The organism is Nocardia jejuensis NBRC 103114, from assembly GCF_001613145.1.
GTDB classification, from domain to species: domain Bacteria; phylum Actinomycetota; class Actinomycetes; order Mycobacteriales; family Mycobacteriaceae; genus Nocardia; species Nocardia jejuensis.
The window spans coordinates 173,015-288,357 of sequence record NZ_BDBU01000024.1 but is presented as its reverse complement, the minus strand read 5'-3'; the positions used below and the strand labels follow the sequence as shown (position 1 = coordinate 288,357).

General features: G+C 68.2%; 101 protein-coding genes and 1 tRNA gene (2 of these 102 running past the window's edge). 43 read left to right on the top strand and 59 right to left on the bottom strand.

Going from position 1 to position 115,343, the window contains the following annotated elements; genetic code table 11:
- Positions 1-1,369, bottom strand: the 5' portion of a protein-coding gene (glmS, locus tag NJ1_RS20365) for a glutamine--fructose-6-phosphate transaminase (isomerizing) (RefSeq protein ID WP_067696688.1). The gene continues 470 nt to the left of window position 1, outside the view; the window shows 1,369 of its 1,839 coding nt (coding positions 1-1,369); the start codon lies at positions 1,367-1,369; the stop codon falls past the left edge of the window.
- An 86-nt stretch (positions 1,370-1,455) separates the two neighbouring features.
- Positions 1,456-1,725, bottom strand: a complete 270-nt coding sequence (locus NJ1_RS20360; protein ID WP_067696685.1) for a hypothetical protein — start codon at positions 1,723-1,725, stop codon at positions 1,456-1,458.
- Between the two features lie 183 nt (positions 1,726-1,908).
- Here NJ1_RS20360 and NJ1_RS20355 point away from each other — a divergent pair, with 183 nt between their 5' ends.
- Both NJ1_RS20355 and NJ1_RS20350 read left to right on the top strand, forming a co-directional pair.
- On the top strand, positions 1,909-2,436 hold the full coding sequence (locus NJ1_RS20355; protein WP_067696683.1) for a peptidylprolyl isomerase: 528 nt from the start codon (positions 1,909-1,911) through the stop codon (positions 2,434-2,436).
- Between the two features lie 213 nt (positions 2,437-2,649).
- Positions 2,650-3,357 (top strand): rhomboid family intramembrane serine protease, encoded by a 708-nt coding sequence (locus NJ1_RS20350; protein WP_339381006.1) that lies wholly within the window; start codon positions 2,650-2,652, stop codon positions 3,355-3,357.
- Positions 3,358-3,391: 34 nt separating this feature from the next.
- On the opposite strand, the gene NJ1_RS20345 is transcribed toward NJ1_RS20350, so the two are convergent.
- Both NJ1_RS20345 and crgA read right to left on the bottom strand, forming a co-directional pair.
- Positions 3,392-3,835: a PH domain-containing protein gene (locus tag NJ1_RS20345; RefSeq protein WP_067696843.1), complete on the bottom strand. Its 444-nt coding sequence runs from the start codon at positions 3,833-3,835 to the stop codon at positions 3,392-3,394.
- Positions 3,836-3,908: 73 nt separating this feature from the next.
- Positions 3,909-4,175, bottom strand: coding sequence for a cell division protein CrgA (gene crgA, locus NJ1_RS20340; RefSeq protein ID WP_067696676.1), 267 nt, complete (start codon positions 4,173-4,175; stop codon positions 3,909-3,911).
- Positions 4,176-4,380: 205 nt separating this feature from the next.
- Here crgA and NJ1_RS20335 point away from each other — a divergent pair, with 205 nt between their 5' ends.
- Genes NJ1_RS20335 through NJ1_RS20325 form a run of 3 tightly spaced genes read left to right on the top strand, consistent with a single transcriptional unit; the run spans position 4,381 to position 6,183 of the window.
- A complete protein-coding gene (locus NJ1_RS20335; protein WP_067696673.1) occupies positions 4,381-5,019 on the top strand; it encodes an aminodeoxychorismate/anthranilate synthase component II in 639 nt (212 codons plus the stop codon).
- Positions 5,016-5,729 carry a RibD family protein gene (locus NJ1_RS20330; protein ID WP_067696670.1) on the top strand — a complete coding sequence of 238 codons (714 nt, stop codon included), beginning with the start codon at positions 5,016-5,018 and terminating at the stop codon, positions 5,727-5,729. The genes NJ1_RS20335 and NJ1_RS20330 overlap by 4 nt, the downstream gene beginning before the upstream one ends.
- Positions 5,722-6,183, top strand: a complete 462-nt coding sequence (locus tag NJ1_RS20325) for a dCMP deaminase (RefSeq protein WP_067696667.1) — start codon at positions 5,722-5,724, stop codon at positions 6,181-6,183. Before NJ1_RS20330 ends, NJ1_RS20325 begins: the two co-directional genes overlap by 8 nt.
- 401 nt (positions 6,184-6,584) lie before the next feature.
- Here NJ1_RS20325 and pknB read toward each other — a convergent pair whose 3' ends face one another.
- The 7 genes from pknB to NJ1_RS20290 form a co-directional block, all read right to left on the bottom strand.
- Positions 6,585-8,498, bottom strand: a complete 1,914-nt coding sequence (gene pknB / locus NJ1_RS20320; RefSeq protein WP_067696664.1) for a Stk1 family PASTA domain-containing Ser/Thr kinase — start codon at positions 8,496-8,498, stop codon at positions 6,585-6,587.
- On the bottom strand, positions 8,495-10,057 hold the full coding sequence (locus tag NJ1_RS20315) for a serine/threonine-protein kinase (RefSeq protein ID WP_067696661.1): 1,563 nt from the start codon (positions 10,055-10,057) through the stop codon (positions 8,495-8,497). Before NJ1_RS20315 ends, pknB begins: the two co-directional genes overlap by 4 nt.
- A gap of 33 nt (positions 10,058-10,090) precedes the next feature.
- Entirely contained in the window at positions 10,091-11,578 is a 1,488-nt protein-coding gene (locus NJ1_RS20310; RefSeq protein ID WP_067696658.1) for a peptidoglycan D,D-transpeptidase FtsI family protein, read from the bottom strand.
- A complete protein-coding gene (locus tag NJ1_RS20305) occupies positions 11,575-13,044 on the bottom strand; it encodes an FtsW/RodA/SpoVE family cell cycle protein (protein WP_067696656.1) in 1,470 nt (489 codons plus the stop codon). The genes NJ1_RS20310 and NJ1_RS20305 overlap by 4 nt, the downstream gene beginning before the upstream one ends.
- Entirely contained in the window at positions 13,044-14,504 is a 1,461-nt protein-coding gene (locus tag NJ1_RS20300; RefSeq protein ID WP_067696653.1) for a PP2C family protein-serine/threonine phosphatase, read from the bottom strand. Before NJ1_RS20300 ends, NJ1_RS20305 begins: the two co-directional genes overlap by 1 nt.
- Positions 14,501-14,968 carry an FHA domain-containing protein FhaB/FipA gene (locus NJ1_RS20295; RefSeq protein ID WP_067696651.1) on the bottom strand — a complete coding sequence of 156 codons (468 nt, stop codon included), beginning with the start codon at positions 14,966-14,968 and terminating at the stop codon, positions 14,501-14,503. The genes NJ1_RS20300 and NJ1_RS20295 overlap by 4 nt, the downstream gene beginning before the upstream one ends.
- A 205-nt stretch (positions 14,969-15,173) precedes the next feature.
- Entirely contained in the window at positions 15,174-16,616 is a 1,443-nt protein-coding gene (locus NJ1_RS20290) for an FHA domain-containing protein (protein WP_067696646.1), read from the bottom strand.
- Positions 16,617-16,927: 311 nt separating this feature from the next.
- Here NJ1_RS20290 and NJ1_RS20285 point away from each other — a divergent pair.
- Positions 16,928-17,010 (top strand) — tRNA-Leu (locus tag NJ1_RS20285).
- Between the two features lie 765 nt (positions 17,011-17,775).
- Here the strand turns inward: NJ1_RS20285 and NJ1_RS20280 are convergent.
- Complete coding sequence (locus NJ1_RS20280) at positions 17,776-18,825, bottom strand: stage II sporulation protein M (protein WP_067696643.1); 1,050 nt, start codon at positions 18,823-18,825, stop codon at positions 17,776-17,778.
- A 59-nt stretch (positions 18,826-18,884) separates the two neighbouring features.
- On the opposite strand from NJ1_RS20280, the gene NJ1_RS20275 reads away from it, so the two are divergent.
- Positions 18,885-19,685: an RDD family protein gene (locus NJ1_RS20275; RefSeq protein ID WP_067696641.1), complete on the top strand. Its 801-nt coding sequence runs from the start codon at positions 18,885-18,887 to the stop codon at positions 19,683-19,685.
- Between the two features lie 152 nt (positions 19,686-19,837).
- On the opposite strand, the gene NJ1_RS20270 is transcribed toward NJ1_RS20275, so the two are convergent.
- From NJ1_RS20270 to NJ1_RS20250, 5 genes are read right to left on the bottom strand one after another with little or no spacing between them, the layout of a single operon-like run.
- On the bottom strand, positions 19,838-21,130 hold the full coding sequence (locus NJ1_RS20270; protein WP_067696638.1) for a DUF58 domain-containing protein: 1,293 nt from the start codon (positions 21,128-21,130) through the stop codon (positions 19,838-19,840).
- A 2-nt stretch (positions 21,131-21,132) separates the two neighbouring features.
- Positions 21,133-22,137, bottom strand: coding sequence for an AAA family ATPase (locus NJ1_RS20265; RefSeq protein ID WP_067696635.1), 1,005 nt, complete (start codon positions 22,135-22,137; stop codon positions 21,133-21,135).
- On the bottom strand, positions 22,113-23,183 hold the full coding sequence (locus NJ1_RS20260) for a DUF4129 domain-containing protein (protein ID WP_067696632.1): 1,071 nt from the start codon (positions 23,181-23,183) through the stop codon (positions 22,113-22,115). Before NJ1_RS20260 ends, NJ1_RS20265 begins: the two co-directional genes overlap by 25 nt.
- Complete coding sequence (locus tag NJ1_RS20255; RefSeq protein ID WP_245717483.1) at positions 23,180-24,055, bottom strand: hypothetical protein; 876 nt, start codon at positions 24,053-24,055, stop codon at positions 23,180-23,182. Before NJ1_RS20255 ends, NJ1_RS20260 begins: the two co-directional genes overlap by 4 nt.
- Positions 24,056-24,083: 28 nt before the next feature.
- Entirely contained in the window at positions 24,084-24,644 is a 561-nt protein-coding gene (locus NJ1_RS20250; protein WP_067696629.1) for a TetR/AcrR family transcriptional regulator, read from the bottom strand.
- 100 nt (positions 24,645-24,744) lie between these two features.
- Between NJ1_RS20250 and NJ1_RS20245 the strand changes: the two genes are divergently transcribed.
- Positions 24,745-26,601: an MFS transporter gene (locus NJ1_RS20245; RefSeq protein WP_157574102.1), complete on the top strand. Its 1,857-nt coding sequence runs from the start codon at positions 24,745-24,747 to the stop codon at positions 26,599-26,601.
- A 428-nt stretch (positions 26,602-27,029) separates the two neighbouring features.
- On the opposite strand, the gene NJ1_RS20240 is transcribed toward NJ1_RS20245, so the two are convergent.
- Entirely contained in the window at positions 27,030-29,036 is a 2,007-nt protein-coding gene (locus NJ1_RS20240; protein WP_067696626.1) for a DUF4407 domain-containing protein, read from the bottom strand.
- A 904-nt stretch (positions 29,037-29,940) separates the two neighbouring features.
- Here NJ1_RS20240 and gltB point away from each other — a divergent pair.
- From gltB to NJ1_RS20225, 3 genes are all read left to right on the top strand, one after another.
- Positions 29,941-34,614, top strand: a complete 4,674-nt coding sequence (gltB, locus tag NJ1_RS20235) for a glutamate synthase large subunit (RefSeq protein ID WP_067696623.1) — start codon at positions 29,941-29,943, stop codon at positions 34,612-34,614.
- Positions 34,615-34,730: 116 nt separating this feature from the next.
- A complete protein-coding gene (locus NJ1_RS20230; RefSeq protein ID WP_067696620.1) occupies positions 34,731-36,200 on the top strand; it encodes a glutamate synthase subunit beta in 1,470 nt (489 codons plus the stop codon).
- Positions 36,201-36,827: 627 nt separating this feature from the next.
- Positions 36,828-37,670, top strand: a complete 843-nt coding sequence (locus tag NJ1_RS20225) for a cutinase family protein (RefSeq protein WP_084478540.1) — start codon at positions 36,828-36,830, stop codon at positions 37,668-37,670.
- An 87-nt stretch (positions 37,671-37,757) separates the two neighbouring features.
- Here the strand turns inward: NJ1_RS20225 and NJ1_RS39280 are convergent, their stop codons facing one another.
- The 4 genes from NJ1_RS39280 to lysX form a co-directional block, all read right to left on the bottom strand.
- Positions 37,758-38,072, bottom strand: coding sequence for a hypothetical protein (locus NJ1_RS39280; RefSeq protein ID WP_157574101.1), 315 nt, complete (start codon positions 38,070-38,072; stop codon positions 37,758-37,760).
- Between the two features lie 116 nt (positions 38,073-38,188).
- Positions 38,189-38,815: a histidine phosphatase family protein gene (locus tag NJ1_RS20215; RefSeq protein ID WP_067696833.1), complete on the bottom strand. Its 627-nt coding sequence runs from the start codon at positions 38,813-38,815 to the stop codon at positions 38,189-38,191.
- 75 nt (positions 38,816-38,890) lie between these two features.
- A complete protein-coding gene (locus tag NJ1_RS20210; RefSeq protein WP_067696614.1) occupies positions 38,891-39,109 on the bottom strand; it encodes a hypothetical protein in 219 nt (72 codons plus the stop codon).
- 142 nt (positions 39,110-39,251) lie between these two features.
- The gene (gene lysX / locus NJ1_RS20205; protein WP_067696830.1) at positions 39,252-42,581 is read right to left on the bottom strand and encodes a bifunctional lysylphosphatidylglycerol synthetase/lysine--tRNA ligase LysX; all 3,330 of its coding nucleotides are present in this window, start codon (positions 42,579-42,581) and stop codon (positions 39,252-39,254) included.
- Positions 42,582-42,912: 331 nt separating this feature from the next.
- Between lysX and NJ1_RS20200 the strand changes: the two genes are divergently transcribed.
- A complete protein-coding gene (locus tag NJ1_RS20200; RefSeq protein ID WP_067696827.1) occupies positions 42,913-43,134 on the top strand; it encodes an RNA-binding S4 domain-containing protein in 222 nt (73 codons plus the stop codon).
- Between the two features lie 157 nt (positions 43,135-43,291).
- On the opposite strand, the gene rraA is transcribed toward NJ1_RS20200, so the two are convergent.
- Entirely contained in the window at positions 43,292-43,795 is a 504-nt protein-coding gene (gene rraA / locus NJ1_RS20195; protein WP_067696609.1) for a ribonuclease E activity regulator RraA, read from the bottom strand.
- 4 nt (positions 43,796-43,799) lie between these two features.
- On the bottom strand, positions 43,800-44,306 hold the full coding sequence (locus NJ1_RS20190; RefSeq protein WP_067696606.1) for a nitroreductase/quinone reductase family protein: 507 nt from the start codon (positions 44,304-44,306) through the stop codon (positions 43,800-43,802).
- 254 nt (positions 44,307-44,560) lie between these two features.
- On the opposite strand from NJ1_RS20190, the gene NJ1_RS20185 reads away from it, so the two are divergent.
- Positions 44,561-46,903 carry a serine/threonine-protein kinase gene (locus NJ1_RS20185; protein ID WP_084478556.1) on the top strand — a complete coding sequence of 781 codons (2,343 nt, stop codon included), beginning with the start codon at positions 44,561-44,563 and terminating at the stop codon, positions 46,901-46,903.
- Here NJ1_RS20185 and NJ1_RS20180 read toward each other — a convergent pair.
- From NJ1_RS20180 to NJ1_RS20150, 7 genes are all read right to left on the bottom strand, one after another.
- The gene (locus NJ1_RS20180; protein WP_067696600.1) at positions 46,806-47,186 is read right to left on the bottom strand and encodes a DUF5313 family protein; all 381 of its coding nucleotides are present in this window, start codon (positions 47,184-47,186) and stop codon (positions 46,806-46,808) included. The two genes, NJ1_RS20185 and NJ1_RS20180, sit on opposite strands and share 98 nt — an antisense overlap.
- Before the next feature lie 70 nt (positions 47,187-47,256).
- Positions 47,257-47,718, bottom strand: a complete 462-nt coding sequence (locus tag NJ1_RS20175; RefSeq protein WP_067696597.1) for an SRPBCC family protein — start codon at positions 47,716-47,718, stop codon at positions 47,257-47,259.
- A gap of 82 nt (positions 47,719-47,800) precedes the next feature.
- On the bottom strand, positions 47,801-48,763 hold the full coding sequence (locus NJ1_RS20170) for a CopD family protein (protein ID WP_084478538.1): 963 nt from the start codon (positions 48,761-48,763) through the stop codon (positions 47,801-47,803).
- A complete protein-coding gene (locus tag NJ1_RS20165) occupies positions 48,760-49,374 on the bottom strand; it encodes a copper resistance CopC family protein (RefSeq protein ID WP_084478537.1) in 615 nt (204 codons plus the stop codon). The genes NJ1_RS20170 and NJ1_RS20165 overlap by 4 nt, the downstream gene beginning before the upstream one ends.
- Complete coding sequence (locus NJ1_RS20160; protein ID WP_067696594.1) at positions 49,371-50,021, bottom strand: YcnI family copper-binding membrane protein; 651 nt, start codon at positions 50,019-50,021, stop codon at positions 49,371-49,373. Before NJ1_RS20160 ends, NJ1_RS20165 begins: the two co-directional genes overlap by 4 nt.
- Positions 50,022-50,065: 44 nt before the next feature.
- Positions 50,066-50,608 carry a hypothetical protein gene (locus tag NJ1_RS20155; protein ID WP_067696591.1) on the bottom strand — a complete coding sequence of 181 codons (543 nt, stop codon included), beginning with the start codon at positions 50,606-50,608 and terminating at the stop codon, positions 50,066-50,068.
- 10 nt (positions 50,609-50,618) lie between these two features.
- Positions 50,619-51,257: a DUF6474 family protein gene (locus tag NJ1_RS20150; RefSeq protein WP_067696588.1), complete on the bottom strand. Its 639-nt coding sequence runs from the start codon at positions 51,255-51,257 to the stop codon at positions 50,619-50,621.
- Positions 51,258-51,478: 221 nt separating this feature from the next.
- Here NJ1_RS20150 and NJ1_RS20145 point away from each other — a divergent pair, with 221 nt between their 5' ends.
- From NJ1_RS20145 to NJ1_RS20135, 3 genes are all read left to right on the top strand, one after another.
- A complete protein-coding gene (locus NJ1_RS20145; RefSeq protein WP_245717482.1) occupies positions 51,479-53,116 on the top strand; it encodes a TM0106 family RecB-like putative nuclease in 1,638 nt (545 codons plus the stop codon).
- Between the two features lie 11 nt (positions 53,117-53,127).
- Positions 53,128-55,113 carry a molecular chaperone HtpG gene (gene htpG, locus NJ1_RS20140; protein ID WP_067696585.1) on the top strand — a complete coding sequence of 662 codons (1,986 nt, stop codon included), beginning with the start codon at positions 53,128-53,130 and terminating at the stop codon, positions 55,111-55,113.
- 284 nt (positions 55,114-55,397) lie between these two features.
- Complete coding sequence (locus NJ1_RS20135; protein ID WP_067696581.1) at positions 55,398-55,598, top strand: cold-shock protein; 201 nt, start codon at positions 55,398-55,400, stop codon at positions 55,596-55,598.
- A gap of 81 nt (positions 55,599-55,679) precedes the next feature.
- On the opposite strand, the gene NJ1_RS20130 is transcribed toward NJ1_RS20135, so the two are convergent.
- Positions 55,680-56,447 (bottom strand): SDR family NAD(P)-dependent oxidoreductase, encoded by a 768-nt coding sequence (locus NJ1_RS20130; protein WP_067696579.1) that lies wholly within the window; start codon positions 56,445-56,447, stop codon positions 55,680-55,682.
- Between the two features lie 350 nt (positions 56,448-56,797).
- Between NJ1_RS20130 and NJ1_RS20125 the strand changes: the two genes are divergently transcribed.
- Both NJ1_RS20125 and NJ1_RS20120 read left to right on the top strand, forming a co-directional pair.
- Positions 56,798-57,739: an SDR family NAD(P)-dependent oxidoreductase gene (locus tag NJ1_RS20125; RefSeq protein WP_084478535.1), complete on the top strand. Its 942-nt coding sequence runs from the start codon at positions 56,798-56,800 to the stop codon at positions 57,737-57,739.
- Between the two features lie 28 nt (positions 57,740-57,767).
- The gene (locus NJ1_RS20120; protein ID WP_067696576.1) at positions 57,768-58,415 is read left to right on the top strand and encodes a TetR/AcrR family transcriptional regulator; all 648 of its coding nucleotides are present in this window, start codon (positions 57,768-57,770) and stop codon (positions 58,413-58,415) included.
- On the opposite strand, the gene NJ1_RS20115 is transcribed toward NJ1_RS20120, so the two are convergent.
- From NJ1_RS20115 to NJ1_RS20100, 4 genes are all read right to left on the bottom strand, one after another.
- A complete protein-coding gene (locus NJ1_RS20115; protein ID WP_067696574.1) occupies positions 58,398-59,126 on the bottom strand; it encodes a TMEM165/GDT1 family protein in 729 nt (242 codons plus the stop codon). The two genes, NJ1_RS20120 and NJ1_RS20115, sit on opposite strands and share 18 nt — an antisense overlap.
- Positions 59,127-59,422: 296 nt before the next feature.
- Positions 59,423-59,944: a peptidase gene (locus NJ1_RS20110; protein WP_067696571.1), complete on the bottom strand. Its 522-nt coding sequence runs from the start codon at positions 59,942-59,944 to the stop codon at positions 59,423-59,425.
- A gap of 252 nt (positions 59,945-60,196) precedes the next feature.
- The gene (locus NJ1_RS20105) at positions 60,197-60,820 is read right to left on the bottom strand and encodes a superoxide dismutase (RefSeq protein ID WP_067696568.1); all 624 of its coding nucleotides are present in this window, start codon (positions 60,818-60,820) and stop codon (positions 60,197-60,199) included.
- Between the two features lie 221 nt (positions 60,821-61,041).
- On the bottom strand, positions 61,042-61,653 hold the full coding sequence (locus NJ1_RS20100; protein WP_067696563.1) for a hypothetical protein: 612 nt from the start codon (positions 61,651-61,653) through the stop codon (positions 61,042-61,044).
- Positions 61,654-62,052: 399 nt separating this feature from the next.
- Between NJ1_RS20100 and NJ1_RS20095 the strand changes: the two genes are divergently transcribed.
- The 4 genes from NJ1_RS20095 to NJ1_RS20080 all read left to right on the top strand — a co-directional run bounded on the left by NJ1_RS20095 (position 62,053) and on the right by NJ1_RS20080 (position 65,341).
- The gene (locus NJ1_RS20095; RefSeq protein ID WP_245717481.1) at positions 62,053-62,424 is read left to right on the top strand and encodes a rhodanese-like domain-containing protein; all 372 of its coding nucleotides are present in this window, start codon (positions 62,053-62,055) and stop codon (positions 62,422-62,424) included.
- A gap of 34 nt (positions 62,425-62,458) precedes the next feature.
- On the top strand, positions 62,459-63,589 hold the full coding sequence (locus NJ1_RS20090; RefSeq protein WP_245717480.1) for a DUF4328 domain-containing protein: 1,131 nt from the start codon (positions 62,459-62,461) through the stop codon (positions 63,587-63,589).
- Entirely contained in the window at positions 63,586-64,356 is a 771-nt protein-coding gene (locus tag NJ1_RS20085) for a glycerophosphodiester phosphodiesterase (protein WP_067696558.1), read from the top strand. Before NJ1_RS20090 ends, NJ1_RS20085 begins: the two co-directional genes overlap by 4 nt.
- Before the next feature lie 67 nt (positions 64,357-64,423).
- Positions 64,424-65,341 carry a DUF5926 family protein gene (locus tag NJ1_RS20080; RefSeq protein WP_067696556.1) on the top strand — a complete coding sequence of 306 codons (918 nt, stop codon included), beginning with the start codon at positions 64,424-64,426 and terminating at the stop codon, positions 65,339-65,341.
- A 344-nt stretch (positions 65,342-65,685) separates the two neighbouring features.
- On the opposite strand, the gene NJ1_RS20075 is transcribed toward NJ1_RS20080, so the two are convergent.
- The 4 genes from NJ1_RS20075 to NJ1_RS20060 all read right to left on the bottom strand — a co-directional run bounded on the left by NJ1_RS20075 (position 65,686) and on the right by NJ1_RS20060 (position 69,745).
- On the bottom strand, positions 65,686-66,234 hold the full coding sequence (locus tag NJ1_RS20075) for a ferritin (RefSeq protein WP_067696551.1): 549 nt from the start codon (positions 66,232-66,234) through the stop codon (positions 65,686-65,688).
- Between the two features lie 119 nt (positions 66,235-66,353).
- Positions 66,354-67,634, bottom strand: a complete 1,281-nt coding sequence (locus NJ1_RS38260; protein WP_245717479.1) for an LCP family protein — start codon at positions 67,632-67,634, stop codon at positions 66,354-66,356.
- Between the two features lie 488 nt (positions 67,635-68,122).
- Complete coding sequence (locus tag NJ1_RS20065; RefSeq protein ID WP_067696547.1) at positions 68,123-68,920, bottom strand: CPBP family intramembrane glutamic endopeptidase; 798 nt, start codon at positions 68,918-68,920, stop codon at positions 68,123-68,125.
- A gap of 54 nt (positions 68,921-68,974) precedes the next feature.
- Entirely contained in the window at positions 68,975-69,745 is a 771-nt protein-coding gene (locus NJ1_RS20060) for a DUF2470 domain-containing protein (RefSeq protein ID WP_067696544.1), read from the bottom strand.
- Between the two features lie 86 nt (positions 69,746-69,831).
- Between NJ1_RS20060 and NJ1_RS20055 the strand changes: the two genes are divergently transcribed.
- From NJ1_RS20055 to NJ1_RS20040, 4 genes are all read left to right on the top strand, one after another.
- The gene (locus tag NJ1_RS20055) at positions 69,832-70,257 is read left to right on the top strand and encodes a hypothetical protein (RefSeq protein ID WP_067696806.1); all 426 of its coding nucleotides are present in this window, start codon (positions 69,832-69,834) and stop codon (positions 70,255-70,257) included.
- A gap of 625 nt (positions 70,258-70,882) precedes the next feature.
- Entirely contained in the window at positions 70,883-72,430 is a 1,548-nt protein-coding gene (locus NJ1_RS20050; RefSeq protein WP_245717478.1) for a bifunctional phosphatase PAP2/diacylglycerol kinase family protein, read from the top strand.
- A gap of 149 nt (positions 72,431-72,579) precedes the next feature.
- A complete protein-coding gene (pheA, locus tag NJ1_RS20045) occupies positions 72,580-73,497 on the top strand; it encodes a prephenate dehydratase (RefSeq protein ID WP_067696542.1) in 918 nt (305 codons plus the stop codon).
- Positions 73,494-74,156, top strand: a complete 663-nt coding sequence (locus NJ1_RS20040; protein ID WP_067696539.1) for a histidine phosphatase family protein — start codon at positions 73,494-73,496, stop codon at positions 74,154-74,156. Before pheA ends, NJ1_RS20040 begins: the two co-directional genes overlap by 4 nt.
- A 215-nt stretch (positions 74,157-74,371) precedes the next feature.
- Here NJ1_RS20040 and NJ1_RS20035 read toward each other — a convergent pair whose 3' ends face one another.
- The 6 genes from NJ1_RS20035 to NJ1_RS20010 form a co-directional block, all read right to left on the bottom strand.
- Entirely contained in the window at positions 74,372-75,223 is an 852-nt protein-coding gene (locus NJ1_RS20035; protein ID WP_067696536.1) for an ESX secretion-associated protein EspG, read from the bottom strand.
- Positions 75,220-76,392, bottom strand: a complete 1,173-nt coding sequence (locus NJ1_RS20030) for a PPE domain-containing protein (RefSeq protein ID WP_067696533.1) — start codon at positions 76,390-76,392, stop codon at positions 75,220-75,222. The genes NJ1_RS20035 and NJ1_RS20030 overlap by 4 nt, the downstream gene beginning before the upstream one ends.
- Positions 76,393-76,404: 12 nt before the next feature.
- Positions 76,405-76,716: a PE domain-containing protein gene (locus NJ1_RS20025; protein WP_067696531.1), complete on the bottom strand. Its 312-nt coding sequence runs from the start codon at positions 76,714-76,716 to the stop codon at positions 76,405-76,407.
- Between the two features lie 101 nt (positions 76,717-76,817).
- A complete protein-coding gene (locus NJ1_RS20020) occupies positions 76,818-77,171 on the bottom strand; it encodes a metallopeptidase family protein (protein ID WP_067696528.1) in 354 nt (117 codons plus the stop codon).
- A gap of 49 nt (positions 77,172-77,220) precedes the next feature.
- A complete protein-coding gene (locus tag NJ1_RS20015; protein ID WP_084478532.1) occupies positions 77,221-78,363 on the bottom strand; it encodes a septum formation family protein in 1,143 nt (380 codons plus the stop codon).
- 187 nt (positions 78,364-78,550) lie between these two features.
- A complete protein-coding gene (locus NJ1_RS20010; RefSeq protein WP_067696522.1) occupies positions 78,551-80,146 on the bottom strand; it encodes a GMC family oxidoreductase in 1,596 nt (531 codons plus the stop codon).
- 287 nt (positions 80,147-80,433) lie between these two features.
- Here NJ1_RS20010 and serS point away from each other — a divergent pair, with 287 nt between their 5' ends.
- The 3 genes from serS (at position 80,434) to NJ1_RS19995 (ending at position 85,069) form a co-directional block, all read left to right on the top strand.
- Positions 80,434-81,696 carry a serine--tRNA ligase gene (gene serS / locus NJ1_RS20005; protein WP_067696519.1) on the top strand — a complete coding sequence of 421 codons (1,263 nt, stop codon included), beginning with the start codon at positions 80,434-80,436 and terminating at the stop codon, positions 81,694-81,696.
- Between the two features lie 146 nt (positions 81,697-81,842).
- On the top strand, positions 81,843-83,636 hold the full coding sequence (locus tag NJ1_RS20000) for a putative bifunctional diguanylate cyclase/phosphodiesterase (RefSeq protein WP_245717477.1): 1,794 nt from the start codon (positions 81,843-81,845) through the stop codon (positions 83,634-83,636).
- A 125-nt stretch (positions 83,637-83,761) separates the two neighbouring features.
- Entirely contained in the window at positions 83,762-85,069 is a 1,308-nt protein-coding gene (locus NJ1_RS19995) for an MFS transporter (RefSeq protein ID WP_067696514.1), read from the top strand.
- Here the strand turns inward: NJ1_RS19995 and NJ1_RS19990 are convergent.
- Complete coding sequence (locus NJ1_RS19990; RefSeq protein WP_157574100.1) at positions 85,021-85,728, bottom strand: hypothetical protein; 708 nt, start codon at positions 85,726-85,728, stop codon at positions 85,021-85,023. The two genes, NJ1_RS19995 and NJ1_RS19990, sit on opposite strands and share 49 nt — an antisense overlap.
- 292 nt (positions 85,729-86,020) lie before the next feature.
- Between NJ1_RS19990 and NJ1_RS19985 the strand changes: the two genes are divergently transcribed.
- The 3 genes from NJ1_RS19985 to NJ1_RS19975 all read left to right on the top strand — a co-directional run bounded on the left by NJ1_RS19985 (position 86,021) and on the right by NJ1_RS19975 (position 88,613).
- Positions 86,021-86,983 carry a DMT family transporter gene (locus tag NJ1_RS19985; RefSeq protein ID WP_067696800.1) on the top strand — a complete coding sequence of 321 codons (963 nt, stop codon included), beginning with the start codon at positions 86,021-86,023 and terminating at the stop codon, positions 86,981-86,983.
- 107 nt (positions 86,984-87,090) lie between these two features.
- Positions 87,091-88,122: a MauE/DoxX family redox-associated membrane protein gene (locus NJ1_RS19980; protein WP_169813173.1), complete on the top strand. Its 1,032-nt coding sequence runs from the start codon at positions 87,091-87,093 to the stop codon at positions 88,120-88,122.
- A 152-nt stretch (positions 88,123-88,274) separates the two neighbouring features.
- Positions 88,275-88,613: a BP74-related protein gene (locus tag NJ1_RS19975; RefSeq protein WP_067696505.1), complete on the top strand. Its 339-nt coding sequence runs from the start codon at positions 88,275-88,277 to the stop codon at positions 88,611-88,613.
- Between the two features lie 69 nt (positions 88,614-88,682).
- Here the strand turns inward: NJ1_RS19975 and NJ1_RS19970 are convergent, their stop codons facing one another.
- Positions 88,683-90,221 (bottom strand): Rieske 2Fe-2S domain-containing protein, encoded by a 1,539-nt coding sequence (locus NJ1_RS19970; RefSeq protein WP_067696502.1) that lies wholly within the window; start codon positions 90,219-90,221, stop codon positions 88,683-88,685.
- 184 nt (positions 90,222-90,405) lie between these two features.
- Between NJ1_RS19970 and NJ1_RS19965 the strand changes: the two genes are divergently transcribed.
- Complete coding sequence (locus tag NJ1_RS19965) at positions 90,406-91,149, top strand: lysophospholipid acyltransferase family protein (RefSeq protein WP_067696499.1); 744 nt, start codon at positions 90,406-90,408, stop codon at positions 91,147-91,149.
- A 258-nt stretch (positions 91,150-91,407) separates the two neighbouring features.
- Here NJ1_RS19965 and NJ1_RS19960 read toward each other — a convergent pair whose 3' ends face one another.
- Entirely contained in the window at positions 91,408-92,757 is a 1,350-nt protein-coding gene (locus NJ1_RS19960; protein WP_067696496.1) for an ammonium transporter, read from the bottom strand.
- A 296-nt stretch (positions 92,758-93,053) separates the two neighbouring features.
- Between NJ1_RS19960 and NJ1_RS19955 the strand changes: the two genes are divergently transcribed.
- The 6 genes from NJ1_RS19955 to NJ1_RS19930 all read left to right on the top strand — a co-directional run bounded on the left by NJ1_RS19955 (position 93,054) and on the right by NJ1_RS19930 (position 100,348).
- On the top strand, positions 93,054-94,241 hold the full coding sequence (locus tag NJ1_RS19955) for an NAD(P)/FAD-dependent oxidoreductase (RefSeq protein ID WP_067696493.1): 1,188 nt from the start codon (positions 93,054-93,056) through the stop codon (positions 94,239-94,241).
- A gap of 44 nt (positions 94,242-94,285) precedes the next feature.
- The gene (glnT, locus tag NJ1_RS19950; RefSeq protein ID WP_084478530.1) at positions 94,286-95,710 is read left to right on the top strand and encodes a type III glutamate--ammonia ligase; all 1,425 of its coding nucleotides are present in this window, start codon (positions 94,286-94,288) and stop codon (positions 95,708-95,710) included.
- 369 nt (positions 95,711-96,079) lie between these two features.
- Entirely contained in the window at positions 96,080-96,988 is a 909-nt protein-coding gene (locus tag NJ1_RS19945; protein WP_157574109.1) for a class II glutamine amidotransferase domain-containing protein, read from the top strand.
- Positions 96,973-97,662 carry a GltB/FmdC/FwdC-like GXGXG domain-containing protein gene (locus NJ1_RS19940; RefSeq protein ID WP_067696490.1) on the top strand — a complete coding sequence of 230 codons (690 nt, stop codon included), beginning with the start codon at positions 96,973-96,975 and terminating at the stop codon, positions 97,660-97,662. The genes NJ1_RS19945 and NJ1_RS19940 overlap by 16 nt, the downstream gene beginning before the upstream one ends.
- Before the next feature lie 104 nt (positions 97,663-97,766).
- Complete coding sequence (locus NJ1_RS19935) at positions 97,767-99,086, top strand: FMN-binding glutamate synthase family protein (protein WP_067696795.1); 1,320 nt, start codon at positions 97,767-97,769, stop codon at positions 99,084-99,086.
- Positions 99,083-100,348, top strand: a complete 1,266-nt coding sequence (locus tag NJ1_RS19930; RefSeq protein ID WP_067696487.1) for an allantoate amidohydrolase — start codon at positions 99,083-99,085, stop codon at positions 100,346-100,348. Before NJ1_RS19935 ends, NJ1_RS19930 begins: the two co-directional genes overlap by 4 nt.
- A gap of 12 nt (positions 100,349-100,360) precedes the next feature.
- Here NJ1_RS19930 and NJ1_RS19925 read toward each other — a convergent pair whose 3' ends face one another.
- The 6 genes from NJ1_RS19925 to NJ1_RS19900 all read right to left on the bottom strand — a co-directional run bounded on the left by NJ1_RS19925 (position 100,361) and on the right by NJ1_RS19900 (position 107,482).
- Positions 100,361-101,017 (bottom strand): helix-turn-helix domain-containing protein, encoded by a 657-nt coding sequence (locus NJ1_RS19925; protein WP_067696484.1) that lies wholly within the window; start codon positions 101,015-101,017, stop codon positions 100,361-100,363.
- A 166-nt stretch (positions 101,018-101,183) separates the two neighbouring features.
- A complete protein-coding gene (locus NJ1_RS19920; protein ID WP_067696481.1) occupies positions 101,184-101,858 on the bottom strand; it encodes a hypothetical protein in 675 nt (224 codons plus the stop codon).
- An 8-nt stretch (positions 101,859-101,866) separates the two neighbouring features.
- The gene (locus tag NJ1_RS19915; RefSeq protein WP_067696478.1) at positions 101,867-103,540 is read right to left on the bottom strand and encodes an ABC transporter family substrate-binding protein; all 1,674 of its coding nucleotides are present in this window, start codon (positions 103,538-103,540) and stop codon (positions 101,867-101,869) included.
- A gap of 125 nt (positions 103,541-103,665) precedes the next feature.
- On the bottom strand, positions 103,666-105,549 hold the full coding sequence (locus tag NJ1_RS19910; protein WP_067696474.1) for an ABC transporter ATP-binding protein: 1,884 nt from the start codon (positions 105,547-105,549) through the stop codon (positions 103,666-103,668).
- On the bottom strand, positions 105,546-106,508 hold the full coding sequence (locus NJ1_RS19905) for an ABC transporter permease (RefSeq protein ID WP_067696470.1): 963 nt from the start codon (positions 106,506-106,508) through the stop codon (positions 105,546-105,548). Before NJ1_RS19905 ends, NJ1_RS19910 begins: the two co-directional genes overlap by 4 nt.
- Positions 106,505-107,482: an ABC transporter permease gene (locus NJ1_RS19900; RefSeq protein ID WP_067696467.1), complete on the bottom strand. Its 978-nt coding sequence runs from the start codon at positions 107,480-107,482 to the stop codon at positions 106,505-106,507. Before NJ1_RS19900 ends, NJ1_RS19905 begins: the two co-directional genes overlap by 4 nt.
- 189 nt (positions 107,483-107,671) lie before the next feature.
- On the opposite strand from NJ1_RS19900, the gene NJ1_RS19895 reads away from it, so the two are divergent.
- Positions 107,672-108,472: a Cof-type HAD-IIB family hydrolase gene (locus NJ1_RS19895; RefSeq protein ID WP_067696793.1), complete on the top strand. Its 801-nt coding sequence runs from the start codon at positions 107,672-107,674 to the stop codon at positions 108,470-108,472.
- An 8-nt stretch (positions 108,473-108,480) separates the two neighbouring features.
- Here NJ1_RS19895 and NJ1_RS19890 read toward each other — a convergent pair whose 3' ends face one another.
- Positions 108,481-110,733 carry an N-acetylmuramoyl-L-alanine amidase gene (locus NJ1_RS19890; protein WP_084478529.1) on the bottom strand — a complete coding sequence of 751 codons (2,253 nt, stop codon included), beginning with the start codon at positions 110,731-110,733 and terminating at the stop codon, positions 108,481-108,483.
- 172 nt (positions 110,734-110,905) lie between these two features.
- Between NJ1_RS19890 and NJ1_RS19885 the strand changes: the two genes are divergently transcribed.
- On the top strand, positions 110,906-112,240 hold the full coding sequence (locus tag NJ1_RS19885) for a SpoIID/LytB domain-containing protein (RefSeq protein ID WP_067696461.1): 1,335 nt from the start codon (positions 110,906-110,908) through the stop codon (positions 112,238-112,240).
- A gap of 214 nt (positions 112,241-112,454) precedes the next feature.
- Here the strand turns inward: NJ1_RS19885 and NJ1_RS19880 are convergent, their stop codons facing one another.
- The gene (locus NJ1_RS19880) at positions 112,455-112,709 is read right to left on the bottom strand and encodes a helix-turn-helix domain-containing protein (RefSeq protein ID WP_067696457.1); all 255 of its coding nucleotides are present in this window, start codon (positions 112,707-112,709) and stop codon (positions 112,455-112,457) included.
- 594 nt (positions 112,710-113,303) lie between these two features.
- On the opposite strand from NJ1_RS19880, the gene NJ1_RS39270 reads away from it, so the two are divergent.
- Positions 113,304-113,516, top strand: coding sequence for a hypothetical protein (locus tag NJ1_RS39270; protein WP_157574099.1), 213 nt, complete (start codon positions 113,304-113,306; stop codon positions 113,514-113,516).
- A 9-nt stretch (positions 113,517-113,525) separates the two neighbouring features.
- Here NJ1_RS39270 and NJ1_RS19875 read toward each other — a convergent pair whose 3' ends face one another.
- Positions 113,526-114,275, bottom strand: a complete 750-nt coding sequence (locus NJ1_RS19875) for a helix-turn-helix domain-containing protein (RefSeq protein WP_169813172.1) — start codon at positions 114,273-114,275, stop codon at positions 113,526-113,528.
- 197 nt (positions 114,276-114,472) lie between these two features.
- Between NJ1_RS19875 and NJ1_RS19870 the strand changes: the two genes are divergently transcribed.
- Positions 114,473-114,721: a hypothetical protein gene (locus NJ1_RS19870; protein ID WP_157574098.1), complete on the top strand. Its 249-nt coding sequence runs from the start codon at positions 114,473-114,475 to the stop codon at positions 114,719-114,721.
- A 184-nt stretch (positions 114,722-114,905) separates the two neighbouring features.
- Here the strand turns inward: NJ1_RS19870 and NJ1_RS19865 are convergent, their stop codons facing one another.
- Positions 114,906-115,343 carry the 3' portion of a MarR family winged helix-turn-helix transcriptional regulator gene (locus NJ1_RS19865; protein ID WP_067696447.1) on the bottom strand. The gene runs 63 nt beyond the window's last position, so the window shows 438 of its 501 coding nt (coding positions 64-501); its start codon lies off the right edge, out of view — the gene reads right to left on this strand; its stop codon occupies positions 114,906-114,908.

Here is a 115,343-nt window from a genome sequence, read left to right as displayed (position 1 = left end):
CGGCCTCGAGCACCGAATCGATCGCGTCCGGCAGCGCGCGCAGACCGGTCACCACCCGTTCACCGGCGGCGGCGGACAGGTCGCGGACCCGGCCGAGCAGCAGGGCCAGCATGGCGAAGGACACGGTCATATTGGTGAGCGCCTTGGTGGAGGCCACCGAGACCTCGGGACCGGCGTGCAGGAACACTCCCGCGCCGCACTCGCGGGCGATGGCGCTGCCGACCACGTTCACCGCGCCGATCACCCGGCCGCCCTTGCGCTGCAACTCCTGCACCGCCGCGAGAGTGTCGATGGTCTCGCCGGATTGGCTGATCGCGATGTACAGCGCGTCCGAATCGACCACCGGATTGCGGTAGCGGAACTCCGAGGCGGGTTCGGCGGTGGCCGGAATCCGGGCCAGCTCCTCGACCAGCTGGGCGCCGAGCTGGCCGGCGTAGTAGGCCGAACCGCAGCCGAGGAACACGACCTTGGTGATGCCGCGCAGTTCCCGCGCGTCCATGTTCAGTCCGCCCAGGATGGCGGTGGCGAAGCGCTCGTCGAGGCGGCCGCGCAGGGCGCGCCGCACGGCGTCGGGCTGTTCGGCCATTTCCTTGCGCATGAAGTCCGGATGCCCGCCGAGCGCGTAGTCCTCTGCGGCCATGGCGATGGTGGTGGGCGTCTTCTCGGTGCGCAGCGCCTCGAGTCCCAGTGTGCTGGTACGGAATTCGCCGGAGCGGACGGTGGCCAGCTCGCCGTCGTCCAGGAAGACCACGCGCTGGGTGTGGTGCACCAGGGCGGCGACGTCCGAGGCCACGAACATCTCGCCGTCACCGACGCCGAGCACGATCGGACTGCCGTTGCGCGCCACCACCAGTTCGTCGGGGCGGCGCGAATCGAGGACCAGCAGGCCGTAGGTGCCCTCGACCCGGTGCAGCGCGCCGCGCACGGCGTCCTCGAGCGATTCGGTGTCCGCGAGGTTTGCGGCGATCAGATGCGCGATGGCCTCGGTGTCGGTGTCGGAAACGAATTCGACTCCGGCAGCGGTCAATTCGGCGCGCAGTTCCTCGGCGTTCTCCACGATGCCGTTGTGCACCACGGCGATTCGGCCCGAGCCGTCGGTGTGCGGGTGCGCGTTGGCGTCACTGGGTTCGCCGTGCGTGGCCCAGCGGGTGTGCGCGATGCCCACGGTGCCGCGCAGCTTGCCGCCCTCGGCGTCGACCCGGTTGCGCAGGTCCTGGACGCGGCCCTGGGTCTTGGTGATGCGCAGCTTGCCCCGGTGCGGGACGGCCAGTCCGGCGGAGTCGTAGCCTCGGTACTCCAGCCGATGCAGTCCCTCGAGCAGGACCGGTACCGACTCGCGGTGCCCGATGTATCCGACGATTCCACACATTGCGCGCCGATCTCCTCGATCACTAGACGATGCCGCTTTCCTGGATGCGGTGCTGTTGTAGATGGTGTCGCTGTAGATGGTGCCGCTCATCCGTAGACGATGCGACGCATCTGCCGCTCGGTGAACACGGGCGCCGCGAACCGGCGCTGGGCCAGTTCCTGCGCGATGCGCTGCCAGATCTCGGCATTGCGCACCTGACGCCGCTGCAGTTCCGCGTGTCTGCGGCGCACGAACTGCTCGGCGTTCTCGTCGAAATACCCGACCACATCGGCGACGACCCGCGCCGCGACCGCGGGCGGCAGGCCCGTGGAGGCGGCGACATGGTGCACCAGATCGACCGGGACCCCGTCATTCACTCGTCCGAACCTGCCATGCCGGAGTCGGTAATGCCAACATTTGTGCCCGATTCCGGGCACGAATTCAGAGAATCACACTCCAGCGTTCACCGGAGACGCCCCGAGATCGACCGTGCGCCTCGCGACGCTCGCGGCGCCCGGCCGTCGCGGAGAACCCTTTGCCCGGCCATTAACATTGCGGACGTGACCTCACCGAATCAGACCGCGGTAGCGACGCTGCACACCAACCTCGGCGACATCAAGATCTCGCTGTTCGGCAACCACGCACCGGCAACGGTCCGCAACTTCGTGGGGCTGGCCGACGGCACCGCCCCGTACAAGACCAAGAACGCCTCCGGCGCCACCGAGGGCCCCTTCTACGACGGTGCGATCTTCCACCGCATCATCGAAGGCTTCATGATCCAGGGCGGCGACCCGACCGGCACCGGTCGCGGCGGCCCGGGCTACGAGTTCAAGGACGAGTTCCACCCGGACCTGCGCTTCGATCGCGGCTACCTGCTCGCGATGGCGAACGCCGGGCCCGGGACCAACGGCTCGCAGTTCTTCATCACCCTCGGCCCGACGCCGCACCTCAATCGCAAGCACACCATCTTCGGTGAGGTGCTCGATCCCGATTCCCGCAAGGTGGTCGACGCCCTCGGCGCCGTGTCCACCGACCGCAGCGACCGCCCGAAGGACGATGTCGTGATCTCCTCGATCACGCTCTCCTGATTTCGGCACCCTCCCGAATCCGGCTCCGACCGAAGAGAATTCGCCATGCAGCCACAACCGCCCGCACCGACCTGCTTTCGGCATCCGAACCGGCCCACCGGTCTCGGGTGCACCCGGTGCGGGCGGCCGGCCTGCGCGGAGTGCCTCACTCCGGCGGCTGTCGGCCAGCACTGTGTCGACTGTGTCCAGCAGGGACGCCAGGATGTTCGCCCGGTGCGCAATGCGGCCGGAACCACGGTGTCGCAGGTGTCGCAGCCGTATGTCACGTACGCGCTGATCGCGATCAACGTGATCGTGTTCGCGATCACCGCGTATCAGGCACAGAGCGTGTCCGACAATCGGCGTTCGGCGCTCTTCCGCGACTGGACGCTGGTGCCCGCCCTCGTCGGTGACGGCGATTGGGTGCGGGTGATCGGCTCGGGCTTCCTGCACATCGGGCCGATACACCTGCTGGTGAACATGTTCGCGCTGTACATGCTCGGCCCGTACTGTGAGATCGCGCTGGGCCGGGCCCGGTTCGTGGCCGTCTACGCGGCCTCGCTGCTCGGCGGTTCGGCCGCGGTGACGGTGCTGTCCGATCCGCTGACCGGCACTGCGGGTGCGTCGGGCGCGATCTACGGGCTCTTCGGCGCGGTGGCGGTGATCATGCTGCGGACCCGGCAGAACCTCACGCAGATCATGGTCGTGCTGGCGATCAACCTGATCCTGAGTTTCTCGCTGCGCAGCAGTATCTCGATCTGGGGTCACCTCGGTGGCCTGCTGGCCGGAACCCTCGCCGCCGTCGGCATCCTGTACCTGCCGCGCTGGCTGGGTGCGAAGACGCCGAAGACCGCGATGACGATCGGATGGGTGTCCGTGGCGGTGGTGGCCGTGGCCGCGGTGCTGGTCACGGTGCTGGGCGCACCGACGCTCGGCTACTGAGCCCCCGCGCGGCCGGGATCACCCGGCCCACGGGCTAGCGCCGCAGATGCGACTCGATCACCTCGAGGACGTCCTCGGGGTGGGTGCCGAGATCCCAGCGGCCGAAGATCAACAGCTTCTCGTCGCCGTCGTGGTTCACGTCGAGTTCGAGCATGGGCATCCGGCGGCCGAGCCGCCGGTAGTTCACCACGCGGACCCGCAGCACCTGCTGTGCGCTGTAGCGCTGCGGTCCGGTGAAGCCGTGCACCACGACATGCGCGGGATTGCCCGGTTCAACGGCGAGTCGCGGGCGCTGCCGCAGACCCATGCCGGCCAGGACGAGCAGACCCGCCGCGCCAAGGCCGATCAGCAGTTTGCCGGGGCCGTCATCGGTCAGGATCGCACCGATGACCAGCGCGACTCCGCCGGCCGCGCAGGCGGCCAGGGCGGCGGGGGGTGTGGACCAGGAGAGTGGGGCGGCGGGGTCGAGATCCGTCACGATCCCCAATCCCTCCTCGAGTTGTCCACAAGGTCATCCACAGGTGTGTATGAATAACAACGGTGTAAGGAACTCATCGCCAGCGCATGGTCATGATCAGTCCGACCACCATCAGGCCGAACCCGATCAGGAAGTTCCACGCACCGAGATCGCTCATCCAGCTGATGGACTCCGCGGCCAGGTAGTACACGAGCAGCCACACCAGGCCTGCGAGCATGAAGCCCAGCATGATCGAGACGTACCAGACCGGCGACGGGCCGGCGTGCTTCACCTTGACCGGCGTCCGGCTGGCCGGGTTGACGGTGTAATCGGTCTTCTTCCGGACCTTCGACTTGGGCATGACGTCCTCAATTTCGGCGTGCAGTCTGGCTAAAGGTTATCCCAGGTCACTCGGGGGACCCGCCCCCTAGCCCCCCGGGCGGTATGTCTGCGCGGGCGGCGGCCGGGCTCCGACGAGCCGGGTCGCCACGCGTGCATGACTGTAAACCGGGCGCGGGCCGTGCGCCGAGGTTCCGGGGCGGCGGCAGAGCCATTACTCTCAGGGAATGCGTGTTCTGGTCGTCGACAACTACGACAGCTTCGTGTTCAACCTCGTCCAGTATCTCGGACAGCTGGGGACCGAAGCCGTGGTCTGGCGCAACGACGACCCCCGGCTCGCGGATCTCGAGGCCGTCGCCCGTGATTTCGACGGTGTGCTGATCAGCCCCGGCCCGGGCACCCCCGAGCGCGCGGGGGTGAGCATCGAGCTCGTGCACGCCTGTGCGCGAACCGAAACTCCGCTGCTGGGTGTGTGCCTCGGGCATCAGGCCATCGGCGTCGCGTTCGGCGCGACGGTCACCCGCGCGCCGGAACTGCTGCACGGCAAGACCAGTGACGTCTTCCACGTCGGTGCGGGCGTGCTGGCCGGCCTGCCGGACCCCTTCACCGCCACCCGCTACCACTCGCTGACGGTTCTGGAGGAGACCATGCCGCCGGAGCTGGAGGTGCTGGGCCGCACCGAGTCCGGCATCGTGATGGCCATGCGGCATCGCGACCTGCCCATCCACGGTGTGCAGTTCCACCCGGAGTCGGTGCTCACCCAGGGCGGTCACCGCATGCTCGCCAACTGGCTGGGCGTGTGCGGCGAGCGTCCCGCCGAGGGCCTGGTGCAGACCCTCGAGGCGGAGGTCGCGGCGCTGGTATGAGCGGTCGGGGCCCGGAGGCGCGAGCTTGCGTGCGGCCGCACGTGCTGCTGTCGGTGGCGGTCAGCGTCGACGGCTACATCGACGACGCGTCGCCGAATCGGCTGCTGCTGTCCAATGCCGCCGATTTCGACCGGGTCGACGCGCTGCGCGCCGACTCGGACGCGGTGCTGATCGGCGCCGAGACCCTGCGCCGGGACAACCCGCGGCTGCTGGTTAACAGCCAGGACCGGCGGGTGCGACGGGTCGCGGACGGGAAACCGGAGTATCCGCTGCGCGTCGTCGTCACCGCGAGCGGGAATCTCGATGCGAGCCAGCGCTTCTGGCATCAGGGTGGCGAAAGACTGGTCTACACCACCGATTCCGGAGCGGCGCGCCTCGCGGATCGTTTCGACGGGCCGGCCAAGGTCGTGTCCCTGGGCGCCGTACCGGATTTCGCGGATCTGCTGGACGATCTGGGCAAACGCGGCATCGAGCGCCTCATGGTGGAGGGCGGCGGATCCATCCACACCGCGTTCCTCGCCGCCGGGCTGGCCGACGAGATCCGCATGGCGATAGCGCCCCTGGTGGTCGGCGATCCGGCCGCCCCCCGGTTCCTCCGAAACGCCGAATTCCCCGGCGGTTCCGCGCATCGGATGCAGCTGGCGGACGTGTCCCGGATCGGGGATATCGCACTGCTGCGCTATCTGCCCAAGGAGGACTCGGATGTCTGACGAAACGCGGGGCGATCGCGGCTGGATGCGGCACGCCATCGGCCTGGCGCGCCTGAGTCCGCAGAGCCCGACGGCCTTCTCGGTGGGCGCGGTGATCGTCGGCGCGGACGGCGTGGAGATCTCGCACGGCTGGTCGCGGGAGACCGACGAGAAGGTGCACGCCGAGGAATCCGCGCTGAACAAACTGGATCCCGACGATCCGCGGCTGCCGCACGCCACCGTCTACAGCACCCTGGAGCCCTGCTCGCAGCGCGCCAGCCAGGATCGCGCCCCCTGCACCGATCGCCTGCTGCGCGCGGGCGTCCGCCGCGTCGTCATCGCCTGGCGCGAGCCCGGCACGTTCGTGGTGAACTGCGTGGGTGTGGAGAAACTCCGCGAGCACGGCATCGAGGTGATCGAACTCCAGGACCTGGCCGAGGAAGCCATGTCCATGAACCGCCACCTGCGCCTGTGAGAGAAGGGGCCCGGGACGGATCCCGAACCCCTTCCGCCGGGCTGGTTCTGGTTACCTGCCCCGACTGACAGCTCGAGGTGCTCGAGCTGTCAGTCGACGACCACCGCGTACTGGAACCACCATTCGGTTCCTCCGTCAGCCCTTTTCACCTCGTGGCACGGAGTGTGAGGGTTACGGCCGTTGCTGTTGAGCAGGTCCGCGGCTGTGGTGCATGCACCTTCGGTCGGCCACGGACCCGAAGGACTGTCGTACGGCGTGACGTCTGCCGACGCGGCTCCGGTTCCCCCGATGACCACAGCCGACGTAAGCGCCGCACCAGCTAGAAACTTGATGATCATTTCCCACCCCTGATCTTCTGGATCTTGCACTGGGTCAAGCGTATCCAGAAAAGAGTCATCGGGTCATGGCGGCCCGAGGGACAGGATTCCGGTCGTGATGGTGACGGTCTGGGTCTTGCTGAGGGAGGAGCCCGCGGACGGCTGCTGAGCCAGGATGCGCCCGACATCGCCCGCGTTCAGGGTGCTCTGGGTGTTCTGGCTGATTTGCCCGTTCCAGCCGCGCTGCCGCAGCAGATCCGCTGCCTGCGCCGGCGTGAGTCCGATGACCGAAGGCATGGCGATCTGGTCGCCGCTGGAGACCTTGACGACCACGGTGGAGCCCTTGTCCGCCTGAGTTCGGGCCGCGGGGCTGGTGCTTATCACCGTCCCGGCGGGTTGGCTGCTCGGCACTTCCTCCACCGTGACAGTGAAGCCCGCGCTCACCTCGAGATTGGGTTTCGCGACATCGATCGATTGGCCGACCACATCGGGGACGCTGACCTTCTCCGGCCCGGATCCGAGGGTGATGCTGACCTGTCCGCCGGCGTCGACCTTCTGGGCTTCGCCGGGGATCTGGTTGGTGACCTTGTCCTTGTCCTCGGTGCTGGAGGCTTCGCGTTTGACGTCCGGATTGAGGCGCAGCCCTTGGGAATTGAGCTGCTGTTCGGCCTGCTGCTGGGTGAGCCCTGCCAGTCGCGGCACCGGGACCTGGGACGGACCGGTGGACACCTGCAGGGTGACGGTGCTGCCCTTGTCGACGCGCGACTGCCCGAGCGGCTGGGTGGCGATCACATTGCCGACCGCGACCTTGCCGTCCGGTTTCTCCTGGACCGCGACGCTGAACCCGAGCTTCTCCAGATCCCGTTGCGCCAGTGCGGAGTTCTTGTTCGACAGATCCGGCACGGTGACCTGATCGGGTTTCGAGCCCACGCTGATCAGCGCCCACAGCACGCCGCCCAGCGCCAGCACCACGGCCACCGCCGCGAGGGTGATGAGCACGCCGCGCCGGGAACCGCCACCGCCGCCGGAGTCGACGATCTCCTGTTCGGTGGTGTCGTCGCGGCGCTCGACGGTGCGGTAGCTGCGCGGTGCGGGGCTGTCGTCGTCGAGGAAGCCGTCGCGGTCCTCCTCGGTCATGACGACCGGTGCGGTGGGCTTCTGCCCGCCGAGCACCCGGATCAGGTCGGCGCGCATCTCCGCGGCCGTCTGGTACCGGTTGGCGGGGTTCTTGCTCATCGCCTTGAGCACGACGGAGTCGAGTTCGCGCGGCACGCCCTGATAGACGTGCGAGGGCAGCCGGGGGTCCTCGCGCACGTGCTGATAGGCCACGGCCACGGGCGAGTCGCCGGTGAAAGGCGGTTCCCCGGTGAGGATTTCGAACAGCACACAGCCGACCGAGTACACGTCCGAGCGGGCGTCGACCTGCTCGCCGCGCGCCTGCTCGGGCGAAAGATATTGCGCGGTACCGATAACGGCCGCGGTCTGAGTCATCGGGTTGGAGCTGTCGGCGATCGCGCGCGCGATGCCGAAGTCCATCACCTTCACCGCGCCGGCGCGGTTGATCATGATGTTGGCGGGCTTCATGTCCCGGTGCACGATGCCGTTGCGGTGCGAGAAGTCCAGCGCCGCACACACATCCGCGATGACCTCCATGGCACGCCGGGGCGGCATGGGGCCGTTGCCGCGCACGATGTCGCGCAGGGTGTCGCCGTCGACGTACTCCATCACGATGTACGGCAGTGGGCCGCCGTCGATCTCGGCCTCGCCGGTGTCGTACACCGCGACGATCGCGGGATGGTTCAGCGCCGCCGCGTTCTGCGCCTCGCGCTTGAACCGCAGATAGAACGTGGGGTCGCGGGCGAGGTCCGCGCGCAGCACCTTGATCGCCACATCACGGCCCAGCCGCAGGTCACGAGCCTTGTGCACCTCGGACATGCCGCCGAACCCGATGATCTCACCCAGCTCGTAGCGAGAGCCGAGGTTCTTCGGGGTCGTCATGGCAGTCCTCGGGGGCTGGCTGGGGAGTCGGCGTCGTCGGGCGATACTACGTTTCCACGGGCGCCCGGGATGGCCGGCAATGTCGGTATGTCCCAGGTGGGCTGCGGGAAACGATTGGTGGTCGTCTTCTGCGCCGTGGTCTTCTCGGGCTTGGTGGTCGAGGGTTTCGTCGTCGGCGGCACCGTGGTCGTCGGCGGGACCGTCGTGGTCGGCGGCACCGTCGTCGTGGTCACCGGCGGTTCGGTGGTGGTCGTCGGATCCTCGGTGACGACCGGCGGCGGCACCGGGCGCGCCGTGGTGGTCGGCGGCACGGTGGTGGTCGGCGGGACCACCGGCGGTACGACCACCGCACTGGTGCGGGTGGACGGCGCCGGATCCGAGGAATTGTCGCCCAGCAGCACGAAAGCCGCTGCGGCGCCGAGGATCAGCGCACCCACACCGAGTCCGGCCAGAGCCTTCTGACTGCTGGTGAACCGGCCCTGCTGGGCGGGCGGGACATTGGTCGCGGGGCCGACCGGCACCGGGCCCGCCATGGTGCGCGGACCCTGCAGCAGCGAGGTCGCCGCGGTCGGATCCGGTTGCGGCTGCTGACGCGTCGGCTGCTGCGGGGTCGGATAGCGCATGGTGGCCTGATCGGCGCGGCCGCCGGGAATCACCATGGTCTGCCCGGTCGGCGGCACGATGCGCGCCGACCCGGTCACAGGGATGCCGCCGGGCGGCGTCGGCCGCCGGCCGGCCCGCACCGCGGCCACCGCGTCGGCGAACTCGCCGCCGCTGGTGTAGCGCTGGGTCGGATCCTTGGCCATCGTGATCTCGATCAGCTCACGCACGTTCGGCGGCAGATCGGCGGGCAGCGGCGGCGGGGTCTCCCGCACATGCTTCATCGCCACGGTCAGCGCGCCGTCTCCGGTGAACGGTCGTTCCCCGGCGAGCGCCTCGTAGCCGACCACGCCGAGGGAGTACACGTCCGAGGCGGCGGTGGCGTCCTCGCCGGTGGCCTGCTCCGGCGCGATGTACTGCGCGGTGCCCATCACCATGCCGGTCTTGGTGACCGGGGAGGCGTCCACCACCTTCGCGATGCCGAAGTCGGTGATCTTCACCTGACCGGTCGGCGTCACGAGGATGTTGCCGGGCTTCACATCCCGGTGCACCACACCCGCCGCGTGCGCGACCTGCAGCGCGCGGGCGGTCTGCTCCAGCATGTCCAGACCCTGTGCGACCGACAGCCTGTTGAGCCGGCTGAGCACCGCGTTGAGCGGTTCACCCGACACCAATTCCATTACCAGATAGGCGGTTTCGCCGCCGCTGGGGTCCAGGGTTTCGCCGTAGTCGTAGATTCCGGCGATGCCCGGATGGTTCAGCTGTGCGGTCGTCCTCGCCTCGGTACGGAACCGATGACGGAAGGTCGGGTCGGCGGAGAACTCCGCCTTGAGCACCTTCACCGCGACCCGTCGATCGAGCCGGGTGTCCAGCGCTTCCCAGACCTGTCCCATTCCACCGGTGGCGATCAGCCGCTGCAGCCGGTACCGATCCGCGATCATCGCACCGTTGTTCAGCATTCGAGACCTCGTCTACCTTGCACGTCCATATCGTCAGCTCCCCAGTCCGGCATCCAGGACCGCGCGCGCGACGGGCGCGGCGACCGATCCACCGGTGGCGGCCAGCGCCCGGTCTCCGCCGTTCTCGACGATCACCGCGATCGCGATCTTCGGGTTCTGCGCGGGCGCGAAAGCGATGTACCACGCGTGCGGCGGGGTATTGCGCGGATCTTCACCGTGTTCGGCGGTCCCTGTCTTCGAGGCGATCTGGTAGGCGCGCTGCTGGGTGCCGCCCTGGGTGTTCTTCTCCGATTCGATCATCAGATTGGTCAGCTGCGAGGCCACCGGCGCGGTGATCGCCTGCCCGACCGAGGTCGGTTTGACGGTCTCCAGCGTGGTCAGATCGGGGGCCTGCAATTGATCGACCAGATGAGGTTGCATGCGGACGCCGCCGTTGGCGACCGTCGCCGCGATGACCGCGTTGTCCAGCGGAGTGAGCGCCACATCGCGCTGCCCGATGCTGCTCTGCCCGAGGGCCGCGGCACTGGGAATGGTGCCGACAGTGCTGTCCGCCCACGGAATCGGAATGTTCGGATGCTGGCCGATGCCGAACGCGGCGGCCTCGTCCTTGAGTTTCGCTGCCCCCACCTTGATACCGAGTTCCACGAAAGCCGTGTTACACGAGTACTTGAAGGCGTCGGTCAGCGACGCGGTCGCGCCGTCACCGGGACCGCAGTGGCTGCCGTTGTAGTTCTCCAGCGTGGTGCTGGTGTCCGGCAACGTGATTCGCGACGCCGCGGTGAGCTGATCCTCCGGCTTCGCGATCCCGTTCGAGAGCGCGGCGGCGGTCGTCACCACCTTGAAGGTGGAACCGGGCGGATAGGTCTGCGAGACAGCGCGATTGAGCATCGGCTGCCGCGCGTCGGCCTGCAGTTGGTCCCAGGCCTGGGTGGCGCGCGCGCCGTCGTGACCCGATAGCAGGTTCGGATCGTACGAAGGCGTCGAGACCATGGTCAGGATGCGGCCGGTGCTCGGCTCGATGGCCACCACGGAACCGGTGTACCCCTTGGCGGTCAGCTGTTCGTAGGCGACCTTCTGCATGGCCGGGTTGATGGTGGTGATCACGTTGCCGCCGCGCGGATCCCGGCCCGAGACCATATCGATCAGGCGTCGCCCGAACAGCTGGTTGTCCGACCCGTTGAGCACCGAATCCTCGGCGTGCTCCAGGCCGGTGCTGCCGTACTGCATCGAGTAGAAGCCGGTCGCCGGGGCGTACGCCATCGGATCGGTCGGGTAGGTGCGCAGGTACTTGTAGCGGTCGTCGGTGGAGACCGAGCTCGCGAGAACCGTTCCCTGCGCGGAGATCTGGCCGCGCTGGCGGGCGTACTCGTCCAGCAGCACGCGCACGTTGCGGGGATCGTTGCGCAGGCTGTCGGCCTTGCCGAACGGCCCGATCTGCACCTGCACGTAGGTGGCGTTGGCCAGCAGCGCCAGGATCATCACCATGACCGCCATGGCCACCCGGCGAAGAGGTGTGTTCACGCGACACCCCCCTTGGGTTTGCGCACCAGCTCGGTCGGCGCGTCCGCGAGTGGCTCCGGGGCCCGCTTGCGGACCGGGGCCGGCGCGCGCGCCGCGTCGGACACCTTGATCAATAGCGCCAGCAGCGCGTAGTTGGCCAGCAGCGAGGAGCCGCCGTAGGACATGAAGGGCGTGGTCAGACCGGTCAGCGGAATCAGTTTGGTGACACCGCCGACCACCACGAACAGCTGGATCGCGATGGTGAAGGACAACCCCGCGGCCAGCAGCTTGCCGAAGCTGTCGCGGACCGCCAGCGCGGTGCGCAGACCACGGATCACGAACACGCAGAACAGCATCAGCAGCGCGGTGAGCCCGATCAGGCCGAGCTCCTCGCCGATCGCGGAGATGATGAAGTCGGTCTTGGCGAACGGCACCTGCGAGGGCCGGCCGCTACCCAGCCCGGTGCCCGCCAGACCGCCCGTCGCCAGGCCGAACAGCGACTGCCCGATCTGGTAGCCGGTGTTGCTGTAGTCGTCGAACGGGTGCAGCCAGGTGGACACGCGCACCCGCACATGCCCGAAAGCCTGGTAGGCGAACACGAATCCGATCGACAGCAGGCCCAGGCCGACCACGACCCAGCCCACCCGCTCGGTCGCGATGTAGAGCATCACCAGCACCGTGCAGAAGATCAGCAGCGAGGTGCCCAGATCCTTCTCCAGCACCAGCACGCCGATGCAGACCAGCCACACCACCAGGATCGGGCCCAGGTCCCGGGCCCGCGGCAGCTCCATGCCGAACATGTGCTTGCCCGCGGCGGTGAACAGATCGCGCTTGGCGACCAGGACGCCCGCGAAGAATATGATCAGCAGGATCTTCGCGAACTCACCCGGCTGCATGCTGAAGCCCGGCAGCCGAATCCAGATCTTCGCGCCGTTCACCTGAGAGAACCGGTCCGGCAGCAGCGCCGGGATGGCCAGCGCGATCAGACCCACGAGGCCGAGCGTGTACGCGTACCGCGCCAGGGTGCGGTAGTCGCGCAGCGCGATCAGCAGGGCCATGAAAACCACCATCCCCAGCCCCGTCCACAGCACCTGCTGGTTGGCGTCGGGGGAGGGGATGGGCGAGGAGGCGAACTCGGCGTCCTGCGCCTCGGCGAGATCGAGCCGGTGGATGAGCACCAGCCCGACCCCGTTGAGCAGGGCCACGATCGGTAGTAGGAGCGGATCGGCGAACGGCGCGAAACGCCGCACCGCCAGATGCGCCACCCCGAACAGGGCCAGATAGGCCGTGCCCAGTTTGGCGATCTCCCACGTGATCGACTGTTCCTGACTGGCTTCCACCAGTACCAGCGACACCGTCGTCACCACCGCCGCCAGCCCGAGCAGCAGCAATTCCACATTGCGCCGGGTGGACGGCGGGGGCGCGGGAGCGAATCCGCCCGGGGGGCTGGGAAAGGCCCCAGCGGACGGTGGCGCTGGTGCGGACATCAGTCCGCCGTCCTGCAGTTCTGCCCCGGGATCTGCGGTGCCGTCGTGGTGGTGGAGGGGGTGGAAGGCGGTGTCAGCGTGTGGTTCTCGCCGCTCGGCGCGGTACCGCCGGTGGGCGCCGCGGGTGTGGTGACGGGAGCCGGGCTGTTCGGATCGCCGGCGGGCGGAGTGGTCGGCTGTGGTTGCGGCTGCGGCTTCTCGCACGCGGGCAGCAACTCGCTCTGGGCGAGCTTCTGCATCTGGGTGCGCGCATCCTCGCGCGACCCCGGCGGGAGGCCCTTGTCGACCGAATCACGGCCGCTGGGACGGAGATCCTTCAGCAACAGTTCACGGCAGCCGGCCGGGAACGACTCGTCGATGCCGAGCAGCTTCAGTTCACCGGCCCGGGTGACACAGCCGATCTGATCCACGTCGCGGATCGAATAGCCCAGCACCGAACCGGGCAGGCCGCGCAGGACCACCACCCGATCGTTCTCGGCGCCGACGTAGTAGTTGCTGCGAATCATGTTGTAGCCCACCGTGAGCCCGGCGCCGATCGCCACCAGCAGGGCCAGTGACAGGGCCAGCCAGCGCAGCTTGTGGCTCTTCTTCGGCGGTTCGGGCTCCGGTTGCGCGACCGCGCGCCGGGGCGCGGCGCGCGGTGGCCGCATGGCCGCGGCGCGTCCGGCCGCCGTGTTCGGCGGGGGAGTGTCCTCGTCCTCGCCGGAGGCGGCACCCGCGACGATGGGGTGGGACTGGCCGTAGTCCAGATCGATGACATCCGCCACCACGACCGTCACATTGTCGGGACCGCCACTGCGCAGGGCCAATTCGATGAGACGGTCGGCCGCCTCGTCGGTGCTGCCCTCGCGCATGGTATTCGCGATCGTCTCGTCGCTGACCACATCCGAGAGCCCGTCCGAGCACAGCAGATAGCGGTCCCCGGCCCGAGCCTCGCGCACCACCAGGGTGGGGTCGATCTCGTTGCCGGTCAGCGCGCGCATGATCAGCGAGCGTTGCGGATGGGTGTGCGCCTGCTCGGGTGTGATCCGCCCCTCGTCGACCAGCGACTGCACGAAGGTGTCGTCGCGGGTGATCTGGGTGAGCTCACCGCCCCGGAGCATGTAGGCGCGGGAATCGCCGATATGGGCGAGGCCGAGTTTGCGACCCGCGAACAGGATGGCGGTGAGCGTGGTGCCCATGCCGTCGAGTTCGGGCTCTTCTTCGACCTGATCGGCGATGTGCGCGTTGCCTTCGTGCACGGCCCGATTCAACTTGCCGAGCAGATCGTCGCCCGGTTCGTCGTCGTCGAGGTGCGCGAGCGCCGCGATCATCAGTTGGGAGGCGACTTCACCGGCGGCGTGGCCGCCCATGCCGTCCGCCAGCGCGAGTAGGCGCGCACCGGCGTAGACGGAGTCCTCGTTGTTGGCTCGGACGAGACCGCGGTCGCTGCGCGCTGCGTAGCGGAGAACGAGTGTCACGATCGCAGCTCGATCACGGTCTTGCCGACACGGACCGGTGTACCGAGTGGAACTCGAACCGGGGTGGTGACCTTCGACCTGTCGAGGTAGGTCCCATTGGTGGAACCGAGATCCTCGACGTACCAGTCCTCACCGCGCGGGGAGAGCCGCGCATGTCGTGTGGAGGCGTAGTCGTCGGTGAGGACCAGCGTGGAGTCGTCCGCGCGCCCGATCAGCACCGGCTGCGCGCCGAGTGAGATTCGAGTGCCGGCGAGTGAACCCTGAGTCACCACGAGATATTTGGCGCCCTTCTGGCCCCGGCGAAAAGATGGAAGCACCGCGGAACCGCCTGCGGCCCGCGGAGCGACACGAAGGCCGGATGCCGCGTAGATATCGCTGCGAAGGGTCCGGAGCACCGCCCACACGAACAGCCACAACAGCAGTAGGAACCCCGCGCGGGTCAATTGCAGGATCAGTCCCTGCACGGCGTTCCACCTCCTGTTTCGACCGTGTCGTAGGTACGGGCTGTCGTTCGGAGAAGGCTCCGTGACCCCCAACCGGCTTGCTGGTCAGCGCGACCGGCTACCACCGCGAGTGTTGGCAGCATCATAGGGCCGTAGACCGGTTGCGATCACGATACGACCGAGGAATCTCGTGCCATATCGTGACCTGCATCGCGAGCTTACGGGATCAGACGATCCGGATCAGGATCTCGGAATGTCCGGCGCGGATGACATCCCCATCGGCCAATTGCCAGTCCTGGACGGGCGACCCGTTGACCAGCGTGCCATTGGTCGAACCGAGGTCCGAGAGCATCGCGGTCTGGCCGTCCCAGCGAACTTCGATGTGCCGCCGGGAGACTCCGGTGTCGGGCAGGCGGAAGTGCGCGTCCTGGCCGCGGCCGATGATGTTGGATCCCTCACGCAACTGGTAGGTCCGGCCGGAGCCGTCGTCCAGCTGCAGGGTGGCCGAGTAGCCGGAGCCGCTGCGCGCGGGCGGCGCGGCGTAGCCCTGCTGCTGCCCGTAGCCCGGCTGGCCGTAGCCCTGCTCGTCGGCGTAGCCGGCCTGGTCGGAGTACTGGTCGTAACCGGCGCCCGGCTGGCCGTAGCCCTGGTCCGCGTAGCCCTGCTGGCCGCTCTGCTGCCCGTAGCCCGCGCCCGGCTGCTGGCCGTAGCCCTGGTCCGCGTAGCCCGGCTGCCCGTACCCCGCACCCTGCTGGCCGTAGCCCTGATCGGCATAGCCCTGCTGCTGGCCGTAGCCCTGGTCCGCGTAGCCCTGGTCCGCGTAGCCCTGGTCGGCATAGCCGCCCTGCTGGCCGTAGCCCTGGTCCGCGTAGCCCGGCTGCTGGCCGTACGCCTGATCGGGCGCGCTGTACCCGGGCTGCTGCCCGTAGCCGCCCTGGTCGGCATAGCCCGGCTGCTGGCCGTAGCCCTGCTCGGCGGGCGCCTGGTAGTCGTACCCGTTCTGGTAGTCACCGCCGTAGCCCTGCTCGGCGGGGGCCGCGTAGCCGCCCTGATCGGGGTACTGCTGCGCGCCGCCCTGACCGTACTGGTCGTAGCCCTGCTGGCCCGGGCGTCCTCCGGGCGGGGGCGCATACCCGCGGCCTCGGGGATCGGACTCCGCGGGCTCACGGCTTGGGTCGTAGCCTGAGTTCTGCGTCATGGGGCCAGCTCCTGGTTGCGGGTTGGGTCGTTGTGGGCGTTCAGGCCCCGGTGACGAGCCGGGCGGGCGGGCGGCGCCTCCCGCGTCCGGATCGACTCGGCCGCGTGTCCTGAACTGTCCGGTGTGCAGCGTAGGGGATGCCTCGAACTCCACGTGCACTTCGCCGTAGGTCTGCCATCCTTGTTCGCGGATGTAGTCCTGGAGATGTTTGGCGAACGCACGCACCGTGAGCTCGTGATCTGCTTGTCCCTCGCCTTGAACCAGCTGCCCGAGGTCGGACTCGTTGATGGTGATGACATAGCTGTTGGGAGCCAGCAGATGCCCCCCGCCGACATCCTGGACGTGATCGGTGGCCTCGCGCTGCAGGGCCGCCTCCACCTCCTGTGGCACGACGCTACCGCCGAATACGCGCGCGAACACGTCCCCGACCGCACCCTGGAGACGGCGTTCGAACCGGGAAACGATCCCCATGCCCCCTCCTTTCGGGTACGTCGCTCTCCCTGAAAAAGCGTTCGCGTGTCGTGGTCTGTTAACGCCGTGGCTTGTCCGTTGCAGACATGGACGGCCGTCCTATACAGCGACACGCGAGCATGGCGTGTCGCCGCAGGGACACGGTGATTGCATGATATCCACGATCGTCCACACCTGTAACTCCCGGAAACGGGTCGAGGTTCCCGGGCGCGGATATCGCGCCCCCACGGGCGCGGCGCAAGTGCGTAACGGCCGGTAACCAGGCGATTTCGTTTTGGCGCGCACGCCGTGATAAGTTTTTCGAGTCGCTCGGGCGAGTGGCGGAATGGCAGACGCGCTGGCTTCAGGTGCCAGTGTCCGTAAGGACGTGGGGGTTCAAGTCCCCCTTCGCCCACTCAGAACAGAAGGCCTGCTCCGGAATCCGGAGCGGGCCTTTTTTCGTATCCGGAGTTCCTCCGATGCGGCGGTCGCCCGACTCGCGGCCGGCCGATGTGCGGCTGCGCACGGCGTCGCCGGGGTCATGGCCGCCGTCCGCTCAGTGGGACGGTGGAATCCCCAGGTCACGGGCAGTGTGACGAAGATCGCAGGGATGATGGTGAACTCCTCGGCCGGAGCGTTGCCGGGCGCCTTCGCAGGGGCTTACAGGGGACTGAATTCGTTTGCCGGAAGATGCCGCAACAGGTATGCGACCGATTTTCATTGACCATTGCCTGACGGCCGTTTGGACAAAACCACATCAAACAAACTTGGGGTTTGTTTGATGTGAGGCGATCGCCGGGCAATGAGGGTCAGATGGGACGAAACGCCAGCTTAACGTGGGTTGAACCGGTGGTGTCGGCTTATCGCGGAAGTGTCCGGCAAACCGTTCCGGGGGAGTCGCGGCGTGAGGGAGGCGGCGCGTCGAAACGGGTCTCGGCACCCGGCCGACGGGACCGTTTCGGGCCGCTCGGCAGACCCTCCGCAAAGCGGAAGCTGGAAATTAACGACCTTGTCGGGTTCCCCACGGGGACGGCGTGTTTCACCTGGTGGCGTTATACGCCCGCCCCGCAAGTCGGAGGTTGCGTAGCCATAACGATTGTGTAGAGTCATCGGCAACGCTGGCCGCAGCTGAGCCGGACTCGCTGCGGCCAGTGGATATCAACTTTCGAGTGCAGTGCGACTAGGTCGCCACGCTCGCAACGGGTTCCGAGGGAACCTTCGCCGCCCGGTAGCTCGTCATGTGCTCACCGGGACCGCTCGCCTCGAGTTCCTGCTGTTCCTGCTGCGCCAGCACCACGCGCCGCCCTCGGCCGAATACGTAGACCAGGAAACCGATCTCGGCCAGCGCCCCCACGCCGATCCGCGCGGCGGTCGGCAACGTGCTGGGCGTCACGAAACCCTCCAGGAATCCCGACACCAGCAGCACCCCGACCAGACCCGATGCGATCGCCGCGGTGGTGCGGCCCTGCCGGGCCAGGGCCTGCGCCCGGCCCTCGCGGCCCGGATCGATCAGCGTCCAGCCGAGTTTCAGCCCCGCGCCGCCTGCCACGAAAATGGCGGTCAGCTCCAGCATTCCGTGCGGCAGGATGTAGCCGAAGAAGCTGTCCAGCCGTCCCGCGTCGGCCATCAGCCCGGCGCTCACGCCCAGATTGAGGCCATTCATGAGGATGACCCACACCGCGGGCAGGATGAGCACTCCGGTGAACAGCGCCATGGCCGCCACCCACGCGTTGTTGGTCCACACCTTGGCGGCGAAGGCCTGGTGCGAGTGTTCGAAGTAATAGGTCTCGAATTCGCCACCGGGCCGGGTCAGCCGATCGGTATCGGTGTCCAGGCCCAGATGCCGTCGCGCCGACTCCGATTCGGCCACCCAGGCGGCCAGCGCGGTGGACCCCGCCAGGAACACCGCCGCCACCGACACCCACCACGGCCACGCGCGGTACACCGCCGCCGGGAAGGTGTGGGTGAGGAAACGGCCGATCTCGCGCCAGGTGTCCTGCTGCGCGCCGAGTGCGCGTCCCCGGGCCCTGGTGAGAATCGCCGACAGGCCCGCCACGATCTCCGGATCGCCCTTGCGGGACTGCAACCGAGCCAGCTGCTGCGAGGTCAGCCGGTACAGCCGCACCAGTTCGTCGGACTCCGCGCCGGTCAGCTTCTTGCGGCGCGAGGCCAGGTGGTCGAGCCGGTCCCATGCGGGCCGGTGCACGTAGGTATATGCGTCCAGATCCATCGGTTGCCTTCCTGCGCCTCGACTCGGAAGAATGCTAACCGCCCCCCACCAGGAGAGACATGGCGCTTTTCACCACCGGCGAAGCAGTCGCCGTAGAACTGCCGCTCGCGCGGATCCCCACCAGGGCCGCGGCGTTCGTGCTCGACCTGGTCATCCAGGCGATCGTTGCCCTGGTGCTGCTGTTCGTCATCGAGATGACATTGGCCTCGATGGACGCGGATTCGGCCTGGCGCGATGCCGCGGTGCTGGTGGCGGTGGTGACCGCGCTGATCGGCTATCCGGTGCTCTGGGAGACGTTTTCGCGCGGGCGCTCGGTCGGGAAGCTGGCGTTCGGGCTGCGCGTGGTGCGCGCGGACGGCGGTCCGGTGTACTTCAAGCACGCGGTCACCCGCGGACTCGCCGGGATCGTCGACTTCTGGATCCTGGGCACCGGGCTGATCGCCATCGTGGTCTCGCTGTGCTCGCCGACCGGTCGCCGGGTCGGGGACGCACTGGCGGGCACCGTGGTGGTCCACGACCGCGGCCGCCTGCCCTGGCCCGCGCTGGCCGCCCCGCCGCCGTGGCTGGCGGGCTGGGCACGGCAGCTGGATCTGTCGGGGGTCTCGGACGAACAGGCATCGGCGGTGCGGGGCTATCTGCTGCGCTTCCGTACCCTCACCCCCGCGGTGCAGGATCAGCTGGGCCGCACGCTGGTCATCACCGTGTGCACGCAGCTGAACGTGCCGCCGCCCAACGGATATCCGCCGGTGCACATTCTGGGTGCGGTGCTGGCCGAGCGGCAGCGCCGGGCGTTCCCGTCACAGCGGCGACCGAACGCCGAGGGGCACTCGGACAACGGCTATCGGCGACCGGCTGCCTGATCCGCCGGTGATGCCCGGCATCGGGGTCGGCGGTTCGGTCCGGTCGCCGGGATCGGGTGCCCGGTCGGCAGCCGGCACCGATAGGGACGAGCAGTCGCGCCCGGGGCGATGACGCGTGCCGGAGTGCGGCACCGGGGATTACAGCTGTCCGATCACAGCGCGCCGGTGTGCTTGAGTTCGAGGTATTCGTCGGCCAGGGCTTCGGGGAGATCCTCCGGCGCGGCGGTGATGACGCGGACCCCGGTGCGGCGCAGCGTTTCCCGGGCGACGGCCTGTTCGTTGAGGATGTTCTCGGCGGCGGCCGCGGTGAACAGGTCACCGGTGCGCCGGGCGGCCGCGGCGGTCACCTCCGGGTCGGTGACCGCGACGACCAGCACCCGGTGGCGTTCGGCCAGCACGGGCAGGACCGGCATCAGGCCCTCCTGCACGGTGGCGGCGTCCAGATGGGTGAACCAGACCACCAGGCTGCGGCGGCGGGCGCGCTGCAGGGTGGTGCGCAGCAGGCCCTGATAGTCGGTGTCGACCAGGTTCGGCGTGACCCCGGCGAGTGCGTGCATCAGCTTGAGCTGCAGGCGTTTTCCGCCGAGACCGCGCACCTCGGCGCGCAGCGTGCGATCGAACGCGAGCAGGTCCACCGAATCGCCGCCGGACGCGGCCAGCCCGCCCAGCAGCAGCGCCGCCTCGATGGTGGCGTCGAGCCGAGTGCCGTTGCCGACCCGGCCCGCGCTGACCCGCCCGGTGTCCAGCAGCATCACCACGTGCCGATTGCGCTCGGGCCGCCAGGTGCGGACCAGGACGTCGTTGGCGCGGGCGGTGGCGCGCCAGTCGATGGTGCGCACGTCGTCACCCGCGACATACTCACGGAAGGAATCGAATTCGGTGCCCTGCCCGCGACTCGTGGTGGTGTTGCGACCCTCGAGGTGTTGCAGCTGTTTGACTTTCGAGGCCAGCAGTCGCTCGCTGCGGAACGGCGGCAGCGCGCGCAACCGGGCCGGCACCTCGCGCCGCACCTGGCGTCCGGCCACCCCCAGTGGTCCGAGCAGGCGCACGGTCACCGGACCCGCCACCCGGTCCCCGCGATAGGCCGGGGTGAGTTCGGTGTGCAGCCGAATCCTGGTGTTGGGCGGCAGATCCAGTGCATGGGTGCGGCCGCGCGCGTGCGCGCTGGGCGGCCAGTCGTCCCACAGCTGCCCGTGCACGGTGCGCGCACCGGTATTGAGCACCGAGAGCTCCACCTCGATGGCCCGCCCGCTGCGCACGGTGGTCAGCGGCGCTCGCGAGATGTCCAGGGCCCGTGCGCCTTGACCCAGCGCGACCAGATCCGCGCACACCAGCGCCGCGAGCAGGCCGGTGGCCAGCGCCACGCCGGCCCACGACGGCATGACCAGCGCGACGAAAAGGGCCGCTGCGCCCGCCGCGAGGGCCAGGCGGCCGGTGACGATCACGGCTAGACCGGAACGGGGACGGACATGAGCAGGGACGCCATCACGCCCTCGGCGGTGACGCCCTCCACCTCGTGTTCCGGCCGCAGGTGCAGGCGGTGCCGAAGCACCGCCGTCGCAACGGCTTTCACGTCGTCGGGGGTGACGAAACCGCGGCCGTTGAGCCAGGCGAAGGCGCGTGAGGCCGCCATCAGCGCGGTCGCGCCACGGGTGGAGGCGCCGTGCTGCACGGCGGGGGAGGTGCGGGTGGCGCGGCACAGGTCCACCGTGTAGGCCAGCACCTCGGGACTGATGCTCACCTGCGCGACCGCGGCGCGTGCGGCCGCGATGTGCGCGGGCCCGGCCACCGGGCGCAGACCCGCCGCGGCGAGATCACGCGGATCGAATCCGGCGGCATGGCGCTGCAGAATCCGGAATTCGTCGTCGCGCCCGGGCAATTGGACGTCGACCTTGAACAGGAACCGGTCCAGCTGCGCCTCCGGCAGCGGGTAGGTGCCCTCCTGCTCGATCGGGTTCTGGGTGGCGACCACCACGAACGGATCCGGCAGCGGCTGCGGGACGCCGTCCACCGAAACCTGGCGCTCCTCCATCGATTCCAGTAGCGAGGACTGGGTTTTCGGTGGGGTGCGGTTGATTTCGTCGGCGAGCAGCAGGTTGGTGAACACCGGGCCGCGACGGAAGGTGAACTCCGCTGAATGCGGGTCGTAGATCTGGGATCCGGTGACGTCGCCGGGCATCAGGTCCGGGGTGAACTGGATGCGCGAATGCTCCAGGTCCAGCGCCGTGGCCAGCGCCCGGACCAGCAGCGTCTTGGCCACGCCCGGAACGCCTTCCAGCAGTACGTGCCCGCGGCACAGCAGCGCCAGTACGAGATACATGACGGCCTGGTCGTTGCCGACCACCGCCTTGCCGATCTCGGCCCGCAGCGCGAGCAGGGCCTGCTGCGACTGCTCGGCTGTCGGGGTGTGGTTGGTGTCCACTGTGGTCACAAGACCTCCGCTTCGATCCATTCGAGTTGTGCGGCCACGATTTCCAGGGTGTCCCGGTCCGGGACCGGGTCGTACAGGCCGGCGCGGATCACGGCCGGGTCCGCGCCGGTGCGAGCGGCGATCGCGTGGATCACCGATTCGGGCGGGGTGTCCGCGGTCGCGCCCAAGGCGGGCCGCAGCCGCCGCAGGGTGCTGGTCCGCAGCACGCCCGCCACGTGATCGTGGTCGCGGGACTTGCGATACAGCCCGGCCTGTCCCGTGAGCAGTTCGTCGGCCGGGGCCTCCACCGGACGCGATTCGCCGACCAGCGCGCCGCGCCGGCGGCCACGCCAGCACAGCACGATCGCCCAGGCGATGAGCGCCTGGAGTCCGCCGAACGCCAGCCAGCCGGGCAGGGTTTGGAAGATGGAATCCTGACCCGCGCCGAAGTTCGGCGGCGGCACATCCGGCTTGTCCGGCACATCCGGCGGCGGCACGTCCGGCTTGTGCACCGGCGGCGGCGCGCCGAGATGGGTGAGCAGCCACAACAGCGCGAACAACGCCAGCAGTCCGCCCACCACGGCCCAGAATCGCCAGTCGTACAGCAGCGCGGGCAATTCCGGTCGGGTGCGGTTCTTGTTCCGCGCGGACTTCTTGCGGCGGGCCTTGCGCTTCTGCTCGGCGATCTCGGCCGGTGCGTCCCGGGGCGGTGGCGCGACGGAATAGCGGTCGGCCTGTTCCAGCCGCCGGTACTCCGCCTCGTCCGCGGATCGTCCCCCGTAGACGATTTCGTCGAAACTGTGTGCTGCCCAAGGCAGTTCACCGGCATCCGGAACGACCGTGGTGGCGGCGTCGGCGGTCTCGCGAGCGGTGCGCGAGCGCTGCACCTCGAGGATGCCGCGCTGCTCCAGCCCGCGGGTGACCGCGCGGTATCGCTCCCGTACGGCGGTTCCGAAATCGGCTCGGCGGGCGGCGTCCTCGGCGGCGGCCAGGTGCGCGGCGGCCGGTCCGAGCGCGGGTTCCGGTGGTACGGAGGGGTTTCCGTGCGGATCCGAGGCTCCGGGGTGGATCGGGGTGGGGTCGCTCATCGGCGTACCTCGGCGGGTACCGTGATATCCCAGGCTTCGCGGCGGCAGCGCCGGTCCACGTAGGTGACGACCTGGGTCGCGGACTCCACCATTTCGGCGAAGGCGACCACGAGCAGCGCCGCGGCGATGATCAGGATCGTGACGGTCCAGCGGCGGGTGCCGGTGATGTCGGAGACGAAACTCGGCAGCGCGTACAGCGGCACCAGCAGCACGATCATCAAGATCCGCAGGTACATCCACAGCCCGACGAGCTGCCATTCCGTCCCGCTCGCAAGCAGTTTCGAGCGTGCGGTCGCGAGCCGGTAGGTGGCGGACTCGTCGAAGACGACCGGAACGGTCATGCCGCGCTTGGCCCGCAGCCACCCGAGCCAGACCACGGCGAACGGCAGTCCGAGAAACACCGGTGCGGCGCCGAGCGTCAGGACGCCGATGCCGATCAGGGTGTACATCACCTGATAGCCGAGCAGCGGGCCCGCTTCCGACGCCAGCTGATGCAGCGCGCCCTGCCAGCTGATCGACCGGCGGTGCACCACCGACAGTCCGATCGGCACGGTCACGCCGCGCACGAAGAAGCGCAGGCCCCAGGCGCACAGCAGGGTGATCACCACCGCGCCCCAGAAGGTGCCCTGGCGCGAACCGCCGGTGGCCAGTTCCACCGCGGCGGTGGCGCCGACGGCCACCGCGGACGCGATCAGCACGGCGCTGCCGAGCAGCCCGCCCAGGATCTTGATCCGGGCCTGGATCAGCGCGAACGGCATATCCAACAGCTCGTGGAACTGCAGGGGCCGGATGGGTACAGGCGCCGATTCGGCGGTTGTTCCCCCCACCGAGCCGGTCGGCGGACCGACAGAGTCGGCGTCGGCTGGCAACACGGGGCCGAGTCTAGCCGGGCATGTCCGTTTATCGCTGCTTCAGCAGCCGGTCCACGACACGGCGGTAGAGGTCGGGCTCGATGGGGGGCATGCCGAGCAGAGCGCGCAGGTAGACGCCGTCGCCGACGAGCCGGACGATCTCCGATTGCACCGGGTCCGGAATCTCGTTGTCCAGGGCGGTCTTCCAGGCGTCGAGGATCTCGGTGAGGGCGCGATCGGATTCGTCCCCGGCGTCGGCGGGGGCGTCCACGGTGCGCATGGCGGCCAGCATCGACTGGTAGAGGGCGAGCTCGAGCGCATCGGTCTCGTTGTCCGGGTGTGGGGCCTGCAGGTACCACTCGGCGACGGACTTGCCCTGGGCGACGACGCCGCGCACCTGTTCGTCCGCGCGTTCGCCGAGTCGGCGCAGCAGTCCGGCGAGCAGGGCGTCCTTGCTCTTGAAGTGGTAGAGGAGCCCGCCCTTGGACACGCCCGCGGCGGCGGCCACGTTCTCGAGGGTCACCTGCGACATGCCCTTGTCGAGCAGCAGGGTTTCGAGTGCGTCGAGGATCCGGTCGCGAGTGCCTACGGGATCGCGGGGGGTTGTCACAGCTCGCACTGTACCGCCTGAACCGGAATTACTGTACCGTCCAGACGGTTGAGCTGATACTGTACCGTCTGGACGGTTCAACTCTGGAAGAGAAAGACACATGACCCCCCACACCCCCGCGCGTTCCGGTCTCGGAGACGAGGCGGACCCCACAGTGACCAGCGATTCCCGGGCCACCCCGGCCGGATCCACCGGGCCCGAGGCGAGCCACGGCGGTCCCCGCCCCACTCGGACGGCGCACCGCGAGGCGAGCCGGCCCGGCCCGAGTCCTGCCGCGTCGCTCACGCCCGCGAGGACACGCACGCCCACCTCCGGGAACGCGGCGCGCCCCGAAGTCGGCGCGCTGCCCGCCGGGCACGGCTCGGTGCGCATCGGTAGCCCGGCCGGATCCGGTTCGGGGCGCGCGACCCCGCGGACCTGGGCGGGACTCGGCGTGCTGACGCTGGCGCTGTTGCTCATCGCGGTCGACGCGACGGTGCTGGATCTCGCCGTGCCCTCGATCAGCGCGCATCTCGCGCCGACCACGCCGCAGCTGCTGTGGATCATCGACGTGTACTCGTTCGTGCTCGCCGGTCTGCTGGTGACCATGGGCACGCTCGGCGACCGTATCGGCCGGCGGCGGCTGCTGCTGATCGGCGCGGCCGGATTCGGCCTGGCCTCGGCACTGGCCGCGTGGTCCGTGAATCCCGAGATGCTCATCGCCGCACGCGTGCTGCAGGGCGTCGCCGGTGCGACGCTGATGCCCGCGACCCTCGGCCTGATCCGGTCCATGTTCACCGACTCCCGCCAGCGCACTCTCGCCATCTCGGTGTGGAGTGCGGCGGCGGGTTCCGGTGCGGCCCTGGGTCCCCTGCTGGGTGGCGCGCTGCTCGAGCACTTCTGGTGGGGTTCGGTGTTCCTGGTGAACCTGCCGGTCATGGGTCTGCTGATCCTGCTGGCGCCGTTCCTGGTGCCCGAATCGCGGGACCCGAATCCGGGCCGGTTCGATCTGCGCAGTGCCGCGCTGTCCATGCTGGCGCTGATCCCGATCGTTTACGCGGTCAAGGAATTCGCCGCGCACGGCCCCGACCTGACGCTGCTCGGCATCGCCGCGGTCGGCGTGCTGGCCGGTGTCGCGTTCGTTCGCAGGCAACGGGTGCTCGCCGCGCCGCTGATCGATCTGGAACTGTTCCGGGTGCCGCCCTTCCGGGCCGCCGTGCTCACCAACCTCATGTCGGTGTTCGCGCTGGCCGGGGTGCTGTTCTTCGGGTCGCAGTACCTGCAGCTGGTGCTCGGCAAGTCGCCGCTGGAGGCGGGCCTGCTGTTGATTCCGGGTGCGATCGCCACCATGGCGGGCTCGCTGATGGCGGCCTGGCTGGTCGGGCGATGGCGTCCGGTGCTGGTGCTGTGCGGTTCGCTGGTGGTCTCGGCGGTCGGCGCGCTGGTGTTGCTGCTGCTCTCGGGCGGTCCCTCGGCGTCGGTGGTTCCGTTCATCATCGGTTTCGTGCTGATCGACGTGGGTGTCGGTGTGGCACTGACGGTCTCGTCCGACCTGATCGTCAGCTCCGCGCCCGCCGCCCGCGCCGGCAATGCCGCCGCCATCTCCGAGATGGCGATGGAAACCGGTGTGGCCCTTGGCGTCGCGGTGCTCGGCAGTGCGGTGATGGCGGTCTTCCGTCGTGGCCTGGACGTCTCGACCGTCCCGTCCGAGCACGCCGACGAGGCGCGCGAATCCCTGGGCGGCGCGGTCGAAATCGCCCGCCACCTACCGGAATCCGCCGCCGATGCCCTGATCGAGTCGGCGCACACGGCCTTCGCGTCCGGCATCCACCTGGCCGCGATGGGCACGGCGGCGATCCTGCTCGCCACCGCGTACCTGACCTACCGCGCGGCCTCCGCCCGGCGGTCCCCGCGACCGGACTCGCACTCGGCCGATGCGGCAACCACGGATGAACAGGACACAGTGGCCAGGCACTGATCCGATCCGCGCTCGCGAGCGGTGCGTCTCGATGAATCAGCCTGGTGTATCGGAGAATCCAGGTCAGTCGAAGGCGCACCGCTCGGTCCGACGGGTACCTCCATCGGACACGCGGGGGCCGTGGACCGGACGGTCGGGCGTTCGCCGGACGGCTGTTCTCCTCGGTCCCCGCGGATCACTCCGAACCGGAGCACTCGACCGGTCGGCGAAACGGGTGTACCTCGCCGAAGTCCCAGAGTCGGTCGGCGCAGGCCCAGCGTGGTCAATCAGACGGCTATGCGAGGCGGCCGAATTCGAGCGCCGCGGACTCGGGTCGATTACCCGTGAATCGCGTGCTGTGCCGGTCGGAAATGATTGTGGCCCGACTGTTTCCGTTGTGTTCAACGTGAAACATGTCGGGCCACAGGCGTTTGCGATCGGGCCGAGACCTACTGGTTCTTGCCCGGCGGGAGTTCGCGGGGGCCGCGGTATTCCAGTTCAGGGTTGCGCTGCGCGTCCAGAGCGTGCTGCTGGGGCGGCGCGGGGAGCGGGTAACCGGGATCGATGACCTGACCGGCGGGGAGCGGGTAGCCCGGGCCGGCCTGACCGTGGGGGAGTGCGCCGTAGGCCGGGTACTGGGCGTAGGGCTGATCCACGGTGGCCGCGACGCGCTGGGCGTAGACCTGCTGCGGAGAGCCGGGCGGCAGCTGGTAGCCGTACTGCGGCTGCGGTGCATACATCTGCTGCTGTTGCTGCTGCGCCGAATCCTCGGAGTCGACCGTCACCTTGCGCGTGCGCCGCAGGGTGAAGGTGATCTCCTCGGCCTCCTCGAAGGCCTGGCGCACGGTGCGCAGCGGATGGGTCGCGGTGTCGAGGGCATTGGCCACGAACGACGGGACCAGCGGACGGATCCAGCGGGCCGCGGTGTCGGTGAACGGCACCGTGCCGATGATCGGAAGTTCCAGGCCGCCACCACCCTTGGGGGCGTCGGCGGGCCGCGGAGCCGGTGCCGGCGCGAGCGCTCCGCCGGGCCCGCCCTGCGCGAGCACTCCGGGTGCGAACTGGGCGGGCAGGTTCGGCGTAGGTGTCAAGGTCCCCTCCTGAGGCACGGATCCGCCGGCCGACGGACCGGCGGGTAGTTCCCGCTGTGCGGCACGGTCGAATTCGGCGATGGCCCGCGCCTGAGCGGGCTCGGTGATGCCGATCTCGAAATTGCCGATGGCCGCGATGATCCGGGTGCGCTGGCGCTCCCGGTCGATGGCGGTGTCGGCGTGCAGCTCCAGCTTGGCGGCGGTGAGTTGTTGTTCGGCGCGCAGCCTTTCGGCTTCCACGCGCGTTTCGGCCTGGGTGATGGCGATGGCGGTGTCGGCGGCCTGATCGACGCGACCGGTCACCGTGCGGGTGGCGACCTCGCGGTCGAACGCGGTCTCCCCGCGCCACCGGCGCAGCAGCAGCGGCAGCAGGGCCAGCGCGATCATCAGCAGCGCGATCGCGAGCCGCAGCACGAGTGCGCCGACATGCCCCGTGGTGTGGTCGTTCATGGCGACCCAGCGCGCCCCGAGCCCGCGGTCGCCCTCGGTATAGGCCGCGCCGCGCGCGGTCGCGAGGGACTTGTCGGCGTCGGTGACGCGGGTGTCGAGCCCGTCGACCCTGGCCTGCGCGGCCGCGAGCCGGGCGCGCGCGTCGTCGAGCAGCTGGTTGGCGGTGCGCTCCTCGGGGCCGCGCCCCGGGACGCCGGTGATGCCGAGCTGCGAGCATTCGGCCGCCGCGCTGAATTCACAGCGCGCGATGACCAGCGCCTTGTTCACATCGTTCTGCGCGGTGGTGATCTGCTGATCCAGGGTGGTCCGGGCGGTGTGCGCCTGCTCGGAATCGGTGCGTGCGGAGACCACGGCGGGCGCGGATTCGACTCCGCGCTGGGAGGTTTCGTCCAGCAGCCGGTCGACGGTGCCGCCGAGAAGGACGGTGCTCGCCAGTTCGGCGACGACCACGCCCGCGAGCACGGCGATGCCGACGCGTCCGGCGAATTCGGTTCGCGCCCTGCGCAGTTCGTCGCGGGCCGGGGCAGCGGCGGTGGCGAGGGCCCGGGAGATGGCTCCCACCAGCAGCGTCGCGATGAGTGCCACGGCCACGACGGCGACCACGGACCACCCGGCGGCGGCGGTGGCAAGCGCGGTGACGGCGCCCGCGGTGATCGCGAACAACGCCACGACCGCGCCGGTGACCGTGTATCCGCCACGGTCGTGCCGGTCGGTGAGTTGTGGCGCGGCGCCGCCGAGCCAGATCAACAGTGCGCCGAGCCCGAAATCGGAGTCCCGCGGTCGTTCACCGCGACGCGAATCGCCCACTCCACCGGAACGGCCGGTCGGATGGTCGACGGTGTCGTCGTCGCCGGATTCGGACTCTGCCCCCGGAGCGCCGGACACACTCGTATCCGGGACATGGTGATCGGTCATGGGAGCTCACATCCTCTAAGTCCCAGGCTGATTCGGTACTCGTCGATCCGTCGCGCGAATCGTCGCTCAATCGTTGTGTCGGCCCGCCCTGCGGTCTCAGACTGACAGGCGCACGGCGGTTCCATCGACCGCGGCGGCTGCGATGTGGCCAGCCTCACATCGGCGCGATTCCGGCTCGTGACGTGGCATTGATCACGGGACGTACAAGGCGTGTCACCCGCGCAAATAGTGAGTCATTGCTAGTTCACTATTTGCCCAGCGTGTGCTGAAACCCACATTTCTAAATGATTCCGTACGGTCGGAACGTTGCCTGGGCACGTCGTCAGGACCGCGGACGCGTGGTCGGCCGGTGTCCGGAAAGTTAGCCGCGTTACATCCGGTTTGCCGGAACCCGCCGTGGGGAAACCTGCTCAATTGCAGGTGGGAGGCGGTTCCGGGGCCGCGGCAGGGCACTCTCGCGCGCGCGACATTCAGTGGGCAAGTCAACTGAAAGCCTGGTGCGCATCTGCTTTACACTGGAGAACGCGCAGGTAGTGGAGGATCGATGTAGAAGCCCAGCTAGAGGCTGTTATTAGTGCAACCTAAGTTGGTTGGGCTCCAGTCCTGACTTATCGTTTGCTCTTACGCCGAACACGACAAGTTCGGCATATCGCCCCCATAAGGTCCGAGACCTGATCGGTCTCACCCTAGCGGGCGAGCACGGCGAGGCAAGTAGCGAACACGTAAGGGTTCCGTTACCGCCGAGCACCCGACCAAGACTTCGAAGCGGGTGGACAACTGGAGAGTTGACTGCACGGTTAGGACCATCAGCGCCGCTGGTTCCCGAAACGTCCGGGCGCAGTCTGACGGAGGCGTTCGACGAAGGCCAATTCTTCGAAGGCCTGTTTTTTGTGAAGGCAGAGGCATGACGCAAATTCCCGGCCACAGGTCCCCTACCGGCGGTGCCGGCTATGGACACGGACCCCGCGGGCTCTATGACCCGGCGAATGAACACGACTCCTGTGGTGTCGCATTCGTCGTCGACATGCACGGCCGTCGTAGCCGTGACATCGTCGACAAGGCTATTACGGCATTGCTGAACCTGGAGCACCGTGGTGCCGCCGGCGCCGAGCCCAACTCGGGCGACGGCGCAGGCATCCTGATCCAGCTCCCGGACAAGTTCTTCCGTGCTGTGGTCGACTTCGAGCTGCCTGCCGAGGGCGCGTACGCCACCGGCATCGCCTTCCTGCCGCAGGCTCGCCGCGAGGCGGCCCGCGCCGGATACGGCGTCGAGAAGATCGTTCGCGAGGAGGGCCTCGAGGTCCTGGGCTGGCGCGAGGTTCCGATCGACGGGTCGTCGCTGGGCGCGCTCTCGCGTGACGCCATGCCGACCTTCCGGCAGATCTTCATCGCCTCCCCCAAGGGCGCGGCCGAGCAGCTCGAGGGCATGGACCTGGAGCGACGCGCCTACGTCATCCGCAAGCGGATCGAGCACGAGCTCGGCAAGTCCGGTGCGGGCGAGGGCGCGACCGGCAAGGAATCGGTCTACTTCCCGAGCCTGTCCGGCCAGACCTTCGTCTACAAGGGCATGTTCACCACCCCGCAGCTGCGCGCGTTCTACCTGGATCTGCAGGACGATCGCGTGGAGTCGGCGCTGGGCATCGTGCACTCCCGCTTCTCCACCAACACCTTCCCGTCGTGGCCGCTGGCGCACCCCTTCCGGCGCGTCGCCCACAACGGCGAGATCAACACCGTCTCCGGTAACGAGAACTGGATGCGGGCCCGTGAGGCGCTGCTGAACTCGGACGTGTTCGGCACCGACGCCGAGGGCAACAACCGGCTCGAGAAGATCTTCCCGGTCTGTACGCCGGGGGCTTCGGACACCGCTCGTTTCGACGAGGTCCTGGAGCTCCTGCACCTGGGCGGCCGCAGCCTGCAGCACGCCGTGCTCATGATGATCCCCGAGGCGTGGGAACGGCACGAGTCCATGGACCCGGCCCAGCGCGCCTTCTACCGCTACCACTCGTTCCTGATGGAGCCGTGGGACGGCCCGGCCTCGGTGTGCTTCACCGACGGCACGGTCGTCGGCGCGGTGCTGGACCGCAACGGTCTGCGCCCCGGCCGCATCTGGGTGACCCAGGACGGCCTGGTCGTGATGGCGTCCGAGGTCGGCGTCCTGGACATCGACCCCGCCACGGTCGTGCAGAAGACCCGCCTCAAGCCGGGCCGCATGTTCCTGGTGGACACCAAGGCCGGCCGCATCATCAGCGACGACGAGGTCAAGTCGGAGCTGGCGAGCGAGCACCCGTACCAGGAGTGGCTCGACAACGGCCACACCAAGCTGTCCGATCTGCCGGACCGCCCGCACGTGCACATGTCGCACGATCGCGTGCTGATCCGCCAGCAGATCTTCGGATACTCCACCGAGGAACTGAACATCCTCATGTCGCCGATGGCGCAGACCGGTGGTGAGGCGCTCGGCTCCATGGGCACCGACACCCCGATCGCGGTGCTCTCGGCGCGTCCGCGACTGCTGTTCGACTACTTCTCGCAGCTCTTCGCGCAGGTCACCAACCCGCCGCTGGACGCCATCCGCGAAGAGGTCGTCACCTCGCTGCGCAGCATGGTCGGTCCCGAGGGCGATCTGCTGAACCCGGGTCCGGACTCGGCCGGTCAGATCACGCTGACCCAGCCGATCCTGGACAACGACGAGCTCTCCAAGCTGGTCCACATCAACGACGACGGCTCGCACCCCGAGCTGCGTTCGGTGGTCGTGCACGGCCTGTACCCCGTCAAGGACGGCGGCGCCGGTCTGCGCAAGGCCATCGCGGCCGTGCAGCAGCAGGTCTCGAGCGCCATCGACGGCGGCGCGCGGATCATCATCCTGTCCGACCGCGAGTCCAACGAGAAGCTGGCGCCGATTCCGTCGCTGCTGCTCACCGCGGCCGTGCATCACCATCTGGTGCGCGAGCGCACCCGCACCAAGGTCGGCCTGGTCGTGGAGGCCGGTGACGCCCGCGAGGTGCACCACATGGCCCTGCTGGTCGGTTTCGGCGCGGCGGCGATCAACCCCTACATGGCCTTCGAGTCGCTCGAGGACATGCTGGAGCGCGGCGCGCTGCAGATGCCCGGCAGCACCGGCGATCTGGCGGCCGACTTCAAGAAGGCCGTCTACAACTACAACAAGGCCGCCGGCAAGGGTGTGCTGAAGGTGATGTCCAAGATGGGCATCTCCACCGTCGCCTCCTACCGTGGCGCGCAGCTGTTCCAGGTCGTCGGCCTGTCGCAGGAACTGGTGGACGAGTACTTCACCGGTCTGCGCTCGCCGCTGGACGGCATCGGCCTGGACGACATCGCCAATGAGGTCGCCGAGCGGCACAAGGTCGCGTTCCTGGAGAACCGCAACGAGCGCGCGCACCGCGAGCTCGAGGTCGGCGGCGAGTACCAGTGGCGTCGTGAGGGCGAGTACCACCTGTTCAACCCGGACACGGTGTTCAAGCTGCAGCACGCCACCCGCTCGGGCCAGTACAAGGTCTTCAAGGAGTACACCAAGCTCGTCGACGATCAGTCGGAGCGCTTGGCCTCACTGCGCGGCCTGTTCAAGTTCAAGTCCAAGTCCCGCAACCCGATCTCCATCGACGAGGTCGAGCCGGCTTCGGAGATCGTGAAGCGCTTCTCGACCGGTGCGATGAGCTACGGCTCCATCTCGGCCGAGGCGCACGAGACCCTGGCCATCGCCATGAACCGCCTCGGCGGTCGCTCCAACTCCGGTGAGGGCGGCGAGCACCCGGCGCGCTTCGAGCCGGAGGAGAACGGCGACTGGCGTCGCAGTGCGATCAAGCAGGTGGCCTCGGGACGCTTCGGCGTGACCGCGCACTACCTGACCAACTGCACCGACATCCAGATCAAGATGGCCCAGGGCGCGAAGCCGGGCGAGGGCGGCCAGCTGCCCGCGCACAAGGTGTACCCGTGGGTCGCCGAGGTCCGGCACTCGACGCCCGGCGTGGGTCTGATCTCCCCGCCGCCGCACCACGACATCTACTCGATCGAGGATCTGGCGCAGCTGATCCACGACCTGAAGAACGCGAACCCGCAGGCTCGGATTCACGTGAAACTTGTCGCGGAGCCCGGCGTCGGCACCGTCGCCGCGGGTGTGTCCAAGGCGCACGCCGATGTGGTCCTGATCTCGGGTCACGACGGCGGCACCGGCGCGTCGCCGCTGACCTCGCTCAAGCACGCGGGCGGTCCCTGGGAGCTCGGCCTCGCCGAGACCCAGCAGACGCTGCTGCTGAACGGTCTGCGCGACCGCATCGTGGTGCAGGTCGACGGTCAGATGAAGACCGGCCGCGACGTCATGATCGCCGCGCTGCTCGGCGCCGAGGAGTACGGTTTCGCGACCGCTCCGCTGGTGGTCTCGGGCTGCATCATGATGCGCGTGTGCCACCTGGACACCTGCCCGGTCGGCGTCGCGACGCAGAATCCGATTCTGCGCGAACGCTTCACGGGTAAGGCCGAGTACGTCGTGAACTTCATGATGTACATCGCCGAAGAGGTGCGGGAGCTGCTGGCGTCGCTGGGTCTGCGGACCCTGGACGAGGCCATCGGCCGGGTCGATCTGCTCGACACCGCCGCCGCGAAGGCGCACTGGAAGGCCGCCAAGCTGGACCTGTCGCCCATCCTCGACGATGTCGAGACGGCGTTCATGTTCCAGGACCGCCGCGCCACCAAGACGCAGGACCACGGTCTGGACAAGGCGCTGGACATCCAGCTCATCGCGCAGGCCGCCGATGCGCTCGAGCGCGGCAAGCCGGTCAAGATCGACACCAAGATCACCAACGTGAACCGGACCGTGGGCACCATGCTCGGCCACGAGGTGACCAAGCTGTACGGCGGCGTCGGCCTGCCGGACGACACCATCGACATCACGCTGACCGGTTCGGCCGGCAACTCGTTCGGTGCGTTCGTCCCGGCCGGTATCACCCTGCGGGTGAACGGCGACACCAACGACTATGTCGGCAAGGGTCTTTCGGGTGGACGCATCATCGTGCGCCCCTCCCGGGACGTCCCCGCCGAGTTCGTCGCGGAGCAGAACATCATCGCGGGCAACGTGATCCTGTTCGGCGCGACCAGCGGCCAGGCGTTCATTCGCGGCGTCGCGGGCGAGCGCTTCAGCGTCCGCAACTCCGGCGCCACCGCGGTGGTCGAGGGCGTGGGCGACCACGCGTGCGAGTACATGACCGGTGGTCGCGTGGTCATCCTCGGCGAGACCGGCCGCAACTTCGGCGCCGGTATGTCGGGTGGTGTCGCGTACATCTACAACCCGAACAGCACCTTCGAGAACAACCTCAACGGTGAACTCGTCGATCTCGAGCAGCTCTCGGCCGAGGACGCCACGACCCTGCACGAGATCATCGAGCAGCACCGTGACGAGACGGGTTCCGCTGTCGCGGAGAAGATCCTGAGCGACTGGTCGCAGCAGGTGAACCACTTCGTGAAGGTCATGCCGCGCGATTACAAGAAGGTCCTGCTGGCGATCTCCGAGGCCGAGAAGGCCGGGCGGAACGTCGAGGAAGCGATCATGGAGGCCGCTCGTGGCTGATTGGAAGCCGATCGTGGCTGACTGCAAGCCGCTCGTGGCTGACGCGATCTTTACGGTGCAACGCAGCACCACCGTTGTTCCGTGCGCCGAGTGGCGCGATTGTCAGGAGTTCGTAAATGGGTGACGCACAAGGCTTCCTGAAGCACACATCTCGGGAACTGCCCAAGCGCCGTCCCGTCGACCTTCGCCTCATGGACTGGAAAGAGGTCTACGAGGAGAAGTTCTCGCACGAGACCCTGCAGAAGCAGGCGAGCCGCTGCATGGACTGCGGTATCCCGTTCTGCCACAACGGTTGTCCGCTCGGGAACCTGATTCCCGAGTGGAACGACCTGGTGTACAAGGGTTCCTGGAAGGAATCCTTCGACCGGCTGCACGCGACCAACAACTTCCCGGAGTTCACCGGTCGCCTGTGCCCCGCGCCGTGCGAGTCGTCCTGCGTCCTGGGCATCAACCAGGATCCGGTGACGATCAAGCAGGTCGAGGTCGAGATCATCGAGAACGGTTTCGACGAGGGCTGGGTCACCCCGATCTACCCGACTCGCCTGACCGGCAAGAAGATCGCCGTCGTCGGCTCGGGCCCGGCCGGTCTGGCCGCCGCCCAGCAGCTGACCCGCGCGGGTCACACCGTGACGGTCTTCGAGCGTGACGACCGCATCGGCGGCCTGATGCGCTACGGCATCCCGGAATTCAAGATGGAGAAGCGCTTCATCGATCGGCGCATCGCGCAGATGGAAGGCGAAGGCACCATCTTCAAGGTGAATGTCAACGTCGGCGTCGACATCACCGCCGAGCAGCTGCGCGAGCAGTTCGACGCGGTCGTGCTCTCCGGTGGCGCGACCATCGCGCGTGACCTGCCGATCCCGGGCCGCGACCTGGACGGCATCCACCAGGCGATGGAGTTCCTGCCGCTGGCCAACCGCGTGCAGCTGGGTGACGACATCACCGACGAGGACGGCCTGCCCCGCATTCACGCGAAGGGCAAGAAGGTCATCATCATCGGCGGCGGCGACACCGGCGCGGACTGCCTGGGCACCTCGCACCGTCAGGGTGCGGAGTCGGTCCACCAGTTCGAGATCATGCCGCGTCCGCCGCAGGAGCGCGCCGGGTCCACCCCGTGGCCGACCTACCCGCTCATGTACCGGGTCGCCTCGGCGCACGAGGAGGGCGGCGAGCGCCTGTTCTCGGTCAACACCGAGCGTTTCGTGGGCGTGGACGGCAAGGTCACCGCCCTGCAGGCGCACGAGGTGTCGATGGTGAACGGCCGCTTCGAGAAGGTCGAGGGCACCGACTTCACGCTCGAGGCCGATCTGGTGCTGCTGTCCATGGGCTTCGTCGGACCGCAGAAGAACGGTCTGCTCGAGGGTCTGGGCGTGGGTTACGACCAGCGCGGAAACGTCAAGCGCGACAACGACTGGCAGACCACCGTCCCCGGCGTGTTCGTCGCCGGCGACATGGGCCGCGGTCAGTCGCTCATCGTGTGGGCCATCGCCGAGGGCCGTGCGGCCGCGGCGGCGGTCGACAAGTACCTGGAGGGTGAGTCGGCGCTGCCGTCTCCCATCACCCCCACCATGGTCGCCCAGCGCTGAGCGCGACATTCGGGGACAGCGCCGAGCCCGGCCGCTGATTCCCTGACAGCACGTCAAGGCCCCCGCGGATCTCGGTCCGCGGGGGCCTTCGTTCGTGCCCCCGAGGGCGGTTCGGTGTGCGGCCGAATCGATGACCGCTACCGCGTGGTCACTGTGGAGATGAGCCCCGAGGCCGGAATCCGAATCGCTCGTGACCTACATCACTCCGGGCTGCGCTGTGGCGTTCATCACCGCTGGTCGCGGTCGGCTTCATCACCTTCGCGCTTTATTGACCTTTGATGCCAAGTTGGCAACTGTTTGGCAACGGCGCAGGGAAAAGGTTCATGATGGGGGCGAGATGAGGTTTCGAGCCCGGAAAACGGACGGAATACGGAACTCGCGTAGCGTCGCCCGGCGGCCACCTTTATTGTTATCGGCGTTGTGTCGCTGATCTCGTCGTGTGGTCCGGTTCGAGAACCTCAGGCGGGCTGGTTACTTCGGTTAACCCACCGTGCACCGAAGCGTCATCCGGCGACCTCACCATGATCGGGAATCGGGACAGAGGATGGTCCCGGGCAGGCGTGAACTGGAGCAGTAGTGCGGTTGAAGAATATTGTCGCGGCTGCCGGGGCAGCAGCGACGGTCCTCATGTCGGGCATCGTTCTCGGCAGTGGCCCGGTTACGGCGGATCCGGGATGCCCGGTCCTCTACACCGTGGCGGTCCCCGGAACCTGGGAGACCGGCCACGACAAGGCGCCCACGGCGGGCATGCTCGCCGGCGTCACCGACGGACTACCGGGTGAGGTCGACTACGTGACCTACGCGGCGACCGCCTTCCCGTGGGAGGGCGACGTCTACGGTGCGTCCAAGAAGGAAGCCACCGATCACGCTCGGGGTCTGGTCGCCGCCATGGGTGCGCGCTGCCCCGGAACCAAGATCGCCATCACCGGTTACAGCCAAGGTGCCGACGCCGCAGGCGATCTCGCCTCGGAAATCGGTACGGGCCTCGGTGTAGTGCCGCCGGATCGCATCTCGGCCGTCGCGCTCATCTCCGATCCCCGGCGTTCGCCCACCGACGCTCAGGTCGGCCCGCCCGCCCCCGGGCAGGGTGCGGGTGGTCCGCGCGTGGGCGGCTTCGGTCTGATCAGCGACAAGGTGCGCACCGTGTGCGCCGTCGGCGATCTGTACTGCTCGACCGAGCAGACCGACTTCGTGACCCGCTTCGCCGGATTCCTGGCGCAGACCTCGGATCCGAATCCGGTCAACATGTGGCGCTACCAGCTCGAGGTCGGCGCGATCATCAACGACCTGATGTCCCAGGGCGGTATCCCCACCCTGCAGGCCCAGCTCAGCGATGGTGCGAACGAGGAGCGAGTGCAGCAGCTGCAGCAGTTCTACGGCACCGGACGGCACACCAGCTACGGCACCTACTCGGTCGGCGGCGGACAGACCGCGCTGACCTGGATGCACAACTGGATCGCCAAGGGCTGATCCCGCGCACACACGAAGGCCGCTCCCCCGCGCGAGGAGCGGCCTTCGTCGTATCCGAGGCAGGGCGGTGAGTGCCGCCGTGTGCTCTCAGCCCGCGGAGCCGGTGGGCGGCAGCGCCGGGAGCGGAAGCGGGTTCTGGTTGTTGTCGTTGTTGTGATGCCAGCCATTGCCGTTGTGGTGCTGGTGGTTTCGGTGATCGCCGTCGCCGCGGCCGTGGTGGTTCCAATCCTGATCGACCTGCTGCGCGACGGCGGGCGCGTCCGGCTCGGCGGCCGAGGCGGTGGCGGGCATCGCGACGAGGGCGAGCGGAACCGCTGCCAGCGCGCCGGCGGCGGCCACACGCAGCGCCAGACGGCGCGTGCGCGACTTCGGAGCGGTGACGGTCTTATCGGAGTGAGACAAGGTGATGCCTTTCGCTGAGATCCGGGTCGCCGTGCGGCGGCCCTTGGATACCCATCGAAATGCCGGGGGCTGAGAGCGCTGTGCGATCGGCCTGGGAGTCGGCTGGGAACCGTGAATCAGGCGGATGCGTGGTTGCGCGGCAGCAGGTCCCAGACGTGCCCGTTCTCGTTGATGGTGGCGGCGGTGCGCCGCCCGGTGCGCGAGTACAGGATTCGGGTGATCGAGCAGTAGTCGATCGGGAAGGTCAGCGGCCGTTCCAGGCCCAGGACGTCCTGCAGCAGGACGTTGATCACGCCGCCGTGCGCGAAGACCACCACGGTCTCGCTGTGCTCGGCGGCCGCGACGATCCCGGCGACCCCGTCCAGCACGCGCTGGACGAAGGCCGCCGCGTCGATCTGCTCGGGCAGATGCCCGGCCTTGATCCGGTCGTAGACCGCCCGGAAATCCTGCTGAGCATCCTCGATCGGGATGTACATCGGCAGGTCGCGGTCGTATTCGGCGAGCCCGTCGAGCACCTCGACGGCGAGCCCGAGCTTCGAGGCCGTCGGCCGTGCCGTATCGCGTGCCCGTAATTGCGGACTGCTCACCACCCGGGCGATCCGGTGCTGGGCGAGCGCGGCCGGAACCCGCTCCGACTGCTCGATCCCGATCTCGGTGAGATCCGGATCGGCCGGCCCGGGAGAACTGGCCCCGAGGTCGGACACGCGTCGCGGCTGGGCATGGCGCACAAGGATCAACTGCACGCCATCACTCTGCCGCACCCCGCCCGTCCTCGGCCGGGCGGGTCGATCGGCCTGTGACTACCGATTGTTCGGGGACTACTGGTTCTTCTTACGCTGCGAGAGCAGGTAGACGACGCCGAGAATCAGCGCGACGATGCCGATGCAGCAGACGGCGCCGAAGATCCAGAAGCTGCCGCCCTTCTTGCTGCTCTTCTTCTTCGCGGTGTACTCCAGCGCGGAGTTCCAGGTATCGGGGTTGGTCCACACGTGGTGGTCCAGCAGATTCACTTGGGTGTACAGGTCCAGGTAGTGCATGGGAGCCCCATCCTCATCATCGGTGGCCGTCCTCCCGAGGCCGTAGTCAAGGTTAACCGGCCGCCGGGATTCTGGGAGTCCCCTGTGAATCGGCGATGAACACGAAAGTGTTCACAAGATCATCGAAATTTCTCGAAACGCCCTAACCGGTGCGGGGTTTCACGAGCGGGAAGGGGAGTGTCTCGCGGATGCTGCGGCCGGTGATCAGCATGACCACCCGGTCCACACCGACGCCCAGACCACCGGTGGGCGGCATGGCGTGCTCGAGCGCCTGCAGGAAGTCCTCGTCCAGTTCCATGGCCTCCGGGTCGCCGCCCGCGGCCAGCATGGACTGATCGGTGAGGCGGCGGCGCTGCTCCACCGGATCGGTGAGTTCGCTGTAGGCGGTGCCCAATTCGACGCCCCAGGCCACCAGGTCCCAGCGCTCGGTGACGCCCTCGATGCTGCGATGGGCGCGGGTGAGCGGGGAGACCGAGGTCGGGAAGTCGATGTAGAAGGTGGGCTCCTGCGTGGCCGACTCGACCAGATGCTCGTACATCTCGAGCACGATCTGCCCACTGTCCCAGCCCAATTGGAACGGGATGCCGTTCTTGTCGCACAGCATGCGCAGGGTCTCGGTATCGGTGGCGGGGGTGATGGTCTCGCCGATCTTCTCCGACACCGCGCCGTGCACCGTCTTCACCGGCCAGTCGCCGGAGATGTCCACTTCGCTCAGCACGCCGTCCGAATTCGGCCGCAGCGCAACCATTTTGCCGTTGGCCGCCACCGCCGCCTCCTGGATGAGCTGGCGGCAGGTGTGCATCATGCGTTCGTAATCACTGTGCGCCTCATAGACTTCCAGCACCGTGAACTCCGGGTTGTGGCTGAAGTCGACGCCCTCGTTGCGGAACACCCGGCCCAGTTCGAACACCTTCTCCATACCGCCCACGCACAGCCGCTTGAGGTACAGCTCGGGGGCGATGCGCAGGTACAGGTCCAGGTCGTAGGCGTTGATGTGGGTGGTGAACGGGGTGGCGTTCGCGCCGCCGTGCACCTGCTGCAGCACGGGGGTCTCGACCTCGAGGAATCCCCAGCCGTGCAGGGTGTCTCGCAGCGAGCGCACCACCGCGGACCGCTTGGTCATCATCTCGCGGATGTCGGTGTTGATGGCCATGTCGACGTAGCGCTGGCGGACCCGGGCCTCCGGATCGGCCAGGCCCTTCCACTTGTCGGGCAGCGGATGCAGGCACTTGCCGATCATCCGCCAGTCCGCGGCCAGCAGGGACAGCTCACCGCGGCGGCTGCGCCCGATCTGGCCGCTCACCTCGATCAGATCGCCCAGGTCGAAGAACTCGTCGAATTCGGCGCTGAGCTGTTCACCGACCCGCTCCCGGTCGATCAGCAGCTGGATCTCGCCCGACCAGTCGCGCAGCAGCGCGAAGGTGACGCCGCCGTAGTCGCGAATCCGCAAGAGCCGCCCGCACACTCGCACGGTCGTGCCCTGCGGGGTGCGGCGCGCGGCCTCGACCGTGTGGGTGGGCGGGTAGGCGACCGGGTACGCCTCGATCCCGGCGGCCGCGAGCTTGTCCAGCTTCTCCATGCGCACCCGCACCTGCTCGGGGCGGCGCGGGCCGGAATCCTCGAGCTCCTCGGGCGGCAGGTCGGGGAGACTGCCGTCCGCGTGCAGACCGGTGATGGTGTCGGGCACCGAGGATCGCACGCCGGTGTGCGAGGTGGCGTCGGGTTCCTTGCCGATGCGCGGCAGGAAGCCCTCGGCGATGGCGCTGGCGGTCGCCACCCGCAGCAGGTTGCGGCGCTCCTCGAACATGGAGAAGCGCGGCACCCAGGTGGGCTGGTACTTCACGTTCGAGCGATACAGGGCCTCGAGCTGGTACCAGCGCGAGAAGAACATGAGTACGCTGCGCCACAGTCGCAGCACCGGGCCCGCGCCGATCCGGCCGCCCTCCTCGAAGACCGCGCGGAAGACCGCGAAGTTCAACGAGATCCGGGTGACGCCGTACTGCTCGGAGTTGAGCGCGAGCTGCGAGATCATCAGCTCCATGACGCCGTTGGGGCTCTTGCGATCTCGCCGCATGAGCTCGAGGGAGATGCCGGTGCGGCCCCACGGCACCAGCGACAGCATGCCCAGCACCCGGTCGTGCGAGTCGACCGCCTCGACCAGCAGGCACTCCCCGTCCAGCGGGTCGCCGAGCCGGCCCAGCGCCATGGAGAAGCCGCGTTCGGTCTCGGTGTCGCGCCACTCGTCGGCGTGCTTGATGGCCTCGGCCATCTCGGCCGCGTCGATCTCCTTGTGCCGTCGAACCCGAACCGTCACACCCTGTTTGGCGAGGCGGTTCGCGGCTTGGCGCACCGGCTTCATCTCCGGGCCGGCCAGGGAGAAGGTGCGAGTCTCCAGAATCGCCTCATCGCCCAAGCGCAGCGCGGACAATCCGGCCTGGCGATAGGCGGTCGCGCCGATCTCGCTGGCGCCCATCACCGCGGGGGCCCACCCGTACTGGTCGGCCAGTTCGAGCCAGGCCTTGATGGCGTGCGGCCACGCGTCCTTCATGCCGATCGGATCGCCCGAGGCCAGGCAGACGCCGAGTTCGACGCGGTAGGTCACGGCGGCCTTGCCGCTGGGCGCGAAGACCACGGCCTTGTCGCGGCGGGTGGCGAAGTAGGCGAGCGAATCCTCGACATCCGAGCGCGCGATGAGTCCGCGCAACGCCGATTCGTCGAGTCCGGTGAGCGCGTTGGCCGAGCGCTGGGACCGGAACAGCACCGCGACCGCCGCCAGCAGTGCCATCGCGCCGAACAGGCCGAGCAGCAGGTTCACCGGATGCGGGGGATGCCCGTCGAAGTCCTCGTTGCTGACCAGGATTGCCGCGGTCACCCGGGACACGGCCCACAGCGGCCGCTGCACGCCGCCGGGCAGGCTGCCGGGGAACAACTCCACCAGACCCCAGCCCACCACACAGCCGAGCGTGAGGCCGCCGACCAGCCAGCCCAGCGCTCGCCAGACCGCGCCGCGCTGCACGTGGGTGTAGAACTCGGACCAGGACGCGATCAGCACGGCGATCACGCCGAGGTGCACGATCAGCGCCACCAGGGCGTTGATATCGCCCTCGGCCGCGAAGTCCAGGGCGTTCGCGAGCGAGTAGGCCGCCATGTAGCCCAGCAGCAGCCACCAGGCGATGCGCTTGCGGCTGGCGGTCGCGCCGGCCAGCAGGCCGACCACGAGGGCCCAGACGAGCGAGGTGTCGGGCGCGTCGAAGTAGTAGGTGTCGACGTAGTGGCGCAGACCCGAGGTCAGGAAACGCAGGCCGGGCGACACACTCCACAGCGCACAGAAGGCGGCGAACACGCCCAGGACCAGGCCCGCGATGTGCGGGACCTCGCGAAACCGGCCGTGCCCGCGATGCGGCACCTCCGGAGACCGGCCGTCCGGTCTGTATTCGGCTTCCTGGTGTTGCGGGTCCTGCGTCGAAGTCACCGCACCAGTGTGTCTCTTGTCGGCGCACATGCCCACAAGGAACCCCCATGTGTCCCGAATCCCCACTCTCGGGAAGCTCTCAGGGGCTCGCCCCCGAACCCCTCGAGCCCGAAGCTCGGCTGCCCTGTCGGTCCTCGCGTCGGCACGCTCGGCTGCACTGTCGGGCCTCGAGCGGGAATATGTTCCGTCCGCCGTAGAGCGCGGATGCCCAGCTGATATCGACAGGATCTCCGCGGCAATCCGACCCCTCGGGGCACGAGGAGCGGCTGTGGCCACGCCCGGGGACCGACGGGTTTGGTGTCGTGAGCGTGCGGGGGTTTAGATGGTTCCCATGTCGAATCCAGTCGATGTCCGGATCGGGGACGAGGTTATTCGGCTCGGGCAGTTCCTGAAGCTGGCCAACCTCATCGATTCCGGGGCGGAAGCGAAGGAAGTCATCGCCGAGGGGCTCGTCCGGGTGAACGACGAGGTCGAGTTGCGGCGTGGGCGGCAACTGTACGGCGGGGACGTCGTGGCGTTCGCCGGGCACGAGGCTCGGGTCGCCAGCAGCTGAATCCGGGACGACTTCCGAACCCCGGTGAGTTCGGGCGTGTCTCCGCGACCCGGATGGCACGGACCGACCTCGCGCAGGGCCTGAAAGGGCGGGCCCGGAGGGTGCGCCCCGAACACCGCCCCGGCGTAATCGGGGCGGTGTGCCGGTACGGGCGGGATCAGCTCTCGGCGCGGACCACGACGCCGTCGTGATCGCTGTAGACCATGTCGCCGGGAACGAAGGTGACGCCGCCGAATTCGACGGGGACGTCCTTGTCGCCGGAGCCGGTCTGGGTGCTCTTGCGCGGGTTGGTGCCCAGCGCCTTGACGCCGATGTCGAGGGTGCGCAGGATCGCGGAGTCGCGCACGGCGCCGTTGACGATCACCCCGGACCAGCCGTTGTCCACGCCGCGGCCCGCGATGATGTCGCCGACCAGCGCGGTGTGAATGCTCGCGCCGCCGTCGACGACCAGCACGCGGCCCTCGCCGGGCTCGCCGAGGGTTTGCTTGACCAGGAGGTTGTCCTGGAAGCAGCGGATGGTCACGATGCGGCCCGCGAAGGCCTCACGTCCGCCGAACTGGGTGAACTGGGTGTCGCAGCTGCGGATCTCCGGGCCGATCTCGTCGGCCAGGTCGGCAGTGGCCACCACCGCGGGTGATGAGGAATTGCCTGATTCGGTCACGGACCTATCTTGTCAGGGCGAATATCCGCAAGTCGCGCGTGGTGCGATTGCGGTAGGCCGTGTACGCCCGAGTGGTTTCCTCGAACCGCGCGAAGATCTCGCCCTGGCGTGTCTCGTCGGTGACGAGCGTGGCCGTCACGGGCAGGCGCTGTCCGGCGATCGTCACCTCCGCGGCCGCGTTGGCCAGCAGGTTTCCGGTCCATGCCGGATGCTTCTCCTGCCCGAAGTTGCTGCCGATCACGTACAGCGTGTCGCCGTCGTGCACGTACAGCAGCGGGCTGGTCCTCGGCTCCCCGGATTTGCGTCCGACGGTGGTGAGCAGAATCACCGGCGCGCCGATCGGGCCCAGCACGGTGTATTTGCCCGAGGTGCGCTCGAGCAACCGGCGATCCAGCGGCGTCAGCTTGCGAATCACCAGCGAACCGAGCTTGGTCGCGGCGAACGGGCTGGCAACGCGGGACAGGAGATTCGTGCGTGATCCCCAGATCCGATCGGGAAACTGCTCACTCATGTCCCGGACTTTAGTGCGCCCGCACCCGGGTTGTCCGCCCACCGACGGGCCGTAATCCGGCGAAGGGGACCCGATTCGCCCGCATCGCCTCGTGCCCTCGCCGCGGTCGCCGGTGTACCGAAGCCGTGGCGGTGCGTCGATACGGATGCGTTCGGCGGCCCGGGAACGATCTAGAGGGAACAGCGATCGACTGGGCCTGCGCGGATCGCGGGCGCATACTGGCGATTGCCCGTTGGTAGAGGGTGGGGGAGCGCATGAGTCCGGAACCTGCCGTGGATTCCGATGCCGTCGATGAGACGCGCTCTCTGCTCGGCGCGGTCGCGACCCGTTTCGCCGCCGCCTGGGAGGCCGCGCGGACACCGCCGAATCTGAACGAATACCTGCCCACCGCTTCGGAATTGCGCAGGCTGTGCCTGATCGAACTGATCAAGGTCGATCTGGAATTCCGCTGGATCCGCTACGACTTTCCCAAGCGCCTGGCCGAATACCGTTCCGAATACGACGAATTGCGGCACGGTCCACTGCCGCCCGATCTGGCCTACGAGGAGTTCCACGCCCTGCGTCGCTCCGGCAACGACATCGATCACAGCGGCTTTCCCACCGAGGCCGGGTCCGCGGCCCTGGCCTGGGGCGAGCGCGACTATCGCAGCACCCTGATCGCTCGTCCGCACGCCCGGGAAGCGTTGGAGGGCATAGAGGTCGGCGACCGGGTGGACGATTTCGATCTGCTGGTGGAATTGGGCGCGGGCGCGTTCGCGCGGGTGTTCCTGGCCCGGCAGCGTTCCATGCAGCGCCTGGTCGCGGTGAAGATCTCGCAGAATCACGGCACCGAATCCGAGACGCTCGCCCAGCTCGATCACGAGAACATCGTGCGCGTCTTCGATCAGCGGGTGCTTCCCGATCGGGAGCTGAAACTGCTGTACATGCAATACCTTCCGGGCGGCACCCTGTCGAAGGTGCTGAGCTTGGTGCGGCAGCGTCCCGCCGCGGAGCGGGACGGCGGACTGCTGCTGGAGGCGGTGGATCACGCCATGCGCGACAAGGGCGGGCTGGTCCCCAGCGAGTCCGCCATTCGCGGTGACATCGCCGCGCAGACCTGGCCGGAGACGGTGGCCTGGTTGGGCGCCCGGCTCGCCCGAGCCCTGGACTACGCCTCGGCGAACGGGGTCCTGCACCGGGATATCAAGCCCGCCAACGTCCTGCTCACCGCGGACGGGGTGCCGAAGCTCGCGGACTTCAACATCAGTTTCAGCCTGCACGTGGCCGGAACCAGTCCGCTCGCCTATTTCGGCGGTTCGCTCGCGTACATGTCGCCGGAGCAGCTGTCCGCCTGCCATCCGCAATTGCCCGACAGCGCAGAGGATCTGGACGGGCGCAGCGATATCTACGCGCTCGGGGTGATGCTGTGGGAACTGCTCACCGGCCACCGCCCCTTCGACGACGAGACCCGCGCCGGTGATTCCGAATCCTCCCTCGAACGCATGCTGCGCCTGCGCGGCAGCGAGATCGACGCGGGTCAACTGGCCGAACTCCCGCCGGACTGCCCGCCCACCCTGGTCCGGGTACTGCTGAAATGTCTTGCCCCGCGGCGTGCGGATCGGTGGCCGGACGGTGCGGCGCTGACGCAGCAGCTCGACCTGTGCCTGGATCCGCGCGCCCGCGATCTGGTGGATCCACCGCGAAACAGCGTGCGCGCCAAGGTCGGTCCGTGGTCCCTGCTGCTGATGATCACCGTGATCAGCTTCGTCGGCGACTTCCTCGGCATGCTGTACAGCAATCTGCACAACGGCCCGCTGTTCGACCTCTGGTTCACGCCCGAGGAACATCTGAAGCTGCAGCTGGTCGGCAATGTGCTGCCGCTGCTCACCACCCCGGCGGCCATCGTCGTCACGAATTACCTGTGCCGCCGGGCGTTCATCGTGTGGCGCGGCATGCGCAAGGGCCGCACCTACGATCCGGTCGAGCTGGCCCGCGCACGCCGCGACACCCTGGTGGACGGTGACCGGGTGGCGCTGCTGGCTTTCATCTGGTGGGTGGTCTCGGCGATCGTCGCGGGCATCGCGCTGGTCGCGTACACCGATCTGCCCGCCGGTCAGATCTGGAATCTGATTGCCACACTGCTGTTTTCGGGTGCGATCGCGGTCGCCTACCCGTTCTTCCTGGTGACCTTCTTCGTGGTGCGCTGCTTCTATCCCCGCCTGCTCGTGCACGGTGAGACGGCCCGCGATCACGAGGCGCTGCGCGCGCTGGGCCGCCGCTGCACCCGCTATCTCGCGGTGGCCGTGGCGATTCCACTGATCGGCGTGATCACCAGCCTGATGTTCCTCACCTCGCACGAGGTCACGCTGATCCTGGAACCGATCAAATGGCTCTGCCTGGGCGGCGTGCTGGGCTTCCTGGCCGCCTACTGGCTCTTCCGCCACACCGAAGCCGACCTGCGCGCCTTCGAACGTGCGGTATCCGGCCCGAACCGCCGCGAACTCGGTGCCCCGGCGTCGCTCACCCTCGCCCGTGCCGTTTCTCGTAAGCGGCGCGGTCTCCGGCTTCGCGGGCGCGGCGGGCGGAGTCGGCGAGTGCGGGATCGAGGCCGTGCTTGATCAATCTGTTGCGGCGGAACACATAGGTGAGTGCGACCGTGAAATAGATGAGCGGCAGATACAGCAGCGCCATCATGGCCAGGCCCATCCACTTGGGGCCCGGAATCAGCAGGAACAGGCACAGCACCGGGATGATCGGAATCAGGATGCGCAGCAGATAGCGACGGGTGGCGCCGGGACCGATGAGGTCCGCGCGGACCCACTCCGACATGGCGGGCGGCAGGGTGCGGCCACAGATGTAGCCGAGCCGCTGCAGCGGATTCGGGGTGGCGGGTTCGGGCATATGCCCAGGATCCCCGGTTCGGCCGCGCGCCGGGACGTCGGGGGTCGGCGGCATTGACGACCCCGGCGGGTCAGGCCCTGGTCTTCTCCGCGTGGAAGGCGGACACCTGGGTCACCAGGTTGTGGGTGGAACTCTTCACCGCGAGCTTCACGAAGGGCTCGATGGTCTTGCCCATGATCTTGCCCGCGAGGCCGCCGGCCACCCGGTAGTCGACGATGGCGTCGATGGTGCAGGATTCCTCGCCCTCGGCGTGGAACAGGAAGGTGGATTCGATCTCGAAACCCTTGATCGATTTCACCCCGATCGCCAGACCCGGTTCGTGGCGCACGATCTGGATCGTCGAGTGCAGGGTGACCGGTCCGAGCCCGATGGCGCCGTCGAAGCTCGCGCCGACCCCTTCGGTCTGTTCGGTGAGCGGGGTGAAGGCATTGATCTCGTTGATGAACCGCGGCAGATTGCGGTAATCGTTCACATAGGCGAAGGCCGATTCGGCCGAGGCAGCGCATTTCGCGATGATCTTGACTTCGGTCATGCCACTGACAGTAACTTGTTGCAATTTCATGTGTGGTTCATGTGACGGCTCTCGCATAGCGCGCGGTCAGCGCCTCGCGCGCTCACGCGGTGACGGCCAGCGTCGCGGCCGATCCGAACACCGCCGCCATCACCAGAACCTCGATGATCGCCCGCCGCAGCGATCCCTCGGCCGTCATCCGATGGTCCGAGGCGATCGGCACCCAGGAGCGCCGCCACCAATAGCCGAGGCCGAGCAGCACGATCAGCAGCAGAGATTTCGCGAGCAGGATGCGCCCGTATCCGGTGGTCGCGAATTCGGTCACACCGCCCAGCCGCACCAGGCCGTTGATCACCCCGGTCACCGTCACCGCCGCCACCAACGGCAGCGCCCACGCCGAATATCGGGGCAGCAGCACCGCCCACTCGCCGCGCGTGCGAACCGTCAGCGCCAGCGCCAGCAGCAGCCCGAACCAGGCCCCGGCCGCCAGCGCGTGCACCGCCGCGAGCACCGAACCCAGGATCTGCTGCGACATGTGCCCGGTGATCGGACGCAGCGCCAGGGTGACCGCGGTGAACACCAGCACCAGATCCGCGGTCGCGCGATCGGGATTGCGGAAGCCGAACGCGCTGTACACGGTCACCACACCGCAGCCGATCAGCAGCGCGATACCGATCTGCCCGCCGCTCACATGCGTCAGATAGTCGCCGAACTGCGTGGCGCTCAACCCGGAGGCGCGCAGACCCTGCACCTCGGCGGCCTCGAGCACCAGCATGGTGAATTCGGCGATCGCCCACAGCCCGGCCACCAGGGTGAGCACCCGCCACGGCGGTTCCAGCCGATCGTGCAGGCGGGGCAGACACGCAAGACCGAGCACCGTGGCCCCGGCGCAGTCGGCGAGCACCCGGGCGGGGGCCTCCGGCTGCACCGGATCGCCCGCGGCCAGCGCCCAGGCCAGCGCCGCGCCGCCCAGGCCGATCGGAACGACCAGCAGCAGTAGCCATCTCAGCGTGCTGCCGGTCGTCCCGCGGTCCCGGCGGCGATCGGTGCGATCGGACCGATTCACCTGCTCTGCTTACCCCGACCACCCAGCAGCGCGAATGCCAGGCCGCCGCCGAACAGCACCACCGCGCCCACGATGAACACCCACAGCGGCACACCACCGTCGGAGCCGCCGTCGCCGGACTTGGCCGAGGAGTCGGCCTTGGGACCCGGAGTTCCGTTGCCCGCCTTGGTGAGTGTGAAGGTGCGCTTGTCCTTCACCGCGTGCCCGTCGGCCGAGGTGACCCGGTACGCGATCGTGTAGACGCCGGCCGCGCCGAGTTCACCCACCTCGATGCTGATGGTCGAGCCCTCGACCTTGGGCTCGCCCTTCGACCACAGGTAGCCGTCCTTGTCCGTGACGGTCATGGACGGGAAGCTGGTCTGCAGCTCCTCGTTGAACGTCACGCTGACCCGCGCGGGGGAGGCGTCGATCTGCGCGCCGTTCTCCGGGACCGAGCCGATGGCCTGGGAGTGCGCGCTCGCGGTGCCGCCGCCGAGCAGGGCGAAACCGGTCACCAGCAGACCGGTCAGCACACCCGCGACGATCCGGCGGCCACGCCGCCGAACCGACCGGCGCTCGGCCGGTTCCGGGTTTTCCCCGGCCGTCACGGATTCGCTGATTCTCGTGCTCATGCGCGTCGTCCCCGCAGGACGCTGCCCAGTCCCAGGGCCGCACCCAGTGCGCCCAGCGCCAGGCCGATGCCGCCGAGCCAGCGCGCGGTGTCGTCGGTGGACTTCGGAGCCGCGGCCTCGGCGGTGTCGGCCGGATCGTCGTGCCCGCCCGTGCCCGCGGCCAGGGTCAGCGCCGGGGCCGGATGCTCCGGCTCGCTGCCGTCCGCGTTGTCCTTCTGATCCCAGGCCACGACCTTGCCGTCGCTGTAGGTCTGGGTCGCGGGCCGTTCCACGTGCTCCTGCTTGGGCAGCGGGCCCATCGACACCACGAACCGCTGGAACTGACCCTGGCCCACGCCCGCGTTACCCGGGTTCGCGGTCCAGGTGATCGCGGTGACCTCCTTCTTGTCGTTGCGGTCCACGGTCGCGGTCCAACCCGGAATCGGTTCGGTGCGAGCGCTCTTGAGGTTCGGTACGGCCACCGACACCTTGGTGGTGGAGGCGGTGTCCGACTCGTTCGGCACATTGAAGGTGGCGACCGCGTAGCCGCCCTGGCTCGCGCCGGGAGCGTTGACGGTGACGTGGGCGGAGGCGATGCCGGCGCCGAGCAGAGTGAGGCTCGCGGCCGCGACAGCCGTGCCGAGCGCGCGCGAAACAGAGGTGTTCATGAATGAAGTGCCTTTTCTGACAAAGGGTTACGGGTGAGGGGACGTCACGCCGTGACCGGGGGCGCGCGCGGCCCGATCGCCCCTGTCGCCGAAAGACCCCGCGCGGCAGCCGAAACCCGCGCCCAACGCCGCGATCGCGGCGCTACCGGCGCTCCGCCGATGCGGCTGAGCGTCACCCGAATCGCCTGCGAGGCGATTCCGTACAGCCGCTCGGCGACCAGAATCAGCAGGGCGAACGCGAGTGCGGCCGCCGCGTGCGCCGCGGCCATCATCGCGCCGGTGTCGAAACCCGTTGCCGCCGAACCATGTCCGTCGTGCAGCAGCCCGCTCAACGCGAGGTGGCACACCGGCTGCCCCACCAGCATGAGAACGGGCAGCGTCGCCCGGGACCGCAGTGTCGAAGCCACCGCCCCGATCGCCGCGGCCACCGAGATCAGCAGCGCCAGTTCCGGCGACCCGGGAAACCCGCCGCCTGCCATTCCGTGCGCTGCCACCGCGAGCGCCGCCATCGCGACACCCGCGAGTCCGCCACGCACGCCGACCGCGCCGGGGAGATCTCCCCGGCCGTCTCGTGCACGGCGGCGCATCGAACTCAGCTCAGTTCACGCCGAGGCGGGCGAGCACGTCGGCTTCGATTCCGGACAGCTCGTTGGAGATCGAGGCGTGCACGGCGCGACGGCGCTGCACCGGCATCTGCGCGGCGGTGCGGATCGCGGCCGACAGGCTGTCGAGCCGGTCACGGGTGGCGACGGCGAACTGCTTGGTGTCCGGATCCGACTGCCGGGTCTCGAGCTGGACGAGCGTGGTCTCCACGTTCGCGGCGCGCGCCTGCAATTTCGCTCCGGGCCCGGCGAATTCGCCGAGCTGGTTGATCCCGACTCCCAGCTGCTGAGCCCGCCGGTTGTCCAGCTGCCCGCGCACGAAGGTCGCGCCCCGGTAGGCCAGCGGCGCCAGCACCGGAACCAGGATCCGCGCCACGCCCAGGTACTTGCGCACCTGCGCGGCGCTGAACGGATCCTTCTCGGCCTTGGCGGCCAGCTTCAGCGCGGCCTTCTCCTCGGCCTGCAGTTTGGAGATCTCGGCCTTGGCGACCTTGCTCTGCAGGCGCGCCTCACCGCGATGGCGCTTGCGCTCGTTGCGCGCCCCGAGCTTGGCCTCCATACCGGCCTTGTGCTTGAGGGCTTTCGCCTCGGCCCGGCGGCTGACCCGCTTCTTGCGCTTGGTGAACAACCCCATCGATGGCCTCCGTCATGCTGGTTCGCCATGGCAGCACAGGGCCGGGGGAATGCCTGTCCGCCCATGAAACACAGTTTGCCGTTCACCCTAACGGGTGCGGTTCCCCCACAGCGAGCGCCATGCGTTTCGTGTCCCACCGTGTGGCGAAAGCGGAGCTGTCCGTGCCGAACTGCCGGGGCGGGCGGCCGGTGCTGTCGGGGGGTGAGGCCATACTGCTATCCGTGTATTCGGGCATCGGTGACCATGGCGAGCGGGCCGCGTTTCTGGACGCGCGTGCGCTGATCGGGTGCCGGCACCGGCTGCTCCTGGACGCCACCCATCCGCAGGTGCTGACCGGAGTGGCCGAGGACGCCGGCGTTCAGCAACGGCGGGAGGCCGCGGCGGCGCATCGGATCGGTGTGCGCGACACGCTGGTCGGGGCGGCCCCCGAGGCCTGGGTCGTGATCGAGCGGAACATGACCGCCGCCCAGCGGGCCGAGGCCACCATGTCCGCCATGGCGGCGGGTGTCGACCGGATCTGGGGCGGTCTGCTGCCGCAAGAACCGGACACCGGGCGGCGCGGTGGCTGCGAAATCCTCTGGCGCGACGCCGATCGCGGCGGCTACATCCCCGTCATCGTGGTCAATCACAAGATCACCGATCCTCGCCATCCCGGCCCGGCGGACTCGCACCCCGTCACCACCGGCATGTACGAATGGGCGCCCAAGCCCGACAAGCACGTGCGCAACCGCCCGCAGCCGCGCGATCAGCAGCGGCTCGCGCATCTCTACCGGATGCTGCAGCGGCACGGCTACGCCAGCCCGTCGGTGACCGGCGGCGCCATCGGCTACCACTTCGACCGAGTCCTGGTGCACGACCTCGCACCCGTGCTCGAGGACTACGACCGCCGCTACGCCGAACGCATCTCGGTCGTGCGCGGCGAGCTGCCGACCGTCCCGTCCAAGGTGCCCGAATGCCGCCAATGCCCCTGGTGGACACGGGCTCCCGAGGAGGGCGGGCAGAGCTGTGAGAAGTGGTTGATCGAGCACCGCGACATCAGCCTGGTCGCGCCCGGCTCGCGCGCGGAGGTGCTGCGCCGCCACGGTGTCGAGACCATCGACGACCTGGCCGCCTGGACCGGCGCGGATCCGGACGACTGGCAGTACGAGCCGTTCACCGAGACCATCGTCACCGCCCGCGCCTGGGCCACCGGCGCGCCCCTGGTCCGCCGGGTCGAACAGGTGCGGGTGCAGCGCGCCGACGTCGAGGTCGACGTGGACCTGGAGAGCTACCAGGAGCACGGCGCATACCTGTGGGGCACCCTGCTGGACGGCGTCTACCGCCCCTTCGTGTCCTGGGATCCGCTGCCGACCCCGGACGAGGGCCGCTCCTTCGCCGAGTTCTGGATCTGGCTGATGCGGATCCGCTCCGAGGCCACCGCGGCCGGGAAAACCTTTGCCGCCTACTGCTATTCGCGTACGGCCGAGGACAAATGGCTGTACGAGTCGGCTCGCCGCTTCGCAGGAATGCCCGGCATCCCCACCGAGAAGCAGATCCAGGAATTCGTGGACGGCCCCGAGTGGGTCGACATGTTCCAGGCCGTCTCGGACCAGTTCATCTGCCCGAACGGCAAGGGACTCAAGAAGATCGCGCCCGTCGCCGGTTTCCACTGGCGTGATCCGGAGGCCGGGGGAGAGGCGTCCATGGGCTGGTACCGCCTGGCCGTCGCCTACGACGGCGGCGAACCGGACATGTCCCAGCGCACCCGCATCCTCGAGTACAACGAGGACGACGTGGTCGCGACCAAGGTGCTGCGCGACTGGATGACCGATCGTGCCGATGCCGAGGTTCCGGCCATCGCGGATTTCGCCCGTCGGTAATATCGCCAGACGTGACCGATAACGTCGAACACCTGGAGTTTCAGGCCGAAACCCATCAGCTCCTGGAGCTGATGATTCACTCGGTCTACTCGAACAAGGACACTTTCCTTCGTGAGCTGATCTCGAACGCGTCCGACGCGCTCGACAAGCTTCGGCTCGAATCCTTCCGCGACAAGGAGTTGCAGGCCGATATCTCGGATCTGCACATCGACCTCGAGGTGGACCGGGAGCAGCGGGTTCTCACCGTCCGCGACAACGGCATCGGCATGTCCCGGGCCGAAGTGGTGGACCTGATCGGAACCCTGGCCAAGTCCGGCACCGCGCAGCTGCGCAAGCAGCTCATGGAGACCAAGCCCGAGCAGGCCGCCGAGGAGCTCATCGGCCAGTTCGGCATCGGCTTCTATTCGACCTTCATGGTGGCCGACAAGGTCACTCTGACCACCCGCAAGGCGGGCGAGCCCACCGGCACGCGCTGGGAATCCGAAGCGGGCAGCCCCACCTACACGATCGAGGAGGTCGCCGACGCGCCGCAGGGCACCGCGGTGTCGCTGCACCTCAAGCCGTCGGACGACGACGATCACCTGTACGACTACACGCTGGAGTGGAAGCTCCGCGACATCGTCAAGAAGTACTCCGACTTCATCGCCTGGCCGATCCGCATGGATGTGGAACGCACCGTCATGGATGGCGAGGGCGAGGACAAGACCGAGAAGACCCTGGTCGAGTCGCAGACCCTGAACTCGCAGAAGGCGCTGTGGACGCGCCCGCGCAGCGAGGTCTCCGACGAGGAGTACAAGGAGTTCTACAAGCACGTCTCCCATGCCTGGGACGATCCGCTCGAGACCATCCCGATGAAGGCCGAGGGCACCTTCGAGTATCAGGCGCTGCTGTTCCTGCCCTCGACCGCGCCGTTCGACATGTTCACCCGCGAGCACAAGCGCGGCGTGCAGCTGTACGTCCGCCGGGTGTTCATCATGGACAACTGCGAAGAGCTGATGCCGGAGTATCTGCGCTTCGTCAAGGGCGTGGTGGACGCACAGGACCTCTCGCTCAACGTCTCTCGCGAGATTCTGCAGCAGGACCGGCAGATCCGGATGATCCGCAAGCGCCTGGTCAAGAAGGTGCTCGCCACGGTCAAGGATATGCAGGCCGCGGGCGCGCCGACCGAGGACGACGCCGAGGCTCCCGCGGATTCGACCAAGTACCAGACGTTCTGGCGTGAGTTCGGCCGAGTCCTCAAGGAGGGCCTGCTGTCCGATCCGGACAATCGCGAAACCATTCTGCAGGTCTCGTCTTTCGCGTCCACGCATGCGACGGACAAGCTCACCACGCTCGCGGAATACGTCGACCGCATGCAGGAGGGCCAGCAGGCCATCTACTACATGACCGGCGAATCCCGCCAGCAGATCGAGAACTCGCCGCATATGGAGGCGCTCGCCGCCAAGGGCCTCGAGGTGCTGGTGCTGACCGATCCGGTCGACGAGATGTGGGTCGGCTCGGTGCCGGAGTTCGCGGGTCAGCCCTTCGTGTCCATCGCCAAGGGTGAGGTGGATCTGGAGTCCGAGGACGAGAAGAAGGCCTCGGAGCAGCTGCGCGAACAGCAGGAGAAGGAGTTCGCGGACCTGACGGGCTGGCTGCGGGAAACCCTGGACGCCAGCGTGAAGGAGGTGCGCCTGACCAACCGGCTCACCACCTCCCCGGCCTGCATCGTCGGGGACGTCTACGACTTCACCCCGATGCTCGAGCGCATGTACCGCGCGTCCGGGCAGGAGCTGCCGGAGTCCAAGCGGATCCTGGAGCTCAATCCCGAGCACAAGCTGGTGACCGGTCTGCGTGATGCCTTCGCGGCTGTGAAGGACGAGGCCGACAAGCCCGCTGAACTGGCCGAAACCGCGGAATTGCTCTACGGCACAGCCGTTCTGGCCGAGGGCAGCGAGTTGAAGGACCCGGCCGCCTTCGCCCGCATTCTCGCGGAACGCCTCACCCGCACCCTCTGAGCTGCGCGAATTCCCGCCTCTTCCGTTGGGAGAGGCGGGAATTGGCCATATCAGACATTGGCCGACTGTGACCGCGGCTATATCGAGCCTGTTTCGGGAACTCATCGAGTCGGCGTACGTTATACGTCTTGGTCGTAAGTTTTTCGTGTTCGTGTAATACATGCTCGCGCTGAACATCGTGCGGGCGTTGCTTCTCCTTGCCACGCAAGCAGTAAGCCGCCTTCTGATCGACCCGGTTGTCGCGACCGTGACAGCCGTGATGACTCCCTCGTCAGGAGAAGGTTATGGTTCAGGGCACCGTCAAGTGGTTCAACGCCGAAAAGGGATATGGCTTCATCTCCCACGAGGGCGGCCCGGATGTGTTCGTGCACTACTCCGAAATCGAAGGCAACGGCTACCGCCAGCTCGAAGAGGGCCAGGCCGTGAGCTTCGAAATCACCCAGGGCAACAAGGGGCCGCAGGCCGCGGCCGTTCGCCCGCAGTAGTTCCACCCCGCAGCGTGATCGAATGACAAGGCCCGCACCGGATTCCGGTGCGGGCCCTGTCGGTTTCAGCGAACCTCGCGCCTAGCGCGGGGCCATGCGCAGCGCGCCGTCCATGCGGATGGTCTCGCCGTTGAGGTAGTCGTGCTCGGTGATGTACTGCGCGAGCTGCGCGTACTCGTCCGGACGGCCCAGGCGGGACGGGAACGGCACGCCGGACTCGAGGCCCTTGCGGTACTCCTCGGTGACACCGGCGAGCATCGGGGTGTCGATGATGCCGGGGGCGATGGTGTTGACGCGAATGCCGAACTGCGCCAGGTCACGCGCGGCCGGAATGGTCATGCCGGCGACGCCGCCCTTGGAGGCGGAGTAGGCGATCTGGCCGATCTGGCCCTCGAACGCGGCGACCGACGCGGTGTTGATGACCACGCCGCGGCTGCCGTACTCGTCGACCGGATCGGTCTTGGCGATGGCGTCCGCGGCCAGTCGCATGACGTTGAAGGACCCGAGCAGGTTCACGGTGATGACCGTGCGGAACAGCTCCAGATCGTGCGGACCGTTCTTGGACAGGATGCGACCCGCCCAGCCCACGCCGGCGCAGTTCACGACGATGCGCAGCGGCACGCCGGACTCGACGACCTTGGCGACCGCGGCGGCGACCTCGTCACCGCTGGTGACGTCGGTCGGGATCAGGGTGACCCCGTCCGGGACGCTGTCTCCGGCGCGCTCGATCGACTGCGCCAGATCCAGGCCGAACACGGTGGCACCGGCGTCGGCGAAACGCTTCGCGGTGGCCGCGCCCAGGCCGGACGCCCCTCCGGTGATGATTGCGGCAGAGCCGGAAATCTCCACGTGATCAGGTCCTCTCGAACGTGGACGGCCCTCTCACTGGCCCTCCGTCAATAAGCACCATAACGGGAATAAGGTGTGACGCTCGCGACGGGGTGGGCGCTCGCGCGCCTCCACCGTCGGCGCTGGGCGGACCCTGCCCCGTGACCTCTGCCGGTGGTCGGGCGGCATTGCCGTCGGTGGTCCGGGCCCCACAGTCGCCGGTGGTCGAGCGGGTCGCAGCCGTCGGCAATCCTGGCGCCGCCGTCGGTGTCGGCACGCTGCCCGGTGGGGAGCTGGTACTGCACCGGGGGCGCGAAGCGGTGGCGCGAAGTTTGCGAACATGAGTGTTCGTCGAATGGTACCGTCATCACATGAACGCAGGTCGCTCGGTGGAGTCGAAGGCCCGAACGTGGCGCCGCGGCCCCCTCCGTCCCGCGCGCACGGTCGCGGGGCAGCGCATTCTGGTGACGGGCGCGGCCCGCGGGATCGGGGCGGCGCTGGCCCGTCAACTGCACGCGCGCGGCGCGCGGGTCGCGCTGCTCGGCATCGAGGAAGCCCTGCTGGCCGATGTCGCGGCCGACTGCGGTGACGCTCCCTGGCGCTACTGCGATGTCGGCGACGCCGATCAGGTTGCCCGCGCGGTCAATTCGCTCACCGGCGAACTCGGCGGGCTGGACGCGGTGGTCGCCAATGCCGGCATCGCCCGCCAGCTGTCCCTGCTCGGCGGCGACCCGACGGTGCTCGAGCAGACGCTCACCGTCAATGTTCTCGGCGTCTACTACACGCTGCGCGCCGCCGGACCGCACATCGCGCACGAGAACGGCTACGTCCTGCTGGTCTCCTCCCTCGCCGCCGCCATCCACCTGCCGCTGGCCGGTGCCTACAGCGCCTCCAAGGCCGCCGTCGAGGCGCTCGGCGACACCCTGCGAATAGAACTGCGGCACACCGGAGCCAAGGTCGGCATGGCCTACTTCGCCGAACTCGACACCGATATGACCGGCCGCGGCTTCGGCACCGACGCGGCCCGCACCATCCTGGGCCGCTCCACGGTGTCGGGCATCGCGCCGCTGGGCCCGGCCATCGACGCGCTGGAAAATGCTCTTGCTCGCCGATCTCGCCGCGTTTTCTCCCCGTATTGGGTAGGAATGGTGTTGCGTTTCCGCGGTATCGGGCAACGCGTGGTCGACTACTCGCTACGCCACGGCGTCGCACCGGGACTCGAGCTCGCGCGCACCGAACGGGTGGCCTTCACCACCGACCAACCCGCGCGACCGCACCGACTGCGGCCGGGCCCGATGAACGAGCTCGCCTGACCACCACCGGCACTACGGAGTCCAGCGCATGACCGAATCGGCCGCCACCGCTCAACAGCTGCCTCGTGGCCGCCACGGTCTGCCGCGCGAGACGGTGATCGCCGCCCAGCGCGATCGCATCCTGCTCGCCATGGCCGAGGCGATGGCCGAGAACGGTTATGTCGGAACACCTGTCGCGGCCGTCATCAAACGGGCCGGCGTCTCGCGCGAGACCTTCTACGAGCAGTTCCGCTCCAAGGAGGACTGCTTCGAGGCCGCCTACGAACGCGCCGTCGAACTCATGCTCACCGGAATCTTCACCATCACCGGCGATTTCGGCGACGAGACCATGACCGAGCGGATAGAGCGGGTGCTCGGCGGATATCTGGACGCGCTCGCCGCGGAACCGGCCTACGCCAGGGTCTTCCTGGTCGAGGTGTACGCGGTCGGCCCCGAGGCCATCACGCGCCGCACCCAGCTGCAGGAAACGTTCGTGGCCATCGTCGCGGACATCCTCGAGGCCGACACCGAGGAGCAGCGCTTCGCCTGCCAGACCCTGGTCGCGGCGCTGAGCGCCATGGTCACCAATCGCATCGCCATCGGAGACGTCGACGGCGTGCGCGCCCTGCGCGAACCGCTGCTGGATCTGGTGCGCCGCAGCGGGCAGTTGTTCGGCGGCCTACCCCTCGACGACTGACGCCGCCGATCGTGTGGCGGCCGAATCCCGGCGCCGCGAAATCAGACTGCGCAGCAGTAGCAGCACCGCTCCCGCCACCGCCGGTGCGATCGCCGACAGCAGCAGGATGATCGGGGTGCCCAGGCTGGACGCGAAGGCGTCGAGCAAGGTCATCCCACCGAAGTAGAGGAACAGCAGGCCGGAGCAGATCGCGATCAGGCGTTCCGGAATGTGCTTGCCGACGGTGACCCCGACCAGGATCGCCAGCCCACCCGCGGCGACCATGCCCAGCGACGCGCCGATCCACACCGCGAACCAGCCGTGCTTGGTGGCCAGGGCCAGGGTGGCGAACATGGTGCGGTCGCCGAGTTCGGCGAGCAGGAACGCCGAGAGCACCATCAGGAACGCCGAGCGCGACTTCGACTGCGGCGCGGCCGTTTCGGCCTCGTCCTCGCCCGCGTGGCCCGGCAGCGTGTCGCGCAGTGTCCACAGACCCACCCCGATCAGGGTGGCCGCGGCGAACAGGGCGATGACGCCGGTGGGCAGGGCCGAACCGATGAAGTGCCCCACGCCGACGGCGATCAGATTGACCGCGAAACTGGCGACCGTGATGCCGGTCAGCACCACCAACCAGTGGTAGCGCAGCGCGAAGGTCAGCGCCATCAGCTGTGATTTGTCGCCGAGTTCGGCGAGGAACAGCACGCCGAACGTCAGCAATATCGTGGTGATCAAGATTCGTCAGCTCCCAGGGTTCCGGCCTGTCGGCTGAATGCGGGGGCGCTTCAGCCGACACCGCACCGGCGAAACGGTTTGGTTGTCATCGGCCGAAGGTCTCGCCCACCGGAAACTGACCGGTTCGCGCAGCCGGATCCACGACGGGACCAGTATGTCGACTACGCGATTGGGGGCTACTCCCCTTCGCTGCCGACGATACTACCCCGGCAAACCCGACATCCGCAAACGCGCGTTGCCCAAATCGCAATGCGCACAATAAGTTTGGCGACACTGCCATAAGGTTTCGGGAACCCTTACGCGGCCAGCAGCATAGCCAGAACCGCGGTGTCGGGATCACTGATCGGATCCACGCCGACTCGGCTCACCATCGAGGTCAACACGCCGTCGCCGTCGGTTTCCACCCAGGCCGCCCGATGCTCCAGGCCCAGATGCGGCAGCCCCGGCAGCAGCAGACAGCCCGACGCCGCGCCCGAGCATTCGGGCAGCGACGGACGGGTTTCGCGCGGCGGATGCAGCATGATCAACGCCGGTGGCACACGTTCGGCAAATTTTCCGGGCGGAATGGCCTCGTCACCCATGACCGTGCCCTCCGCGATCACCAGGCCCACCATGCCCGGTTCCGGGTCCTGCGGTAGTTCCTCACGCGCCCCGAACACCGTCGTGGTCGGCAGCAGGCCCGGCACCCCGGCGACCCGCACGGCGAAAACCAGGAGTTGTGCCCATTCCTTCGTGGAATCGGGCCATCGGCCCGAGATCACGAACCCGCGCAGGGAACCCTGCGACTGGAACGGCGTCATACCGATCAGCTCACTCATCGTGGCCTCCCGAAATCTAACCCGGGGCGGCTTTGCCCGTCCTACCTGTTGGGATCCGAGGATGCTCCCGAACGGGACTGGCACACAAGTACCAGAGACTGCTAAATCCCGACCGGTTCGCCGCGTTCGATCATGGGATACCCCCCGATACGGCTCGAAACACGCGAAAGGGCCCGCGAACCTGCGTGGTTCGCGGGCCCTGAAGCCCGGGCGTGTCGCCGGAGGATCCGTCGGGCGTGGCCCGCGGCCGGATCAGCCGAAGATCAGACCCTTGCCCTGAGCGACGGCGCGCGCGAAGCGGTCCTGCACATCGGCCCAGTTCACGACGTTCCAGAACGCGGTGACGTAGTCGGCCTTCACGTTCTTGTACTGCAGGTAGAAGGCGTGCTCCCACATGTCGACCTGCAGCAGCGGGATGATGCCCAGCGGCACGTTGGCCTGCTGGTCGTACAGCTGGAAGGTCAGCAGCTTCTGGCCCAGGGTGTCGTAACCCAGGACGGCCCAGCCCGAACCCTGCAGGCCGTTCGCGGCCGCGGAGAACTGCGCGCGGAACTTGTCGAACGAACCGAACTGGTCGTTGATCGCCGACTCCAGCTCGCCGACCGGCTTGTCGCCGCCGTCCGGAGACAGGTTCTTCCACCAGATGGAGTGGTTGGCGTGGCCACCCAGGTGGAAGGCCAGGTTCTTCTCGTGCAGGAAGATGGCGCTGTGGTCACCGGCCTCGCGGGCGGCTTCCAGCTTCTCGAGCGCGGTGTTCGCACCCGCGACGTAGGCGGCGTGGTGCTTGGAGTGGTGGATCTCGTTGATCTGCCCGGAGATGTAGGGCTCCAGGGCGGCGTAATCGAAATCCAGATCTGGCAGCGTGTACTCAGCCACGATGTCCCTTCCTCAGTGTCGGGGCCGTGTGCGCACGGCGTCTACCGAGCGCACCCAACCATCATTCGTACACCCGCTTGTTCGCAACCGGGCTGCGTGCCCCCACATTCCAGCCCCGACCCGGTTGTCTCAACCTTTGGACTGGTCGTGATCGCAACGCCGCCGCGCCCACGCGTGTACGCCGGTCGACTACCCCGAACTCGACGGAGGAACCGAGCTGGTTACAGCGGCGGAACGATATTCGGTCGCATGGTGCGCGGGTCGCCCTGATCGTGCGCCTTCCACCAGCGCACACCGCCCGCGACGAAATCCTCGAGCGCGATCTGCTCGCCCTGCTTGCCGGTGATCTCGAGGCCCTCGAACCACACCCGCACATCGAGTTCGCGGGGGTCGATGCCCTCTTCCTGGGAGAACTCCAGCATGTGGCCGGCGGTGCCCTCGCTCAGGACGGTGTCGAAGCTGAGCAGTTTGCGCCACTGGGTCCAGGCGCTGTCGCCGAGATCGAGGAAGTCCCAGCCGTGCAGCGCGCCGCCGCCGAAGCTGCTGACCGCGTCGTGCAGGCCGTCCAGCGTGAGCGGCAGCACGACCGGTTCCAGGTCGTCCCAGCGCTGGCGTCGCAGCGAGGCCGCGACCCGGTTGACGCCGGTCAGGGTCAGGTACACATCGCAGTCGTCCGGCGGTGGGCCGTCGACGGGGAGGGTGAGAACGTCGAGCTCCAGCCGTATCGTCGCGGCCGCCGTATCGACGTCGATTCCGAGGCAGGTCGCCTCGGAGAGTGCGGTGTTGAGTCCGGTGATGTCCAGTCCGTCGAGTAGCCCCCTGCTCACAGTCATAGCGCCAGGCTACCGATCTTGCCTGGCCGGACCCAGGATTTCCGTTTTTCGGTAGTGTTGTCGTTTTTTTACGCCGACCCCGGAACCGATACCTGACCAGCGGCGTCAGAGTAGATAGGGCCGCAGATCCGTCGGCTCGTCGGTCGGCCGCTCCGGGGCCTGGAGGGGACTTCCGGATCGGCCGACCAAAAACTTCGTCCCGAAAATCCCCTTCGGCGCGCCTGCGGGCCTCGAGCCTCAACCTGTGGATGAGGTTGTGGATTATGTGGATAACTGCAGCCGAGCTATGCACAACGCGCCCGCAACGGGGTGGACGACAGGCTTCCCCGGACCGGAACGAACCACTGGTTGCGGTATAGAACCGCACGGCTCCCAGCAGCGCGTGGCAGGATCGAAACCGTGACGATGCCCCATGTCCCCTCGGTGCCGATCGACTCCGTGCCCGCGGAATTCGACGCCGCCGAGCCGTGGGCGCCCGCCGAGCCGACCCCGGCTCTGCTGCTCGATGTCCGCGAGGACGACGAATGGCAGCTCGGACACGCGCCCGGCGCCCTGCACATCCCGATGGTCGACGTCCCCGCCCGCATCGACGAACTGGACTACGACGCGGACATCTACGTGATCTGCCGCCAGGGCGGACGCTCGCTGCAGGTCGTTCAATACCTGAACCAGGTCGGGTTCGACGCCGTGAACGTCTCGGGTGGCATGGTGGCCTGGCAGCAGTCGGGCCGCCCCCTCGCCGGCGACGGCGCCGAGCCGAAGATCTACTAGGCCCAGGAAGTTGGAGTCGATGAACGGGGGACGAGTGGCAGACGCGCGATCGGGCTCAGCCGGCGCCGCGCCGGTCGTACAGCCGTGCGCCCGCTGTGGTGCGCGCTGGGCCGTGCAGGGCAAACCGCTGCACTGGTGCCCCCGCTGCCGCGGCGTCCTGTTGTCCCCGGCGCCCGTGGACGCGCCCGCCGAGCGGCGCAACTACCGCTGGGTGGCCCGCCCGCCCGGTCGCCGATCCACCGCGGGCTCCGCGCAACGCCGTCCGGCGAGCCTGGAAACGCCGCGCTACACCCAGATTCCGCGCTGGGGTCTGCGGGACCGCCCGCCGGTCGCGGCCGTCGCGCAGCGGGGCCCGCTGGCCGGCCTCACCGAACGACTTCCGCGCCTGCTGATCGCCACCGCCATCGTGTTCGGCGCCTCCGCGCTGGCCGAACTCGGCCGGTACGGGATCCTGCTGCGCAATCGCACCCGGCTGATTCAGCCGGTGCTGCTGTGGATCTCCGACGCCGCGGTCTACGTCTTCGGATTCGCGGCGCTCGCGCTCGCGCTGGTGAGCGCGGTGGCGCTGGTCGGCTGGCTCGCCGACACCCGCCGGGCCGCGTTCGAGAAAGCCGGTCTGACCGATCCCCGCTCGCTGCGCACGCTCGCGCTCGGATGCCTGGTTCCCGGAGCGAATCTGGTGTGGCCGGGCGTCTTCCTGAGCGAGGCCGCGCGGCTGCGGTCCGATCCGCGCCTGCTGCGCGTGATCCGGATCTGGTGGGCCGCTTGGGTTCTCAACGGTGTGATGGTCGTCGTGGCGCAGCTGTACCGGTTCGCGGATTCGCTGCAGGTGCAGGCCGACGGGGTGTCCTTCGCCCTGCTGACCGACCTGGCCGCCGCGGGCCTCGCGGTGCTCTCACTGTGGCTGGTGCGCGCCTTCGCCGGTCTCGACGTGCTCGGACGCGAGGAGACCGTCTCGCGCTGGGTCATCGCGACCAGTCCCGCCGAGGCCGTCATCCAGCCCGTCCGGCCCGGTGGGGGTGCACCCGAATCGGCTGCCGCGGACCGAGTGTCGCCCACCGCCGAGCCCGCGTCGCCCGCTGCCGACCGCGCGTCGGACCGAGCCGTCGGGAATGATGAGGCGACCACATCGAATCTGGAGAACGCGGAGGTATTGCCGAAGTGAGCCGGGACAGTCGCGCGCCGTTCGTGGTCGCGCACCGGGGAGCGTCGGCGGCGCGACCCGAACACACCCTCGCCGCATACGATCTCGCGCTGCAGGAGGGCGCGGACGGTGTCGAATGCGATATCCGGCTGACCAAGGACGGCCACCTGGTGTGCGTGCACGACCGCACGGTGGATCGCACCTCCAACGGTACCGGCGCGGTCAGCGAGATGACTCTCGACGAGCTGAGGGACCTGGACTTCGGCATGGACAGCGGTGAGCCCGCCACGGTGCTCACCCTGGCCGAACTCATCGAGCTGGTGCTGGACTGGAAGAGCCGTCCCACCAAGCTCTTCATCGAGACCAAGCATCCGGTCCGCTACGGCGCGATGGTGGAAACCAGTCTGCTGAGCGAACTTCAGCGCTACGGCATCGCCGCACCCGCCTCCGCCGATCATTCGCGCGCGGTGGTCATGTCCTTCGCCGCGACCGCGGTCTGGCGGATCCGCCGGGCGGCGCCCCTGCTGCCGACCGTCCTGCTCGGTGAATCCTCGCTCTACCTCTCGGGCGGCGCGGCCACCACCGTGGGCGCCACCGCGATCGGCCCCGGCGTGCGCACCCTGCGCGAACACCCCGACCTGGTCGACAAGGCCGCCGCGGCGGGCCGCGCCACCTACGTCTGGACCGTCGACGATCCCGAGGATGTGCGCCTGTGCGCCGATCTCGGCGTCAGCTGGGTCGCGACGAATCTGCCGGGCCGGACCAAGACCCTGCTCGGCGAGGCGTAGCCCGCCGCACCCCGGGACAGTGCGCCAGATCTCGGCGCATCCGGGCCGCCCTGTAGTTTTGCCGTCCATGGGTAAGAGCAAGCGCAACAGTCCCAAGCCGGACAGCAATCGCGCGCAGAAGCTGGCCGATCGCCGGGCCGCACAGGAGCAGGCCGCGCAGGTTGTGACGCGCCCGTTCGAGGGTTTGGCCGCGGAGTGCGATCTGGTCGCGCTGCGGGAGTTCGTGCCGTCCGCGACCGCGACGCTGAAGCTGTCGCCGAGTGTCGCCGCCGAGCGTGCGGTCACGCTCGCCACCGTGCTTCCGGGCGCGGTCGCCGCGCTGGTGCGCGCCGGGGACGAGCCGATCGGATTCGTCGGCACGCAGGTGCAGCATCAGGGCGCGGACCCGGCCGCCGATCTGGCCGCCGCCATTCTGTGGACCCAGTCCGCCGAGCCGGGCGAGTCGCTGGCCGGTTCCAGCGCCGAGGGCACACCGACCCTCGCGGACGTGCTGGAGCCGGGCGCGGCCCTGGATCTGACCGTGCACCAGGACTTCAACTGGTGGGTGCCCGAGGGCGTGACCCCGGACGCGCAGGTGGCCGCCACCATCGAGCAGGCGAACCAGGCGATCATGCCGTCGGCGCGCCTGTCGCTGGGCGCGGACGCGATCGGCGCGGCCTGGTGGGTGGACGCGGGCGAGAAGGCGCACATCCGCTGGGTGCGTCCCGAGGACGAGGATCAGCTGATGCTGGCGCTGGCGCGGCTGCACGCGGCCGGAACGCTGCACCTGGGCGAGGATTCGCGTTTCGCGGGGTCGTTCCGCACGCACGGTCTGCTGGTGCCGGTCTTCGATCTGGATCCGGAGAAGCACGCCACCGAGTGGGAGGCGCCGGCTCGTGAGCTCGGTGCTCGCCTGGCGGAGGCGCTGGCGTCGGACGTTCCCCTGACTTCCGATGAGCGCCGGTCCCGTGACGGGCTCCGGTCGCGCCAGGTAACCCTGCGCTGACCGGGTGATCTCGGGTCGTTCGCCGGATGGTTTCAGGCCACCGGCGGGCGGCCCGATTTTTTTACCGGAAGATTTTTCTGAAAAACCAACATTTTCGAAGACGGGCTCGGTTACGTTCTCTGCACACCCCGAAATCGCGGGGAAAAGTTAGATGAGGAGAACACCATGGACGCCATTCTCGCCCTGATCAAGTCCCTTTTCAGCAGCATCTCCGCCAAGTAATCGCGGGCGCATCGATAAACACGACAGGCCCGGTCCAGCGCAAGGGACCGGGCCTGTCGTGATCGAAATGCATTGCTCGAAAAGTACGGCGGTTATCGAAAGCCGTGCCGATCCGAAGCGAATTACAGCGAGCCGCCCGCCGCATGCGGTGCGCCCGAGGCATCCTTCGGGGAACTCATCTCGCGCGAGACGAAGTTCTCCAGGTCGAACATGTTGGCGCTGGCCCGCTCGGCGACGGTGAGGAGGGTCTTCATGGTCGCCACCTCCTCGACCTGCTCCTTCAGGAACCACTGCATGAACTGCTCGCCCTGGTAGTCGCCCTCTTCGCGAGCGGACTTGGCGAGCTGCACGATCTGCTCGGTGACGAGCTGCTCCTGCGCCAGAGCCAGCGCGATCGGCTCCTTGGCATTGGAGAATTCCGACTTCGCCGAATCGATTCCCGGCATCTCGACATTGATGTCCTGATCGAGGAGGTACCGCGCGATCATCATCGCGTGATTGCGCTCTTCGACGGCCTGCTTGTAGAAATACTTCGACAGGACCGGAAGATCGGCGTGATCGAACCAAGTCGCAACCGCGATGTACTGGTGCTCCGCATTGAATTCGTTGCGGATCTGATCCTGCAGCAGCCCATGGAACTTGCTGCGCTTGGTCTGGGTTTGTGAGGACATGGCGATGACATTAGCCCTGGTCATGTGGCGTGTCATCCAAGTACAACCTTATTGAGTATTGCCTAAATGAGGCAAGTATTGCCTAATTTGCGGTGAACGCGAGCCGTCCGCCGGCCTCGCTAATTGCCGACGGTGGTGATCAGATCCGCCGGTATCTGCTGATCAGCGGCCAGCGCGTCGAAGAATCGCCCCGCGCGCTCCTTGTCCCAGAGCAGGACGTTGCCGCTGCCGTCGACGTCCTCGAAGCCTCCGACCGGCACCGTCGTGGCGACCTGATCGCCGCCCATCGCGCGTCCGAGCGACACCAGATTCCACACGTGCACGCCGTTGTCGACTTTCAGCGCCTTGGTCGCGTTCTGCAGCAGCGGCACGGATCGGAACGGATTGATCAGCGTCCACGGGCTCGACACCTGCTTCAGCAGCGCGCTGAGGAACTTGCGCTGATTCAGCATGCGATCCAGGTCGGCGCGCGCGAAGGCGCGCGAACGCACGAATCCGAGTGCGTTCTTTCCGTTCAGATGCTGGCAGCCGGCGGGCAGATCGATTCCGGCCAGCGGATCGTCCATCGCCTCGTCCAGGCACATGTCGATCCCGCCGACCGCGTCGACGATGTTCGCGAAGCCGCCGAATCCGATCTGCGCGTAATGATCGACGCGCAGTCCGGTCGCGCCCTCGACGGTCTGCACCAGCAACTGCGGGCCGCCGAAGGCGAAGGACGCGTTGAGTTTGTCCTTGCCGTGGCCCGGAATGCTGACGTACGAGTCGCGCGGCAGGCTGACCAGCGTCGGCTTACCGGACTTGGGAATGTGCACCAGGATGATGGTGTCGGTCCGCTCGGAGCCGACCTCGCCACCGGTGGAGAGCTCCTGCTCCTGGTCCGAGGAGAGCCCGGCCCGGCTGTCGGAGCCGACCAAGAGCCAATTGGTTCCGGGCGTGTCGCTCGGGCGGCCGGTATACGAGGTCAGGGCGTCGATGCGCTCGAGGTGGGTGTCCACATAGGCCGCCGCCGCGATGGGCAACACCAGCAGGATCAGCACCAGCGCGGTGAACCAGCGGAACCAGTGCCGCTTCTTCTTCGGGCGTGGCGCGCGCGGCGGACGGTCCTCGCCACGGCTGCGGCGTTTCGGGGGCAGTGCGGGCGGGGGCGGTGTGCCGCCCTGTCGATCGGGCGGTGTGCCGCTCTCGCGATAGGGGACCGGTTTCTGTGTGGGCGCGTGCGACTGCGGCGCGCCCGCTCGGCTCCGATCCGATTGCGGCCGTTCGGGATTGCGTGGATCGCTCCGCGGGTACGCGCGTTCCTGCGGGGATTGCCCACGGTCGCGCGCGGGCGTGCCGTTCGGGTTCTTGGTGGTGCGGGCCTCGGACCAGGCCAGAGCGGGCCCGGGCTCGTCGCGTCGCACCTTGCGGGTGGGGCCGTCGCGGTCAGGTTCCTGGCGGGGCGGCTGGGCGCGTGGTCCGGGCGGCTGTGCGCGCGGCGGCTGCGGCCGTTGCGACTGGCCGGGTCGTGGTTGGGGTTCCTGACCACGTGGCGGCTGCGGGCGTTGCGGTTGCCCGGGATTCGCTCGTGGCGGCTGCCCGGGATTGCCACGGGGAGGTTGCCCCGCGTTACCGCGTGGCTGTGGGGGATTACCGCGCGGCGGTTGTGCGGGATTGCCGCGATGCGGCTCGGCCGGATTACCGCGTGGCTGTGAGGAATTGCCGCGTGGCTGTGGGGAATTACCGCGTGGCTGTGGAGGATTGCCGCGTGGCGGTTGCGGACGGGCGGGAGGCTCGTCTCGCCCGGCAGGCGGCGGCTCCCGGCGCATCCGTGCAAAGTGCTGGGGGTCGTCGCCGTTCATCACCAGAAACTCTACTGATTCATCTCCCCGAAAGGTTCATATCGATCCCGTCACGGCAGCCATGAGACATGTCCGCGCAGGATCGTGTAGCCCACATAGGCCACCGTGTCGATGAGCGCGTGGGCCAGCAGTAGCGGCCACAACCGGCCGGTGCGCTGCCAATATCGCCCGAATACCACTCCCATCACCAGGTTTCCGACTCCGCCGCCGAGTCCCTGATACAGGTGGTAACTGCCGCGCAGCAGCGCCGAGGCCAGCAGCGATCGGTTCTCCGACCAGCCCAGCGCCCGCAATCGTGAGATCAGATAGGCGACCACCAGGATTTCCTCGGCCGCCGAATTCGCCCAGGCCGAGAGCACCAGCACCGGCAGTCGCCACCAGTGTTCGAGCGAGCTGGGCACGATCGTGACGCTGACCCCCAGCGCGTGTGCCACCAGATACAGTGCCAGCCCGGGGATTCCGATCACCGCCGCCAGCGCGAGTCCCGGCAGCACGTCCTCCCGCCATCGCAGGCGCCGGACCAGCCCGATGGCCCTGGGTGCGATCCCGCTGCGCCACAGCAGGTAGAGCCCCAGCGCCGCCCAGCCCAACAGCCTTGCGACGCTCAACAATTGGAAGAGCAGATCGATGGTCGACTGCGCGGCGCGGGACGGGTTCAGCGCCACGGTCTGCCCGCCGACCCCGCCCGGGGCGAGCGCGCTCTCCAGCAGCGACAGTGCCGCATTGGCCCCGCTCAGCCCGAATGTGACGACCAGCACGATGCCGATCTCGATCCGGATCGCCCGCCGCTCCGCCTGCGAGGCGGCGGGCGCGGGCCACACGGGAGAGGGTTCAGCAGCCGAGACCATGCCGCCAATCTATGCGGATCCAGGCCCCTGGACTCGCCGAGGCGGTCTTTCGCCTCAGCTGCGATGCGCCTTGTCGTGGAAGGAGGCTCCGGCCAGGGTCTGCACGGCGCGGCTCAGCGATTCGATGTCGTCGGCGGGTGCGTGGAACGGCAGGCGGATGTCGTGATCGGCCTCGATGCCCTCGACGCGCAGGGTGACCCCGTAGCGGTCGATGGCGAGCGGGTGGATGAGCGCGCCGCGGCGCAGGCCGGGCGGCAGGTGGCGAGCCAGCTGGTCGATGACATCGGCGTGGTCGGCGTGCAGATGCTGCAGCCAGGCCGCCTCGAGTGCGCAGAACGGATCGGGGCGAGTCTGCCGAAGTTGTTCGCGGGTCACCGAATCCGCGCCGGAGGTGTCCGCGACGACAGCGGAGTCGACGACCAGGCGCAGCAGGGTGGCGCTGTGCCCGATGTCGAGCAGCGCCGGATGCGGATGGTCCTCGGCGACGGCGGTGGCCAGTGCGCGCTGAGCGTGCGGGGGTACCGCGTGCACCCAGCCGCGCAGCCACACCAGGGCGCGGACGGGTTCGCGCAGCGGCAGCGGCGCGTGATCGGTGAGTTCGATGACGGCGGGCGAGCCGCTCGCGCCGCAGCCCTTGACCAGCGCGGTGGCGGTCGAGTTCGTGGGTACGGCCACCACGATGTCGCCGCACTGCCGCAGCAGATGCACCGAGGTCGGTACGGGGTCGAGGCCGGGCAGCGCCAATACCGCGCTCTCGGCGTGCGCACAGGCGCTGTGCACGCGTTCGCCGGTATTGGGTGTGACGACGGGGGCCGTGTGGGCCATACGTACCTCCGATTGGAATTAGGTAAACCTAAGCTAAGTCAGAGTGTGATCCAGCGCAACCCATCCGCTCACCTACGGTGAAACCCGTGCCGCACGATTCCGCCCCCGCCAACGAGCCGGTCATGCTGTCCCTGACCGTGCCCGCCGCCTCGGTCAGCCGTGGCCTGACCGCCGGTCTGGTCCGCCCTACCAGCCCGGATCCCGGCACCGCCGAGATCCTCGACCTCACCGCCGACGACGAAGCCGTCTCGGAATTCCTGGTTCGAATCGTCCACTCCGACAGCGGTTTCGTCGCCCGCACCGATTCCGCCCCCCGCGCCCTGGCCATCATCGCGGCCACGGTCGCGGCCCTCTGCGGCGAAGACATCCGCACCGCCCTCACCACCCCCGATCTCCCGTTCCTGAAGGGCCTCACCCAGCCCGCGGTGGAAGCCTTCCGCGACGTCCTGCTCGCCATCGAATCCGAAACCCCCGACGCCATCACCGAATCCCTGACCTGCCTGTCGAACTGACAGCACGCCGCACCCGAGCGGGGAACGCCGCGTACCCGGCGACGCCGAGCTGAAAGTGTCCGGGCCCGAGAGTTTTCGCCGGTAGACGAGCGGCCTCGGCGTCCACAGCGTGAGTCGTGGAGTACGTGTTCGTCCGCGACGCGGCCTTCTGATCGAACTCGACCCCAGGACCGCCGGAGCCCCTGCCGCGCGTCCGTCGCGGACCGCCCGGCCGCCTTCGTTCCGGTACGGCGTCACCCTCGACCCTCACCGGCGGGTTCGAACGCATCGGGCAGGCCGAACAGACCCGAGGTGAACTGGGCAGGGCCCTCAGTGAATTCATCGGCACCACGGGCAGGCGGTCGAACAGTCCCGCTCGGAACTCGGTGCGCACCGTCGCACGCCGCGCTACGCCGGGAGCCGGGTGCGTGATCCGGCAGGGTCGGTTGTGGCCGTCGTGACCCGTTCCGATCAGGGCGGCGTGTGGTGTCGCACTGTTTGCTGGGAGCGGGCTGGGGCATATTCGGAGAATGGAATGCGATCGACATCGTTCGGCCGGTGCGCGGAGCCGAGGGTGTGGGAGGTCGGGCGGCGAGAGTCCTCGCCGGGCCGGGGTGACCGATGTTCGTGTCGAACAGGAGGCGTCGTGAGCGAGGATCGGAACACGAATCGCGGGATGTCCGCCGACGACGGCTGGAGCCCCGGCGAGCGGTGGGCGACCTATCGCCGAGGCGGGCTGCTGCGTTCACCGAAAGGTGTTGGCAAGATAGATCTTTGGCTGGCCGACCACAGCGCGCGGATGCGCCCCTCGGACCTCGATCCGATCCTGCGGGCGGTGACGGTCAGCGCGAACCACAGCCGATTGTGGATGGCCGCGGGCGCACTGCTGGCGTTGACCGGCGGCAGGCGCGGGCGACGAGCCGCCGCCCGTGGACTCGGGTCGGTGCTGTTGACCAGCGCGGTCGCGAATGGTGTTGCGAAGCCGTTGTTTCCGCGCCGCCGCCCACCCGCGGACGCGGTGCCGGTGGTGCGCCGCCTGAGCCGTCGGCCGGTGTCCTCGTCGTTCCCGTCCGGGCATGCGGCCTCCGCCGCGGCGTTCGCGACAGGTGTCGGGGTGGAGTTCCCGGCGGCCGGGCTCGCGGTGGCCCCGCTGGCGGCCGCGGTCGGATACTCGCGTGTGCACGTCGGTGTGCACTGGCCGTCGGATGTCCTGGTCGGCAGCCTGATGGGCGCTGCGGTCGGGTTGGCGACCCGGCGCTGGTGGCCGGTGGCGGACGATTCACCCGCGGTGCCGCCGCAGGAGTGGCCGGTGGCGCACGTGCCCGACGGCAAAGGCATGGTGCTGGTGGTCAATCCGAACTCCGGCAGCGGCAGCCGACTGCCGGAGACGGTGCGCGCCAAGCTGAGCCGGGCCGTGGTGCTCGAGGTCGACGACGGGGATCTGGCCGCGCGTATCCACCGGGCCGTCCACGAGGAGGACGCGGTCGCGCTCGGCGTGGTGGGCGGTGACGGCACGGTGTCCACGGTGGCGGAGGCGGCGGTCGGGCTCGGTCTGCCGCTGGCGGTGTTCGCGGGTGGGACGCTGAACCATTTCGCCCGGGATGTGGGCGTCGAGGATCCGCGGTGCGCGTTCGCCGCGCTCGATTCCGGGGTGGCCGTGGCCGTGGACACCGCGCGGGTGCGCTGTGACGGCCGCGAACAGGTGTTCGTGAACACCGCCAGCCTCGGCGGCTATCCCGATTTCGTGCGCATGCGGGAGCAGTGGGAATCGCGGATCGGCAAATGGCCGGCCGCCGCACTGGCCCTGGCCCGGGTGCTGCGCCGGGCCGAACCGGTGCACGTCACCATCGACGGAACCCCCGAAGAGGTATGGCTGTTCTTCGCGGGCAACGGCACCTACAGTCCGCCCGACCACCTCCCGATCACCCGAACCGCCCTGACCGGTGGCGACCTGGACGTCCGCTACCTGCGCGCCGACGTCCGCTGGTCCCGCGCCCGCCTGGCCTGGGCCGCCGCCACCGGCACCCTGCACACCTGCCCCGCCTACGTCCGCCGCCGAGTCCGAACCCTCGACGTCGCGGTCCTGGCCGCCCCCGTCTCCCTCGCCCTGGACGGCGAGGTCGCCGCCCAGGCCACCCACTTCTCCTTCACCGGCGAACCGTCCGCCCTGCACGTCTACCGCTGCGATCGCTGAGAAGAACGACCGCATCCGGACCGATCCGGAGGTAGCGGGCGGTCTCGGGCTGGGTCCGGCACCGAGTGTTCACCCGCCCGGACGTGTCGGGTCACCGGTAGTCGGCCAAAGCGGGGAGTGACTCCGCGCACGCAAGTAATGTCGTAATCGTGCCGCGCATCGCCTACTTCGGGCCGTCGGGAACCTTCACCGAGATGGCCCTCGCGAAACTGGAGTCCACCGGAGTCATCGGTGGACCGGTGAAGCGTGTCCCCGCCCCGAGTCAGGGCGCCGCGATCGAACTCGTGCGGACCGGGTCGGTCGAGGGTGCGGTGGTCCCGATCGAGAGTTCGGTGGAGGGGTCGATCGCCCCGACCCTGGACGCGCTGGCGGTCGGTCCGCGTTTGCAGATCGTCGCCGAGACCGATCTGGACGTGGCGTTCACGATCCTGGGCCGCTCGGGTGTCGCCCTGGCCGATGTCCGCCGGATCGCGGCGTATCCGGTGGCGGCCGCGCAGGTGCGCCTGTGGCTGGCGAAGCACATGCCGGACGCCGAGATGTTCGTCTCGGCCTCCAATGCCGCCGCGGCGGAGGACGTGATAGCCGGACATGCCGACGCCGCCGTCTCCACCGCGCTGGCGGGGGAGCGGCTCGGGCTCGAGGCGCTGGCCGAGGGAGTCGCCGACCACGATCGGGCGCTGACCCGTTTCGTGCTGGTCACCCCGCCGCGCCCGGCCCCGCCGCGCACCGGCGCCGACCGCACCTCCATCGTGCTGGAACTGGCCAACGAGCCCGGTTCGCTCATGCGCGCGTTCGCCGAATTCGCCACCCGCGGAATCGATCTGACCCGCATCGAATCGCGTCCCACGCGCACCGGCATGGGCACGTACCGCTTCTACCTGGACTGTGTCGGTCACATCGACGACACCGCGGTCGCCGAGGCGTTGAAAGCCCTGCACCGCACCGCCGGACGCATTCGTTTCCTCGGTTCCTGGCCCGCCCTGTCCGCGACGGGCACCCCGCCCCCGCCCGACGAACCGGCGGCGGCCTGGCTGGCCGATGTGAAGAAGGGGGTCGCCGACCTGTGACGGGCAAACTCATCCTGGTGCGGCACGGCGAGACCGAAGGCAATGTGGCCAAGCTCCTGGACACCCGCCTACCCGGACTTCCGCTCACCGAACGCGGTGCGGCACAGGCGAAGAACTTCGGCGCGAACCTGGTCGGCGCACCGCAGCGGCTGTTCTCCTCGGCTGCCCTGCGCGCCCGCCAGACCGGCGGCTACATCGAGGCCGCCACCGGCGTCCCGCTCGAGGTGCTCGAGGATCTGCAGGAGGTGCAGCTCGGCGATCTCGAGGGCCTCAACACCGCCGACGCCCACCACACCTTCCAGGACATCTACCACGCCTGGCATTTCGGTGACCTGAGCCTGCGCGTCCCGGGCGGCGAATCCGGCCACGACGTCCTCGAGCGCTACGTCCCCACCCTCGAGCGACTACGCACCGACTATCTCTCCGCTCCCGACGCGGCGGACATCATCCTGGTCAGCCACGGCGCTGCCATGCGTCTGGTCTCCCGTGAACTCACCGACGTGCCGAGAGCTTTCGCCGCCAACAACCACCTCGACAACACCGACACCATCGAGCTCCTGCCCCTCCCCGGCGGCCGCTGGGAATGCACCAGATGGGGCAGCTACGTCCCGCCGTTCGCCAAGGACATCGACCCCACCGGCGACGACCCGATGGGCTGACCGCGCTCCTCTGATCGGCAACAGCCACCGACGCGTCTCAGCGGCGACGGCTCGCGGATGATTCACGTGTCCGGCAAGGGGGTGCCCCGTGGGCATGAAACGCACGGCGAACCCTGGCACCCAGGGTGATTCAGGAGTCCAGCACTCCGGCCCGGCGGACTACCGCGGCGAATTCTCCCCACCTATGCCCCTGCGAGCGAGCACGCGATCACCGGTCATCGCGGTCGGTCGACGTCAGGAAAGGGTTGCCGCAGCGGCAGGGACGCGATGAGCTTCTGTAGCGCGGCGCGCAGCCGGGCGGGCGTCCCACCCGTCAGCGAGGTCCATTCGGTGCCGTCCTCGGCGAGGCTCGACCCGGCCAGTAGTCGACCGTGGCGGGTGTCGAAGACGGCGAGGTGATCCCCGACCCGGGTGCGGATGCCGTCGCCGTACGCGATCCCGACGATCTCCGCGTGCGAATCGATCCGAACCAGCGCCGCGGCAAGGGTTTTCGCGTCGCGCGCGGGCGTGCAGACCTGCTCGAGACGAGCGGCGGTGCTCGTCACGTCACCCGCATTGTCGAAGATCGGCGTCAATTCCGCGGTGGGAGCGTTCATTGCGTCGATGGCGAGCGCGTCGACGGTGCCCAGCGCGGCGAGAACATTGCCGGGCAGATCGTGCCCGGCCTCGTCGATGACGTAGGAGGCGTTGCCGCGCAGCGCGATCACCTCGAGCGTGCCTGACTCGCTGCCGGGATCCTCGGCCTTCGCGACGCAGAGCCGATTGACCTGGTCCCGTACATACCAGCGCAGCGCCACCACCCAGTGCGGCCGATACAGGGCGAGCAGCCGGGCCGCCAGCTCCGGATGCACGATGTCGCCGTCGAGCAGTTCACGATCGGCGAGAGCGGCGGCCGCGGCGATCATGGCCGAATCGTGCTCGGCGGCATTGTCATAGCGCCCCATGGCATCGAGCACCACGGGCAGCTCATCGAACCCCAGCCTCTCCTGGAGATACTGCATCTCGTCCAGCGACAGAGTGACCGCCCCCAGCAGGGACGGCCCGCGACCGGCGCCGAGGACCGTCACCGCTCGTCCGCGGGATCGCCGCCGATGACAGCGGGCGCGAGGGAACGACCGTCCGCGAAGTGCTCCGCCGACCGCCCGTAGTCGTGACCGTGATGGCTCTCGTCCTCGTCGCGGGCGCCGGTCAGCGGTCGCGAGGTCCCGGCCGGGCGGGTGGGCGCGACGCCCTGTGCACCGGAGGCCGGGTTCACCGGTTCGGCGACCGGCCCGACAGTCGTTGCGCCGCTGCCGGTTCCGGCCCCGCTGCCCCATCCCTCGGGGAGTTTCAGTGTGCCGCCGCCGTTTCCGATGCTCACGGCTCCGCCGCCGCTCCCGATGCCGAACGACACGGCCCGGGTACTCATTGCCGCACCACCCGCCGCCACCCCGGCCTCGGTCACCACGGGCACCGGATTCCCGCCTGGCGCCATCGGATTCAACACGTCGGCCACACCGGTGAGCGCACTCCCCGCGACATTCCCGACACTGCTCGCACCCGTGGTGACCACGGTCCCCGCCACCTGCGCACCGTGGGACAGCGCGTCGAGCACCGCCGGATTGTCGGCGAGCGCCGCTGCCGTCCCGAGCGCCCCCTGAATCGGATCACCGCCGTCGCCGAACGCGTCCGCCCCGGCATCGGCGCTCCCGGCCCCCATGGCGATCGCCGGCGGCATAGCGAATTCGTTCGGCGTCGCGTACATGAGGCTGGTCGCGGCCTCATAGGTCTCCATGACCAGGGCGGCCCGAATGTCCAGCGCCAGTTTGGCCGCCTCGGCCGCCTCGGCGGAGCCGTTCAGCGCGCCACCGGTGGAATGCGCTGCCACCCGCGCGGTTTCGACGAGAGCAATCTCGGGCAGGCTCGGCATGGCGATGGACGCCACCGTATAGGCGATGGCGTTCCCGGCCGCCTTGCCCGCCATGACCGCGGACATGACGCCCTGCTGCTCGGCCCACGCGGTGAACCCGCCCAGCCGCGCCAGCACAGTGAGCCCGTTCACGCCCTGCAGCCCGACCCCGACCTCGGCCATGACCCGCGCTAGGGTCGCGGTCGCCTCCACCCACACCCCGGTGAGCGCTCCCCACGCGGTCCCGGCCGCGAAGATCGGAACCGCGTGCGCCCCGGCATTGAGCGTGATCGAGTTGACCTCGGCCATGCGGGGGAGCCAGAAAACCCCGGTGATTCCCAGCGTCATTCGAGTGTTCCCCTACACCTGGATGGCCGCGATGCCCGCGGCGCGCACGGCGTCCTGGATCAGGTACTGGGCGAGCTGACCGCGCAGCGTGGCCGCGGCATGGTGTAGCTCGAGCACGCCCTGGGCGATCGCTCGATCATGGCTGATCGCAGCCTGATTGAAGTGCTCGGCCGCCAGGAGCGACACCTCTTCGGTGCCGGAGGGGATCACATGGGTGGCGGGGGCGCTGATCGCCGAGGCCGCCGCGAGACGTTCGGCCAGCAGGTCTAGTTCCAGCGCGGCGGCGAGAATCACCTCGGGCTGCACGAGGACATGGCCGACCATGGTCGAACTCCCTTCCTACGGATTCCCCACCTTCGACGGCCTTTCAGGGCCTCTGTGAAGATTGGACGCAGGGAGTCGCCGGTTGGTTCCCGGCGTCCCGATCAGCCCCATCCCAGCTGGTGGAGGCGATCGTCGTCAATCCCGAAATAGTGCGCGATCTCGTGAATCACGGTGATAGCCACCTCTTCCACCACCTCTTCTTCGCTGCGGCACATCTCGAGGATGGCGTCGCGGTAGATGGTGATGGTGTCCGGCAGGGCGCCGCCGTAGTGGCTGAAATCCCGGTTGGTGAGCGCGATCCCGTGATAAAGCCCCAGCAGATGCGGGTCGTCCTGACTGCGCGGTTCGATGAGCACGACAACGTTGTCGATGGCCTTGGCCAATTCGGGCGGGATCATGTCGAGGGATTCGCCGACGAGTTCCTCGAAACGGTCGTCGGACATGTGCACGGGCATGGTGTCTACAGGTCCCGTGCCGTCCCGGATATTTCCCCGCCCGCCCGGATCATCGCGGCTGCGGGATGACCGGCGGCGCGGCGCCCGGCAGCGGCTGCGGGGTGGAGCGGCCGTTGTTCGGCGGCGGCACCGGAGCCTGCCCGTCGACCAGGATGTCTCCGCGCGCCGAACCGGTGATTGTCGCGAAGCCGGACTGGTCCGCGCCCTTGCCGACCATGCAGTTCAGGCTCTTGCTCCCGGACAGCCAGCTGCGCGCGTCGAGGAAGTCCCAGAACAGGGTCAGCGTCTTGTTGCGGAGCGTGTCGGGCGAGCCGAGATAGTCGGTGGAGTCCTTGGCGCACTGGTCCTCCATGAACCGATCCTGATCGTCCTTGGACGGCGGGCCGCTCGGGAACTGACCGGACAGGTCCACGGTGGAGACGATCTCGAAGGCGTGCGGCGAGGTGCAGTCGATCGGATCGGTGGGCAGGCTGCGCGCGATGCCGATGCAGGTGCCGGTGTCGTACACCTTCGACTGGTTGGTCCCCTGCACGCTGCCGCTGATCGGATGGGTGGCCGTGCCCTGGCTGCCGGTGACCTGCAGTCCGCAGCGCAGGGTGCGCTCCCCGGCCTTCCATCCGGCTTCACCCGGATTGATCAGGCCGACCACGAATTTGCCGCGCGGGTCGAACTTTCCGCCGAGGTAGGACTGGGCGGCGCTGACGCAGTGCTCGTCGCGCAGTTCGGAGAACCGCAGCGAATCGGGGAACCGCGAGCCGGGCCCGAATTCCTTGCCCGGGTACTTGCTCAGATCGACATCTGCGGTGACCTCGAACAGGTGCTTGCTGCCGCAGTCGACCTTGACCAGATCGCTGGCATTGGATTTGGACCAGCTCAGGCAGTCGCCCTGTTTGGCGGTGCCGAAGGCCGCGCCCGCCACCGCCCCGGTCGGTTGTGCCCCGCCGGGGTTGTGCGCCTCCACCCGCCCGGAGTCGAATCCGGACAGCAGCAGCGTGATCAGCGCGGCCACGACCGCGCCCACCGCGACGGCGAGCAGCCCCCAGCGCAGCGTCGGCGCGGACAGCGGATTGTCCTTGCCGAGGGAACCACCGCGCAGGGCGGACAACCGCCCCGCACCCTTGGCGTCCTTGGACCGCGAACGGCCACGCTGGGGGGTGGGCTGCTGGCGCGGAGGCAACTGTTGGTCGGACATCGCGCTCCATCATTGCAGCGCGGCCCGCCCCTCGCCACGAGACGCCCCTGAGCCGGGCCGAATCAGGCCGTGCTGAATCAGACAGTGCCCGATTCAGCACTGCCCGATGCGGCACTGCTCGATCAAGGCGGGGCTCGATTAAGGCAGGGCCCGAATCAAACCGTGCCCGATTCAGACCGCCCCCGATTCAGTGAGCCTGCTGAATCAGGTCGGCGGCCTTCTCCCCGATCAGCACCGCGGGCGCGTGGGTGTGCCCGCGCGTGATCATCGGCATGACCGAGGTGTCCGCGATCCGCAGCCCTTCGATTCCCCGAACGCGCAGTTCGGGATCCACGACTCCGGTGTCGTCGGTGCTCATCCGGCAGGTGCCGACCGGGTGGTACAGCGTGTGCGAGTGGTCGTCGATGCAGCGGCGCAGCACCTCGTCCATCGGCGTATCGGACGGCACCGGCGGCTGCATGATCTCGCCGATGTGTTCCTTCAGCGACGGCTGCGAGGCCAGTTCCACGCAGATCCGCAGCCCGGCGAGCAGGGCCGCGCGGTCCTCGGGCTCGGTGCAGTAGCGCGGATTGATGCGCGGCGCGGTGAACGGATCCGAGGAGGCGAGGGTGATGCTGCCGATCGAGTACGGCTTGAGCAGCACCGCCGCGAAGGTCAGCGCGTGTGCGTCCGGATCGCCGAGTCCCTCCGCGAGATACGGGGCGGGCGCGAAGATCAGTTCCAGATCCGGGAGCGCGAGTTCGGGCCGGCTGCGCACGAATCCGTACGCCTCACCGACATTGGAGGTGAGCTGCCCGCGTCGCCGGATCAGATAGTTGGCGAGTTCGGGCAGGCTCTTGTCCGCGCCGTAGAGGCTGCCGCCGGTGGTCCGGTAGACGATGGGCGCGGCCAGGTGATCGCGCAGATTGCGACCCACCTCCGGAAGTTCCTGCAGCACCGGGATTCCCAGATCCTGCAGCTGATCCGCGTCGCCGATCCCGGACAGCATGAGCAGCTGCGGCGTGTTGATCGCCCCACCGGACAGGATCACCTCCCGCTTGGCGTGCAGCTGCTTGATCTCCCCGGCGACCGAGTATTCGACGCCGACGGCCCGCTTGCCCTCGAACAGCACGCGGGTCACGTGGGCGTCGGTGATGATGGTGAGATCGCGCTGCCGCTGCAGCGCGGGCCGCAGGTAGGCGTCGGCGGTGCTCCACCGCGCGCCCCGCTTCTGCGTCACCATGGTCTGGCTGAACCCTTGCGGCTGATCGGAATTCGCGCGCTCGAGCGGATATCCGGCTTCGGCCGCGGCCTGAAGGTAACTCTGGGTGATGGGCCGCGGGCTGCGCTGGTTGGAAATGTGCAGCGGCCCGTCCACGCCCTCGCCGGGCTCGCTCGCGCCCTCGACGGTCTCCATTCGCTGGAAGTAGGGCAGCACCTGTTCGAAGGACCAGCCGGGTCCGCCGGACTTGGCCCATTCGTCGTAGTCGGCGGCGAATCCGCGCACCCACATCATGGCGTTCATGGACGAGGAGCCGCCGAGCATCTTGCCGCGCGGCCAGTAGACCTCGCGGTCGGCGAGGTCCGGCTGCTTCTGGGTGCGGTAGTTCCAGTCGTTCGGACCCTCGAAGAGCTGGGCGAATCCGGCCGGGATGTGGATGAACTTGTCCTTGTCGGTGCTGCCGGCCTCGATCACCGCGACGCTGGTGCCGAATTTCTCGCTCAGCCTCGCGGCGACCGCTGCGCCCGCTGATCCGGCTCCCACGACGATGAAATCGACTGCGCTCGGGGTGTATTGGGGCATGGAGACTCCTCAGTGAGAACTTCGCCGAGCGGCGCTCATGCCCATCACTATGGGTGGCGCGGCGCGCGAGCACCACCGATACGGGTGAATCCGACGGAATCCGGGTGCGGTATTTCGCCTCGACCGGCGGTCACGGACCCCGCCCCCGGGCGGCCCGGGCGTTCGTCGGTGCGAGGCCGGGCCGAGCCTCGATCGAGGCCCGGGCCGCGCGAGCGCGGGGCCCGCGCTCGCGCGACGGTCCGGGGCTGCGGAAATGCGGTGGCGCCCGCCCACTAGGCTTGTTCCCTATGATCGACCTTCGATTCCTGCGGGAGAACCCCGACGTCGTCCGTGCGTCGCAGCGGGCTCGTGGCGAGGACCCGGCCCTGGTGGATGCCCTGCTCGAGGCGGATGCGGCCCGTCGCGCGGCCGTCGCGAACGCCGACGGGCTGCGGGCCGAGCACAAGGCCGTGGGCAAGAAGGTCGGCAAGGCGTCTCCGGAGGAACGGCCGGGGCTGCTGGCGCAGGGCAAGGAACTCTCGGCGAAGGTGGCCGAGGCCGAGGCCGCGGAGAACGCCGCGGACGCGGTGCTCGATGCCGCGCAGCGCGCGCTGTCGAACGTGGTGCAGGAGGGCGCTCCCGCGGGCGGCGAGGACGATTACATCGTGCTCGACACCATCGGCACGCCCCGCGAGTTCGATTTCGAGCCGAAGGATCACCTGGAGCTGGGTGAGTCGCTGGGCATCATCGATATGGAACGCGGCGCGAAGGTCTCGGGCGCGCGCTTCTACTTCCTGACCGGTTACGGCGCGCTGCTGCAGCTGGGTCTGCTGCAGCTGGCCGCGCAGCGCGCGACCGCGAACGGTTTCACCATGATGATCCCGCCGGTGCTGGTGCGCCCGGAGATCATGGCGGGCACCGGTTTCCTGGGTCAGCATTCGGCCGAGATCTACCACCTGGAGGAGGACGACCTCTACCTGGTCGGCACCTCGGAGGTCCCGCTCGCGGGCTACCACTCGGGCGAGATCCTGGATCTGGGCGAGGGCGCCAAGCGCTATGCCGGGTGGTCGTCGTGTTTCCGTCGCGAGGCAGGCAGCTACGGCAAGGACACCCGCGGCATCATTCGCGTGCATCAGTTCGACAAGGTCGAGATGTTCGTCTACACCCGTCCCGAGGACGCGGACGCGGAACATCGGCGACTGCTGGGCTGGGAGCAGGAGATGCTCGCCGCGATCGAGGTCCCCTACCGGGTGATCGATGTCGCGGCCGGTGATCTGGGCAGCTCGGCCGCCCGCAAGTTCGACTGCGAGGCATGGGTTCCGACCCAGCAGACCTACCGCGAGCTCACCTCCACCTCGAACTGCACGACGTTCCAGGCCCGCCGCCTGAACGTCCGCTACCGCGATGAGAACAACAAGCCCCAGACCGCCGCGACCCTCAACGGCACCCTGGCCACCACGCGCTGGATCGTCGCCCTGCTGGAGAACCATCAGCAGGCGGACGGTTCGGTTCGGATCCCCGCAGCCCTGGTGCCGTTCGTCGGCAAGGAAGTTCTAGAACCGAAGAAGTGAGAACGTCAGCGCCGCGAACCAGCCGAAGCGAACCGAAGGCAAAAACGGGCCCAGCGTTTAGGCTGGGCAGCGTGCGAGGAATCGGGTCTCGCGGCGATACCCGAACGCGGGTGCGGGCGGCGTCGGCGCTGGCGACAGCAATGGTCATGGCGAGGACCACCGGAGCGTTCTATGTCATGGGCGGGGTCCTTGGTCTGGTGATCACGGCCGTCGCTCCGGGCGAAGAGGGCAATCGACCGCTTGTTGGTGTCGCGGCGTTCGTGGCGTTGTTGCTGGGCGTGAGCCTGCTGATCTGGGGCCCGAGGCTGCCGCATTCGGTGCACCACGCCTATGTGGCGGCGGCGACGGTCCTGGTGACCGTTGCGGTGCACTGGTTTCCGAATACGGTCGGCGCGATCAGCCTGGCGGCCTTCTATGTCTTCGTCGCGACGGATGCGGCGATCTTCTTCGCCTGGCGCTGGCTGGGTGCGCATGTGGCCTTCGCGGTGGTGTGCTGCCTGTGGGTGGTGCCCTCGCGCGGGCTGCCGTGGTGGTCGGGCCTGATCCCGGCGGGCATCACGGTCGGAATCGGCATCGTGGTCGGCATTTTGACGCGGATGGCCTCGGACGCCGATATCGACACCCTCACCGGTCTGCTCAATCGCCGCGGTTTCGATCGGGCCCTGAACGCGGCCATCAGCCACGCGGCCCGCTCGGATCAGGCGCTGGCCCTGGTGCTGGTGGACCTGGACCGATTCCAGAAGATCAACGATCATCTCGGCCATCGCGCCGGTGACGCGGTGCTGCAGCGGGTGGGCGACACCTGGTCGAAGCTGCTCGCCCCCGATCAGCGCCTGGCCCGTTACGGCGGTGACGCGTTCGCGCTGCTGCTGCCGGGCACCACCGAGCAGGCCGCGATCCTGCTGACCGAGGAGTTGCGGGCCGCGGTGACCACCGGCTGTTCCGCGGGTGTGACCTCGTGGCAGCCGGGCGAGTCCGGTTCGCTGCTGGTCAGTCGCGCGGATGTGGGCCTGTACCGGGCCAAGCAGGCGGGTCGCAATCGCACGGTGCTGGAGTCGTCGCGGCAGTTGCCGCTGGCGGTGGAACTGCGCGAGGCGATCGATCAGGGCACCCTGGACGTGCAGTATCAGCCGATCGTGAGCCTCACCGACGGCGCGACCCGCGCGGTCGGGGTGGAGGCGCTGCTGCGCTGGTCCTCGAACGCGCAACCGGACGTGACCACCGAGGGTCTGATCCGGGTCGCGGAGGAATACGACCTCATCTCCGATCTGGACGAGCTCGTGCTGCGCCGCGCGTGCGCGGACGCGGCCCGCCTGCAGGAGACCTTCGCCCAGCTGGATCTGACGCTGAACGTGAACGTGTCCGGTCTCGAACTGGCCGAAACCGAGTACGCCGACCGGGTTTCCGGCATTCTCCGCGATACCGGCTGGCCCGCCGAGCAACTCGTGCTCGAGGTGACCGAGAGCGAACTGGCGGCCGAATCCGACACCGCCATCGCGAATCTGCACAAGCTGCGCGACACCGGCGTGCGCATCGCGATCGACGACTTCGGTACCGGCTATTCGTCGTTGAGCCGCCTGGCCACGCTGCCCAGCGACATCCTGAAGGTCGATCAATCCTTCGTGGCCTCGATTCGCTCCGATTCGCCCGCGCCGCCGCTGCTGGGCGTCATCGCGGCACTGAGCAAGTCGCTGGATCTGCAGGTGATCGCCGAGGGCGTGGAGACCGAATACCAGGCCGCGGTGCTGACCGAACTCGGTTTCGCCCTCGCGCAGGGCTACCACTACAGCGACTCGCATCCGGTGTCCGAGCTGATCAACGATCTGAACGACCGGCACGGCCTGGTGGGCGCGGCGCTGGGCGAGCACGAGCCGAACACCAACGGCTGGATCCCGATGGACAATCCCCTTGACGGTGGTCCCGGCGGAGGACGAGGCTGAGCGGTATGAGCCTGCTCGACTTCCGATGTTGATTCCCCAGCGCCCTCTGTAGCGGAGCACCCGGTGTTCGCCGCGTCTCGGGACGCGAGCCGGACCCGGTCCGTGGTCTCACCGCGCGTGCCGTCCTGTTCGCCCTGACGGCCGACCTGATCCCGTTCTATGCCCTGTACGCGCTGCTGTTCGCCGCGCACGGCCTGAACACCACCCAGATCTCCTCGCTGCTCGCGATCTGGTCCACGACCGCCTTCCTGCTGGAGATTCCCTCCGGAGCCTGGGCGGACACGGTGTCGCGGCGCGGCCTGCTGGTGCTGTCCGCCCTGCTGCTGACCGCGGGTTTCGGCGTGTGGACGCTGTTCCCGTCCTACCCCGGTTTCGCGCTCGGTTTCGTCCTGTGGGGCGCCTCCGGTGCGCTGCGCTCGGGAACGTTCGAGGCCCTGCTCTACGACGATCTCGCCGCGCGCGAGGCGACCAGCGCGTACTCGCGCGTCATGGGATACACCCGGGCGGCGGCCGAATCCGCCGCTCTCGTAGGCATTCTCGCGGCGGCCCCGCTCTATGCCCTGGGCGGCTACCCGCTGATCGGCTGGTCGAGTGTGGCGATCGCGGCGGTGCACACTCTCACGGCGCTGTCACTGCCCAGTGCGCCGAAGGTGGTGTCCGCGGGCGACATCGAGGATCTCGAGGATCTCGACGACACGGATCCCGCACGACTCCCGACGACGACCAGCGTGCCGAGCCCGAGTGGTGGCCGATCGCGCTATCGGGAGATGCTCCGCTCCGGTCTGCGGGAAGCGTTGCGGGTCCGGGTGATTCGCCGCGGGGTGATCCTGGTGGCGCTGCTGAACGGCATCACGGCGTTCGACGAGTACTTCGCGCTGCTGGCGGACCACGCGGGCGTCTCGCCCTCGATCTCGGCGCTGCTGGTGGGTGTGACGGTGGCGGGCGCGCTGGCCGGTGCGGCGCTGGCGGGCCGGACCGAGGCCGTCGCACCGCGCACCCTGGCGATCGCCCTGGGCGTCGGCGGCCTGTTGTTCATCGGCGGCGCGCTGCTCGCCGGACTGTCCACGGCGTTTCCACACGCGGTGTATCCGCTGACGGCGGTGGGCTTCTCGGCGATCGGCGTCGCGTACGGCATCGACTACAACGCCGACGTGGTCGCCTCCGCCCGGCTGCAGGACGCGATCGCGGGCCCGGCGCGCGCGACGGTCACCTCGGTGTCGGGTGTGGTCACCGAAATGGTGGCGCTGGCCGTATTCGCGTTCGTGGCACTGGTTACCGCGTGGCTGTCGATCCCGGTGGTGGTGGCGCTGCTGGGTGTGCCGATTCTGGTCACCGCGGCCCTGCTCCCGGTCTGGTTGCCGCGTCCCTCGCCGGAGCGGGAGTCTCACACCACCGAGGGCCGCCCGAGACTCGACCAGAGCACGCTGCCCTGAATCGCGAACCGTCGCGCGATTTCTCGTCGCGCCCGCTCTTCACCCATCGAGTTGTGCACACAGAAATGCGCTTCCGCGGCGGTCAGCAGTTTCACATTGATCAATCGCACCGGCGCGAGCGGCGCGTTCACGAATCCGGGGATCTCCCGGTCCATCAGCCCGAGCATCACCACCATCGACCCGTTCTCGTCGACGAAGACATCGCCGCCTTCGTCCGGCAATCGCGCATTCGACAATTCGATGGTGATCACCCCGAACTCCTCCACCATCTCCAGCACTTCGAATCCGTGCTGCGCCACCAGATTCGACACGGTCATCACCATCTGCCCGAGCCATGAAGTCGCGACCGTCATCGGGTTGCTGTCGGCCGGAACGTCGGGCGCGATCCCGAACACCTCCAACTCGTATCCGTTGGTGTATTCCCCGGTGTTCCAGCAGGTGGGGTCCGCCAGCCCACTGCTGGCCACCAGCACCGCGTCCTGCCGCCGTGCGATCACGTGCGCCTGCCGCAGCGCCGGCCAGGTCGGCCCGCCGACAAACGCCGGATTCAGCAGATGCGCAATAACATCCGAATCGAGCGTTCCCCACGAATTCCACGCCTCATCGAGCACATCCCAAGTCTCGGCGTCATGGATCTCGCCGATATCCGTACCACTCACTGCCATACCGTAACTGCCCATGTCCCACCGATCCGACTGTTACCCAACCAAATTCGCGCATCTCACATCGCGACCGCGGACTCGAGGCCCCGCGGCCGCGAAAAGACGTCGTCCGGTATGGGTTTTCCGGCCATCGCTTCAATTCCAGAACCGTGAGCACCTCGGCACGGACATCGATGTCTTCGGGAGGTGGCTCGACTCGGTTCATCGTCGATGAGCAGCATGAAATTACCGGTGAATTTCCGATCGCCGGTCGAGCCTCGCCGACGGGAATTGGCAGAATCGGGTGGTGATGCGGCGGCGAGTGGGATTGGTGCTCGGAGGAGCCATCGGCGCGGGTGTGGCGGTGCAGGCGCGGGTGAACGGGGCGCTGGGGGAGCGGCTGCACGACGGCGTCGGGGCGGCCGTGGTCAGCTTCGGCACCGGGCTGCTGCTGGTGGGCGTGATCTTCCTGGTGAGCGGCCGATTGCGCGCCGGGCTCGGGCAGGTCCGCGAGGCGCTCGCCGACGGGACCCTGCGCTGGTGGCAGCTGCTGGGTGGACTCTGCGGCGCGCTGTTCGTGGCCTGTCAGGGCCTGACGGTGGCGACCATCGGCGTCACGGCGTTCACGGTGTCGGTGGTGGCGGGCCAGCTGGTGAGCAGCCTGGTGGTGGATCGACTCGGCATCGGTCCGGGCGGGCGGACCGCGGTCACGGCATGGCGGGTGGGCGGCGCGCTGCTGGCCTCGGCCGCGGTGCTGCTGGCGGCCCTGGGCAGACCACGTGGCGTGAGCGAATCTTTGGCCGCGCCCGCGTTCTTCCGCGACGCACCCCCCGCCGTCCTGATCGCCCTGCCGATCCTGGCGGGGGTCGGGGTGGCCTGGCAGCAGGCCGTGAACGGCCGCGTGGGTGCGGTCGGCGGCCCGCTCTCGGCGACCCTGGCGAACTTCGTGACCGGGCTGGCGGGTCTGCTCGCGGTGGAGGCGCTGCTGCGGATCCACAGCGGCCTGCCGTCCGAATTGCCCTCGGCCCCGTGGCTTTACCTGGGTGGCGCGATCGGCGTCTTCTTCATCGCGCTGGCGGTCCTGGTGGTGCGCTGGATCGGCGTGCTGCTGCTGGCGCTCACCTCGGTGGCCGGCCAACTGCTGGCCGCGCTGGTCCTGGATGTGCTGGCGCCGACCGGGTCCACCCTCGCGCCGATGGCGGTGGCGGGTTGCGTGCTGACCTTCGCCGCCGTGGCGCTGGCGGCCCGATCACCCCGTCCGAACCCGCGATAGGACGCCATCACCGGCCCTATGGCGCGGAACAACCGCCCGGTTTGCGGTGAAAACTGTTCCCGGCATTCATGATTCGGGCGTCACGCCGGTGTGCGATGGTGCGAGACATGGCTATCGACTACGGGGTGTGGGTGGCGCGCTTGGGTCTGGCGGTCGTGTTCGGGCTGTCGGCGTTCGGAAAACTCGGTGACCTGTCCGGTGCCCGGAAGGCGGTGGGGGAGTTCGGCGTTCCGCTGCGCTGGGTTCCCGCGGTGACCTGGGTCCTGCCGATGCTGGAGGCGTCGATCGCGGTGGCCCTGCTGCCACGGTGGACCGCACCGTGGGCGGGGGCCCTCGCGGTGCTCCTGCTGATGGTCTTCACGCTCGCAGTGCTGCGACTGCTCCGCCAGGGAAAGCGGCCGGTCTGTTCGTGTTTCGGCGCGGTAGGCGCGACGCCGATCGGCCCGCGCACCCTGGTCCGCAACGGACTGATGCTCGCGCTGGCGGCGACGGTCACGGCGGCCTCGATCGCACGGCCGCGAGTTCCGGCCGCGCTCCCGGTGGACCACACCGTGGGCCTGACGATCCTGGCCGTCCTGGCGGGCTACCTGTTCTGGCTGACCGGCGAACTCCTGGCGCTGCGCCGCCGGCTCGATCAGCAGGTCCTGTCCACCCTCGGCGGTGAGGGTCTGCCCGTCGGCGCGGTGGCCCCGGAGTTCGAGTTGCTGCGCACCGGGGGCGGCCGAACGGATCTGGCGGAGTTGCTTTCTCCTGGCCGCCACCTGTTGCTGGTGTTCGTGCATCCCGGCTGCGAGATGTGTGCCGCCCTCGCGCGGGAGCTGCCGCGCTGGCGTTCGCGCACGTCCGAGGCCCTGACCATCGCGGTGCTCGGCAACGGCGACGTCGCCGAACATGCGGTCTGGGGCGAGCGGCAGGCACTCGGCGACATCCCGGTGCTGGTGCAGCAGGGCAACGAGGCGGCACTGCGCTACCGTGTACGCGGTACCCCGTCCGGCGTCCTGATCAGCGCGGACGGGAGGGTCGCGGCCCCGGTGGCGCGTGGCGCGATGGCGGTCCGGGATCTCATCGTCCAGGCCAAACGGACTGGCCTGCAATCAAATTCCCATGGAAACGGGCAAACGGTTCCGGAACCTCGGTGAATACTGCCCGGTTTGCGCAATTGCCTGCGACAAACGGTCCGGTCTTTTGAATCTTGTTGCCAGACAAGCAATTTCGAAACGAAGTGTAGTTAGCTGGACCTACCATCGAAAGCGCGGCTCCTTCACCCATCCCGTCAACCGAGGGAAATATCATGGCGGACTTCGCATTCACCGATTACTCCGGCAAGGAATTCGTAATCCGATTGGAGAATGAACAGCGTATTTCCGAAGCTCGGCGGATCCTGTCCGGCGAGGAGACCATGTCGATCCATGTCATGGGCAGAATCCGGAAGCAGCGCGCGGACTACAACCCGGGCTGGAGTTTCTATCTGGATCCGGACACCATCACCTTCTTCACCATGGCCATCGAGGTGTGCGATTCCAGCATCACCTACACCGAGGACCACCTGGACGAGGCGTGCGGCGCGTTCCTGCCGGGCTGCTTCTGGTGTCCGTGGTCGTCGCGCCTGACCAGGGAGATCAGCTCCTAGCGGGGCGCGGCGGCGTTGTTCTCCGGTCGGTGCGCCGCGCCGACCGGAGTCGCGTGTCCGGAAGAATGCTCAGAGCTTGCGCGAGCGCAGCTCGTGTCCCTTGGACGTCTTGCAGCGTCCCGATTCCAGATCCCACTGCCAGCCGTGCAGATTGCAGGTGAGGGTATTGCCCTCCACCACGCCGAATTTCGACAGGTCCGCCTTCAGGTGCGGGCACCGCCGCTGCACTTCCCAGCCTTCGAGTTCGGTGGAGGCCGAATCGTCGTGCGCCTCGTTGAACCAGCCGTCCGCGTACGCGATCCGCTCATCGGTGAGGCATTTGAAGAAGGTGTAGAGGAATTCGTTGTATCCGCCGACCCGCCAGGTGGTGAACCGGGTGGACAGGAAGATGGTGTTCACCCAGTCGGGCTCGTCGTCCCGCAGCACGGTGCGCACCAGCTGCGGATCGATCCGGAATCCGTAGCGGTACTTGCCTTCTCCCTCGACGACCGGGCGCACGGTGCGCGCCGGGAAGTCGAGTACGACGGTCTCCTCACCCATGACCAGTCCGACCGGATAGCCGATGCCGTCGCAGATGAGATCGCTCTGCGCCATGATCGGCTCGAAGAGTTCCTTCAGCTGCGGTAGCAGCGGCTCGTCTCCGGTTGCCCAGGAGGCCTTTTCGGCCGCGAGCACCGGAGCCATCCGCTCGGCCATGTCCTGGATGTACGCGGCCTTGTCGCCGTAGATGCTGTCCGGCACCACCGGGTGGGTGATGGAGGACAGCTCCTTGCCGCGCAGCTCGGCGACCGAACCCGGAATCATCAGCAGCCCACCGGCATTGCCGTGGATCTCCATCTGGTCCAGGAAGGTGATCTGGTCGGGGAAGATATTGCCTTCCTCGCCGCGATCGTCGTTCAGGTAGCGCAGTTCGTCGTCGAGGAAGACCGGCGGCCCGGCGGACGGCACCACCCAGGTGGCTCCGACCTGCTCGATGTAGGCCCGTGCCCGGTCCATGCCGCGCTGGCGCTTCTGCTTGCCGAAGTTGGCCTTGGTGCGCGCGGGGATGTCGTACACGGCCGGGTACCAGATGGCCCCGGAGTACTGCAGCAGGTGGATGTCCACGTGCCCGAACGCGTCGTGCAGCACGTCCATGTCCACGGGCCGGGCGTCGTTCATGTTGAAACAGACGGTCTCGCCGTCGGATACGACGATGCCGGAGTCGCCGATCGGCCCGTCGGCGGGCGCGCGCAGCGCGATGATCATGATCTCCAGATCACCGCCGGGCCCGGTCACGGTGTGCTTGACCGAATCCTCGGTCTCGAAGAACTTGTGGAAGCCCAGGGCCTCGAGTTCGCGCTTGAGATCCGGCACCGGATAGTCGGGCAGCAGGACCGTGGTGTCCTTGTTGATCTTCTCGGTCAGCAGTTTCGCGTCGAAATGATCGCGGTGCAGGTGCGAGACGTAGAGGAAATCACTGTTGCCGAGTTCATCCCAGTCCAGCTGGGTATTGTCGGGGAACGGGAACCACGATCCGAAATAGGCCGGGTTCACCCAGGGATCGCACAGGATCGTCCCGGCTGCCGTACGGATGTGGAATCCGGCGTGTCCGACGCTGGTGATCTGCACGAGCTATCTGCCTCCCTGACTGTTACCAGCCACCCAGAGTACTGGCTGCCCGCGGACGTCGCCGATGCAGTGACCCCCGGTGCCCGACTTCAAGGTAATTGTCTGTTTTACCCCGGAAATCCGGCGTTCCGGTGTTGTCTGGATCACTGGAAGTCGCGCGGCCAGCGACTAGGCTTCCGTGCTTGTGGAACCCGTCTACTTCCCGATCATCGGGCTGGCTCGCACCGTTTTCGCGCTGCAGGGCCTGAAGTTCACCGTCAACGGCGACGAAAACATCCCTGCGACCGGTGGGGCGGTCATCGCGATCAATCACACCGGCTACATGGACTTCACGTACGCCGGTCTGCCCGCGCGCACCTCGAAGCGCTATATCCGCTTCATGGCGAAGAAAGAGGTGTTCGACAATCCCGTGGGCGGCCCGATCATGCGGGCGCTCAAGCACATTCCGGTGGATCGCTCCGCCGGCGCGGATTCCTTCTCCGAGGCCGTGAACCGCCTGCGCCAGGGCGAACTGGTCGGCGTCTACCCCGAGGCCACCATCAGCCGCAGTTTCGAGCTGAAGGAATTCAAGTCCGGCGCCGCGCGGATGGCCATCGAGGCGAACGTCCCGATCATCCCGATGGCGATCTGGGGCGCACAGCGCGTGTGGACCAAGGGCCACCCCAAGCGCATGGGCCGCACCAACACCCCGGTGTCCATCGAGGTCGGCGCCCCCATCCAGCCGTACGAGCCCGCCTCGGCGCTGACCGAGGAACTGCACTCGACGATGTCGGCGCTGCTGCTCGAGGCCCAGAAGGATTACGTGCACGAGCCCGGCGGCTATTGGGTTCCGGCCCGACTCGGCGGAAGCGCACCGACCCTGGAGGAAGCGAACGCGCTGGACCGGGCCGAAGCGGAAGCGAAAGCCGCCCGCCGCTCGCAGAAGTAGGCGCGGCGCCGGCGCGGGGTGATCGCAGCTTCGCCGCGCAGGGCACTCGGCGCACCGCAATCCGCGCCCGGAAGCTTCTTCCGGGCGCGGATTTGCTGTATTGATCGCCCTGGAAGGGGCGTGCGGATGCGGTCCGGCATTCCCGCCCTGCCACACCCCTTCCAGAGCGGCGCACCGTCTTCCGGGTTCACGGAGGAGGGTGATCCCCCGGAACACAGTGCGGGTCTGGTGGTGCGGGTCCCGGTGGTGCGGCCGCCGTTATTCGGCCGCCGCCACCGCCCGGGTGGTGATGGCCTCCGCGGCCGCCACCGGATCGGCGGGTTCGCCGGTCTTGGCCGGGACGTCGAGATGATCGAGCACATAGGCGGTTTCGCTGTGCACGGCCAGGTCGAGCCCGCTCTCCTCGCTCTCGTCGTCGACGCGGATCCCGCCGAACAGCTGCAGTCCCTTGGCGATCGCGATCGTCATGACGAAGGTGTAGGCCAGCACGGCCAGCGCGGCGACCGTCTGCCGCCAGAGCTGATCGACGCCGCCGCCGTAGAACAGCCCGGCCACGCCGTTGGGCGCGCCCGGATCGGCGAGGAAGCCGATCAGCACGGTGCCGAGGATGCCTCCGGCCAGGTGAATGCCGACCACGTCGAGCGAATCGTCGAAGCCGAACCGGAACTTCAGTGACACCGCGAAGCAGCAGACCACGCCGGACAGCACGCCGACGATGAGCGCGCCGAGCGGCGAGACCGCTCCACAGGCGGGCGTGATGCCGACCAGCGCGGCGATCATGCCGGAGGCCGCGCCGAGGGTGGTGGCGTGGCCCTGGCGGAACTTCTCCACGACCAGCCAGCCGATCATGCCCGCGCAGGCGGCGGCGAGTGTATTGAGCACGACCACCGACGCGGCATTGCCCGCGGACAGCGCCGAGCCGCCGTTGAAGCCGAACCAGCCGAACAGCAGGATGCCCGCGCCCAGCATGGTCAGCGGAAGGTTGTGCGGCCGAGGGGGATTCGGGAAGACCTTGCGCTTGCCCAGGACCAGCGCGAGCGCCAGGCCCGCGATGCCCGCGTTGATGTGCACCGCCGTACCGCCGGCGAAGTCGATCGCCTTCAGATCGTTGGCGATCCAACCGCCCCGGACCGAGCCGTCCTTGCTGTCGAACGCGAAGACCCAGTGCGCGACCGGGAAATACACCAGCAGCGCCCAGATCCCGGCGAAGACCATCCAGGAGCCGAACTTCATGCGGTCGGCGACCGCGCCCGCGATGAGCGCGACGGTCAGTGCGGCGAAGAGCAATTGGAAGGCCGAGAACACCGCGGGCGGCAACCCGGGTGTCGTGGGCGCGTCCAGTAGTTTCTCGGATCCGAAGTACTCCAGCGGATCTCCGAGCAGTCCGGCCCCGCCGAGCGAGTCACCGAACGACGCGGAGTAGCCCACGACGATCCACAGCACGCCCACCACCGCGAGCGCACCGAAGATCATCATTGCCATATTGAGGGTGTTCTTGACGCTGACCATGCCGCCGTAGAACAGCGCCAGTCCCGCCACCATGAGCGACACGAGAGCGAATGCGGCGAGCATCCACGCGGTGTCGGCCGCGGCTACTGCTTGTTCCATCTTTCACCTGACCTTCAAGGGTTCCTCATCAGACGGCATTCCTGACAGGAATCACCGTTGCGTCGCAGTGAACCACCGTGGATGTTGCGCCGGGGTACGGCGCTGTGAAAGGTGGGTAAACCGGCCGTCGCGTTTGCTGAGTGTTCGCAGTGTTGGAGCCGGAAAATCGCGACACCGGCGCGTGACTTCCCGGTAATCGCGCCGACACAGATCCTTGGTTTCCTAACAATCAACAGTGATTCACAACAGAAGACGTTCACTGCTGAGACAGCCGATACCCGAGAAGAAGGTGCTTCATGACCGACACCGCCGAGTTCCTGATCATCGGCGGCGGCCTGGAAGGGCTCGCCATCGCATGGTCCCTGGCCGAACGCGGTGCCACCGACATCCTGGTGCTGGAGCGCGCCACCCTCTGCTCCGGCATGACCGGCAAATCCAGCGGCGTCGTGCGCTGCCACTACGGCGCACCCTCGCTGGCCGCCATGTCGTGGTGGTCGGTGCCGTTCTTCGAGAACGCGGCCGACATCCTCGGCGACGACCTGGGCTTCACCCAGTGCGGCTACGCGGTCGGCGTCGGCGCGGACAATCTGGAACCGCTGAAGGCGAATGTGGCCATGCAGCAGGCGCTCGGCATCGAGGTGGACCTCATCGGCCAGGACGACATGGCGCGGCTGTGGCCCGGTCTGCGGGTGGACGATTTCGCGGGCATCGCCTACGAACCGCGCGGCGGTCGCGGCGAGGCGTACCTGACCGGCATGGCATTCGCCACGGCCGCACGACGACTCGGCGTCCAGGTGCGCCAGCAGACCCCGGTCGCGGAGCTGCTCACCGCCGCCGGCCGGGTCATCGGAGCCAGGCTCGCCGACGGCGCCGAGGTGCACGCCGCGACCACGGTGCTCGCCGCCGGTCCGTGGACGCCCGCGCTGGCCGCCACCGCCGCAGTGCCGGTCGAGGTGAAAGCCCAACGCGCCCAGCTCATCCTGATCGATCAGGGTGAGCCGATGCCGCAGGTTCCGGTCCTGTCGGACCTGGCCAGCCTGCAGTATCTGTGCCGCGAACCCAACGGTGAACTGCTCGTGGGCAACAGCGACCACGCCGTTCCCGAGTACCTCGATCCCGACGACTTCGTGAACCGCGCCGACGCCGCCACCGTCGAGAAGGTCATCGGCAGGCTGGATCATCGGCTGCCGCACATGCCTGATCCGCGCGTGACCGGCAGCTATGTCGGCGCGTACGACGTCACCCCCGACTACAACCCGATCATCGGCCCGGCCCCCGTGCCCGGGCTCTTCCTGGCCACCGGCTTCTCCGGCCACGGGTTCAAGATCTCGCCCGCGGTCGGCGGTCTGGTGGCCGATCTGCTGCTGCACGGCCGCACCGATCTGCCGAACGTCGACGCCGCCGACTTCCGCTACGAGCGATTCGCGCAGGGCCGGCCGCTGCTGAGCCCGCACCCGTATGCCGGCGCCGGTGAAATGCGCTGACCTCCAACCCATCCGATGAACAGCCCGTTGTCCCAGGAGCCGACATGGCGATAGACACCAACGCGACCGTCACACCCATCAGCACGACCTATACCGGCGATCAGGGCCAGCTAGGGGAGCGGCATCCCAGCCGCGCCGGCCAGGGGATTCCCAGCCGCGCCGGCCAGGTGATTCCCAGCCTCGCCGAGCAAGCCGACGCCGCCGGAACCACCTTCGTACTGGCGGTTTTCACCACCCTCTCCGGCAAGCCCTGCGCGAAACTCGTTCCGGTACAGGCGATCGACCAACTGGCCCGGGACGGTGTCGGGTTCGCCGGTTACGCCGCGGGCATGATGGGCCAGCAGCCCCGGGATCCGGACCTGGTCGCCATTCCCGATCCGAGCACCTTCACCCCGATCCCGTTCGTGCGCCCCGGCCTGGCCATGGTGCACTGCACCCCGCACGTCGAGGGACAGCCGTGGCCGTTCGCACCCCGCGTCATCCTGCAGCGCACCCTGGCCGCGGCCGCTGATCGCGGCTACAGCGTCAAAGTCGGCGCGGAGATCGAATACTTCCTGGTGGACAAGGCCTCCGGGGGACTGACCACGGCTGACCCGTCCGATGTCAGCCTGCAGCCCTGCTACGACGCCCGCGACGTGACCCGCATGTACGACCACCTCGCCGAGGTCTCGCAGGCGATGAACACCCTCGGCTGGGGCAATTACGCCAGTGATCACGAGGACGGCAACGGCCAGTTCGAGCAGAACTTCGACTACGCCGACGCGCTCGTCACCGCCGATCGGGTGATCACCGCCCGCTACCTGCTGTCCGTGATCGCCGAAAAGCGCGGCATGAGGGCGACTTTCATGCCCAAACCGTTCACCGACCGCACCGGCACCGGCATGCACATGCACCTGTCGCTCTGGAGCGGGGACCAGCCGCTGTTCCCGGACCCCTCCGATCCGCGTGGTCTGGGCCTCTCACCCACCGCCTACGGATTCCTGGCGGGCATGCTCGACCACGCCTGCGGACTGCAGGGTGTCATCGCCCCGACGGTCAACTCCTACAAGCGAACCGGTGCGACCTCCACCGCCAGCGGCGCCACCTGGTCTCCCCGGCACGCCACCTACGGCGGTAACGACCGCACCCACTACCTGCGCGTCCCCGACCAGCATCGCGTGGAACTGCGCGGAGCCGACGGCTCCGCCAACCCCTATCTCGCCGGCGCCGCCGCCATCGCCGCCGGGCTGGACGGCATCGACCGCTCCCTCGATCCCGGGGCCCCCGGCGAACGCCGCGGCGACATGCTCCCCATGACCCTGGTGCACGCCATGGACGCCCTGGAATCGGACCCCGTGGTCACCGCCGCCCTCGACATCGCGGGCCCCGGCGTCGCCGCCTACTTCGCCCAGGCCAAGCGGGAAGAGTTCTTCACCTGGCACAACACCGTCTCCGCCTGGGAGATCGAGAACTACCTCACGGCCTTCTGATGCCGCGAAACAGGCTCTTGCCGAGCGGGTCTCGCCGAGCCGCCCGCAACTCCCGCCGACAGTTGTCCCCAACCCTGCACACCCATCCACAGGGCGCTCCGTACTTCGAAAGGTAGGTGATCACGAATGTGTGGAATCGTGGGTCTGCACCTGCGCGACCCGGCACTCCATCCCCAGCTGGGAGCACTCCTCACCGGCATGCTGGACCGGATGTGCGACCGCGGACCGGATTCGGCCGGCATGGCCGTCTACGGTGACCCGACCTGGTCACCCCCGGGCACGGTCACGGTCTCCCTCCTGGACTCCCCGCTCCAGGCCGCCGAGCTTGCCGAAAAGCTCACGGCCACACTGGGTATCCCGGTGACGGCCATGGACCTGACCCCGACCATAGTGCTGCACGCCCCGTCGGCGGATCTATCGCCCGAGGAGCAGGCGGGAACCGCGCTCTCCGTATCCCGCGCACCCTCGCCGGGGGCGGGGCAGGGGAGTGTTCCCGAGTTGTCCACAGGTCGCCCCGGGCCACCCGGGGAGTGGGGTGTCGCGCAGGGAGCTGCCCGGGATCCGCGTGTTCCACCAACCGCAGGGGTTCCGCAGGGAGCGGATTCCCTTGTGGAAGCTAGCGTCTCGACGCCCATCCCGGACGGTTCGTCGGCCGGGGTGCGGGTCGAGGATCTGGTGCGCGCGGTGCGGGAGGTGGCTCCGGGCGCTCGGGTGATCGGGTTCGGGTCGGATCTGGCCGTGTTCAAGGGAGTCGGCAATCCCACCGAACTGGCGCAGCGGTTCGGACTGCCGCGCGCGCAGGGCTGGCAGGGCGTCGCGCACACGCGAATGGCCACCGAGTCCGCCGTGACCGCCGAAGGCTCGCATCCGTTCTCGGTGGGGCCGGGCCAATGCCTGGTGCACAACGGCTCGTTCAGCAACCACATGAGCATCAAGCACGAATTGCAGCGCGCCGGAATCGAATTCGACAGCGAGAACGATACCGAGGTGGGCGCGCGCTTCGTCGCGCGGCAGCTGGCGCAGGGCGCCGACCTGGAGAAGTCGCTGCTGCTGCTCAACGACGTGTTCGACGGCTTCTACACCCTGCTGGTCTCGACCAGCGATTCGTTCGCCGTCGTGCGTGACGCCATCGCGTGCAAGCCCGCCGTCATCGCCGAGACCGACCGCTGGGTCGCGATGGCCTCGGAGTACCGCGCGCTGGCGGATCTACCGGGCGTCGAGCACGCCCGGATCTTCGAACCCGAACCGGAAGAGGTGTACGTATGGCGGCGATCGTGAGCGAGCGCACCGTCCTGGATGTGGCCGAATCCGGCACGCGCGCGGTCAATTCCGCGCTCGCGGACCGGAGCGGGCCGGTGCTGATCACCAATCCGCGCGGTGCGCACGCACTGGCCTGCGGGCTGGACGCAGCACTGGAGGTCACCATCGAGGGCCATGTCGGCTACTACTGCGCGGGCATGAACCAGCACGCCACCGTGACCATCGAGGGCAGCGCGGGGGTCGGCGTCGCGGAGAACATGATGTCCGGCGCCGTGCGGGTGCGCGGGGACGCCTCCCAGTCCGCGGGCGCGACCGCGCACGGCGGGCTGCTGGTCATCGAGAGCAATGCCGGTGCGCGCTGCGGCATCTCGATGAAAGGCGTCGACATCGTGGTGGGCGGCGATATCGGCCATATGAGCGCCTTCATGGGCCAGGCCGGACGCCTGGTCGTGCTCGGCAACGCCGGTGAGGCCCTGGGTGATTCGCTCTACGAGGCGCGCCTCTACGTGCGCGGCACCGTGGCCTCCCTGGGCGCGGACTGCGTGCGCAAACCCATGCGCGAGGAACACCTCGCCGAACTGCGAGAGCTGCTCGCCGCGGCCGGTTTCGACGCCGACCCCGCCGAATTCACCCGCTACGGCTCCGCTCGCGAGCTCTACCACTTCCACGTCGACAACGCCGCCGCGTACTGACCCGTTCCTCCGATCCGAACCGCTTGGTGCGCAACCGTTCCGCGCACCGGGCGCACGACCCCGGCGGGCTCCGCGACAGTCCGACCCGCCTCCAGGAGCCGACCATGACTTCCCCGAATCCCGCGCTACGCGAGTCCGCGACCTTCGATCGTCGCGCGATCGCCGAGATCCAGCGCGCCGCCGACACCGGCATCTACGACATTCGCGGCTGGGGCGCGAAACGTCCGCTCCCGCACTTCGACGACCTGCTGTTCCTGGGCGCGTCAATGTCCCGCTATCCGCTCGAGGGCTACCGCGAACGCTGCGACACCGACGTGGTCCTTGGTGACCGGCACGCGAAACATCCACTGCACCTCGATATCCCGGTCACCATCGCGGGCATGAGTTTCGGCGCGCTGTCCGGTCCCGCGAAGGAGGCCCTCGGCCGCGGCGCGAGCGCGGTCGGCACCTCCACCACCACCGGCGACGGCGGAATGACCCCCGAGGAGCGGGGGCAGTCCAAACACCTGGTCTACCAGTATCTTCCGTCCCGCTACGGGATGAACCCCGACGATCTGCGCAAGGCGGACGCCATCGAGGTCGTGCTGGGTCAGGGCGCGAAACCCGGTGGCGGCGGCATGCTCCTGGGCCAGAAGATCAGCGAGCGGGTCGCCGGTATGCGCACCCTTCCGCAGGGCATCGACCAGCGCAGCGCCTGCCGTCACCCCGACTGGACCGGTCCCGACGATCTCGCCATCAAGATCCTGGAGCTGCGCGAGATCACGCACTGGGAGAAGCCGATCTACATCAAGATCGGCGCCACTCGCACCTACTACGACGTCAAGCTCGCCGTGAAGGCCGGTGCCGACGTGGTCGTGGTGGACGGGATGCAGGGCGGCACCGCCGCCACCCAGGACGTTTTCATCGAACACGTCGGCATCCCGACCCTCGCCGCCATTCCCCAGGCGGTCCAGGCCCTTCAGGAACTGGGCGTGCACCGCAAGGTACAGCTCATCGTCTCCGGCGGCATCCGCACCGGCGCGGACGTGGCCAAGGCCATGGCCCTGGGCGCGGACGCGGTGGCCATCGGCACCGCAGCCCTGATCGCCCTCGGGGACAACAGCCCCCGCTTCGCCGCCCAGTACGAAGCGCTCGGTTCGGCCCCCGGCTTCTACGACGACTTCCAGGACGGCCGCGACCCCGCCGGCATCACCACCCAGGACCCCGGCCTGGCCGCGAACCTCGATCCCGTGGAGGCGGGCCGTCGCCTCGCCAACTACCTCCGCGTTCTCACCATGGAGGCCCAGACCCTGGCCCGGGCCTGCGGCAAATCCCACCTGCACAACCTCGAGCCCGAAGATCTGGTGGCCCTCACCGTGGAAGCCTCCGCCATGGCCCGGGTCCCCCTCGCCGGCACCAACTGGATCCCCGGAGCCCTCGCATGACCCGCGATCTCGAAACAGACGGTGCCGCAAAGGTGTTCGACCCACTCTGGGGCGAGATCCTCGAGGTGGGCCGTCACGCCGGCACCGGAGGGTATCGCCGGTACGCCTGGTCGGACGCGGATCTGACGCTGCGCGAATGGTTTCGGGGCTGCGCGACCGCGCGATCCATGGATCTGCAGGAGGACCGCAACGGAAACCTGTGGGCGTGGTGGCTGCCGCGTGACTGGGTCGGCGATCCGAAGGGCGCGTTCGTCACCGGTTCACACCTGGATTCGGTGCCGGACGGCGGTGCTTTCGACGGTCCGCTCGGCATCGTCTCGGCCTTCGCCGCCGTGGACCTGCTCCGGGCGCGCGGTATCGAACCGTCGATTCCCGTTGCGGTGGTGGCCTTCTCGGACGAGGAGGGCGCGCGATTCGGCGTCGCCTGCATCGGTTCCCAGCTCGCCACCGGCGCACTGGCCCCCGAACGCGCTCTCGGTCTCCGCGATATCGACGGAATCACGCTGGCGGAGGCCCTGACTCGTGCGGGCCGCGCCCCGGAACACCTCGGCGCGGACCCCACCCTCACCGACCGCGTGGCCGTGTTCGTGGAACTGCACATCGAACAGGGCCGGGCCCTGGACCTGGTGGACCGCCCCTTGGCCCTGGCCTCCTCCATCTGGCCGCACGGTCGCTGGGAGTTCGACTTCACCGGCGAGGCCAATCACGCCGGCGCCACCCGCCTGATCGACCGCCACGATCCCATGCTCGCCTTCGCCTCCACGGTTCACACGGCTCGCGCCGAGGCGGCGGCCCTGGACGCGGTGGCCACCTTCGGCAAGGTCCTGGTCGCACCGAACGGCACCAACGCCATCCCCTCCAGGGTCCGGGCCTGGCTCGATGCCCGAGCCGCCGACCAGCCCACCCTCGAAGCCCTGGTCGCCCGGATCACCGCCCGGGCTCGATCCCACGCCGCGGCGGACGGCATCGACCTGGAGATCCTGGCCGAATCCATCACGCCCATAGTCGATTTCCCCGAAGCCCCCCGAACCCGTCTGGCTCGATCCCTCGCCCACCTCGGCGACCTCCCCGTGATCCCCACCGCGGCGGGCCACGACGCCGGCATCCTGTCCGACACCATCCCCACCGCAATGCTTTTCGTGCGCAATCCCACCGGCGTCTCCCATTCCCCCGCCGAACACGCGGCCCCGGCCGACTGCCACACCGGTGCCTGCGCCCTGGCCGAGGTGATGACCGCCTGGATCACCGAACCCGCCCGGTAACCGTCGCTGTCACTACTCGACGTGGTTGTCGGGGTATGCGGTGATCGCCAGGAAGCGGATGGGGAGGCGGACCAGGTCATGGGGACCGTGCGGTGCTTCGCCGTCGAGCAGTAGCGTGTCCCCGGCGCGGAGGGTGTACTCCGAATCCCCGTGCCCGTAGACCATCACGCCCTCGAGCATGTACAGCAGCTCGGTTCCCGCGTGCTGGAACAGGGGGAACGTCTCGCTGGCCTCGGTCAGCGTGACCAGCACCGGTTCGAGTCGCTTGTGCTGCCCCCGCAGCGCTCCGAGCAATTCGTAGTGATGCCCCACCCGGGTCCCGCGCCCGACGATCGCCGATCCGTGCCCGGCCGGAGTGAACACCGCTTCCCGCGCGGTATCCGCGCCCCGGAACAGCGAGGTGACCGGTACATCCAGCCCGGCCGCGAGCCGCGCCAAAGTCGAAAGGCTGCACGAGGTCTGGGCGTTCTCGATCTTCGACAGCATGGCCTTGGAGATCCCGACCTGCGCCGCCATATCGCCGACGGACAGCCCGCTGGCCAATCGCAGCGCCCGGACCTGCTTCCCGATCACCCGCTCCAGATCCACCCCCGTGGGCGCGTCGGCCGGCACCTCCCGCTGCACCGGAGCAGGGTCACCGGTATCGCGAATTTCCGAACGGGCAGCCATACTCCGATCCTATCCGCCCGGTTTCCTCCCAGTTGACGCCGACCACCAGCTTGCGCTCGCCGCCGCGTGCACCGAATACCTCGACGCTGAACACCCGGTCGCCGAGGTGGTGTCGACGCCGGGCCGCCGCGCCCGACACCGGCGCTTCGCGGAACCGGCGCCCCGCTCAGCTCGGATCCGACCCGCGAACGGCTGCCAGCCAGGTGGCCACCGCAGCCCCGATCGTCGTAGCCCCCGCAAAAGCCATCGGCCCCCCACCGGCCACATACACCCACAGCAACCCCGCGAACGGACCCGCGATCGCCGACTGCGCATCCAGCAGCAGCCGCCGCCCGAACGACGCTACGTGCGCCGCCGTCGCCGCGGCCTGTGCGTCCGGCCTGCTCGGATTGTCGATCAACCGTCCCGCCGGCTCGGTAGCGCGCACCCGTCCCGACGGATACACCCGCTGCTCACCGATATACACACCGCGCCCGGACAATTCGGCCGACGCCTGCGTCAACCCCACCAGCGCCGGGTCGAAATACACCGGCAGCCACCGATTCCGCCCGCCGACGCCGAACTCCAGCCACGACCGGCTCACCAGCCGATGCTGCTGCCGCACCCGCCGAACAGCGACGCTCCGCGCACCCTTCCCCACCGCACCCGCGCTCGCGTCCGCACTCCCCGCGGACACCACCCCGAACGCGACCGCCCCCCGAAACCCGCTGTACCCCAGCACGACCAGCACCACCGCCCCGACCATCCCCACCTGCTCCGAATCGCAGAACGGCGCCCAGGCGACACATATCGCCAGGGCGCCGATCGTCACGATCACCGGATAGGCCAGGGGATGGCCCATCCGCCCTCTCACTTCAGGAAACCGACCTTCGTGTAGTCGTAGGTGGCCAGGCCGCGCGCGCCGTAGTTGGCGAGATCGGCGCGCACCGCGACGATGCCCGGCGACTGCAGCAGCGGCAGCGAGTGGCCCTCCTCGAAGACCTTGCGATCGACCTGGTTCGCGAGTTCGATCGCCTTCGTCGGATCCAGTTCGGACACCGTCTTCTCGATCAGGTCGTTGAGCTCCGGCGAGCCGATGCGCCCGTAGTTGCCCTGCAGGTCGTTCGGGTTGTAACCCCAGATCTGGTTGATGCTGCCCAGCGGGAACGGGTCGGCCACCCAACTCCACTGCGCGACATCGAAATCGCCGGGCTGGATCACGGTGGTGAAGTAGTCCTTGCCGGGCTTGGTGTCGATGGTGAGTTTGACGCCGATCCGCGAGAGGTTCTGCTGCATGATCTGCGCCATCTGCACCCAGACGTCCTGGTTGTACATGACGTCGCGAATCTCGAGCTTCTTGCCGTCCTTCTCGCGGACGTCGCCGTTCATCCGCCAGCCCAGGGCGTCGAGCTCACGCGCGGCGGCATCGGGGTCGTAGCCGAGGCTGTTGTCCTGGTAGCCGGTCTGGCCCTCGATGTAAATGTGATTGTTCAGCGGCTTGGGATCCGCGACGAGCCCGTTCTGGATCGCGGTGGCGATACCCTGCCGGTCGATCGCCTTCGAGATGGCCACGCGCAGTTGGGGATCGGCCAGGATCGAGCCGGGCGCGCCGTTGAAGGTCAGATGCGACCACTGGGTGGCCGGGGACCGGCGGATCGCGATGTTCTGCACGCCCGACGCGGTCTTGAGATCGTCACGGCTGCCGACGCCCGCCGCGTCGATCTCGTTGTTCTGCAGCGCGGGAATCGTTGCGGCGCTGTCCAATACGCTGAAGGTGATGGTGTCGAGCTTCGGCTTGTCGCCCCACCACTTCGGATCGTGCCCGAGGACGATGCGCCCCTGGGTCCGATCGGTGGACTGCACCGTGAAAGGCCCGGACGTGACCTTGATTTCGTTCACGAGGCTCTTGTTGAACGCCTCGGGCGTTCCCGTCACGGACTTCGGGAACAGGAAGCTGTTTCCGGCGAACTGTCCCTTCCACTCCGCGAAGTTCTTGTCGAAGGTCATGATCGCCTGGCGGTCGTCGACCCCGCGCTCCACCTTCGACACCCGATCGAAGCCCTGATTGTTGGCGATCAGGAACGCCTTGTCCTTCCCGTTCAGCGCGTTCGCCTGTGCGGCGATGTCCTCCCAGGTGATCGGGGTGCCGTCGGACCAGATCGCCTTGGGATTGATGGTGTAGGTGACCTGCTGCGGATTGGTGCCGGTCAGTTCGGCGCCGGTGAAGTAGTCGGTGTTCAACAGCGGATTACCGGCCGCGTCGATGCGGAACGCCTGCGGCATCATCGGCCGTTCGACGCCGGTGATCTCCGCGTTGTTGCCGTCGTTCGACAGCGTGTTCCAGTTCTCCGGGAACGCCGACATGGACAGTCGCAGGTTGCCGCCGTCGCGCAGATCGGCGACGTCGTGCGGGTTGATGTCGTTGGTGGTGCCGAGCACCGCCGTCCCGGTGCCGGGCTCGTCGGAGCTGGAACATCCGGACAAGACCAATCCGAGCGCGATCACCGGGATCGCTAGCCGGGGCACTGACGAACGAATCCGCATGGATCGCTCCTTCCATCGGGACCGGTTGGTCACTGTCGAACTGTCACTGTCGAATTGCCGTCGCCGAACCGCTGTCATCGCCGAACCGCTGTCATCGCCGAACCGCTGTCATTGTCGAACTGCTGTCATCGCCGAACTGCGACGGGCACGGGCACCGCCTCGATCAACGCACGGGTGTATTCGTGTTCCGGATCGGCGAAAATGCGTTCCGCCGGGCCGTATTCGACGATCTTCCCCCGGTACATCACCGCGATGTCGTGAGCGAGATTCCGCACGACCGAAAGATCATGTGAGACGAACAGATACGACAATCCACGCTCGATTTGCAGATCACGCAGCAGATTCAGCACACCCGCCTGAATCGAGACATCCAGTGACGAGACCGGTTCGTCGAGCACCAGGATCTCCGGATCCAGAGCCAGTGCGCGCGCGATATTGATGCGCTGCTTCTGCCCGCCGGAGAAATCCGCCGGGTATCTGTCGGCGTGCTCGGGTCGCAGTCCGACCTGTTTCAGCAGGGCGGGTACCCGTCTACCGATTTCCTCGCGCGAGCGCCCGTCGATGCGCAACGGCTCGGCGATCGCATCCGAGATCGGCAGGCGGGGATCGAGTGACGCCGAGGGATCCTGGAACACGATCTGCATCTTGCGCCGAATCTCGCGGCGCTGCGCCCTGGTCAGCGTCGTCACATCGTGGCCGAGGATTTCGATGCCGCCGCTCTCGGGCTTCGCCAGGTCCATGATCTGGGTGAGCGTCGTGGATTTGCCGGATCCCGATTCGCCGACCAGCGCCAGCGTCCGGCCCGAGCGCAGCGCGAAGTCGATCCCGTCCACCGCGCGCACCTCGCCCTTGCGGCGCCGGAAAACGACGCCGGAGGTGATGGGGAAGGTCTTGGTGAGATCCGAAACCCGCAGCACCACATCGGAATCGGTGTCCGCGACTCGATCGGGTACGGGAATCTCATTGCGGTAGGCCGTGAAGAGCTCCGTGGTTCCCATCTCAGCCGTGCGGATGCACGCCACCCGATGCCCGGGCGCGGTCTCCTGCAGCAGCGGCTCGGTGGTCCGGCAGTCGTCGATGCCGATCGGGCAGCGCGGCGCGAACGAGCAGCCCGGCGGGAGCGCGTGCATGGCGGGCGGCGCGCCGACGATGGGGATCAGCGGGGTGCGCGGCGGACCGTCGATGCGCGGGATGGAGCCGAGCAATCCCACCGTGTACGGCATCCGGGGCGCGGCGAAAAGCTCTGCCGCGGGCGCGGATTCGACGATTCGCCCCGCGTACATGACCGCGACCCGGTCCGCCAGCGTGGCCGCGATGCCCATGTCATGGGTGATGATGACGACACCCGCGCCGGTGATGTCGCGTGCCTTGCGCAGCAGATCCAGGATCTGCTTCTGCACGGTCACATCCAGCGCGGTCGTCGGCTCGTCGCAGATGATCAACGCGGGATCGTTGGCGATCGCGATGGCGATCACCACGCGCTGGCGCATGCCGCCGGAGAATTCGTGCGGAAAGGCCTTGGCCCGCAACTCCGGATCGGGGATACCGACCAGATCGAGCAGTTCCACGGCCTTGGCGGCCGCTTCCTTCTTGCTCATCGTTCCGTGCGCGAGAAGCGCTTCCGCGATCTGATCGCCGACCCGATACACCGGGGTCAGCGCCGAGAGCGGATCCTGGAACACCATCGAGATCTTGCTGCCGCGCAGTGCCGACATCTGCTTGTCGCCGAGCCCGACCAATTCCCTGCCGCGCAAGCGAATCGAGCCGTGTACCCGGGCCTGGTCCGGCAGCAATCCCATGATCGCCAGCGAGGACACCGACTTGCCCGACCCGGATTCACCGACGATCGCGAGCACCTCACCGTCGTTCACCGTGAAGTTCACCCCGCGCACCGCGTCGACGCGACCCTCCTCGCTGGGGAAGCTGACCTGCAGGTCGGCCACTTCGAGCAGGGGTGCGGTGGTGGTGTTCGAGTCCTGGCCGGTGACGGCGGCCGTCTGCTCCGTCATCCCTGAGCCTTTCCGGGTGTGACCGACGTCTTCTTGCGGGCCGCGCGGCCCTTGCGCCCGGATCGAGCATGTTTGGCACTGGGATCGAACGCGTCCCGCAGGCCGTCGCCGGCCAGATTCGCACACAGCACCGTGATGATCAGCAGGCCACCGGCGAACATGAACAGCCACGGGTAGGTCAGCGCGGACGCGGTGCCGTCGGCGATCAGCGACCCGAGCGAGACGTCGGGCTTCTGCACGCCGAATCCCAGGAAGCTGAGCCCGGTTTCGGCCAGGATCGCCGACCCCACCGCGAGGGTGCAGTCGATGATCAGGATCGAGGCCATGTTCGGGATCAGGTGGGAGGTCATCACCTTCCAGTTGGAGGCGCCCATATACCGTGCGGCCCGGACGAATTCGCGCTCACGCAGACTCAACGTCAGCCCCCGGACGATACGGGCGCTGATCATCCAGCCGAATCCGGCCAGCAGCACGATCAACAGCAGAACCGAATTGCTGCCCTTGGTCCGCGGCGCGAAGATCGCGACGATGATGAAGCTGGGCACGACGAGCAGCAGATCCACCAGCCACATGATGGCGCGATCGGTCCAGCCCCCGCGCAGTCCGGCCGCCGAACCCGCGATCGCGGCGATGGTCGTACCGATCAGTGCCACCGCGAAGCCCACGATCAGCGACTTCTGCAAGCCCCGAAGGGTTTGCGCGAGCACGTCCTGCCCGATCTGATTGGTGCCGAACGGATGTTTCGGGCTGGGCGGCTTCAGCAGCGCCGTGTAGTCCAACTGCTTGTAGTCGTAGGGCAGCAACGGCGGCAGGGCGAAGGCGAGCACCACGATGAGCAGCAGGATCATCGTGCTCGCCACCGCGACCCGGTTGCGAAGGAATCTGCGCCGCACCAGCTTCCAGCGGCCCGCGGCGGCGGGTTCCGGCGCACCCTGGACGATCAGCTCGGTATCGGTCATGCCACACGCACCCGGGGATCGAGGATCGCGAGCACGATGTCCGAGAGCAGACCCGACAACAGCACCACCAACCCGGTGAAGGCCGTGATCGTGACCACCGGATACAGATCCTGCAGATTGATCGAGTCGACCAGCCACTCACCGACGCCGTGCCATCCGAAGATCTTCTCGGTGAACACCGCACCGGTGACGAGCGCACCGAAGCCGTAGGCGAACAGCGTCGCCATCGGAATCAGCGCGGTGCGCAATCCGTGCCGATACAGCGCCCGGCTTCGCGTAAGTCCCTTGGATCGGGCGGTACGGATGAAATCGCTCTGCAGTACGTCCAGCATGGCGTTGCGCTGATACCGGCTGTAGCTCGCCATTCCGCCGAGCGCCAGCACCAGGGTCGGCAGCACCATGTGCTGTGCGCGGTCGACGGCCTGGTTCCACACCCCGTGCACCGCGTTCGCCGAGGTCTCGCCGGTATAGAGGAAGATCTGCTTCCCGGTGAGCGTATTCACCTCCAGCGCGCCGTATTTCACCAGCGTGGCGAGCAGGAAGATCGGTGTACTCAGGATCAGCAGCGACAGGACGGTACTGAAGTAGTCGCTGAATTTGTACTGCCGGATCGCACCCGCCGCGCCGATCAGCACGCCCAGCGCGGTACCGACGATCGATCCGATGATCAGCAGCCGCAGGCTCACGCCCACCCGTCGCGGCAGTTCCTTGCTCACCGGCTGCCCGGCCAGCGTCGTGCCGAAGTCGCCGTGCACCACGCCCTTGACCCACGTCGCGTAGCGCTGCGGGATCGGATCGTCCAGATGGAGCTCGGCGCGTTTGGCATCGATCACCGACTGCGGTGGCCGGGGGTTGCGCTGCTCGAGACTGTCCAGGGGCCGGAAAGTCAGCGAGGCGAGTGCGAAGGTCAGGAACGACGCCAGCACAAGCAGAACGACATAGTTCAGCGCACGTCGCAGCAGAAAACCGGCCATCAGTCCCTCTCGGGTCGAGTCTTAGCCCCAAATCATAGGGACAGGTGAGGTCACCCGCGTGGTACGCGTAGCCAATGCCGGGCAATCCGGGGTGTCCGTACGGCCACGAACCGCCCGGACCTGTCACTCGGGCAGGTCGCTCGAGGCAGGATGGACTAGGTGACTCTCTCTCACCTGCCCAAACCCAAGATGGTCGCCACCGACGTGGATGGCACGCTCATCGACCACCTCGAGCAGGTGACGCCGCGCACGAAGGCGGCGGTCGACAATCTCATCGCGGACGGCGTGCCGTTCGTCCTCGCCACCGGTCGCCCGCCCCGCTGGATCGATCCGGTCGTGGACGGGCTCGGTTACGCGCCGCTGTGCGTGTGCGGCAACGGGGCGGTCATCTACGACAGCGCCAACGACCGCATCCTGGCCAGTCGAGTCCTGGACGTGGACACCCTGGCCTGGCTCGCCGATCTGGCCGAAGGCCTGCTGCCCGGCTGCGGTCTGGCCGCGGAGCGAATCGGCGCGACCGCCCACGACGCCGCCACCCCGCAGTTCGTGAGCTCGCCGGAGTATCAGCACGCCTGGCTCAATCCCGACGACACCGCGGTCTCCCGAGCCGAGGTGATCGCCGCACCCGCGATCAAGATGCTGATCCGCCTCCCGGGCGTGTCGAGCGGCGATATGCGGACCATCCTCGAACCGCGACTGGAGGGCCGGGCCGATCTCACCTACTCCACCGACAACGGCCTCATCGAGCTGTCCGCCCCCGGTGTGACCAAGGCGACCGGTCTGGCCTCGGTGGCGCAGCGCCTGGGCGTGCAGCACAACGCGCTGATCGCCTTCGGCGACATGCCGAACGACGTCCCCATGCTTCGCCTGGCCGGCCACGGCGTCGCCATGGGCAACGCCCACCCCGAAGCCAAGGCCGCCGCCGACGAGGTGGCCGCCGCCAATCACGAGGACGGCGTGGCCCAGGTCCTCGAACGCTGGTGGGCGTGAAACTCGCGTCAGTTGGCTTCCGGGAGCTGCGCCGGGATCGGCGCCGCCTGCATCGGAGGTCCGCCCGGCTTGTCGGTGTCGAGACTCTTCAACACCGTGGTGACGATCCCGGTGAGCTTGTCGAAAATCAGTGAGCCGTGCTGGAAGTCGGTGCGCGCGCCATCCTGAATCAGGTACTCGTTGGTCAGCGGAAGTCCGAGAACCCCTGTGGACGCTCCCAATTGGATGAACCGCTCGAGAATCTTGCCCACCACCGTGAACACCTGCCCGCCGGGCGTCGAGTACACGTACCCGTTCACGAACTGCACGGACTGTCCGCCGTCGGCCGTGGTCATCGGGATCGACTTCGGTTGTCCCAGAGCGCTGTTCGCGCCGCCCTGCTCGTTCCAGTAGCGCGCCACGGTGCTGCGGTCGAGCATCCCCAGCAGTTGCTCGGTCAGATCCGCCAGCGCGCTCAGATCCGGCTCCGTCTCGGTGGTGCTCGGGCTCGGATGCTGCGGGTTTCCGGCATTGCGCTGCTCGGGCTTCGCCCGCACCGTGGTCGACGGCACGGCGGCGCTGGTGCCCGCGGCCGTCTCGGCGAGTTCCCGGATCCGGTCCATCAGGTCGTAGGCGGCGTCACCGGGGCAGCTGGTGTTGCCGACATCCCTGTGCGCGAACACATTCGGCAGCTTGACGGCCTCACCGAGCGCGTACCGCGTGTAGTCGCTGCCCTCCGAGGTCATGGTGGTGGATCCCTCCGGATCCAGCCCCGCGACCTTGGCCCGCCACCCGATGAACTTGCCCATCGACTGCATGGCGGGTTCGGTGGGCTCCTCCTCCATGTGATTGCCCATGAACGCCACACCCGCGGTGTTGATATTGAACCCACCCGCGTGCGCGCCCTCGACCGGGCGATCGAGCCCGCCGTAGCGGCCTTCGAAGATCTGCCCGTACTTGTCGACCAGCGCGTTGTAGCCGATGTCGCACCAGCCCAGCGTTTTCGCGTGATACGAGTAGATCGCGCGCACGATGCCCGGTGATTCGGCCTTGGTGTAGTCGTTGCGACCCGCGGTGTGGTGCACGGTGATCGCGGACACGCCGTCGTCGTAGGTCGGTTCCTCACAGCGCAGCGATTCGTCCGCGCCCCACTGCGCGCGGGTGATCACCTTGGGTCCGCCGCCGGGCAGCGGGGCCGCCACGGCGGAGAGGTTCTCGTCGATGGCCCCGCGGCCCGGATCGATCAGGATCGCGGCGAGCTTCTCCAGGTCGATCTGGGCGGGATCGGTGTCGTCGTGCGCGAACGGCGCGGGTTCCACGGCGTCCGCGGGCACGACACCCTCGGCCGGGATCTGGGTCGCGGGCACGGGCGCGGCCGCCGGCTTGCGGGTGGTCAGAATCTGCACGGACTTGGTGTTTCCGACGTAGATCGGCTCGGTGCCGGTGGTCTTCGTGCCCTTGCTCCGCCCGTCGACCTCGTCGGCGGAGTACCACGGACCCCAGGTGCCGTCCGGGCGCTTGGCGCGGAACATGGCCGTGAGCCCGGCCAGGTCCTTCGCGGTCAGCGCCACCATGCTGAACGGCTTGTCGCGCGAGAGTTCCTTGACCTGCGTGCCGACCTTGTCGACGAGATCATCGGGCACCGCGCCGGCGGCGAGTGCGGGAGTCGTGGGATCGCCCGGGACGACCGGGGAAGCTGGGGCGGGATCTGCCGGTGCCTCGGCGGCGGGGGCTTCGGCCGGGGCCGGGCCTGCTGCGGGCGGTGTGCCGGGATCCACTGCGGCGGAAGGAATCTCGCCGGAATTGTCCGCCGGTGCGGGAGCGCTACCGGCCGCGCCGGAGTCGGCGGAGGGATCGAGCGGGGAGACATCGGGCCCTGGTTCGGCGATGTATCCGGGGGCGTGCGGGAAGGGTCCGTAGTTCTTGGGCTGCGAGCTCTGCCCCATGCGCGGTAGCGGGATTTCCCCCGGTAGTCGAAGTCCGGGCGGGAGCGGTAGCCCTTCGGGCACCTTGATCGATTTCGGTATCGGCAGCATCCGCAGGTCCGACAGGTGCAGATCGGGCAGATTCAGCCCGGTGAGTTCGCGCAGCGGCAGTGTGATGTCCGGCGCGGCGGCCAGTCCCACCTCGGCCAGATCGGCCGGTATAGCTGCCAATTTGCTTTCATCGGCGGCCCGGATGTCCGGGGAGTCACTCAGCGCCATCAGCCCGAACGGGGCGGTGACGGCCAGGATCGTGACTACGGGTAGTAAATACGAGGTCCTACGTCTGCGGTACGGCATGAAGAGCTCCCATTCCAGGTCAATCCGTTGAGATTCGCCGGTACGGCGGGGTTGCTTCCTGGCGGATCAACGACCACACTAGTCACATCTGTCACAAAACCTGAATCTTCAGTTGAGGATTAGCCTTCGATAACTCGAATGTAGCTTCGGCTCCGGAAAGAACGGGTATGACATGCCGAACGGTTATCTACGTCAGCGCCGGAAACGGCACCGACTGCTCAGCGCGTCCCTGGCCGCCGTCACCCTGACCAGCGGCACGGCTGCTCTGCTCTGGGCGTGGCCGGACGGTGATTTCCTCCCGGCGACCGCCGTCGGTCCGGGCCACGGTCGCGGCCTGAGTCAGAACGGCGCGTTCGAACAAGCCGTCGACGGCTGGACCTCCGACCGCATCCTGGCCCACTACTACGTCGGCTCGAGCATGGGCACGATCGGCCCGACCACGGTCCGGGTCCGGATCCAGGAGCAGGACAACGAGCCTCTGGCCGTCGTCTCGGACTCGGCCTTCTTCGTCGCGGGCCGGCGTGTCATCCCCGGGCAATCCGCGCGATTGAGCCCGACCGCCACCGGCGCCGACGTCACCATCACCCAGGGCTGTGACGGCGCCACGCTGTGGGAGGGCGACACGGACGACCCGTGGGCCTACCCCGGCATGGAGGGCACCAACCGCCCCGCCGAGGAGCAGCTCGAGATCTGCGGCGGCAACGCCTACCGCGGCGCCCTGGGCGTCGCACTCGAAGGCAACGACGCCCGCACCGTCAACGCGGTCGACGTCGACGACTACCTGATGGGCGTGGTCCCCGCCGAGATGGTCCCCCACTGGGCGGACGAGGGCGGCACGGAAGCCCTTCGCGCACAGGCCATCGCGGCCCGCTCGTACGCGCTGGCCGAGTCCCGCTACGACTACGCCCAGACCTGCGACACCACGGACTGCCAGATGTACCCCGGCACCGACAAGGAAGACCCGCGCACCTCCGAGGCGGTACTGGCCACCTCGGGCCAGGTCCTGCTGCGGGACAACCACATTCTGCGCTCGGAGTACTCCTCCGCGCCGGACGGCGGCACCCCGACTCCCGTGGAGAGCATGGAAATCGGCCCGTCCGTGGACGAATTCCCCGCCGCCGTCACGCCCGGCCTCCCCGACCTCCCCTTCTTCACCGACCCCGCGCCCGTCGACCCGGAGACCACGGACCCGACGGTCACGGATCCGACCTACATCGACCCGACAGCCGCCGACCCGACCGCACCCGGAACCGTGGACCCACAACTCCCCGGCACCCCGAAACCCCGCGCCGAAGCCCCCGTCCCCAACCCCCGCAGCCGAGTCGACGCCCCGGATCCCCTGCTCCCCAACCTCTTCCGATCCCTGACCGAACAACTCTTCCCCCCGGTGCCGGCCGGACCGGCCACCAAACCGGACGCGCACCCGAAAACCGCGCCCTCGCCTCAGCGGCCACCTTCCTCACCCGGGCTCGCTGGTTCGCCGCAGGGCTACTCGAATTCACACTGACAGTTCGAATCGGCACCATGCATTCGAAGAGAGGCGATTGCCGGGAGTCGCGCGGAGGCTTTGCGGTCCGACGGGGAGATCGTGCGGCTCGGTATGATCCCGAGTGTCACCCCTTGCCTGAGTGCGGCTGTCCGCCGCCAGGTCTGGCCGCCGGGCCATGATCGTTGACCTCTTCCTGACGTCTCAGGCCGTCGGCTGAGATCTAGGCGACCCGCTACCGGGAACGCTTGACGAGCTGGACGGCCCTGTCCATGATCTCGAGCGGCGAGATGTCGAGTGCATTGCACAGCGCGAACAGCTGATGCATATCCGGGGACCGCTCGGCCCGTTCGAAACGTTGAATGGTGCTGACGGCGACGCCTGACGCCTCGGCGAGCTGAGGCCGGGTCAGCCCCCGGCGCGCCCGTGCGGCGCGCAGCTCGTCGCCCACAGCGCGGTTGATGCCGTCGTGGAGGTCGTTCAGATCCATATGGACCATCATGAGGTCCGAATGGATTTCTTGCAAACATCTACCCCATGCGTACTGCAGAGCGTTATACCCGCCGCCGCACATCCACCAAGACGCAGCCGGAGGCGGTGTCATTTCATGACCCGCGTTCGTTGGGTCTCCCGCCCCACCGCTTCCAGAGTGCTCGAAAGCCTCTATCTACCAAGGGGTTTCAAGATTATGATCTTGAGCGAGAGGTCGAGGTCCGGATGACATGGCGTTCCGAATATAGGCGACCGCTATGTGTGTGCCGACCTGAAGGCGTTAGCAGACCTATCGGTGTCGGGCTTGGAGAGTTCGTCGGAGTCCATAGAATCGTCCTTCTTGCATTCTGTCGAGTATTTCTATAAACCTACTTTAAAAACTCGGAAAATACTTCCTAGAGGGTTCCAAGGGATGAAGAGCTGAAATATATCGTTGGGCCCATACATCCTGAATTTATTTACGATTGGTCTGAATTTGCAAGGAATCAGCTGAAGGTGCCACATTTCCTTGAGCTGAATCCTGATTTTCTGGAGAGGCTCCGATATCAGTACGAGGCGCTGCTTGAATCCCGGTATCTAGACCCTCGACTATGTGCTGATCGACGGTGCGGATCTGATGAAGTCGGATCCTCCTGTCTGGATTATCAGTGAAGGTGAATCGGCCGAAAAATGTTGGTCATCGGTAACTTCATGGTTCAACGATGTTTCTCCGCAGGTTGCGCGTGACCGTGAACGGTTGTCGATAATGCGTGAGCTAGGACAGTGGATCGATCCGAGTTGGTCGGACTATATAGATTTCGGCTGATGTGCACGACTATCGCTGATTTCCGGGAACTAGCTCATTTGTGGTTGGGATCAGGCGGCAGAGCCACCACGGGCGCATCGGTAGTTCGGGGGTGTAGGTGCGCGGGGTCAGGTGTTGGACTCGGCTGGTGGCGGGATCGCGGACGGTGAGGTGTTCGTCGAACTGTGTGTCCGGGTGTGGGCGCTTGTTCCACAGAACCGGCCAGTCGGGGGCGGTGCGGCAATTCGCAATCACGGCTGCGACGTTCGGGTCGTGGGGCGTCAGGGGGGCGAAGGTGCGGAGGCTGTCGACCAGGCGGTGGGCGTCTCGGTGCCAGTCGACCATGACGGTGCGGGAGATCGGGTTCAGGAACATCCACTCGAGGAAGTTCGTCCCGGCCGCGACGCCGGGGAAGGCTCGCTCATAGGCGGGGTTCACCGCCACGACTTCGAATGTCGGCATGAGGTAGAAGCTGGCGGGGTGGTCGAGGCTGTTCAGGTCGGCGAGGTCTTCGGGAGTAGGGCGGGGCGGGGCCGGCGGGCTGGGGTGAGCGAAGACGTCGGGGAGGGCCCGGGACAGCACGTGGCGCCGGTGGGACGGCGGCACGTCCAGCCCGTCCATCAGGGTGCTGAGGGTGGGGAGGGTGGCTGGGCGGACGCCGCGCTCGATCTTTTCGATCAGCGAGGCGGAGATGTTCGTCCGGTGCGCGAGTTGCTCGCGAGTGAGGCCGGCATCCCTTCGTCGTTGACGTAAGTATGCGCCGAATTGATTGCCGGACAACACTTTTCACCTGCCTATTCGGGTCGTTTCGCTATTCGGAATTCACGGGCCACGTACGAACTGTGTGGGCGTGGATCGTTGACCGGCCATGCCCCGATCTTGATACTAGAACATATGTTCGAACGATAGCCAGATTGGCGCTGCGACTCGCAGAGGCGGGGGTCGCGGAGCCCGGCTCAGGGGCGGAAGGCGGTCCGGTGGACTGGATGGGTAGATGTGTCGGCAACAAGGTGCGGCGGGCGATGTCCGAAGCGGAGATCGGAGCGTCCGGGCTGGCCCGGGAGCTCGGGATGGCCGAGGGGATGCTGCTGGTGCGACTCGTCGCGCCGAGCACCTTCACGGTCGCCGAACTGATCCTCGTCTCGGCCGTCCTCGACTGCGACGTTGCCGGCCTTCTGCCCTGCGATCCACGGCGAAGTATTTGCGCGTTGACCGGCTGCCGATGAATCAGCGGCGGAGATCGACGCCAATTGTGCTGGCGGACAAGGGTTGTGGAACAAGCGTGAGCTTGATTCGAATGCAGACGGCGGCACTCCCGGAAGGGGGTGCCGCCTCTTTTGCGTATTCGGGGCTGGATGTGGGGGCGCGGATGACTTCGCCGGGGAATCGGCTGGAGGCGAGCGTGGCCTGTCAGCCCAGTGCGGTGTCTCCGAGGGATTCTCCCAGGGCGCGAAGGAGATTCGCGAGCTGTGCACGGTCCGATGCCGGGAGGTCGTCGAGCATGCGTTGTTCGTTGGCTACGTGCAGGGGGAGGAGGTCATCGACGAGAGTGCGGCCGGTGGGGGTGAGGCGGACCCGGATCGCGCGCCGGTCGTTGGGGTCGGGGACGCGCTCGACGAGGTTCTTGGCGGCGAGGCGGTCGATGCGGTTGGTGATGGCGCCGGAGGTGATCATGGCGGCCTTGTTGAGAGCGCCGGCGGTGAGGCCGGTGTCGCCGCCGGAGCGGCGCAGGGTGGCCAGGACGTCGAATTCCCAGAACTCGAGGCCGTGACCGCGGAAGAAGTCGGTGAACTCGCGGTCGAAGATGCGGGACAGGCGGGTGATGCGACCGATCACCGCCATGGGGGA

Coding starts and splice junctions, on each gene's coding strand:
- crgA (WP_067696676.1), bottom strand. CDS start 4,175: ATGCCCAAGTCGAAGGTCCGGAAGAAGACCGATTACACCGTCAACCCG.
- NJ1_RS20335 (WP_067696673.1), top strand. CDS start 4,381: ATGCGTGTTCTGGTCGTCGACAACTACGACAGCTTCGTGTTCAACCTC.
- NJ1_RS20330 (WP_067696670.1), top strand. CDS start 5,016: ATGAGCGGTCGGGGCCCGGAGGCGCGAGCTTGCGTGCGGCCGCACGTG.
- NJ1_RS20325 (WP_067696667.1), top strand. CDS start 5,722: ATGTCTGACGAAACGCGGGGCGATCGCGGCTGGATGCGGCACGCCATC.
- pknB (WP_067696664.1), bottom strand. CDS start 8,498: ATGACGACCCCGAAGAACCTCGGCTCTCGCTACGAGCTGGGTGAGATC.
- NJ1_RS20315 (WP_067696661.1), bottom strand. CDS start 10,057: ATGCTGAACAACGGTGCGATGATCGCGGATCGGTACCGGCTGCAGCGG.
- NJ1_RS20305 (WP_067696656.1), bottom strand. CDS start 13,044: ATGTCCGCACCAGCGCCACCGTCCGCTGGGGCCTTTCCCAGCCCCCCG.
- NJ1_RS20290 (WP_067696646.1), bottom strand. CDS start 16,616: ATGGGGATCGTTTCCCGGTTCGAACGCCGTCTCCAGGGTGCGGTCGGG.
- NJ1_RS20280 (WP_067696643.1), bottom strand. CDS start 18,825: ATGGATCTGGACGCATATACCTACGTGCACCGGCCCGCATGGGACCGG.
- NJ1_RS20275 (WP_067696641.1), top strand. CDS start 18,885: ATGGCGCTTTTCACCACCGGCGAAGCAGTCGCCGTAGAACTGCCGCTC.
- NJ1_RS20265 (WP_067696635.1), bottom strand. CDS start 22,137: ATGGATCGAAGCGGAGGTCTTGTGACCACAGTGGACACCAACCACACC.
- NJ1_RS20260 (WP_067696632.1), bottom strand. CDS start 23,183: ATGAGCGACCCCACCCCGATCCACCCCGGAGCCTCGGATCCGCACGGA.
- NJ1_RS20245 (WP_157574102.1), top strand. CDS start 24,745: ATGACCCCCCACACCCCCGCGCGTTCCGGTCTCGGAGACGAGGCGGAC.
- NJ1_RS20240 (WP_067696626.1), bottom strand. CDS start 29,036: ATGACCGATCACCATGTCCCGGATACGAGTGTGTCCGGCGCTCCGGGG.
- gltB (WP_067696623.1), top strand. CDS start 29,941: ATGACGCAAATTCCCGGCCACAGGTCCCCTACCGGCGGTGCCGGCTAT.
- NJ1_RS20230 (WP_067696620.1), top strand. CDS start 34,731: ATGGGTGACGCACAAGGCTTCCTGAAGCACACATCTCGGGAACTGCCC.
- NJ1_RS20225 (WP_084478540.1), top strand. CDS start 36,828: ATGTCGGGCATCGTTCTCGGCAGTGGCCCGGTTACGGCGGATCCGGGA.
- NJ1_RS20210 (WP_067696614.1), bottom strand. CDS start 39,109: ATGCACTACCTGGACCTGTACACCCAAGTGAATCTGCTGGACCACCAC.
- NJ1_RS20200 (WP_067696827.1), top strand. CDS start 42,913: ATGTCGAATCCAGTCGATGTCCGGATCGGGGACGAGGTTATTCGGCTC.
- NJ1_RS20190 (WP_067696606.1), bottom strand. CDS start 44,306: ATGAGTGAGCAGTTTCCCGATCGGATCTGGGGATCACGCACGAATCTC.
- NJ1_RS20185 (WP_084478556.1), top strand. CDS start 44,561: ATGAGTCCGGAACCTGCCGTGGATTCCGATGCCGTCGATGAGACGCGC.
- NJ1_RS20180 (WP_067696600.1), bottom strand. CDS start 47,186: ATGCCCGAACCCGCCACCCCGAATCCGCTGCAGCGGCTCGGCTACATC.
- NJ1_RS20175 (WP_067696597.1), bottom strand. CDS start 47,718: ATGACCGAAGTCAAGATCATCGCGAAATGCGCTGCCTCGGCCGAATCG.
- NJ1_RS20165 (WP_084478537.1), bottom strand. CDS start 49,374: ATGAGCACGAGAATCAGCGAATCCGTGACGGCCGGGGAAAACCCGGAA.
- NJ1_RS20160 (WP_067696594.1), bottom strand. CDS start 50,021: ATGAACACCTCTGTTTCGCGCGCGCTCGGCACGGCTGTCGCGGCCGCG.
- NJ1_RS20155 (WP_067696591.1), bottom strand. CDS start 50,608: ATGCGCCGCCGTGCACGAGACGGCCGGGGAGATCTCCCCGGCGCGGTC.
- NJ1_RS20150 (WP_067696588.1), bottom strand. CDS start 51,257: ATGGGGTTGTTCACCAAGCGCAAGAAGCGGGTCAGCCGCCGGGCCGAG.
- NJ1_RS20135 (WP_067696581.1), top strand. CDS start 55,398: ATGGTTCAGGGCACCGTCAAGTGGTTCAACGCCGAAAAGGGATATGGC.
- NJ1_RS20125 (WP_084478535.1), top strand. CDS start 56,798: ATGAACGCAGGTCGCTCGGTGGAGTCGAAGGCCCGAACGTGGCGCCGC.
- NJ1_RS20120 (WP_067696576.1), top strand. CDS start 57,768: ATGACCGAATCGGCCGCCACCGCTCAACAGCTGCCTCGTGGCCGCCAC.
- NJ1_RS20110 (WP_067696571.1), bottom strand. CDS start 59,944: ATGAGTGAGCTGATCGGTATGACGCCGTTCCAGTCGCAGGGTTCCCTG.
- NJ1_RS20100 (WP_067696563.1), bottom strand. CDS start 61,653: ATGACTGTGAGCAGGGGGCTACTCGACGGACTGGACATCACCGGACTC.
- NJ1_RS20080 (WP_067696556.1), top strand. CDS start 64,424: ATGGGTAAGAGCAAGCGCAACAGTCCCAAGCCGGACAGCAATCGCGCG.
- NJ1_RS20075 (WP_067696551.1), bottom strand. CDS start 66,234: ATGTCCTCACAAACCCAGACCAAGCGCAGCAAGTTCCATGGGCTGCTG.
- NJ1_RS20065 (WP_067696547.1), bottom strand. CDS start 68,920: ATGGTCTCGGCTGCTGAACCCTCTCCCGTGTGGCCCGCGCCCGCCGCC.
- NJ1_RS20060 (WP_067696544.1), bottom strand. CDS start 69,745: ATGGCCCACACGGCCCCCGTCGTCACACCCAATACCGGCGAACGCGTG.
- NJ1_RS20030 (WP_067696533.1), bottom strand. CDS start 76,392: ATGACGCTGGGAATCACCGGGGTTTTCTGGCTCCCCCGCATGGCCGAG.
- NJ1_RS20025 (WP_067696531.1), bottom strand. CDS start 76,716: ATGGTCGGCCATGTCCTCGTGCAGCCCGAGGTGATTCTCGCCGCCGCG.
- NJ1_RS20020 (WP_067696528.1), bottom strand. CDS start 77,171: ATGCCCGTGCACATGTCCGACGACCGTTTCGAGGAACTCGTCGGCGAA.
- NJ1_RS20015 (WP_084478532.1), bottom strand. CDS start 78,363: ATGTCCGACCAACAGTTGCCTCCGCGCCAGCAGCCCACCCCCCAGCGT.
- NJ1_RS20010 (WP_067696522.1), bottom strand. CDS start 80,146: ATGCCCCAATACACCCCGAGCGCAGTCGATTTCATCGTCGTGGGAGCC.
- serS (WP_067696519.1), top strand. CDS start 80,434: ATGATCGACCTTCGATTCCTGCGGGAGAACCCCGACGTCGTCCGTGCG.
- NJ1_RS20000 (WP_245717477.1), top strand. CDS start 81,843: ATGGCGAGGACCACCGGAGCGTTCTATGTCATGGGCGGGGTCCTTGGT.
- NJ1_RS19985 (WP_067696800.1), top strand. CDS start 86,021: ATGCGGCGGCGAGTGGGATTGGTGCTCGGAGGAGCCATCGGCGCGGGT.
- NJ1_RS19980 (WP_169813173.1), top strand. CDS start 87,091: ATGGCTATCGACTACGGGGTGTGGGTGGCGCGCTTGGGTCTGGCGGTC.
- NJ1_RS19975 (WP_067696505.1), top strand. CDS start 88,275: ATGGCGGACTTCGCATTCACCGATTACTCCGGCAAGGAATTCGTAATC.
- NJ1_RS19960 (WP_067696496.1), bottom strand. CDS start 92,757: ATGGAACAAGCAGTAGCCGCGGCCGACACCGCGTGGATGCTCGCCGCA.
- NJ1_RS19955 (WP_067696493.1), top strand. CDS start 93,054: ATGACCGACACCGCCGAGTTCCTGATCATCGGCGGCGGCCTGGAAGGG.
- glnT (WP_084478530.1), top strand. CDS start 94,286: ATGGCGATAGACACCAACGCGACCGTCACACCCATCAGCACGACCTAT.
- NJ1_RS19945 (WP_157574109.1), top strand. CDS start 96,080: ATGGACCTGACCCCGACCATAGTGCTGCACGCCCCGTCGGCGGATCTA.
- NJ1_RS19940 (WP_067696490.1), top strand. CDS start 96,973: ATGGCGGCGATCGTGAGCGAGCGCACCGTCCTGGATGTGGCCGAATCC.
- NJ1_RS19935 (WP_067696795.1), top strand. CDS start 97,767: ATGACTTCCCCGAATCCCGCGCTACGCGAGTCCGCGACCTTCGATCGT.
- NJ1_RS19930 (WP_067696487.1), top strand. CDS start 99,083: ATGACCCGCGATCTCGAAACAGACGGTGCCGCAAAGGTGTTCGACCCA.
- NJ1_RS19925 (WP_067696484.1), bottom strand. CDS start 101,017: ATGGCTGCCCGTTCGGAAATTCGCGATACCGGTGACCCTGCTCCGGTG.
- NJ1_RS19920 (WP_067696481.1), bottom strand. CDS start 101,858: ATGGGCCATCCCCTGGCCTATCCGGTGATCGTGACGATCGGCGCCCTG.
- NJ1_RS19915 (WP_067696478.1), bottom strand. CDS start 103,540: ATGCGGATTCGTTCGTCAGTGCCCCGGCTAGCGATCCCGGTGATCGCG.
- NJ1_RS19910 (WP_067696474.1), bottom strand. CDS start 105,549: ATGACGGAGCAGACGGCCGCCGTCACCGGCCAGGACTCGAACACCACC.
- NJ1_RS19905 (WP_067696470.1), bottom strand. CDS start 106,508: ATGACCGATACCGAGCTGATCGTCCAGGGTGCGCCGGAACCCGCCGCC.
- NJ1_RS19900 (WP_067696467.1), bottom strand. CDS start 107,482: ATGGCCGGTTTTCTGCTGCGACGTGCGCTGAACTATGTCGTTCTGCTT.
- NJ1_RS19895 (WP_067696793.1), top strand. CDS start 107,672: ATGGTCGCCACCGACGTGGATGGCACGCTCATCGACCACCTCGAGCAG.
- NJ1_RS19890 (WP_084478529.1), bottom strand. CDS start 110,733: ATGCCGTACCGCAGACGTAGGACCTCGTATTTACTACCCGTAGTCACG.
- NJ1_RS19885 (WP_067696461.1), top strand. CDS start 110,906: ATGCCGAACGGTTATCTACGTCAGCGCCGGAAACGGCACCGACTGCTC.
- NJ1_RS19880 (WP_067696457.1), bottom strand. CDS start 112,709: ATGGATCTGAACGACCTCCACGACGGCATCAACCGCGCTGTGGGCGAC.